The following is a 115,343-nucleotide window of genomic DNA, read 5'->3' as shown; positions in this document are numbered from 1 at the left end:
TATAACAAAAGAGGTTTCTGTAAAATCGACTCTTGGAAATATAATATTCAAAGGCAACTTTATATTACGTTCACAAGATTCTATTAGAGTAAAAAAAAATACGGTTCTGGAAGATGTCATTTTAATAGCTCCAAAAATATCTTTTGAAGAAGGTTTTAAAGGAACTGTTCAGGCATTTGCTACAAAAGGAATTGAACTTGCAGAAAATGTCACTTTAAATTATCCATCAGTGATTTGTGTTTATAATGAAAGTGCAGAAGAATCAAAAATTAAAATAAAAAAAGGATGTCATATCAATGGTGCTGTTGTTTTATTTGGGAACTCAAATGATTTAATTCATAAAAATACTATCGAAATAGACGAAGGAAGTCTTCTTTTTGGAGATTTGTATTGTACTGGAAAATTAATGCTCAAAAGCAATGTTTATGGCTCTGTATATACTAATGCTTTTTTTATAAAAAACAGTTCTTCATCTTACGAAAATACGATCAGCGATATTGAAATTAATACCAATAAACGTCCGGATTATTTTATCTCAATTCCGTTATTCAATACAAAAGCAACAACTTATGGAGTCATTAAAAAAGTATTCTAATCTAAAAGGTAATTCTCTGCTTGAATCAGTTATTGCGTTAACCATTATTTCAGCCTGTTTATATTTTGCAATAATGATTTTTGCTTCAGTTTATACACCAAAAGCTTCTGTGAAATTTTACAGCACTCAAAATAAGGTAAATGAACTTTTTTACTTATCAGAATTAAAAAATGATTCAATATCAGATAATCCAAATAAAAACCTTTTGATTGAAGAAGAAGTCGTTAACGATCAACTTAAAAAGATTATAATACAGTATAATGATAGTACACAATTTAAGTTTGAAAAAAGCTTTTATGTTCAAAATGATCCAAAATTACCCTAAAAATATAGCTGCCTTTTCTATTATAGAAGCAGTTGTGAGCATGGCAATTACAGCTATTATTATGGGGTTTTTATTTGTTATTTTTTCGATTGTTACAGGAAGAATGCTGGATTTTAAAAATCAAAATCAATTGGTAAATGATCTAAACAGATTAACATACAGTTTAAACAAAGACATTTTTGAAAAAGAAAAAATGACTGTTCTGGAAAATGAAATTTATTTTAAAGGATACACAGGTGAAAGGGTTTCTTATCAATTCGCAGACGACTATATTTTAAGAAACAGTGAAACATTTATCGACACTTTTAGAATTAAATTAAATAAAATGATTGTAGATACAGTCAAAAGCAAATCAGAACAATTTGTGTTTCAGAAAATAAATTTAAATATAAAATCAAATGAAAAAGAATTGGATTTACGCTTTTACAAAAGAATCTATCCAAATGAATTATTAGAAAAAATAAAGAAGTAATGAGTTTTGATTTAACTACATATAAAACATTAAAAGCAGAGAAACCGGATTTTAGGATTAAAACTAATTCTTTTCAGTTTTCTAAAAAGCTTTCTGATAAGAAAAAGGAGATTTTCTACAGAGAACTTGGTATGCTTTTAAGATCTGGCGTTGACTTTAAAAAGGCGTTGGAAATTTTAAGCAATCAGTCTGCCAATAAATTTGAGAAAAAAATGATTCTTGAAATCAAGGAAAAGGTAGTTGAAGGAAGAAGTATTTACGAATCAATGCGCGAAACCAATCAGTTTTCGACCTATGAATATTACAGCATTCAAATTGGTGAAGAAACCAGAAAACTGGAAGAAGTTTTAGAAGAATTACAAAAGTATTTTAACCGAAAAATTCAAATGAAAAGACAAATTGTTTCGGTTATGACCTATCCAACAATTGTAATGCTGGTTACTATTTTGGTTTTGTATTTCATGCTGAATAAAGTGGTGCCAATGTTTAGCTCCGTTTTCAAACAATTTGGAAGCGAATTACCAAAAAGTACTCAAATTATTATAAAAATATCAAATCATTCAGGATTAATTTTCTCTATTGTAATTGGAGCCATAATCAGTTTACTAGTAATTCATATATTATTAAGAGAAAAAAAAAGTTACAGATCGTTTACTACTAAAATAATTTTAAAAACACCTTATTTTGGAAACCTGATTCGCAAAATATACATTTCCCGTTTTTGTCAAGCAATGAATTTATTAATTACATCAAAAACAACTTTAATAAATTCCTTGTCTTTAACCGCAAAAATGATTGGCTTTTACCCCATTGAAATTGCAATTGAACAAATAAAAGAAGACATAACAAAAGGAGCTTCTTTAAATGAAAGCTTGAAAAAACATAGTGTGTTTGAAAACAAAATGATTTCAATGGTAGAAGTGGCGGAACAAGTTAATCAACTTGAAACAATGTTTCAAAGGTTAACAGAACAGTATAATGAGGAAATAACCCACCAAACCAAGATGATTGGTGTTATTTTAGAACCTGTGATTATCATTGTAATTGGAGCAATTGTAGGAGTAATTATGGTCTCGATGTATGCGCCGATGTTTGACTTGAGTAAAATTATAAATCAATAGTTTATAATTTTGGTACATCTTAATAAAAATCAGTAAGTAATAAATCAAAAAAAAGACTTCCAATTAAGAAAGTCTTTTTTAATATTTAAACAGCGTAAATTTGGCTTAAGCCATAAATAAAGCTCCTTTATTATAATTGAACAATACCAAATCATAAGGAACTAAAGTTGGCGCTACTTTCTCTGAAGAAGCATTGAATTTTATTCCGTTATGTTTTCTGAAAAGATAGATTTCTTTTAGGCAATTTGATAAACTCTGATGAATTGATGTTGTAAAAATTGGCAATTGTTTGTCGCCAACCAATAAATCAATTTGATAATTAGAGCTGCTTTTAGACAAATTGTTTCCTATAATTCGTATTGTAAATGTTGTAGATTTTCCGTGTTGTTCACCTTGATATTGTACTACCATAATTTTGTTATTAAAAAGGTTAGATTATTTTTCATTCAATTTGGATATTATGCAAATTGAAGAATTAAAGTTATAAAAAAAAAGTAAATCGTTAAAAAATACAGCTTAAATTATTATAACCTTTTTTTCTGTCAAAATTTAAATTTTTGATATGAAAAAACCATGATGAATTACTGTTTTAAAATAAAGTAAATCTTTATATATTTTTCTTAAATTTGATCAACTAATCTAAAAACCTAATCACATGCAAATGAATTTCTTACCTTTTTTTGCTTCGGCATTAATTACTCTAGTTACCGGCTTTATCTGGTACAATCCTAAAGTTTTTGGAACGATCTGGATGCGAGAATCCGGATTAACCGAAGAATCGCTTAAGACCGGAAATATGATTAAAATTTTCGGGTTAACTTATATCTTTTCCTTAATGATGACGATGGTCATTTCGGCATTAACAATTCATCAGTCCGGCGCAGTTGGCATGGTTGGCGGACCGCCATTAATAGAAACTGCAAAACCATCATTTGCTGCTTTTATGGCAGATTACGGAACAGCTTACCGCACTTTTAAACATGGCGCACTTCATGGTTTTATATCAGGTTTATTTTTCGCTTTTCCAATGTTGGCGATTAATGGCTTGTTTGAAAGAAGATCGTGGAAATACATTTTTATAAATACCGGATATTGGATTTTAACCTTAACGCTTATGGGCGGAATTATATGTGCATACGCATAATTATAAAAAACAGAAACCCGTTTGACTCTTAAACTCAGGCGGGGTTTTCTTAATAATAACTTAAAGAAAGTGAGTTATTATAAATAATACCTAATTTTGAAAAAATTAGCTCATACTTTTGAATACAACTTATTCTTTCGAAATTTACAACAGCACGTCATTATTGCCTTTAGAATGGAATTCGCTGGCTGTAAATAATATTTTTTTGACCAGAGAATATCTCGAGGTACTCGAAAACTCTTGTCCGGTAAATATGATTTGTCATTTTATTGGAATTTTTAACGAAGATAAACTTGTTGGGATTGTCATAACTCAATTTCTATTTGCAGAAAAACTGGAATCTTTTGGAGAACGCGATCAGTGTTTAAAAACTTCTGTACGTAATTTTGCTTTCAAAAATTTTGCTTCGCATGTATTATTCGTCGGCAACAATATGCTTACGGGACAAAATGCATTTGCTTTTGATGCAGCCATCAAGCAAGCTAAGGCTTTTAAAACACTTCATAAAGCAATAAATCAGCTCAGGAAAGACTTGAAAGCAGCCGGAAAAAAAGTTCATATTACGAGTATAAAAGATTTTACGGCAACAGAAATAGAACCACTTCAAGCTGAATTTAAAAACAATTATACGTTTTCGACGCAACCCAATATGATTTTTGAAATCAATAAAAATTGGAAATCAGAACAAGATTACATTGACGCTTTATCAAAAAAATACAGAGATCAATATAAACGTGCAAGAAAAAAAGCAGACGGAATTCAGAAACAAAAAATGTCTTTGGCTGATATTAAGAAGTATGAAGATGTTATTTATGAATTGTATTTTCATGTGGCTAAAAATGCGCCTTTCAATACCTTTTTCTTAGCCAGAAATCACTTTAGCTTTTTTAAGGAAATTATGAAAGATAACTTCTTATTTTACGGCTATTTTTTAGACGAAAAACTAATAGGTTTCAATACATTGATTAAAAACGGGAATATAATGGATACCTACTTTTTAGGCTATGACGAAACTATTCAGCGTGAAAAAATGTTGTATCTCAATATGTTATATGATATGATTGCTTATTCAATAAATCAGGGTTTCTCTGAAATTGTTTTTGCGAGAACCGCACTCGAAATCAAAAGTTCAGTAGGTGCAAAACCGCTAAAAATGTATGGTTTAATTACACACAGCAATGCTTTGATTAACCATAATATCGCCAAATTATTCAATTATCTGGAACCTAAAACAGAGTGGCAGGAACGAAATCCTTTTAAATAAATCAATATCTATATAAATATTAAGCCCTTCCAGGGCTTTATTTAATTGCCTTCTTCCACAAATATGCAGATAAATAACTCTTTTAGGAGTGTAATATTTATAGAAAACAATCCGTTTGAGATTTCCGGCCCCATCGGGACGACATTAATTAAACCACAAAACTAAGGAATTGCAATTTTCATTTGCTTATGCAAAATATAAATTTCTAACGAAGTCTGGGCACCACAATATTCTCCATCAATTTGAAAATTAACCGGGTAATCTGTTTTTATGGTGGCTTTATCTGTCGAAATAATTACAATATCATCTGAATCAATAGGCATATTTCCTGTAATAATTTTTCCGAGCAATAATAAATCCAGGCTTTTTAAGATCACCAATTCAAATTTTCCATCGTTCATGGAACCGTTAGGATTGATAGTTACCCCAGTTCCATATTTCTGAGAATTCGCAATTACGATCATTCTTGCCGTATGTACAACTGTATCCTTTCCCGTAGAAATTGTTGCAACAAAAGGATCATTAGAATCTACAAGCGTGTTATAGGCTTGCAAAGCATAACCCCAAAAGCCTCTTAAATTACTTTCTTCATAATTTTTAACTAGATCAGCATTGAGACCAATGTCGCTTAAATGAATACTTTTTTTACCATTGATACAAATCATATCCATTTCGATATAACGACTAAGAAAAGCTGTTTTCAGGTTCTCTTCAATTGTGGTTGGTAAATTTAGATCTACAGATAAACCATTAGCGGAGCCAGCAGGCAAAATGCCAATAATTACATCAAATTCTTCCATCGCTTCGGCTACCATTTTTATGGTTCCGTCTCCACCGGCAACTATAATTCTTTCCGGTTGATATTGATTATATAGTGATTGTATTTCTTTTTGATCACTTTTTCCTGTAGTTTCATAAACTTCCAGATCAAAATTATTTGTGGTTGCAAACTCCTGAACAGCTTCGATTAAACTCGTTTTATCAAGGTCTCCGGAAATAGGGTTTACAACAAATATGATATTCTTTTTCAAAATTTTATTTTTAAAGTCAATTAAAATAATTAATTTACAGCATCCATCTATAAATATACGCAATTAATGAAACCAATTTTACAATTATATCGAGGTTATGCCAATGAAGAAGAATTAATTGTAATGGGGCATGTTTTTAAAAGAACGTATGACTATGATTTTCAGAAGAAAAATTTAAAAAATGCACGTTCTATCATTAATCAGTTTAGAATAAAAACGCTTGAGAATTTTGATATTTATTTAAAATGCGGCAATCAGGAAATTCACACTAAAACACTAGATGACGGATATTTTAAATTTTGTATTCCGCTTGAAACAGAAACTAATTTTGGATGGATGGAATATGAAGTAAGTATTAGATATGAAAATGAAACCATAACCGAAAAAGGCAGTTTTATAAGACCTCATAAAGGGAAATTAGGAATCATATCTGATATTGATGACACTTTTTTGATTTCCCATACCCAGAATTTCTTTAAAAAAATCTACATTCTTCTGTTTAAAAATGTAAATGACCGCAAAGTTTTTACTGATGTTGTACCTCATTATCAAGCTTTAAGTTCAGCAGGAAGAAACAATAAGGAAGAAGAAAATGCTTTTTTTTACGTTTCAAGCAGTGAGTGGAATTTGTATCGGTTTATTGTAAAGTTTACTAAAATACACAAGCTTCCGAGAGCTGTAATTTTATTGAAAGATATAAAAAGAGGTATTACAGATTTCTTCATGAGCGGAAGCGGAAATCACGATCATAAATTTGATAAAATAAAACATGTTTTAGAGTTTTATCCAAATCTAAAATATGTTTTACTGGGAGATGATTCTCAACACGATCCTGTTTTATACGAGCGAATCTGCAAAATATTTCCTGTTACCGTAAAAGCAGTTTACATCAGGCAAACCGGCAAACACCAAAAAGAAGCAACGAAAAAGATCATGAAGAATTTAGAAGCTTTAGAAGTTTCTGTTTGTTATTATAAAAATAGCAGCGAAGCGATTATGCATTCTAAAAGTATTGGGATTATTTAAGGTTAGCGTATATTGGCACACGGATGACGCGGGTTTCAACTGGTTTTCACAGGTTTTTGTTCTTGTTTTTGTCATTGCGAAAAATTTGTAAACTGAAAACTGAACAAATCTAAAACTGAAAACCGTGACTGAATACTGTGACTGAAAACTGCTACTCCTAGCCCAGATTGAAGAGGAAAGCCCGGAGCAAAAAAAATTGCATTTCTTGTTGAAAAAAAGCGACTGAAAGAAGCTCTTTTTGCAACATTAGAAATGCATTTTTTTTGTGAGGACTTGAAACGGAAAGCTGGAAATAGCTCCTAAATCAAATACTAAGCAGTAAAATTATCAATCTCTTCCTGAACAATTTCCCAGTCAAGAAGCAATTGATCTAAATCACTTTTCTTTTTGTTATAAGCTGTAAAAAATGAAGCATCTTCGATATGTTTGTCATAATTAGAAGCCAGCAATTTATCGTCGTGCTGAATATCTCGCTCTAATTGTTTGATCTGACTTTCGACCTTGCTTAATTTATTTTGTAACGCTTTACCTTTTTTCTGGTCTTCGTATGAAGTTTTATTACTTTCTTTTGGAGCAGCAGCTTTAGCAACATCTTTTTTCTCGACTTCACGCATATTCTCAAGATTGCGCTGTTCTAAGAAATAGTTGATATCTCCTAAATATTCTTTGATCTGTTGATCTTTGAATTCGTAAACTATATTCGACATTCCCTGAAGGAAATCCCTATCGTGAGAAACCAATAATAAAGTTCCTCCAAATTTTTGAAGTGCAGCCTTCAGAACGTTCTTAGATTTAATATCTAAGTGATTCGTAGGCTCATCCATCAATAATACATTTATAGGCTGTAATAACAACTTACAAAGTGCCAAACGGTTACGTTCTCCTCCTGAAAGTACTTTTACTTTTTTCTCGACATCATCGCCACGAAACAAAAATGAACCCAGCATATCACGAACTTTAGATCGATTCGTGTCCATTGCAGCGTCTTCCATGGTTTGAAGCAAAGTAATTTCGCCATCAAGATATTCTGCCTGATTTTGTGCAAAATAACCTAATTGTACATTATGACCCAGTTTGATACTTCCCTGATATTCGAATTCATCAACAATAGCTTTAATAAACGTCGATTTTCCCTGACCATTTTGTCCCACAAAAGCAATTTTGCTTCCGCGCTCAACTAACAGGCTAATGTCTTTAAGGATTGTTTTATCGCCGTATGATTTCGTAACATTTTCGGCTTCTACCACTACTCTTCCTGGTTCTTTAGAAACTGGAAAAGAGATATTCATTACTGAATTGTCGTCTTCATCAACTTCAATTCGTTCTACTTTATCTAACTTTTTAATCAATGATTGCGCCATTGAAGCTTTTGAAGCTTTTGCACGGAATTTTTCGATTAGTTTTTCTGTTTCTTCAATTTTCTTTGCCTGATTCTTTTGCGTTGCCAATTGCTTTTCACGAATTTCATGACGCAATTCTAGATATTGAGAATATGGTTTATTAAAGTCATATGCTTTTCCTAATGAAATTTCGATCGTACGATTCGTAACATTATCAAGGAACATTTTATCGTGCGAAACAATTACAACAACTCCAGGATAACTGCGCAGGAAACTTTCTAACCAAATGATACTCTCGATATCCAAGTGATTCGTAGGCTCATCCAGAAGCAGCACATCGTTTGACTGTAATAATAATTTCGCCAGCTCGATACGCATTCTCCAACCTCCGGAAAATGTTTCGGTTTGATTATTAAAAACTTCTCTTTTAAAACCTAATCCTAAAAGAATTTTTTCTGTATCACCTACATAATTGTAACCTCCTAAAAGGTCAAAACGATGGGTGTAATCAGATAAATCTTCAATGATTTGTCCGTATTCTTCACTTTCATAATCAGTTCTGGTAACCAATTGATGATTAATTTCTTCTAGTTTTTTCTCTACAACTTTAATTTCAGTAAAAGCTTCATAAGCTTCCTCTAATACCGTTCTTCCACGTTCAAAATCAATATCTTGTCGTAAAAAACCCATTCGAATATCTTTCTCCTGAGAAATAACTCCGGAATCAGGAGCAAAATCTCTTGCCAGCATTTTAAGCATTGTAGATTTTCCAGCACCATTTTTTCCGACAAGTCCAACTCGATCTCCGGCACCTAAACGAAAAGTTACCTCTTCAAATAAATAAGTACCACCAAAAGAAACCGATAAATTGTGTATATTAAGCATGTAATGTTATTTTATAACTAATTGATTGTGTAAATTTACACTCCCAATTTAATGGGGTAATTTAATTTTTTGCAAATGTTAAAAAAAGGATCGAAACTAAATAGTATTTTAACAGGAAGTTGTCCAAAATGCCAAAAAGAAAGTATGTATTCAGACAAAAACCCGCTTCATTTGACTAAAGTTCTAAAAATGAACGACAATTGTAGTCATTGCGGATTAAAATATCAAATTGAACCTTCGTTTTTTTATGGTGCAATGTATGTGAGTTACGGTCTAAATGTAGCCGTAGGAATTGCAGCTTTTATCATTTCGTTTGTATTTTTTAAAACCACTATTGAAGAATCTTTTATAGCAATTGTTATTTCCCTAATCGTATTATTTCCTTTTGTTTTGAGACTTTCAAGAAACTTATATATTAATATGTTTGTATCGTATGATCCTAAGGCCGGTCAAAAATAAGGGTTTTCAAATACTTTTTATGAAATCGCTGAATGTCAATTTCGCGATCTAAAGGAATTTCATTTTCGATATTATCAAAAAGGGCTTGCGCCATCGCAGGTCCTAACATTACACCTCGCGTTCCTAATCCGTTAAGAATGTGAAGACATTTACGTTCATAATGTGTTCCAATCAACGGTCTTCTGTCTTTAACTGTTGGCCGAACTCCTCCAAAATGCTTCATGATTTCAAAATCGCAGGTAATAATTTCTTTTATTCGATCTACTAATTCTTGTTTTCCTTCTTCTGTAGGTAAATCCGTTTTATCCTGCCAATTGTATGTAGCACCAACTTTGAACAAATCATTTCCCATTGGCAATATAAATACACTTGTATTTACAATGACATCTAAGTTTAAATTGGGGGCTTTTATTACAAACAATTCTCCTTTTGTACCATCTAATGGCAAATAATTAAAAAAAGGGTTTCTATGCAGCCCAAACCCTTCTGCAAAAATGATATGGCGAGCCTGAATATTTTTATACTGAATTCCGTAATCAAAAAATTCAATATAAGTATTATCAAAAAACTCTTCCATTAATAGATTATTCTCTTCTAGATATTCTTTATAACAATCCAATAACAAAGCTGTATCTACATAACCAGTATGTAAAACTTCTCCATAGTCATATGGAGAATCAATACTATTGTATTTTTTTGTGATTAGTTTAGTAGATAAAAAAGGAGCCAGGTTTTTTTTGTCTGAAGCAGCAAACCAATTATTTTGTTCTTCGATAGAGAAAAACTTTCTTAAAATTGGAAGTTGAAAATTAAATTTTACTTTCAGCTTATCTTCAATCTGACTGTAAAACTGATTCATTAAAACCAATTGTTCCTGCGCTTTCCAAACTTCACTAAAGCGTTTCAAAATAACAGGATTATATAATCCTCCTGCAACTCTTGATGAGTTTTGGGATTTATTATCAATTACCAAAAAAGTTTTATTGTTTTTAAGAGCAACTTCCGCAAAAGAAATTCCAGCCAGTCCAGACCCAACAATCAAATAATCTAACATATTATAAAAGGTACTATATAAAAAAAACTCTTAATACAAAGGTAGTAAGAGTTTTTGGTATAATGTAATTAGAAACTTAGTAGTTCCACATATTTTCCTCGAAGTTACGAATCTTCTCTTTTACTCTTTCAGATTCTAACAATTGACTTTGTGCATCATCTTTAATGTAGGTTTTGATCTCACGATCGCCGTACATATTTTCTTCTTTATAGATTACGGCATTAAAATGTCTTGAATTTAAAATCTGATCAAAGGAAATAGGTATTGCAGAGTTTTTATCATTAAAAGCTTTTCCTTCATGCAGTACTTCACGGGCATTAGGGTAAAAAACCCAAAATAATTCAATATAATCTTTTTCGTCACTATTCATTGTATATACATCCGGAGTTACAGGACAAATACCCAATAATCGATATTTTAAATCACTCTGACGCTTGTCAAAATACCAGTATCCTTTAATCTTATATTGTGTAACATCAGCAGCAGTTAAATCTTGTTTAAGGATATACTCTGACGGAATTGACCTTGTTGCCCCAACAGTTTCTTCAACATAGGTAACAACTTTTTTCTTACCTGTACCAGTGACAACTTTTTTCTTTACAACATGAGTTTTGTAGTCATCAGGATATTGGTTGATTAATTCTCTACCGGCATCTGTAGTATCGATACGTGATAAAGCGCCTTGAATATCTTTTAAGGATTTTTTGGTATTAAAATAACTATCACTGTATACTTCGGTAATTTTACCGTTTCTAATAGCTTTTGTTAAAACGTCATAAAGCGATCGCCTGTCAGAACCAATATTAGCAGTATCTACCGGAAAATATAACGGAAAGTTTATTTTTTCGTTTAGATCTATAATCTCCCAGGTAGTTTTTCCCATCAAAATATCTCTATCGTCTACATAACCATAAGCCAGAGGCTTATCATTATCTGAGATCAGTTGTGCAGGAGTTTTAAGTCCTATCTGCTCAGCCGTTTTTGCATTCAGTAAATTTGATTGTGCATTAGATGCAAAAGCACCAGCGATCAAAACAATAACCATTAAAAAATTTTTCCCTTTCATCATGAACACTTTTTAGGCGACAAAGGTAACTAAACTTTAATAATATTTTATTATTTTTCTTACAATTATGTAAATTTTAAGAGTTAAGACATCAAAATAGGTTTAAAAAAAAGATTACTTCAGTTTGTTAACCAATTCACTGTCTTTAATATACATTTTCAGCATAATAGTAGTGAAAAAGCAAATACGAAAAACAATTATTTCTAAGCTTGATTAAAACAAAAAAAACTCTTACTACATGGTAGTAAGAGTTTTTAGTATGATGTAATTTAGATACTTAGTAGTTCCACATATCTTGCTCGAAGTTACGAATCTTCTCTTTTACTCTTTCAGATTCTAATAACTGATTTTGTGCGTTGTCTTTCATGTAATCTTTGATCTCACGATCTCCGTACAAGTTTTCTTCTTTATAAACAACCGCATTAAAACGTCTTGAATTCAAAATCTGATCGAATGAAATTGGAAGTGCAGAGTTACTGTCATTAAAGGCTTTTGCTTCATGCAATGCTTCTCTGGCATTTGGGAAGAAAACCCAAAATAACTCTATATAATCCTTCTCATCGCTATTCATAGTATAAACATCCGGAGTTACAGGACAAATTCCAAGTAAACGATATTTCAGTTCACTTTGACGTTTGTCAAAATACCAGTATCCTTTTATTTTATATTGTGTAACATCAGCCGCAGTCAAATCTTGTTTAAGGATATATTCAGCAGGTACAGATCTTGTTGGACCAACTGTTTCCTCAACATAAGAAACAACTTTCTTTTTACCAGTACCTGTAACAACTTTTTTCTTCACAACACGTGATTTATAGTCGTCTGGATATTGGTTGATTAACTCTCTACCGGCATCTGTTGTATCAATACGAGATAACGCACCTTGAATATCTTTCAAAGATTTTTTAGTATTGAAATAACTGTCGCTATATACTTCAGTTATTTTGCCGTTTTTAACAGCTTTCGTCAAAACGTCGTAAAGCGAACGTCTGTCTGAACCAATATTAGCTGTATCAACCGGAAAATACATCGGAAAGTTGATTTTTTCATTTAAATCAATGATTTCCCAAGTAGTTTTTCCCATCAAGATATCTCTATCATCTACATAACCATACGCCAAAGGCTTATCATTATCAGAAATAAGTTGCGCAGGAGTCTTAAGCCCTATCTGATCAGGTGTTTTTGCATTTAGCAAATTCGATTGCGCATAAGAAGAAAAACCTCCAGCGATAGAAACAACGGCTATTAAAAAATTTCTTACTTTCATCGTGGTATCATTATAAGATATTGAATGTAGTTTTAACTACTAATTTTATTGTATTTCGTAAATTACCGGAGCAGTTCTTGGTAATAAATAACTACCAGCTCCAACAAGTTTAGTCTTAATTTCAGAAATAGTAACCTGGTCTCCTTTTCCAGCTCTTGAAAGAACTGTTTTACATTGTGCATTTAATCTGTTACCAGAAACAACAACAGTAGGTTGTCCAGCAATTTTCATATTAAATCCAACAACATCTAAACCAACTTCGAAATCGAAATCAAGTAATTTAGCACCAATAGTAGCAATTTCTAAGTTAGATTTAGGTCCTTTAACAACACCCATCTCTCCTCTAATTGTTCCTGTTGGTCCAGGAATACCTTTAATTCTGAATGTTTTCTTGTCTGTAACTTTATCACCGTTTGGTAATGTTCCAGTTACAGAAATTGTAGCTTCAGTACCTTGTCCAGGGCTCATGTTATATTTACCAGGTTTTCCGGCAGAAGATAATCCAGGAGCACTTGCATTAATTTTGTTTGCATCAACACCAGCAAAAGATACAGAGATTGGGTTAACAACACCTCTATAAACAACATTCATCTTATCAGCTGAAATTGTAGCAGAGTTTGGTCTTGGTACAACAACATAAGTTCCTTTAAATTTCAATGGAATGTTTTTACCATCTTCTAAGAATGTAAATTGTCCATTAATATTTTGCTCTCCAACACCTCCTGCAGTTAATGAAATAACAGCTTGTCCGTTAACAATTTGTCCAGGACCTTGGAATGAAGTTGGTTTAGTATTTTCGTCATAACGACCTAAAACTACTTTACCAGTTACTTTTTCTCCTTGGAAATAAGCGTTTTTATCTAAAACAACAATCGCTTGATAGTTGCTGTAAGAAGCAGCAGCAACAGCCGCTTTTCCTAAAGCACTATTATAAACGTCTGCCTCAGTTTTCTTAACGTCATTTTGCCAAGCTGAAAGTTTAGCAGCAGATGCGATTGCAGGAAAACCTTTAAAGTGATATGCTAAGTAGCTTTCTTTTATACCTTCTTTGTTTTTTACGTCAGAAACATCAAATTTTTTCTCAACTTCAGAAATAATACCAGCATATTTTTTGTCTGTACCTAAAGCAGCTTTAATATCTGATTTATATTTTTGAATTTTAGCGATAATTTCGTTACCTTTTTTAGTGTAACCATCTCCTGTAAACCAGTCATCGATGTTATCACCTCTGTCCATAGCTTCGTAAGGAAGTTTACCAGTTTCTTTTTCTACTTCAAATCCTTTGATAGACTGAGCTTTTAAAGTACCAATATAATCGTAAAATTCTTTTGAAATTGTTTCAACTTTATGAGCTGTAACTGCAGCAATTGCGAATTCTCCTTTTGCTTCAGCAGCTTTTTGATCTAAAGATGTTAGTAAACTTGCATTTGTTTCTGTTGAACTAGTATTTGCACTTTCAAATTTTTCATTCATCAAACCAAAAGCAGATATAACTTCTTTTGATACGTTCATTGCTAACATTGCGATGAAAACCAGATACATCAGGTTAATCATCTTCTGTCTAGGGGTTAATTTTCCTCCTGCCATTTTTTCTAATTAGTTCTTTATTAATAAATTTAATATAATAGTCAAAAACTAATTATCCTTTGTTACTCATTGCAGAAAGCATACCACCATAAACGCTGTTTAAAGAAGCGATATTTGCAGTCATAGATTGCATTTGCTCTTTTAATTTAGAAGCATTTTCAGCGATTTCGCTATTTGCTTGTGCGTTTCTTGAAGCACTTTCTAATTGTACTTTGTACAAGCTGTTTAATGATTCCATTTGTGCAGCAGCCATAGACATTTCTTCAGCATATTTCTTTTGTCCTGCAATAGAATCTACTGTTGGAGAAATTGCTTTTGCAGCACCTTCGAAGTTTTTGATGCTGTTTCCTAAGCTTGCCATTAACTCACCGTCAATTTTAGCTTCTTTCAACATTACATCTAATTTTTGAGATAATAATCCTTGGGCATCAGCTTGTGCTTCAACTTTATCTTCTCTTTTTCTAGCTTGACCATTAGCTAATTCAGGGTAAACAAGAGTCCAGTCTAATTCGTCTTCAACTGGTTCAAAAGCCGAAAGAGCAAAGATTAACGCTTCAGTTAATAATCCAACTGACAACATCACTGTTCCTGTTAATGGTCCAATTTCAAAGTGAGTAATTTTGAAAAGAGCTCCAACGATTACTACTGCCGCTCCCATACCATAAGCGAAATTCATTGCTTTTTTACTTAATAATGCCATAATACTTTTTTTTAGGTTTTAATTTAAAATAGATTTGATTTGGTTATTGAATTTGAATTTAATTATAATTTACTTTTCTTTTTTCCGCTTCCGGTTGTTTGAGTTCCCATGTAATCCTGTACAGTTCTGAAACCAATATAACTTCTTGCAGAATCTGCATATTCGTGGTCACGAGTGCTTACTTGTAGGAAATAAGCAACGTCTTTCCAAGATCCTCCACGAACCACTTTTCTTTGGTTGTTTCCGTCAATTACGTTAGGGTTCATTGTAGAAACATATTCGTATGCATTTGGATTATAAGCTGAATCTGTCCACTCTGAAACGTTTCCTGCCATATTATATAATCCGTATCCATTTACTTCATATGATTTAGCTTCAACAGTATATAAAGCCTCATCAGCTGCATAATCTCCTCTGCTTGGTTTAAAGTTTGCTAAGAAACAACCTCTGTCACTTTTAGTGTAAGGACCACCCCAAGGATAAGTTGCAGATTCCAGACCACCTCTTGCAGCATATTCCCATTCTGCTTCAGTTGGTAATCTGAAGGCATTTACTAAATCACGTCCTTTTTTCTTAGATTTGATATAGCTGTTTTTATTTAATGTTCTCCAGGCACAGAATGCTTTAGCTTGTTTCCAGGTTACACCAACTACAGGATAATCCCCATAAGCTTTGTGCCAGAAATAATCATTGTGCATTGGCTCATTATATGAGTAAGCGAAATCTTTAATCCAAACTGTTGTATCAGGATACACACTAACTTGTTCAGTTTTAACGAAGTCTTTTCTTTTTCCAACTTTAGCTTTTGCAGCAGCCTGAATATCCATCCATGAATAACGGAATTTCAATTTATTTACATCAATTGTTCTTAAACCATTATATGATTCTTCAATTGGCAAATACATAGAATCCATTACTTCAGCGTAATACTCATCTGGATAAGCTTTAGTATCTTTAATTAGTTTAACTTTTTTGTTTAACTTTCTTCCAGCATATGGATCATCTTTTGTTCCTACACTATAGTAGTTATCATACATATACTTATCATAAGCCGTCATTTTGTCTGGCTCAGAATCGTTAAATGCATAGTCTGAGATACTACCTCCTTTTTTACCTTTAGCATCACCAGCAGGTTTTTGACCTGTTTCATCAGCTAAAATTGCCAAACGAACTCTCATTGTAGAATCTTTTACCCATTCTACAAATTGACGGTACTCACTATTTGTAATCTCAGTTTCATCCATATAAAACGAACGAACCGTTACTGTTTTAGTCGGAGCATCTTCTACATTAGCTAAATCAGCATCTGATTTACCCATAATAAAAGACCCACCAGGAACTAATGTCATTCCATAAGGTTTTTCAGGATGCCATTTCCCTCCTGTAACACCAACTAACTCACCTTTGTCTCCTGACTTACCACAGCCAATTACCAGTGTTAACATTGCTGCAAATGCAATAAACTTCTTCATATAAATTTGGGATTTCTATTCATTATTATAAGTCCGTAAACGTATTTATTATTTATCTAAAAAACAATACTAGTTGCGAAATTTATTTTACCGTTCAAAAATAATGTTAAATAAAATAAAAAAAAAATATTTGATCGATAAACTAGCAGAAAAAATCGACGTAAAACGTTAAAATTTACCATTTAGATTTATTTTCCTACTAATATTATTTAACAATTTTTTTGAAATTTTAAAAAATTATGATTTTGACTAAAATTTTGTTCTATAAAGCGTTTTTTCTCTGTGCTTTCCACCACCTTTCTGGCAATTCCTGATTACAAGCACTCAAATATTCGTCGTATGAACACGGTAATAACGTATTTCTTTTCAATTTATTGTGACCATTTGATTCGAACGGAATTTCAATCCACCAACGATCCGTTTTGTCACTTTTATAAAAAATTAATTCTTCATCTTCTAATGGAACAATATATTTTAAATACGTTGCCCGACTACCAAAAGGATATTCTTTTGAACGGTAATGATATCCTTCTATAAAATACCAAACTATCTGCGCAATAATTCCCGCTTCAGGAACCGTACTATTGTGATTAAAAATTCCAAAACAGGAAACTTTATCACTAATTCCCGCATATCTTGCTAATGAACATATCTCTTTTCCATTGAAACCATTCGGCTCAAAGGTAATCATATTAGCTGACGCTGACGACTTTACCGAATTTAAATCAATACTAATTAAATCAGCATCCCTAAATACAGGCTCTGCCAATGTAATTTTATTCGAAATTTCACCTAAACGATAAGCATCAAAGAACAATTTCTCGATCAAATCTATCTCTTCTTGTGAATTATAATAGGTCTGATATCCTATATTACAATAATTAAACAAGTTATTAGGCTCATCTATAATGATCTTAGTCAGATAAGAATTAGCCGAAACGGTTTCATTTTCTTTTCCAAAATCAAACTTATTATCTACGGCAACCATGTTCACCATTTGCTCTAAATCATCATAAGCGCGATATAAAGCATACGTCAAATCTTGCGAACCTCCTATAACTATAGGAATCACTTTATTCTTAATTAAAGTAGCGGTTACTTTTTTAAGAGCAAAATAAGTATCCTCTACAGAGTCCCCTGCAAGAATATCCCCTAAATCTGCAATAGATGCATCCCAATTACCAGGAAACATACTGTACAGTTTTTTACGAACAGCATTCAGGTTGACTTCATTAATCACATTACTATTACGACGATCTTCAAGAACGCCCACTATTGCAATTGTAATTTTGCTAATATCAGGAAACTGATCCTGGGTATGCAAAACAATTTTGCTGCCCAATTCTTGTGAAGACAATGAACTAATGAATTTTAAAATTCCGTCATTAACTGGTTCTAGAAAATCAAATTCCATTTATTATTTCTTTTTAGCAGCCGTTTTTTTAGCTGGAGCTTTCTTAGCGGTTGTTGCTTTTTTTGCTGGTGTCTTTTTTGCCGGTGTTTTTTTAGCAATCATTTCCTGAACTTCAGCCAAGGTTAATTTTGTTGCATCAACATCTTTACTTAATTCAATTTTGATTTTACCTTTTGTAATAACTGAACGGCCCCAGCGCGCTTTTTCAACCAAAATTCCTTCATCTTCCCAATTATGGAGCACTTTATCTATATTTTTCTGTAATTTATCTTCAATTAGCTCTTCTACTTCTTGTTGAGATAAGTTATCAAAATTATATTTTTTACTTACATTAATAAAAATACCATTCCATTTGATGAAAGGTCCAAAACGACCTACACCTTTTTGAACACCTTCGCCTTTATAAACTGCAATTGGAGCATCTGCAATTGCTTTTTCATCAATTAATTCTTGCGCTCTGTCTTTAGAAAGCCCTAATGGATCTTCACCTTTAGGTAAAGAAATAAAAACACTTCCGTGACGCACATAAGGACCGTAACGACCATTATTTACTTCTACTTCTTCTCCTTTATATTCTCCTAAACTTTTAGGCAGTAAAAATAAATTTAAAGCTTCTTCAAGCGAAATATTTCCAATATTCTGATCAGACATTAAGCTGGCAAACTTTTTATCTTCATCATCTGCTTCACCAATCTGAGCCATTGGTCCAAATTTCCCTAAACGAACAGAAACTTGTCTTCCGTCAGCATCTTTACCCAGGATTCTTTCTCCGCTTTCACGTTCTGCATTCGCCTCAACCTCTTTTACATTTGGATGAAACTTATTGTAGAATTCCTGCATCATAATTGCCCAGTCGATATTTCCTTCGGCAATTTCATCAAAATCCTGTTCTACTTTTGCTGTAAAGTTATAATCTAGGATGTTTCCAAAATTCTTAACTAAGAAATCCGTTACAATTGTCCCAATATCCGTTGGAACTAATTTTCCTTTATCTGAACCTGTGTTTTCTTTTAGCAATTTCTCCCCTACTTTACTATTTTGTAATGTAAGCTGTGTATAATTACGTTCCTGACCTTCAAGAGTTCCTTTTTCAACATAATTTCTATTGATGATAGTCGAAATAGTTGGTGCATATGTAGATGGACGACCAATTCCTAATTCCTCTAATTTTTTCACCAAAGAAGCTTCTGTATAACGAGCCGGAGGTCTTGAATATCTTTCGGTTGCTGTAATATAGTTGTTAACTAATTTTTCATTTACTTTTAATGCAGGTAACATTCCTTCTTGTTCTTCCTCATCATCATCATGCCCTTCAAGGTATACTTTCAGAAATCCTTCAAAAAGCAAAACTTCTCCCGAAGCTGTAAAAATTTCACTGTGATTATTTGCTTCAATTTTTACGTTTGTTCTTTCTAATTGTGCATCACTCATTTGAGATGCCAATGTTCTTTTCCAGATCAAATCATATAAACGAGCCTGATCACGATCAATATTTACAGAGTGACGTGACATATCTGTAGGACGAATTGCCTCGTGCGCTTCCTGAGCTCCTTTACTTTTGTTAGCAAAAGTCCTTGGCTTCGAAAATTCTTTTCCGTATGATTTTATAATTTCAGCCTCAGCAGCATCCATAGCATCTTTAGAAAGATTCACACTATCAGTTCTCATATAAGTAATAAGTCCCGCTTCGTATAAACGTTGTGCAAGCTGCATCGTGATTCCAACTGGCAAATACAATTTTCTCGCTGCTTCTTGTTGCAAAGTCGAAGTTGTAAAAGGCGCTGTTGGAGATTTTTTGGTAGGTTTGGTTTCTAAATCTGCTACCTTATATTGTGATCCGATATTTTTATTTAAAAAATCTTCGGCTTCTTTTTTAGTATTGAAGTTTTTTGGCAATTTGGCTTTGAAAGCTTTTCCTGCTTCATTTACAAATTCTGCTACGATTGAGTAACTGGCAACTGCATTAAAGTTTTGGATCTCACGTTCTCTTTCAACAATTAAACGTACCGAAACTGATTGTACACGCCCGGCAGAAAGTCCACCTTTAATTTTTCTCCACAAAACCGGAGATAATTCATAACCCACCAAACGGTCTAAAACACGACGGGCTTGTTGTGCGTTTACTAAATTATAATCTATTTCTCTTGGATTCTCGATTGCTTTAAGAATCGCTGATTTTGTAATTTCGTGAAAAACAATTCGCTTGGTTTTTTTTACATCCAGTTTTAGTTCTTCCGCAAGATGCCATGAAATAGCTTCCCCTTCGCGGTCCTCATCACTTGCTAACCAAACCATTTCGGCATTCTTAGATAGTGTTTTCAATTTGCTTACCAAGGCTTTTTTATCCGGAGAAACTTCGTATTTAGGTTTAAATCCATTTTCTACATCTACTCCTATTTCCTTTGATGGTAAATCCGCTATATGTCCGTAACTCGACTCTACTTGAAAATCACTTCCCAGAAATTTCTCTATCGTTTTCGCCTTTGCAGGTGACTCAACTATTACTAAATTCTTTGCCATTGCTCTATTTTTCTGCAACAAAAGTATCTATTTTTTTTAAATATCAACTGTGTGAATTCATTTTTGATTTATTTTAATATTATGTTTCTTTAAATTACAGATTTATCTGTATTCCTACCTATTATATATATAGGTATAACTTTTAAAGGTTTATCGCCCCGAAATATTCTTTTTTACCCGATATTTAATAGCCCGAATTGTAGCAAAAAGCCCAGAGTAAAAAATGCAAAAGTTTCTTGTTTTAAAAAAGCGACCAGGGGAAGCTCTTTTTAAAACATTAGAAACTTTGCGTTTTTTATGAGGACTTGTAGCGGAAAGCCGGAAATAGCTTCAAACTATTTTAGATTGTTGATTTTAGATTTTAGATTATACTTTATCTACAGATTTTTTTACTTGATCGCTATTTGCGTAGTTATTATTAAAATCTAAAATTAGCAATCGTTAATCAACAATCTAAAATCTTAACTCTAAAATCTAAAATCTTTTCTCTGCCATCTTGTCATATTGATCCCATTTACATTATCTTTGCACTTTGAAATTATACAATGGAAAAGATTATTGAAGAAAGTAAACAAGGTGAAAGTCTTGTTTTAGAAAATAAACCTGGGAATACTAAAAAGCTTTTTATAGAAAGTTACGGTTGTGCGATGAATTTTTCGGACAGTGAAATTGTAGCTTCCATCTTATCAATAAACGGATACAACACTACACAAACTCTTGAAGATGCCGATTTGGTTCTTGTAAATACCTGCTCGATTCGAGATAAGGCTGAACAAACTATACGCAAGCGTCTGGAGAAATATAATGCGGTAAAACGTATTAACCCAAAAATGAAAGTGGGCGTTTTAGGCTGCATGGCCGAACGTTTGAAAAGCCAGTTTCTAGAGGAAGAAAAAATAGTAGATCTTGTAGTTGGTCCGGATGCTTACAAAGACTTACCTAATTTATTAGCCGAAGTTGAAGAAGGCCGTGACGCCATTAATGTAATTTTATCAAAAGAAGAAACCTACGGAGATATTTCGCCGGTTCGTTTAATGAGCAACGGAATTACTGCGCTTGTATCGATCACCCGTGGTTGCGATAATATGTGTACGTTTTGCGTAGTACCTTTTACACGCGGACGTGAACGCAGTCGTGAACCTCAAAGTATTATGGGCGAAATTCAGGATCTTTGGGATAAAGGTTTTAAAGAAATTACTCTTTTAGGTCAAAACGTTGACAGTTATCTTTGGTACGGCGGTGGTTTGAAAAAAGATTTCGTAAACGCGTCTGAAATGCAAAAAGCGACTGCAGTAGATTTTGATCAATTGCTTGAAATGGTTGCTGTTGGTTTTCCTAAAATGCGTATTAGATTTTCGACTTCTAATCCGCAGGATATGCACGAAAGCGTATTGCACGTTATTGCAAAACATCCTAATATCTGTAAACACATTCACTTACCGGTTCAATCCGGAAGTAACAGGATCCTAAAAGAAATGAATCGCTTACATACGCGTGAAGAATACATGACTTTGATTGATAAAATCAGAGCTATTATTCCGAATGCTTCGATTTCGCAAGATATGATTGCCGGTTTCCCAACAGAAACGGAGCAAGATCACCTAGATACAATGAGCTTAATGGAATATGTGAAATATAATTTTGGTTATATGTATTCTTATTCTGAGCGCCCGGGAACTTTGGCAGGAAGAAAAATGGAAGATGATGTTACGGAAGAAACGAAAGCCAGAAGATTACAGGAAATTGTCGATTTACAACAAAAACACGCCTGGTTCCGCAGTGAAGAATTCGTAGGACAAATTGTTGAAGTTTTAGTCGAAAAAGTTTCCAAAAAATCAACCGAAGAATTCTCAGGAAGAAATTCTCAAAGTATTACGGTAGTTTTCCCTAAAGAAAATTATAAAATCGGGGATTTTGTAAATGTAAAAATCACAAGTTGTACCAGCGGAACTTTAAAGGGTGAAGCAGTTGGATATTCTGAAATGAATTAGTTTTTTTTTGCCACAGATTAAAAGGATTAAAATGATTTTATTTTACATATTATTTTTCTTACTTTTAAAAACTGTGATAAAAAATAATTATGCAACAATATCGAGAAGTTGAAACTTACAAGGTTATAGGTATTTGTATGGAAGTACATCGAAATCTTGGACCAGGTTTACTGGAAATAGTTTATAAAGATGCTTTAGAAATAGAGTTTAAAGAAAATAATATTCTTTTTGAAAGAGAAAAAGAATATTTAATTGAATATAAAGGTAAAATTTTGCCTCATAAATTTTACGCTGACTTTATTATTAATGAAGATATCGTTTTAGAGGTAAAAGCAATTAAGGATTTTTCAAGTGAACATATTGCTCAGATTTTAAATTACATAAAATTATCGAAGTCAGAAGTAGGACTGCTTGTCAATTTTCAAACAAAATCACTTCAATACAAAAGATATGTTTTATAATTTTAAAAAATCTTTTTAATCATTTTAATCTGTGGCAAAAGATAAAAAACATACATGGAAACAGTTCAAGCAATAAAACAACGATTTGAAATTATTGGAAATGATCCGAAATTAAATCGTGCCATCGAAAAAGCCATTCAGGTTGCTCCTACAGATATATCAGTAATGGTAACTGGGGAAAGTGGTGTTGGTAAAGAAAATATTCCAAGAATAATCCATTCGCTTTCACATAGAAAGCATGGTAAATATATTGCTGTAAACTGTGGTGCAATTCCGGAAGGAACAATTGACAGTGAACTCTTTGGTCACGAAAAAGGTGCCTTTACCGGCGCTACAAGTACACGTGAAGGTTATTTTGAAGTAGCCGATGGCGGAACTATTTTTCTGGATGAAGTTGGTGAATTACCCCTTACGACCCAAGTTCGTTTGCTTCGTGTACTTGAAAATGGTGAATTTATAAAAGTAGGTTCTTCTCAGGTTCAAAAAACCAATGTTAGGATTGTTGCGGCTACAAACGTGAACTTATTCAATGCTATTGAAAAAGGAAAATTTCGTGAGGATTTATACTATCGTCTGACAACTGTCGAAATTACTTTACCGCCATTACGCGAAAGAAACGAAGACATTCACCTGTTATTCAGAAAATTTGTTGCTGATTTTGCGCATAAATATAAAATGCCACCGTTAAAATTAGACGATGATGCGGTACAGCTTTTACAAAAATTCAGATGGAACGGAAACATTCGTCAATTGCGAAATGTAGCCGAACAAATTTCAGTTTTAGAAACCAATCGTGATATTACGCTTGCAACTTTACAGTCATATTTGCCAACTGAAGGAACTAATTTACCATCTGTAATTAACGATAAGAAAAAAGAAAGTGATTTCAGTACCGAAAGAGACATCCTATACAAAGTGCTTTTTGATATGAAAAGCGACCTGAATGATCTGAAAAAACTCACTCTTGAATTGATGAAAAATGGTACAAAAGTACAAGACATCAATCCTAATTTGATTCAGAAAATATACGGTTCGCAAGAAAATGAAAGCGAAATAGATTTTGAAGAAGAACCAAGAACTGCTGTCATGACGCCTGCAACACGCGAAGATAATTATCAAATACAGGACGATAATTATTTATTTGCTGAAACAATTGAAGAAGAAGAGGTTTTACGTTTAGAGCAAAAGGAAATCGAAATGATAAAAAAATCATTAGAAAAGAACAAAGGAAAACGAAAAGCTGCGGCAGACGAATTGGGTATTTCTGAAAGAACTTTGTATAGAAAAATCAAACAATTTGACCTGTAAATAGAAAATTCCAAAAAATAAATTCCAAATTCCAAATTGCTATATTTGAAAAAAATTGGAGTTATTACTATAATGATTTTATGAAAAAAATATATTCTTTATTAGCCTTAATGTGCCTCTTTATGTTAAGTGGTTGCGGTGCTTACAACTTTACAGGAACAGGAAAAATTGACGCTGATACTTTTCAGGTTAACTTTTTTCAGAATAATGCTGATTTGATCGAACCAGGAATCGACAGAACATTTACATTGACATTACAGGATTTGATTCAGAATCAAACGAATCTTAATCTGGTAAGCAATAGTGGAGATTTAGTTTATGAAGGAGAAATTATAGATTACAGAACAACCCCAATGACTGCAACTGCAGATCAGCAAGCGGCTCAAAACCGTTTGACGATTCGTGTAAATGTAAGGTTTACGAATAAAAAGAAGGAAACAGATGATTTCGAGAGAACATTCGAATTCTATTATGATTTCCCTGGTACCGGATTACCAACTGGTGCTACATTAAATACAGCAGTTCAGGTTATTTTTGAGAGAATCACGCAGGACATTTTTAATGAATCACTAGCTAAATGGTAGTTTTTTTGTTTAACCGATAAATCGTTGAGTCGTTGAATCGGTAAAAACGATGAAACAAATTTTTGATTAAACAAATAAACAATCTAACGATTAAACAAAAAAAACATGAATGTAACTGATTATACATACTTAATGAACAAACCTGATGCTATTACAGAAAAGCAAACGGACGCATTAGGAAGTGTTTTGAATGAATTTCCGTATTTTCAAAGTGCCAGAGCATTGCGATTAAAAGGACTTTACAGTCAAAACAGTTTTAAGTATAATTATGCACTAAAAGTTACAGCCGCTCATACTACTGATCGTGCTGTTTTATTTGACTTTATTACTTCTGAAACTTTTACATCTATCCAGAATGAATATTACGATCAAAAACTAAAAGATCTCTTAGAGATTAAAGTTTTTGACAGTGAAATTGTTTCATTTGAAGAAACCAAGAAAGCAAATGAAGTTCGAATTGATCCTATTGAACAGTCTATTCTGAATTCTATAAGAGAAGCAACAAATGTAACTTTTGAACAAGCGGTGCCAACTACTTTTGAAAAGCCTGCAAAAATTGAAGAGCCTAAAGAAGAGATTAAAATTGAGCTAATTGATGAACAGGCAATTCTGGATTCTTTTAAAGAAGCAACACCCGCTATTTTAGCTGAAACTGCAAAAATTGAAGAAGCCAAAATTGAGCTAATTGACGAGCAGGCAATTTTGAATTCTTTTAAAGAAGTTACACCAGTAAATTTTGAAGAACCTGTAATTGAAGAAGTTAAAACAGAACCAATTACAGAGGAATTAATTCTTGACTCCTTTAAAGAAGTAATTACTACAACTTTTGAAAAACCTGTAGCAGAAGAACCTGTAGTAGAAGAAATTAAAAATGAACTAATTACAGAGGAATTAATTTTTGATTCGTTTAAAGAAGTAACTCCTGTAACTTTTGAAGAACCTGTAATCGAAGAAGTTAAAAATGAACCAATTACGGAAGAATTAATTCTTGACTCGTTTAAAGAAGTAACTCCTGTAACTTTTGAAGAATCTGTAACATCTGAAGAGACTGAAATCGAACCAATTGCAGAACAGCCTGTTTTAGATTATTTTAAAGAAGTAACATCAGCTACTTTTGAAGAGCCTGTAAAAACTGAAGAAAAGGAAGCTGAACCAATTACACAACAACCAATCTTAACTCCTATTAGAGAAACTACTCATACTTTCTTTGAAGAAATAGTAGATGATATTCCTGAGGATGAAATACCGGACGTAAGAGTCGATCCAATTGAAGAGTCCGTATTTGTTTCCTTAAAAGAAGCAACAACAATAGTTTTTGAAGAAGCTAAGACAGCGGAAGAACCTAAAGAAATTGAAATTCCTGAACCTGTAAAAACTGCCGAAGAGAATCTGGAAATAGGAAAACCATTGGATTTTTCTTTTAATGAAAAACATTCTTTTCAGGAATGGCTACAATTGGCACGCACAGAACCTATTGACAGAACCGTGGTAGGTCCACAGGAAGCTAAAGAGGTTAAAGAAGTAAAAAAAACAGCTGAACCAAAAGCAGTAGTTGAAGAAATAGACGAAGAGAAGAAGAAAAAGGCAGAAATAATCGATAAATTTATTGAAACAAATCCTAAAATCTCTCCTATAAAACAAACTCCAATAACCCCAGCGGTACAATTTGACCTTAATACAGAGGATAATTCTTACTTAATGACAGAGACTTTGGCGAGAGTATATTTGGAACAAAAAAAATATACAAAAGCAATACAAGCATATGAAATATTAATTTTGAAATATCCAGAAAAAATTAGTTTCTTTGCAGACCGCATTTCGGATATAAAGATTTTACAACAAAATAACAATAATAATTAAGCAATGAGCACATTTTCAATTTTTTTAGTTTTAATCACAATAGTTTGTTTTCTATTGATCGTAGTAATCATGGTTCAAAACCCTAAAGGAGGCGGATTATCGTCTACTATTAGCGGAACTCAAATGTTAGGTGGAGTACAAAAAACAACAGACTTTTTAGACAAAAGTACCTGGACACTAGCGACTATTTTGATTGCTTTAATTTTGCTTTCAAGCTTAAGCTTTACAGGATCATTAAGTGATACTGATTCTAAAATTATTGAAAAAACTGAAGCTCCTGCTAATACACCTGCGGCTCCGGTTCAACAAACTCCTGCTCCGGCAACTCCTGCAGCGAAATAATAATTTTCAAAATAAATATAAAATGCCAGCCTGTCAAAGCTGGCATTTTTTTTAAGAAATAATGTCAGTTTTACCAACGTGGCATAATTTCTGAAATCCAATAGAGCATATAAAACGTATAACTTATAATAATTATAAAATATAAAATCATGGCCTTAAACATTAAACCGCTTTCAGATCGCGTACTTATTGAGCCTGTTGCAGCTGAAACAAAAACTGCCTCAGGTATTTTTATTCCTGATACTGCCAAAGAAAAACCACAAAAAGGAACTGTTGTAGCTGTAGGAAATGGTTCTAAAGACCATACTATGACTGTAAAAGTTGGCGACACTGTTCTTTATGGAAAATATGCAGGAACAGAATTAAAACTGGAAGGAACTGATTATTTGATTATGCGCGAAGATGATATCTTAGCTATAATCTAAAATTGCTATATGCTGTAAGCTGTAGGCTTTAAGCTCTAATAAAAAGCTTAAAGCATATTGCCTAAAGCGTAATGCAAAACAAATGAGAGATTTTAAAAAATATGATATTTGGCAGCTAAGTCATTCCTTTACTTTAGAAATCTATAAAATGACCTCTCTTTTTCCGAAAGAAGAATTATATGGATTAACAAGTCAAATTAGAAGATCATCTTCATCAATACCAACTAATATTAGTGAAGGATGTGGAAGAAATAGCGACAAAGAATTCAATCAATTTCTCAATATAGCTTTAGGTTCTGCAAGTGAAACAGAATATCTTTTGATTTTAGCTAAAGATTTGCAATATCTTAATACTGAAATTGCAGAGAATCATATAGAAAAAATCAATAGTATAAAAAGCAAAATTTACAAATTAAAACAAATATTAATTCAGCAGTAGGAAAAAGCTTAAAGCTTAAAGCCTCCTGCCTAAAGCAAAAATAGAATGGCAAAAGATATAAAATTTGATATTGAAGCACGTGACGGATTAAAACGTGGTGTTGATGCATTAGCAAATGCTGTAAAAGTAACTCTTGGACCAAAAGGTCGTAACGTAATTATCGGGAAATCATTTGGTGGACCAACTGTTACTAAAGATGGTGTTTCTGTTGCAAAAGAAATCGAATTAAAAGACCCATTAGAAAATATGGGCGCGCAAATGGTTAAGGAAGTTGCTTCTAAAACTAATGATTTAGCGGGTGACGGAACTACAACTGCTACAGTTTTAGCTCAGGCAATCGTAAAAGAAGGTCTTAAAAACGTTGCTGCAGGTGCAAATCCAATGGACTTGAAACGTGGTATCGATAAAGCTGTTGAAGCTATCGTTGCTGACCTTGCAAAACAAGCTAAAGTTGTTGGAAGCGATTCTGATAAAATCAAACAAATTGCTTCTATCTCTGCAAACAATGACGAAGTAATTGGTGAATTAATCGCTACTGCTTTTGCTAAAGTAGGTAAAGAAGGTGTTATTACTGTTGAAGAAGCCAAAGGAACTGATACTTTTGTAGATGTTGTTGAAGGTATGCAGTTTGACAGAGGATATCTTTCTCCTTACTTCGTAACAAATCCTGAGAAAATGGAAGTTGAATTAGACTCTCCATACATCTTGTTATACGACAAAAAAGTATCTTCTTTAAAAGAATTACTTCCAGTTTTAGAGCCAGTTGCTCAATCAGGAAAACCATTATTAATTATTGCCGAAGATGTTGACGGAGAAGCTCTTTCAACTCTTGTAGTAAATAAATTAAGAGGTGCTCTTAAAATTGCTGCTGTAAAAGCTCCAGGTTTTGGAGACAGAAGAAAAGCAATGTTAGAAGATATCGCGATCTTAACTGGTGGAACTGTAATTTCTGAAGAAAGAGGTTATACATTAGAAAACACTACTATCGAAATGTTAGGAACTGCAAAAAGAGTTTCTATCGATAAAGACAACACTACAATTGTAAGTGGTGCTGGTGAAGCTGATATCATCAAAAACAGAGTAAACCAAATTAAAGGTCAGATGGAAGCTACTACATCTGATTATGATAAAGAAAAATTGCAAGAGCGTTTGGCTAAATTAGCTGGTGGTGTTGCTGTTCTTTATGTTGGTGCTGCATCTGAAGTTGAAATGAAAGAGAAAAAAGACAGAGTTGATGATGCTTTACACGCTACTCGTGCTGCTGTTGAAGAAGGAATTGTTGCTGGTGGTGGTGTTGCTTTATTAAGAGCAAAAGCTGCATTAGCGGATCTTAAAGCTGATAACGCTGACGAAGCAACAGGAATTCAGATTGTATCTCGTGCAGTTGAATCTCCATTAAGAACTATTGTTGAAAATGCAGGTCTTGAAGGTTCTGTAGTTGTAGCGAAAGTTTCTGAAGGTTCAGGTGATTTTGGATACAATGCAAAAACTGACGAATATGTAGATATGCTTACAGCTGGAATTATCGATCCTAAAAAAGTAACTCGTGTTGCATTAGAAAATGCTGCATCTGTTGCCGGAATGATCCTTACTACAGAATGTGCATTGATTGATATTAAAGAAGAAAGCGCTGGCGGAATGCCAATGGGTGGCGGTATGCCAGGAATGATGTAATCATTCTTAACTTCTTACATTATAGAACGCCAGATATTAATCTGGCGTTTTTTTTGCCACAGATTTAAGAGATTATAAAGATTTTTTCGCCACGAATTCACGAATTTATAGTATGATAAAAATTCGTGAATTCGTGGCGATCTCTTTTTCTTAAACATTAAAGATTATAAAATAATTCGTGGCAAACTTTTCTTTAGTTTAACATTCTGTTTTTCATTAAAAAATCGATTATCAGTAAATTTGCATTTATATTAAAACTACAAAATGAGAAAATTTACAACTCGCCTATTACTTTTTACATTCTTACTTCTTACCTCTTTTTGCTATTCACAAACCAACAAAGATGCTTACGTCGTTTTAGTTTCTATGGATGGTTTTCGTTGGGATTATCAGAAACAGTTTAACCTTCCTAATTTAAAGCAAATTGCGAAAGAAGGCGTTCATGCTAAGTCAATGAAACCTTCTTACCCTAGTAAAACTTTTCCAAATCATTATTCGATTGTAACGGGACTTTATCCTGATCATCACGGGATTATTAATAACGTTTTTTATGATTCGGCTATGAATGAATCATTCTCATTATCAAGCAATGCTAAAAACGATTCACGCTTTTATGGTGGAAATCCTATTTGGAATGTCGCGGAAAAACAAGGCGTAAAAACAGCTTCTTTCTTTTGGCCAGGTTCTGACATTGACAAAAGAAATCCTGGTATTTATAAAAATTACGACAGTAAAATTCCATATGGAGCCAGAATCGATACGGTTTTAAAATGGCTACAGCTTCCTGAAAAACAACGTCCGCATTTGGTAACTTTATATTTTGATGAACCCGATCATACAGGACACAATTTTGGTCCGCTTTCTCCTGAAAATAAAAAAATGGTAATCAAAATGGATTCTATTATGGGAGAATTGTCCAGAAAATTAGATCAGTTAGCCATTGGAAAACAAATCAATTTAATTATTGTTTCAGATCACGGAATGGCCGATATAAGCAACGATAAAAAAGTAGCAATTTTAGATTATCTCAAACCGGAATGGTTAGGTTACAAAGATGTAATTAACCCAATTATGAGTATTCAGGCAAAACCAGGTTATCAGGATTATATTGCAATAGCTTTAAAAAAAGTACCACATATTAAGTTCTGGAAATCTACAGAAGTTCCTAAAAGATTGCATTACGGAACCAATCCCAGAGTTCACGATTTTGTTATTGAAGCAGATAAAGGATACAGTTTAGTGAGTAAAGAAAGTACACATATAAAAGGAGGAACGCATGGTTATGACAATAACGAAAAAGATATGCACGCTATTTTCTATGCAAAAGGTCCGGCTTTTAAAATTGATAAAGAAGTAAAAACATTTCAAAATGTTTCGGTTTATCCTCTAATTGCTCATATTTTAGGATTGCAAATTGATCCCGTTGACGGAAAGTTAAGCGATGTAAAAAATACGCTAAGGAATTAGAGAATATGAGAATTAGATAATGAGATAATTTGTCAATTAGATAATTAATTCTGCTTCTATACTTTATGAAGAAGCCACTGTTGTGTGTCTTCTCATAAACGCAACAAACCCGACAGGTTTTTAAAACCTGTCGGGTTTACTATTTATAGAAACTGGCACATATACAAATTGTAGCAAATCACTAACGTAGACGCACTGCAGTGCGTCTCTACAATAATAATCATTGTATAAACATCGTTTTCTAATTATCAAATTGACAAATTATCTCATTGCCACATTTTCTAGTTAAAGCCCAGTCGAAACAGAAATCTCTTTCCAGTTTTTTAAATCTTTCTGAACGCTTTCTATTTTTTGATTTGCCATATTATAAGCATCTTCTCCTAAAAACAAATGCAAAGGTGGATTTTGGTCTTGAATTGCTTTTATTAAAGCTTCTGCTAATTTTACAGGATCTCCTGGTTGATTTTGATTGATATCGCCTTTGTGTGCGCTTTCAGATTGTCTTACGGCTTTATAATCAGCAATTGGATTTTGAGGCAATAATAAAGAACTGTCTTTTAAGAAATCTGTTCTAAAATAACCCGGATATACAATCGTAGCATTGATTCCGAATTCTTTTACTTCGGCAGATAAAGATTCCGTTAAACCCGCTACAGCAAATTTTGTAGAACAATAGATTCCCCAACCTGCAAAACCTCCGTGATAACCCCCAACAGACGAGATATTAAAGATATGTCCGGATTGGTTTGCACGCATATAATGCACTGTATTTCTGATTACATTTAATAATCCGAAAACATTTACCTCATAATTTTTTCTCGATTCTGCATCAGTCAATTCCTCCAAAGCACCTAGTAAACCATAACCTGCATTATTTACTAAAACATCAATAGTTTTAAAATGACTTACAGCTACTTCAATCGCATTTTTGACACTTTTTTCATTGACTAAGTCCATTTCTAAAGGAAGAAAATTTTCAGATACATCTCCAAATACTTTAATCAAAGCTTCTTCACTTCTTGATGTTGCCGCTACTTTATATCCTTCTGATAATAATTTTTTAGCCAATTCTAATCCAAGTCCTTTTGAAGCACCTGTGATAAACCAAACTTTGTTATTTTCCATGATTTTAATTTTTTAGATTTTAATTACAGGACAAAGGTATTGGCGAAGTGCTTCTAAAAAATTAAAGAAATCAAACCAGAAGTTGCAAAAATCAAACAATTTCGGTTACGCGATAGGTTTTCGGTGAAACCTGAGTGTTTTTCCTGAAAAAGTTGATAAAATGAGACAATTCTTCAAAACCAAGACAAAAAGCAATTTCATTAATATTCCAATTGGTTTGTTTGAGTAAAATCATGGCTTCCTGAACAATTCTTTCGGATATAATTTGCGAAGTGGTTTTTCCGGTCGTTTCTTTCAATGCTTTATTCAAATGATTAACATGAACATTCAACTGACTTGCATACTCAGATGGCGAGCGAAAATTAATTTGCTGTGTGATGGATTCAATCGGAAACTGACGCTCCAACAATTCCATAAACAAAGACGAAACTCTGATTGTCGCATTCGATTTACTGTATAATGAAGCAGTTACAGTTTGTGTCTTCAAAGCAAGATGGATAATTTCAAAAACCAGATTTCGAATTACATCATATTTAAAAGCGTAATCTGAGTTGATTTCATCAAACATTCTTAAATAAACTTTCTTTAAATCTTCGGCAAGTTCTTTCGAAACCGGAACAACAGGATTTCCGCCAGGCTGAAACAAAGGATATTCTTTTAAATTCCCAAACTGACTAAAAAAAGCATCAGTAAAAATGCAGAAAAATCCGGTTTGGTTTTCATCAATATGTTCCCAACTATACGGAATTTGAGGATTAGCAAAAAACAGCGCCTGATCTTCGATCGCAACAACTTTATCAGCATAATGCACTTTGTTCCTGCCAATGATCAGACTTATTTTATAAAAGTCTTTTCTAGTATAAGGCAAAGGATTACAAGTACTTCCTATATAATCATCGAGCTTAAAAACATTAAAATGACCAATTTCTTTTTTAAGATTCTCGGGCATTCCTTTTATTTTTACCGTATAAAAATCTTCGAGGGTTTCTTTGAGTTTCATTTGACAAAGTTACAAAAATCAAACAAATCAAAAATGAGTTAATTAGAAAATGTGCCAATTAGAAAATGAGATAATTAGATAATGAATGGTGTGTCATCCTGAGCCTGATAAACTAAACATTAAGTAAAATAAATGTTTTCCCTTCAACAAACAACAAACCCGACAGGTTTTAAAAACCTGTCGGGTTTATCGAAATTTAAAATTATAGATAATGAATATTCGCAATCTATAACATTTTCTAATTATCTAATTGACACATTTTCTAATTAACTCATTTTCTAATTGACACCTTCTCTAATTAAGAAACTACTTTATAAGTAGGATCTTCGATTACATTTACTTTAATAACTGCTTCGGCATTTTTAAGCAATAGGATACAATCCGGACTTAAATGCTGGAGTTCAATTACTTTATTAACCTGATTGTATTTCTTAGTTAAATTATTCAGTGCTTCTATTGCCGACATATCAGCGACACGACTTTCTTTAAAATCGATAATCACATGATCAGGATCGTTTGCAATATCAAACTTTTCGATAAAAGCAGTGATCGACCCAAAAAATAGAGGTCCGTAAATTTGGTAATGTTTCACTCCTGTTTCATCAATAAAATGTCGCGCACGGATTCTTTTAGCACTTTCCCAAGCAAATACAAGTGCCGAAATAATAACGCCAATCAAAACCGCTAAAGCCAGATTATGCAACACAATTGTAATGACAGCTACCAAAATACCCACAAAAATATCATGCTTTGGCATTTTATTGATAACCTTAAAACTTGCCCATTCAAATGTAGTAATAGCAACCATCATCATGACGCCAACTAATGCAGCCATTGGCAATTTTCCTATTATTGGCGCTCCAAAAAGAATGATTAATAAAATCGTTAAGGCAGCAATAATCCCAGAAAGTCTTGCTCTTGAACCAGCAGAAAGATTCACTAAAGTCTGCGCAATCATTGGACAGCCACCCATCCCAAAAAAGAATCCGTTTAAGATATTTGAACTTCCTTGTGCAATACATTCGCGATTGCTGTTCCCGCGGGTTCCAGTGATTTCATCGACTAAATTCAGCGTAAGCAAACCTTCTGTCAAACCAACAGCAGCAACAATTACCGAATACGGAAATATGACTTTGAAGGTCTCAAAAGAAATTGGGATATTAGGAATATGAAACGGTGGAAATCCGCCTTGAACTGATGCAATGTCTTCAACCGTTTTAGTTTCAATATTAAAGATTAGTACGATTGCAAACACAACCATAATCGCTACTAATGAAGCCGGAACTGTTTTTGTGATTTTAGGAAAAAGTAAAACGATTCCAATTGTTAAAGCAACTAAACCAAGCATAATATATAAAGAAGTTCCTTGCAGCCATGATACTTGTCCGTTTACAATGGTTTTAAATTGCTCTAGCTGTGACATAAAAATAACGACAGCTAATCCGTTTACAAAACCAAACATTACGGGTTGTGGTACCAGCCTTATAAATTTTCCCAGTTTAAAAAGACCAATACAAATCTGGACTACGCCGCCAAGTGCAACTGCTGCAAAAACGTATTCTATGCCGTGAGATTTCATCAAGGCAATTAAAACGATAACGGTTGCTCCTGCTCCTCCGGAAATCATTCCGGGTCTTCCGCCAAAAATAGCTGTAACCAATCCGGCAATAAAAGCGGCATATAAACCAACCAAAGGCGGAAATCCGGCCAAAATAGCAAATGATAATGATTCCGGAATCATCGTCATCGCAACGGTTAAACCCGCTAAAATTTCATTTTTGTAATTGACTTTCTGAGTAAAATCGAAGAGTTGCAATGCTTTTTTCATAGGTCACAAATGTAGAAAATAATGCTCAAAAAGAGTATCATCCTTTTCAAATCTAAAAAAGCATTACGAAACAATAAAGCACTTAAACAATTAGCTGAATTGTTCTAAAAGCAAAAGAAAAAGCGAAAAAATAAAACTTGTCATATCCTGATTATTAAGAAGAAAATATCACACAAAACTATTTATAAAATAATATAATTAACTGCGTATTTATACCTGTTTTTTATCTCTTTTAATGTGTCGCCTCTATTAGGCTTAAACCGTAATTATGTTCTTGTTTTTTTTAAACATTACACTCCTAAAGGAGTTTTCAAACCCTGAAGATCTTTATAAAAACAAAATAATAAAAAATCAATCTAACCGAATACAAGTATATCCAAGGCAATTTACATAATCGATAATATTATCACATTGTGGCTCAACGGCTTCGATACGTAATATTTTATCACAATCTTCGAGATCAAAATTAATTTTATAATCCGGAAAATGGGTTTGGATTACCGCTATAACATAATTTTTGTCTGATTCTTTCTGGACATTTGTTTTAAAAACCTCAACAACCATAACTATTTATTTAATATTAGCTACTAATTATTTTCGCTGAAAAAGATTATATGATATTCCTACCCTAACATATCCTTGTGCATCTTCTTTATGATCATACACATAACGATTGGTACGTTCTCCTTTTTCAGTAATACGTGTGCTTAGAACATTGTTGACACCGGCTTTTACAAATGCAATGATTTTTGGCGTAAAGCAATATTCGTAGGTGATGCCGGATTTTAATTCCAGCTGATTCAGCTCATAAACGCCACTTAAATTTGAGGTGTTTAAATTTAAGTAAAAACTTTCAGAATTTAACTCTGTTCCAAGGGAAATTCTTCCGTTTTCTAACAATTCCCTTCTGAATAAAAGACGCTGCGGCAAAATAAAATCCATATCCCATTTTGAATCCTTAAACTTATGATTCATAGAAAAAAGCGGCGTCACAGGAATAATCGATGACGGATCCAGCAATGCCAGGGCTCCAACGGTAATTGTTGTACTCGGCGTTCTTTTAAGCACTATAATTGCAGAGACAAATCCTTTTAATCGTTGTAAATCATCTTCATTTCCGTCTACACTTACTGTTGCGTTGTAGATTACCGGTTTTTTAAAAAGCGATGTCATATAAGTTGCACTCACGGCTCCTGCCCAATAATGGTAATCCTTCATGTCTCTGGTATAGGTTTGTGCGCTGCTATAATTATAAATATCGCCAAAACTATAACTCTCGTATTTATATCGAAGAGAAGTTGTTATAACAAACTTTTTAGAACCGGAAGCATAAAAAGGCAAATTAAAAGCTGCTTTAAATCTATTATGGCTTTCGATTCGGCCTTTTTCAAAATTGTTGCCAAATAAATCCGAGTTGTAATTTGAAGGTCCCAGTTGTTCATATTGTACATCAAAAGTTCTTGTCGTAGGGAATTTATCAACTATTGCTTTTCCAAGGGTTTTCATACCCGATTCTTTTTCCTGCGCCATGGTTTGCAAAGACGTAAATACAACGATTAACGAAATAATTTTTGATTTCATAAACTTGAATAAATTAAGATTGTTTCTGGAATGAGCTTTAAACCAGCATCAAAAGTAATTTACAGACCCTTATTATAATAGTATATTTATACCAGTGGCGTATCATTTATACGAATGGCGTTTGTATAATTTATGCTTCACAAACTGCTATAAACTATAATATTAAAGTATTTTTGCCGTTATGAAGATTCTTAAAATTTATCAGAACTTTTTTCTTAGAAACCTCATTGTAAACACCTTTATAATTTTGGTTATTCTGGCCTGTGTTTATGACGAAATAAAATTAGACGGTCACGATTGGTCGTATATCATCAGTAAAATAGCCGTTGGATATTTACCTTGTATTATCTGGGTAACGATCTTTAATATTTTTATCATTAGACCCTTTTTATTTAAAAAAAGGCTTAAAGTATTTTTTACTCTCTTTGCCATTTACTGGACTTCATTTTACTTTTTCATGAATTGGTTTTTTCCACTCGTTGGTTTGGGAAATTTGAAAACGCTTCAAATATTATCGCTGATTATCAACGGAATGTTTTTCTATTTTATTCATGTTGTGATTACTAAAAAAATTATGGATGCCGATAAGGATATTATGAATTTCAAATCAGAACTTTCGTTTTTGAAACAACAGCTTAATCCGCATTTTTTATTGAATGCCATGAATAATTTATACGGAGAATCCTTATCTGATCCTGATAAATTGCCGGACAGAATCCTGAATCTTTCAGATATGCTGCGCTATCAGATTGAAGCTTCGAAGAAAGATTATGTCTATCTGGAAGAAGAAATTGCTTTTATAAAAAAATACATCGAGTACTATACTTTTCAGAACGAACGCCTTGTGGTTACACAGAATTTTGACGGTGATTTTGACACGATCGATATTCCGCCTTTGTTCTTTTTGCCTCTGGTAGAAAATGCTGTTAAATTTTCTGCCGAAACTCCGGAACCTTTTATAAATGTAGATTTAAAGGTAAAATGCAATCAATTGTCTTTTACTTTAAAAAACAATTATCTCGAATCCGGGTCGCGGCTTTCAAGCACCGGAATTGGAATCGAAAACCTAAAAAGACGTCTCGAAGTTTACGGTTTACGACATGAGCTAAACTGCAAAAAAGAAAAGAATATCTTTATCGTAAAACTAAAAATATGGCAATTACCTACCGCTGTCTTATCATAGACGATGAATCGCCGGCACATAAGGCGCTTGCATCGCATATCTCTAAATTTGACGATCTGGAACATTCCGGAAGTGCTTTTAGCGGAATGGAAGCGGTAAAAATGCTCAACGAGAATACCTACGATATTATTTTTCTGGACATTAATATGCCTGTAATTTCCGGAGTAGAATTAATGGAATTGCAACCCAAAAGACCGCTCACGATTGTAACAACAGCTTATTCTGATTTTGCTCTTTCGGCGTATCAAAACGATGCGATCGATTATTTACTAAAACCTATTTCGTTCGAGAAATTCACTAAAGCAATCGAAAAAGCCAAGATTTACTTTTCAGGAAATATCGCAAAAAAAGAAACCGCCACAAATGAAAAAGTCCTCTCGCATCGCGTAAACGGACAAATGACAGAAACCCCACTATCAGATATTATTTATATCGAAAGTCTGGGCAACTATATGAAACTCTACAGCACAAAACTAAAATCGCCTATTATTATTTACGGTTCGCTTTCGAGCATTTCTGCAGAAATTGATAGTTCTAATTTTATTCAGGTTCATCGCTCTTTTATTGTAAACATTACTAAAATTACAGCTGTAACGTTTAAATCGCTTACGATGTTTAATGGCGAGATTATTCCTGTGGGAAGGAAATATCAGATTCTCCTTGATGGTTTAGAAATTAGATAATTAGGTAATTTGTCAATTAGAAAATTAGATAATTGAAAAGCTCAACTTTTATGGTTGGGCTTTTTTTGTTTTTGGATTTTAAAAACAGGTATAAATACTTGGTGATTGGTTTTTATTTAGTAGTATAATTGTCTGGGAATAAATTTAGTTAATTATGGATTTCCGTAAAAACAACAAGTTATAAATAAGGACATTTGTTTGTTGTCTAAATAAAAAATTGATTTATTAAACTTTTTTTTGAGTTTTAAAAACTATGATAAAAAACATGATTTCAAAAGAGCTAGAAGATTATTGTAAAGATAAAGAAGCACAACTTCAGGAAGTTAAAGACATTAGAGTAGATAATACTCATTTTGGTACAATTGATTATTTTAGAGATAATGCAGATATAGACTATTCTCGTGTTTTATACTCTTCTTCGTGTAGAAGACTTCAAGGAAAAATGCAATTATTTGTGCCAAAAAGTCAAGTTTTTTATAGAAACCGTTTAACACATAGTCATGAAGTCGCCCAGTTTGCAAAAACAATTAGTAAAAGACTTAAACTAAAAGATAATATTACTGTACAGACATGCTCACTTGCTCATGACATAGGAAATCCACCTTTTGGACATGCTGGTGAACTATTTCTAAGTAATGTATGTTCGACCAATCCTTATGAAGGAAATGCGCAAACTTTTAGGATACTTAATAGACTGGAAGAACGCCATTATGATTTCAAAGGATTAAATCTAACCGTAAGAACAATGCTAGGTGTAGTTAAGTACCTTAAACCTGAAAAAGAAATTTCAAAAGATAAAAATAATATAGATGTTATTTCAAATAATAAAAAATTTCTTTATGATGATGACTACGTGTTAGTTAGAGAATGGATTGATAAATATAATATATCTCACAAAACAATTGATTGTGAAATAATGGATCTTTCAGATGAAATTGCATATGCAATCCATGATTTAGAAGATGCACTTCGATTAAAATATTTTACAATTGATGAACTATTATATGAATTCTCAATTCGTAAAGAATATAAAGATGTCATAGTAGAATTTAAAAAATTTAATGTTCTTGCAAGGCAATTCGCTGAAAAAGCACATATATATCGAACTTCGGAAGAATATGCAATGCTTTACAGAAAAGAATTAACTTCTATATTGGCAAATGCATTCGTTAGAGATATAGATCTAATTAACAGTAAATTAGGTTATAAATCACTTGGGCTTTTAATAAGTGGATTAAAAAAATTGACTTTTGAAGCAATTAAAAGACAACCCGATATAATTGAATATGAACAATTAGGAAAACACGTTCTTACTAAACTTTATAATCTTTATATGGATCAAGATTACAATAAAGATATGGTTTTACTTCCGGCAAACTATAGAAATCCTACAAATTGGAATCGAAAAGTTCAGGATTATATTGGAGGAATGATGGACATATACGCAATTCAGCAGTATGAAAAATATTTTGGAAGGTTAGAAGGTAAAGGAATTTACTTAAAATAAATCAATAAAAGTAGAACAGATAGAAAATAGATAACTCGAATGCGACTAGATAACAATAAACTATATTTACTATTCAAAGAAAAAGGCGTGAATTATTTATATCATGCAAATACTGTATCAACATCATTAACGTATTTTCAGAAAAATGGGCTGTTATCAAGGGGTGCGGTTGAAGAACTTGGTTTATTTCAAACAAAGCAATCTTCTGATGAATTGGATAAAGTTTTCGATGTTTGGAATGATATCTTTCTTGATACTGTTGATTTACACGGATATTTCCCAAGACAAAATTTATATGGTCCAGTACTTTTTGAACTTAATGTAGATTTAGTTCTAAATGAAGATTATGAAATTTGGATTACAAAAAACAATCCTATCTATTGGAATAAAAACACAACTGATAAAGAAAAATATTTTGAAAGTGTTGAAGAACTAGAAGAAAAATGGAACTTTCTCGAGAGACAAAGAAAAATGACAACAATAAGAAATAATAAAAATCCAATATTATTTGAACATATAAATAAAATAATACTTGATGATCCCAGAGTAAAATTAACTAATAATGATAATCACATTCATTTATTCAATGAAGCTAGAAAAGCAATAAAGAATGTTGTTGATATCAATATTTCAATAAGAAACAAATTTACAACTAGAGTTTGTAATAATTGTTTTTGTACACAAAATTATCTAAATAACGTGAGTGTTCAAAATCTAAAAAGATTATTTTTACATGAAATTTAAGAATATGGAATATCTAAAAAATTGTGACAATTGTAATACAGATGTCGTTATCGTCGAAAATGAATTGTTTTTTTCAGAAAAACAAAAAATGGAAACAGCCTATTGTCCAATTTGTAATTCTAAAATTCACGAAGGAAAAATTGATGGATGGTATTTTGTTCAAACATTAAAAAACCACGAAAATGATAAAGATATTTCTCATAGATGCACCTATCCAATGCCATAATTAATTACAAAGAAGAGACTTCTCACAAAGTCTCTTTTTAGTATATCTTCTTCAAAAAATTATTTTACTTTAAATAATTTCTCCAAATATTCCACTTTATCTTTTTCTGCTTGAACTAAACGCTCATAAAGTTCTACCACTTTATCAATAGGATTAAATGTAAATTGATCATAACTACCAAAAGCGCCATGACTATTAGTAAAAGCCTCAGCATTAAAAGTATTGAAATAATTAATTACACCTTCATCACTATAATTTTTAATTGCTTCAGCTGAAACGCCTAAAACTTCAGCAATCGCATTTAATTTTTCATCATCAACATTTTCGCTTCCTTCAATGTTAGAAACAGATTGCTGACTTAAGCCAATTGCAAATGCAAGAGCTTCTTGTTTCATACCTCTAAGTTCTCTAATTCGGCTAATATTTCTGCCAATATGTTTTGGTTTTGTTGCTGTGCTCATAGTTCAAAGATATTTAAAATTCCGTTAGATTTTCGGTTTTTGTAAAATACAATACAGCAATTGTGAGATACAATTTTCTGTGTATTATTTGATTGTTGTGTATGGAACAAAAATACAATTATTGGGGCAAGTATTAATTAAAAAAGTAAATTATGAAATTAGTGATAAATAAAAAATTTCCTGCATTATTGTATTCTTTCATTTCTAAACTTGTCTTTGTTTAAGAGAAAACTTCTTATATCAGTTTAATAATCAACATATTCACTTATCTTTTTTCCGTTCTTTTTATTAATTAATACAAATATGCAAGGTCCGTTAGCAGGGCAACCACTTCTAAATAGTAACTTATTTTTATAATCTTTAATTAAATGATAACCTAATCGATATGTATATGAGTAGAAAACAACATCTACTTCATTTATTACAATTTTTGACTTATTAGGTTTCTCTAAGGTTAGCCAGATTCTATCGCAATTAAACCGCCAATAAAGAAGATAGTTGTTTTTCAATTTAATTGTATCACAATCTACAGTTGATTCATTCATCAATTTATTTTTGTCACAAAAACATTTTCTATTTTGTCCATTTACAAAACCAGAAATTAAGCAGAAAAAGAGAATTGTTATTTTCATGGATTACTGATTATCTAAAATATTTCTAACAGAATCAATATCAGTACGTTTGTATCTCGACAATTCAAACGCTTTATTTCTAAATCTGATTGTTTTTTCATATTGATGCAACCCCCAGGATTCTACATAAATGCTGTCTAAGTAGAAATTATTATACTTAAACGAAACATAAGTTTTGGTATAAAAACCATTGTTTCCTGTAATATCTTTCGAAATAACAAAACCAGTTTTATTGGTAGTTATTTTTTCGTAATAGACCGGAGTATTGGGTTTCAAAACGTTTTTGAAAATTTTAAAAATTTTACTTTTTTTATTTATGGTTTTACTTATCAAAAGTATAGGAAAATCAAATTCTGAATTTTCAGGATAACAATCATTTATACTGTTTTGATAATAGGGTTTTAAAACAGTAACCGTATCTGTAGTTTTATTATTGTCAAAATCAATCCCCAAAGATTCATTTTTATAATAATTTGAGAATACGATTCCATATTTATTTTTATAACCTTGAACTTTTTCTAGACAATTCTTTTCTACAGAAATATTTTCAGGTATCTTAATAGTATCATTTGGAATATCTTTAATGTTCTTATTACCAATTTTATTACAAGAGATAAAAACCAAAATAATTGTAAATATGAAAAACAGGAATTTCATAATTATCTTTTTAATCTCTTCTCAATTAATATGGTGTATCAGGTTCATCATCAGATAAGAAAATATCAATTAACTTTTCGTCGTAAAAAGTAAAGCATAAATAACCTTTGCTAGTAGATCTAATTATAAAGACTGGTATAAATGCAGCTCTTGATAATGGAGTTGCGTTAATTCCTTTAGCTAATTTGTATGAATTCGGAAAAGCTTTTCTAAATTCATACAAACTATAATTATTCGAGAAGGTTATTTTTTTATTTTTAAATTTTAAAACTATATTTCCTTGAGATTTTTCAAAATTAAAATAGTGTATGAAAGCACTATCTCTCGTAGTAAATAACATTGTATTTTCATTTGAGAATTCATTTATAGCAAGTTGTTTTTTAGTTAATGGTATTATTTTTTTATCAGTTGAAACATTAACTTTCTTTTCTATTTTCCCTAGATACTTTTCTAAATTAGGCATCTGTTTTAATCTAAAAAACAACTGATGATTATTAATACTAATGTTTTCAAATTTTATCTCATCATATTTTTTATTTTGAGAAAAGACATTACTCACAATTAGAAACACAATAACTATATAATATTTTTTCATATTATTTTAGTTCTTTATAAAAAATGGTTGCTGCATCAAGGATAAATCACCATGCTTTATATTCTATTTTATCTTGATCTTCTATTTCTCCAGAAATTACATTTATAGTTTTGGAAGAACTTAACCTACCTTCTTTATCATATTCATAATGTTTTTTATAATAAATAATCTCCCCATTTGGTTCTTCAACAAGCATAGCGTCTAATTCAACTAAAAAATTATTTACAACATATAATTTTATTTTTTTCAGAATAGTGCCATAAGCAAAAGGAGAGAATTTAGCATTTAGCATTCTCACATTCTTATCTAAGTTGAACTCAAATATTTTTGTTTCTTTACTATAATATTTTTTCTTCTCTTGATCTAAAACAGCATCAATATAAACGAAATCACGATCGAGTAACTTGTACTTATTTGTATATAGAACTCTTGCATAAAATTTTTCAAAGTAATCGTAATAATCTTCCGGAAAAATAAAATTGTCTGATATATTGTTATTTACATCATAAACAAAATTGACGTAACTTATTAATCTACCCGTCTTATGTTTTTCTATCTTTAATATGAGAGAATCTCTGTATGTAAAGGAAACAGAATCCTTTTTAGACGAAACTACGGCCATAAGTTTTTCTTTGTCGAAATAATAATTATTCTTATTATTGATAGTAATTTTAATATTATGATCTTGTGCATTACAACTGCACGTAAGGAAATAGGCAATAAATAAAAGTCCCCTCATCGTATTAATTTTTTCGTTTCTTGAAAAACATTTAACGCCTTTTTAAAATATAGTTTACAAACATGCGCGACCTTCTTATCCTTAACAGCAAGAATACTAATGTTCTATTTTAAACTAATTTTAGAATAAGAATCTAATACAGTATCGCTCGAAATACTATCTTTAATTAATGTTTTAATTTTAAAAATTCTTTTATCTTGGTAATAATAAGTCCTTTTATAATCAATATATGCGTCAAAATATTTGACCTTTAAATTCATCTCTTGAAACTTGTTTTTTTTATTCTTCAAAATTTCAAGAGAAATTATCTTAGAATTATTGGGTAAATATTCTAGAGAATTAGACTTTGGCAAAATGAAATTACAACCATTATAAAAATATTTGTCTGCAGCGTTATTAGCGTCTTTACAATTTTCTTCAATAATCTTTACTATCTCATTATCATTTTTCAGGAAGTCTAAATCGTTTACAGGTACAATATTTATTAATTCAGTTGTATTCTCAGAATATTTTATATCTGTAATTGAAGTATAATAATTAACGTACCGCATATTTCCCACAGCTATACGTTTTTTTTGTTCCTCACTATATTTAAAATCATTTACCAATAAATCATTATCATCTTTTGAAAATGTAATTGAATCATTTTGTATGTTAGAACCATATACCCTCGCGTATTCGTCGTTACTTTCGTGAAAATAATGACGAATATATAGATCCTTATCATTTGAATGAACAATCAAATAATCCCCATTAATAGCTTTGCAGGAAGAAATAATTATAGATATACCCACAATAAGTAGATTACTCTTTTTCATTTGGTTTCTTTTTTCTAGATTTTAATTCTTTCCAAAAAATAGTACCTAAATAAACGGCAGTTGATTCTAAAGCAATAGTTTCTGATGTAGAATATTTATTTTTTGGATTTTTCCCAGGAGTAAATTTCTCTTTTGGAATTTTAAAAGAAGCTCCTAATTTTTCAACACCTTTTTTCCATTTTTCATAATGCTCGTCCGAAATTGTCCATCCCATAGTATTCATATGTATTTCAATTTTCCCTGTAGAATATCTATCATCCGTTTCTTCAAATGCAGCTTGTTCAGCTCCATCCCACATGGTCGCTCCATTACTTATATCTAAATCTGAAGTTAATGAGAATATTATTGCTCTCACAGCCAATTGTTTTTTAGTTCCATTTCTCTCCTCAATATTTGTGTTTCTGAATACTTTTGCCTGATCACTATTAGCACCAAATGCAATTTTATTAACTTTATGGACACAAGCAATTGCACACATTTCATTTGTTAATTCTGTTCCAATTTCAATATTCCCTTTATAAGCAGAACTTTCGCCATATATCGTAGAGGCTAAATTTATAAACTTTTCATGAGTAACATTCACCTCATTCTCTTTCAATAATTTGGTATTATTATAAGTCACACGTTCATTTCCGTTTCTGTCTTTTTGGGTAGATTTTCCATCACAAACGTAAACATCATTTACAGTTCCTTCATAATCAGGTTCGTTTATCTTACCTTCAAAAGTACCATCTTTATTATAGAAATGTCCGTTGATATAGATAATACGATCTTCCTCTTCTTCTTGAGGTCTGTAATAGAACGGCTCACTATCCTCAATTTGGGATATTTGCCAATACTGTACAAAATCTCTGGATGTACCATAATTCTGGATGGCAGGCGAAATGGTTAAAACAGTTTGCATGTTTTGAGAACTCTCAGCATCGAATATTTCTGAAAAAAATATGATGTAAGCATCATTAAATATATACTTTTTTACTGGGCTATATTCTTCGCCTTTACTATAAAAATGTATTTCTCCTTTTGTCATTCGGTCGGTTGTGCGATCGATTTTTTTTAGCAGGTTGTGCCAGAAAATATCGTCATTTTCCTGCGATACAAAACTTAGAGTTATCAAACCACCAAGAATTTCACTGGTTGGTGCGCCCCTAAAGCATGTATATCTATGATAATTAGTGCTTATCGAGAGTAATTCTCGTTCTTCTCCTAAAATAAAAAGTTTGGCAGATGTCATAATAATATTTTTAGATTATTGCATTGCTGTAAATCTATAGTCAGTATTATAAGTCACTAGCCTTAATAAGTTTTTAAACTATTAGAATAGGGTAATTATTTAGAAAATATCTTTATAAACCTTTTAATTTGATTTTAGCATAGATTTTTTCCTTAAAAAAAAACGCTTCGCAAACCAATTTTTCTTACATAAATAATTATATTAGCCCCGCCACTAATCGATAAATAATTGAAGAAAAAATGACCATTTTTAATTTCCTATTTAGTAACAAAAATTTAGAATGCCCAAGGTGCCAAGGGAAAGCATTTGTAGATTGGGATGACATACGACGTTTAAACAAAGTACTAAAATGGGCGCCCGGTCCTTGTGCTTATTGTTATGGTTCCGGAAAAATAGATAAAGAAATGCTCTCAAAAGTTGCGGTAGACTACACTTACCTCACTATAGATTTGCCAGAATCTGAAATGGAGAAAATAATACAGGGCGACGAAGAAACTCTGGAAAAAGGAAGAATACACGAACTTTTTTTAGACAATCTTATAAAATATGTCGAAGATCATTTAAGTAAAAAAATGGATGCTGAAAGTATCGCCGACTTATACCTTCGCACCGAAGATGAAAATGCTTTATTTTCGTTAGAAAGAAAAAATCTCGTACAATACATCGAAAAAATCATCGAATTAAAAGAATCTGACCAGAATTAGTAATAAAACAAAAAACACTTTACTATACTACCAGACAAACCATTTATATATCGTACTAACTACAACCTCAAGGCCAGATAAAATCAAATAGGGATTATTCTGGTTTTTTGTATTTTTATACTTCTCTACTGAAAAAATATCTTACAAAAAAAATTACTTTTCGCACTTTAATAATTAACTTAGCTTAATAGTGCTATACCAATCAATAATTGTATACAATTACTTTACACTAGCATAAAGTCATAAAAAATTATAGAATCGATAAATTCAAATGCCCCAATCAAAATGAATTTAAAAGAAAACACACATATAAATAAAACCTACAAAAGCTTAGAACGTGAAATGATCGATTTCATCGAACTTGGCGAAGCTGATTATACCTTATCTGATGTTAGGAAATGTTTGTCATTACTGGATAATTTCCTGGACGAAATCTCAAAAACAGATTCAAGGGAAACGGGAATTTTAACCGTAAAAAAAACAGTTTTAGCGATTAATAATCTTAATGAAAATTGCGAGTACGAACTGGTAGAAACGGAACAAAGAGAAAAAATTGCCGATATTATAATTTTCGCCGGACATCTTAAAGGCTACAATCATATCAATGAAGATACGACCGAAGAATGGCGTGAATGGTAAAATTATGGATCCATTCTAAAACAAATACAACGTAGAAATAGCTCTTTATTCAAAAACAGGTATAAATACGTGTTCTCAGAACTATATAAAATGGTAAAATTGCAGTAAATAATTTTTACCGAAGAGTACGTTTTCCCTAAAGGGAAATTAATAACATACTATCAATTTTTTTGGAACAATTTAGTGAGATCTCTAATCGACGCCAACGATTAGAGATTTCACTTTTTTTATCTATTCTACATAAAATATGTTATTCTGCAAGACAAGAATCTTTTCTTCTTTTTAAAATCAAAACTGCGAATTAATTCTCACCAAACCTTTTACCAAAGCAAGTGCTTTTATACTGCTTATAGGAAATTCTATAGTTTGATGATGCGGATTTTGAGATACAAACTGCACATATGATTCTCGTTCTGATTGCTTGATGTAACGCGTAAAAAAAGATTCATTACCATCGTTATTTATATATATCAGGTACATTTCGCCCCAGATAATATTGCTTAACAGATTAAATATCTTTTTGTATACTACAATATCACCACTTTTTAGCAAAGGCGACATGCTATCTCCTGTTACATACAATGCACCATCGAACTCAGAGATTTTAGGAACTCTGATAAAATCAACCGGTTTTTGATCTTCATTGTTGCCAAATAAATCAATAATTCCGGCTGTGGTTTGAATATCATAGAGCGGAATATCAAGTTTTTTTGAATTTTTATCTGTTTTTTTATATAATCTGGCGTCAGTTTCCTGCAAAACATTCAGCTTTATCATATCTCCATCTCCGGTAAAAAGCCATTCCAGATTGATATCCTGATATTTTGATAAGATATTTTCTAACTTGTCTAACCCTATCGTTTTATTGTTTTTTAGCTGGCTCGCAAAAGAACCATTAGACATTCCCACTTCCCGCTCAAACGCACTTACTCTAATCCCCTTGAAATCAATGTACTGCTTAATCCTCTGTATTGTGTTTACTGTCATAAAGTATTTTCTTTAGAAAAAATCCTACAATTATTTGTTATTTAAGAAATATCCTACTATATTTGTCTCATTGATAATACAAACAAAGCGATGAGCAAAAATATAAAAACTAAACCGAGTTATAATCAAGATATCCTAAAGATTATCAAAAATAAGTACGGATATTCTGACGACTACATTCGCAAGTCGATACGAGGTGATCGTGTAGGGCATATTTCTGATATGATAAAGGCTGAATACAACAAACTGAATAATGAGTCAAAAAAAGCGATAGAAAGTAAAGCTGATGAATTAAAGGATCAAAAACCTTCATAATTATTCAATAACAAATCTCAAAAAACGTTGCAGCTTGCAAAGTAAAATATAGTATAGCAAAGTTTTAATATTCATGTTTTTTTTGCTGTACTAAAATGAGGGAGATTACTGACTCCCTCATTTTTTATATTAGATTTTTTCTTTAAGTTTTTCCTGTAAATTATAAGAAATAATTTAAGCAATATTGCCAAGTCCGTCCGGAAATGGTCTGTAAGCATAATAATGTAAAACCTCTTCGATTGCTATTTTTAACGCTTCGTTTATAGGTAAAATTATAACGCCCATTCTAAGATCTATTTGTGCTAATTGCATATAATAATCAGTAAAAACGGGTACATATTTTCCTTTTATTATGGCTTCTTCTGCTGCATTGAAGTTTTTTTGCTGCTGTTCTTTTATAATTTTACAGGTTGCTAATCGTAGTTTTCCATACTTATCAGTGTTTGCCGCATAACCAAAAAGTCGGCATATTAAACCGCGATAGCGATAATTACTGCAGCTCCCGTTATGTCGTTCCAGAACCGAAAGCGGTCTGTATAAAAAACAATTCTTTGTAGTAACCTGATTCAATAATGTCAAAGTTTCCTCGGCTTTACCATTTAGGAATAAATGAAATGCCCATGGCAAAAATTCTAAAGGCGATGCATCAATATTGGGCGTAGAACAACATTTGCCACAACCTGCATTGCAAAACAAATGAGTGTCTGATTTAAAAGCAGTAATTTCAATTTCTAAGCGATCAAACAATGCTTCAACCTGCTCAACCTTCTCTTCTATTGTCATCCTTTTTTTGGTAAGGTAGGTTAATAGAAATGGCTCTGGCTATAACTGCGCTTTTATTATGAATAAAAAAAGTGATTAATATATCTGATTTAGAGAGACAAAATAAAAAGCAGCAATAACTTACAGTCTCCGGAAGATTTGTATTATTTATTTCTAAAAAAGAAAATAACTAAATTTTAATATAAAATCAGTCTAAAAATCAAATTCGGGATGGTATTTTTGCGTTAGAAACAGCACTAAAATTAAAAGCCCATAATCTCTATGACCAGAGAACATTATATCCCGTTTAATAAGGAGTTTTTACTCGAACAACAAGTCGCTTCTTTTTCTGAAGATCCAAATAAGGCAGATGATTTTAAACGATTATTTGATATTATCGAGCATTATTTTCACTACGAAGCCTTTAATCTTAACCGAAATCTAAAACAGCATTATGCTTTATTCGATCCGGATTTAAGTCTCAGGGAACGTGAAGGATTTGTGGGTAAAAGCGATTTTAATGTTTTTAAGGCAACCTTGCTTACCGTTTTAGAACAGGGCAATTATCGTCGTATTGATCAGGAGACTTTAGATAAAGCCATAAACGATTCAGATTTAATAGGTCTGACGCTTTCTATCGATTTTAATGCTTTTAAGGATTATGAATTGTATGTTCGCGGTCATCATAAAGCCAAAGAAAAAGTCAAGAAATGGATTTTCTGGAAAAAAGAAATTGAGATCGAATATTATGATCGTGTTATGATTTATCTTAATTATAACGAACAGGATTATTTGAGCGAGAACAAAGTCAAATTAGGAAAAATGCCAATTGATCCGGGAACTATTGCGTTAAAAATCTTTAAGCGTGTTCCTAAAAATGATCTGGAAACAATATTTCCAAACGCCATTCCAAGAATGTCTGCCAGAGATAAATTATTTTTCTGGGTTCCGGGTATTGGCGGCGGAATCTCACTATTAAGTACTACTGTAATTCCAGCTTTGATAGGAATGTATGGAGCTTATCAATCCGGCGAAGCCATAGATTTACTTAACAGCAAAGCATCTTTAAATCAAGGTTTAATTGCTTTGGGAATATTGTCTTTGTATTTGTTTCGTCAATACAGCAACTTTGTAAATAAAAAAATTAAATACTCTAAAATACTTTCGGATAGTCTTTATTTTAAGAATCTTGGTAATAACAGCGGTGCTTTTTATTCTTTGCTAAACTCATCAGAAGAAGAAGTGCTTAAAGAAACCATCCTGGCTTATACTTTTTTATACAGAAGTGATAAGCCATTGACGGCCAAAGAACTCGATACTCAAATAGAATCCTGGTTTAGTACAACATTGCAAACTGATCTTGATTTTAATGTAAAAGATGCATTATCAAAATTAAAAAATATAGGTCTTGGCATAGAAACCAATGGAAAATGGCAGGTAATTGCTCTTGACAAAGCCCTAGTTACTATTGACGAATTATGGGATAATGTTTTTGAGTATAATAAGAAATAAGCTTTAGATTACGATATTACAAAGTCATGATAAGTAATGCTATAAACGATGTAAATGCCGTTAAAACAATCAATGAACCAAGGAATACTTTTACTGATTCATTTTTATTTTCCGGATTGTTTTTAGTATTGTAATAATCATAACGCTTATAATTTCTTACCGGTATTTTTGCCTCTTTTTCATCGTTTTCTAAGGTGATATGGAGTACAATAGGCTGCGGGTTTTTAAATTTTTTAAAGTCCATAATCTAATATTTAGTGGTTGTTTTTAAATCTGAATAAAATTAAATATTATGGTAATAACAGTTTGCCATAAAAAGTTTTAAAAACAACAAAATAGGATATATTCTACATGCCATAGTTTTAAATCTAATACTTTGAATTCAACAAAACAGATTTAGGGCTTTCGTTTTTCTAAAATTTTTGACACATTAAAATCATAATCCTTTAAAAGTTTAATAAAGATTTTTATTACATAAATCTTAATATAAAAAATAGCGCTACTTCGCTGTATATTCTTAATTTTGTAAAAAAAACAGCACAAATATTTAAATCAAATTAAGAAAAATAATTTGTATTTCATTGTAAAAGAAGCATACCAGAGTACCCCAAACGAAGATGTTAATCTAAAAGACAACAAAATGAAACTTACAAAATTTTTAAGCGAACAAGGTTATGATATTATCGAAGGCCCTGTTAGAAATCATAAACCATTACAACTATGGCTTAAAAAACCGTTTGACGAAGCGCAGCTTTACTATGCCAGTATCGAACACGCCTTTAAGAGCAATGTGGTGCTAACGGAAATTGAGAATCCGGCTTTAAGCGTAAATTCTAATCAAAAAGATGATTATGGTTTTAATATTGGTATTACGCTTTTGCAGGAGATCCTGAAAACACTTGGACTTGGGGCGTTTGAAATCTCTACAAAAATTAAATCAGGAAAAACCGTAACCATCAGTTATGACAATTCGGTTACCAAGGAATATACTATTGGCAATATCGAAGATTACTTTTTCTCTGCAGATTTTCTGCACCCAAATCCGTCGTTATTAAAAAATGCAAACCGCAATTATATTCTGGTTATAACAGGAACTGTATTTGCTAAAAATCTAATCGTAGACATCGAAACTGATTTTACATTAGATGATAATTTAGTGGCAAGTTTAAACGAAATCGCGAGTGGAAAACTAGATTTTGCAATTAGCAATCAAAACAAATTGCATATGACTTCAAACGCTGAAATTCATTTTCCGGTCGCCGTTAAAGCAAGCAGGATAGATTATGACCGAAGCCGTTTTCAGAAGCTTATTCTGGTAACAGATACTCATAATTTATTCTGATCCCGGAACCTCATCCATAAATAGAACCTGATAAAAAAATGCGCAAATGTTCCTTATTTTGCGCATTTCTTTTTGATGTTTTTAAATCTAAAACGGGAATAAAAATTCTGTCTCTGATTAAAATAAAAGAAATTTTATTAGATTTACGTATACCTAAATCCAAAACAATGAGAACATTAGAACAATGGTTTGAAGAATACGCAGTAAGTCATCAAAACCCAAAAAACAAAGCCATACATTATGTGTGTGTTCCCGCGATTTACTTTTCGATAGTTGGTTTATTAATGAGTATCCCAAGCGGTATTATTGCAAATACGTTAAAACTAAATACACCAGTTATCGAAAATTGGGCTGTTGTGGTCCTTCTTTTTGTACTTGTTTTTTATATTCGTTTATCTGTAGTCATGGCGATTAAAATTGCTGTTTTTTCTGCGATTTGCCTGGTCGTAAATTATTATATAAGTCAATTTGTGCCTTTATGGATATTTTCTATTGGTGTTTTTGTTATTGCCTGGATCGGGCAATTCTACGGACATAATATCGAAGGCAAAAAGCCTTCTTTCTTAAAAGATCTCCAATTTCTGATGATTGGTCCTGCATGGGTTGTTGACAATTTATTTTCCAAGAAAAATCTATAATATCTAATAAGGTTATGAAAGCAGATAAAACCAGTAGAACGGCTCAATATATGGCATTGTTCCGTGCTTTAGAAACAAGATTAAATAACAATGAACGCTTATTTTCAGATCCTTATGCGATACATTTTCTGGATAGAAAATTAAGATTTGCTACCCGATTGTCTAAATATCCTGTCATTAGAAAATACATTGAGAATACGATTCAAAAAAAAGTACCCGGGGCTTTTTCTTCAGGAATTGCCCGAACAAAATATATTGACGAATTGCTTCATAAGGCTATTTTAAATGGTGTAAAACAGGTCATTATTTTAGGTGCAGGATTTGATACCAGAGGACTTCGCCTTGATTTCCTGAAAGATGTTTCGGTTATAGAAATTGATCATCCTAATACGTCAAATTTTAAACGTCAAATCTATAAAAACCGACTTGGGAGTATTCCTGAACGTATTGATTTTCTTCAAATAGATTTCAATAAACAGGATCTTGATCAATTAGCGGCACAACACAATATCGACTTTAGCAAGCCCACTGCTGTCATTTGGGAAGGTGTTACAAACTATCTAACCGAAGAAGCTATCACAAATACTTTTGCTTTTATCTCTAAATTTGCTAAAAATTCGCATGTTATTTTCACTTATGTACATCAGGAAATACTCGAAAATCCTAAATTATTTTTAGGAGGCGAAAAATTATTACAGGATCTTAACAAGCTTGAAGAGCAATGGACTTTTGGTTTCTTACCAAGCAAATTATCTGATTATTTACATCAGTTTGATATTCAACTAATAGAAGATTTAGGTGCAAATGAATATCGCGAGAGGTATTTACCAAAAAGAGCTGAAAACGGTTACGAATTTTACAGAACTGCTATTGGAATAAAACAATAGTATTTAAATTTTATTTACTGTAATTATTTTTTACAACATGAAAATAGAAATAAACAACGGGATTAAAATTGAAAGCTACGATATTTTTACTTACAGAAGAATCAGGCGTGCTATTGGTTATTTAGGCATTAGTCTTCCAATTTTATTAGTGGGACTTTCTTTTATTCCTTTTTTTCAAACTAATGTTCAGCCTTCTATAAGTGATTATTATTATACGAACTTAAGAGAAATATTTACCGGAACTTTATGTGCCGTTGGGTTATTTCTTATTTGTTACAAAGGAAACAAAAACGCTTCACTTTGGAAAAATGATTATTTACTGACCAACATTTCCGGAATCATGGCTTTGGGAGTAGCTTTATTTCCAACAAATCCTGATGATTTTAAAGATAAAATTTACACACTGATTCCTATTCCTGAAAAGTGGCTGGGTTGGCTTCATTATAGTTTTGCCGCCATTTTATTTTTGATATTCGCTTTATTAGCGATTAATGTCTTTACAATTGGGCAGGAAAACGAAACGAGAGCTCCCAAGAGTATTTTAAATGAAAATAATATTTACAGAACCTGCGGTTATGCTATTATTGCATTTGTTATTCTGGTACCTATTTCTGAGTCTTTAAAATTGTTTAGGTATTCAACTTTAGTACTTGAGGCACTTGCGCTTTTTGCATTTGGAATTGCCTGGTTAATAAAAGGACGCGCATTGGGAGACAAAGGTGTAATAGGCCAGAAACTTTATCAGGAAAATAATCCGGTTAATACTGAAAAAATCTTTGAGGAATGACGTGAATAAAAAAGTCGAAAATCTAATGATTAGTATAAAAATCAAAGGCATAGTAAACTATGCCTTTGATTTTTATTTAATTTGAATTATTGTATTAATTTCAGGATTCGATCCAGCTCAATTGTTTCATGTTCTGCCAGAGGCTGCAATGGTTTTCTTAAATAGCCACTTTCGATGTTCTGAATATTTAATCCGGATTTAATAGCTCTTGGCAATCCTTTTTCTACAATAAAACGCAATAAATCGATTTGTTTATAAAACAACTTTTGCGCTTCGTGCAGATCATTATTTTGTATGGCATTATACAACGCAATATTGAGTTCCGGAATCAAATTGGGCGCTGCAGTGCACCAACCGGTAGCTCCTGCCGCAAATGCAGAAAGTGCCAATGGGTTTGATCCGTTATAAAATGCTACCGAATCTCCTAACTCTTTTTTTAGATAATGCATTCTTTGTACATCCCCTGTACTTTCCTTAATCATGGTAACATTGGGAATTTCAAGAATTCTCTTTAATAATTTTGGCGACATATCTACTCCTGCCGTAGCGGGATTGTTATACGCCATGATTGGAATAGAAATTTGTTTGGCAACAGCATCATAATGTTTTACAATTTCGTCATCACTAAGTTTCCAGTAACTCATAGGGATAATCATTACGGCAGTTGCACCTGCTTTTTCAGCAAACTTTGCATGATAAATCGTCTTTTCTGTCGTTAGGTTTGAGACTCCAACTAAAATGGGAACTCTGTTGTTTACCTGTTCTATAGTAGCTTCTGTGATGGCTTCTTTTTCGTCATCGTTCAAATAAGGCATTACACCAGTACTGCCCAAAGGTGCGACAGCGTGTGATCCTGACGCAATTAATCTTTCCAGTAATTTTTTATAAAGCAAGATATCAACTTTCTCGTTTTCCTGAAAAGGTGTTATAGGGTATGCAATTATACCTTTGAATAGGGTGTTTTTCATTTCTGTCTTTTTTATTTTTATAAATCCCTTCCTTCTTCTTCTCTTAATGCAACTCCTAAATTTTGCAATTGAGGTGCATTTTCTGCAGCAATGTATTTCGCATTTTCTAAATCGCTTACATTTTGATGTCTGTGCCAGGTCCATGCCGGAATATAAACTGCATCTCCTGCCTTCCATTCTACTTTTTGATCCTCAATTTCTGTATATCCTGCACCTTCAATTACATACAGCAAAGTTTCATAAGTATGTCTGTGCCTGTTCGTTAATTGTCCTGGTAATAAACCTCCAATAGTCATACTGACATTTTTACTTGGTAAATCAACAAAGAAAACCGGATGTTTTCTTTCTGTTGAAAATTGATTGTGTTCGCCTGCATTTTCTACATTTCTATGAATTAATTTTTCAGGCATTACAAAGCTTGGACGTGCAAAAGTTTGATGAAAATCTTTTGATGAGAATTTTTTTTCTGATGTTTCCATTTTTATTTAATTTAAGTTCCTGCATTATTGCTTCACAAAAATATCCTAACTTTGGTCTGGCTACATGACACAGTTTTAACATAAACAGATAGTCCAGATGTTACGACCTTGGCAATTAGAAATTCAGTTAGACAAAAAATCCAATACGGCACTTTATCTTCAAATTGCTGACGCGATTATTTATGCTATAAAATCCGGTAAATTATCCAGTGGCAATACTTTGCCCGGAAGCAGACAACTAGCAGGTTTACTCGAGGTTAATCGCAATACTGTGATTGAAGCACTTGACGTTTTAATTACCGAAGGCTGGCTGGTAACAATAGACAGAAAAGGAACATTTGTTGCTGATGTGCTGCCTGAAATTTTTCTGGATAAAAAGACTAAAGAACCTATAGCTGTTGCTGATAATGAAATAAAACCTCATCTGGTTTTTGATGACGGACTACCTGATAGCCGACTTGCTCCTATGACTGATCTTGCCCGTGCGTACAGGGAAATATTCAACAGAAAATCACGCTGGCAGATAATGGGTTACAGTAATGAGTTTGGCGCTGCCGAATTTAGAAAAGCAATCGCACAAATGCTGAATTTTAAACGAGGAATGAATGTTTCTCAGGAACAAGTCTGCATTACGCGTGGCAGCCAAATGGCAATGTATCTCGCTTCGCATTGTTTACTCACAAAAGGGGATTGTGCTATGATCGAGAATCCGGGTTACAAACCGGCATGGAAGGCGTTTGAAAATGCAGGCGCTACTTTACTCCCGGTAAGTATTGCGGGCGATGGCCTGAATTTAGATGAAGTCGAGGAATATCTTAGAACATATAGCGCTATAAAAGCAATATATGTTACGCCACATCATCAATTTCCGACTACGGTAACAATGAGTCTGAAAAAAAGATTAAAGCTCATTGAATTATCCAATCGATACGGTTTTACGATAATTGAGGATGATTATGATCATGAATTCCATTTTGGGCAACGTCCTGTATTACCTATTTCGAGTTATGAAAATGCAAAAAACTTTGTTTACATAGGAACTCTAAGCAAGATTGTAGCTCCGGCATTGCGTATTGGTTATTTGGTGACTAGTCCTGAAAACATTATGAAAGTAGGCGAACACAGAAAAATAATCGACGTACAAGGCGATAATATTATGGAAGAAGCGGTGCTTCATCTCATTAATGAAGGAATTATAAAAAGACATCTTAAAAAAACCAATCTTATTTATAAATCAAAAAGAGATTATTTTGAAGGTCTCTGCAATCAATATCTCAAAGGCAAAATCACTTTTTCTAAACCTGAAGGCGGACTGGCTTTTTGGATTGTACCAAATTCTAAAATTGACATTTCATTCGTTTGTGAGCAATTATCCCTTAAAGGCATTAAAATCATGAATCCTGAAAATTTTAGTTTTACAGATTCGGCATCCGGATTTAGATTAGGATATGCTTCACTTACAGAAAAACAAATGGAGGAAGGAATTATAGCACTTTCTGAATATCTATAAAAAATAAGGCTGAAAACACTTTAGTTCTCAGCCTGTAAAATTTCAGATTATAATACAATCATTAATTACAATTTTCCATTTCGATAATAGAAAAACCATTTTCCTTAATTTGATTTTCTACTTCTAAAGGAGCTTTATCTATGTGACAAAATTTACATTCTTTTGAGGTTAAGGGCTGACCTTCTTGTGATACGGTTTTTAAATAAATTTTACCAAACTCAAAAACCTGATCCGCATCATTCGTATGCTCTTCTACGAGAATATCAAAATGCATAATTTCTCCGTCTTTTCGGGTTACATAAGTATCCCATACCGCTATTTTCATAAATTAATATTTTAGATTATTATTACTTGTCTGGTACAATTACTTTAAAGAAGTTTTTTTACCAATAATTATATCAATACATTGATGTATTATTAGAACGAAGTTACTTAGGTTCAACAGAAAGCTTATAATCCAGTTTTTTGATTTATTATAAATTACTGGTCTGTTTATAATTTTAAATTAAAAACTGGACTATTGTAAATACCAAAGACTGGATTGCAGGTTTAGTCTTGATATGTTATAATTTTGCATTAAATAAAAATTGAAATGAATCTATACGAACTTACCGTAAACGATACTGAAAAAATAGTTTTAGATGATTTACTTTTTAGTGAAGAAAATAAGGCAGCTTTGACGCAGACTATAAAAGAGCATCAATATCTTGAAGAATTAAAAAAATACAATCTTAAAGTAGATCATAAAATATTACTTCACGGTCATTCAGGATGTGGTAAAACAACAACGGCAAAAGCTATTGCAACTGCATTGAATAAAAATATCGTAATCATAAACTTAAGCACTTTAATTAATGCCCGAATTGGTGAAACCTCAAAAAATGTAAAAGCCATATTCGACAAAGCTATTAGGGAAAATGCCGTATTATTTCTGGATGAATTTGACCAAATTGGAAAAAGCCGTGACAGTGAGGATAAAGATGTGGGCGAAATGAGACGCTTGGTTAATACCATTATTCAGTTGATTGATTATTTGCCAACAAACAGCCTGCTTATTTGTGCTACAAATCATTATCATACGATTGACACAGCTTTATTGAGAAGATTTCAAATACGACTGCAATTCGAAATGCCCAACGAAAGTGAATTGGATCTTTATTATGATAGATTACTGGTTGGATTTCCTTCTCATTTACAAAATATTTCACGTAAGTACAATATCTCATATGCAGAAGCTAAAGACTATGTTAATACAATTATGAAGAAACAAATTATTGCCGAATTGGAACTCCAAAAGTTATTATAAGGCAGTATTTTAAACAAAAAACCACTTGCTTTTCGACAAGTGGTTTTAAATTTTGGTATTATAATTTTTAATAAATCACCTTTTTAGTTGCGACACGATTATTATTTAAAACTACTTTGACTACTAAAACCTGATTACTGGATCTTAGACTGTTAATAATTAATTTAGAATCTGATATTTTATCTTTCTTGTAAAGCAAATTACCGGATACATCATAAATAAATACCTCACTGATAGTATGATTAATGGTTTCGATATTAATCACCTGATTAAAAGCAGTTACTGAAGTAGTATAATCTTCTGAAACTTCTGCTGCTTCAACTCCTCTTGAAGATGACCTTTCATCTACAATTACAAAACTTGCTGAAGGCTCTGAAGCACAAGTTGATTCAAAATTACTTACTGTAAGAGTAGATGTCCCTACCGGAATATCATAAATGAGTACAGAATCTCCGAATCCGGTTCTGGTTTGTAAACTCGGACTAATTAATATTGTCCACTCCGTACGACGAGGTAATCCGCTTACACTAACAGTTGACCTGCTTTCATCAGTTACTGGTGTAATTTCTCCAATAATTGGTGCTGCCGGGGTTGAATTAATTTCTATAGATACTGGCACAGATCCTGTGCAAGCTCCTTCTACAAGATACATTGTGCCTGAATAAGATCCTCCTGGAACATTAGCTGATATCCCAATAGATTCTATAAGCCCACCTATTCCTTCAAATTCATAAGATGTAATAGATTGATCTTGTAATAAAGCTGCATTTGCAGTTTCATCCCAATCAATATAATAACTTGTAGGATTACCTGTAATTTCTGAGTATTCTAATGTTGCATTTTGAAAACTCGTGCTTGAACAAACTGATCTAATTGGTGCAAAAATCGTAATTGAAGGAGCTACTCCTACATTTAAATTAAAAGTTTTTCCTAAACTATTTACACCATTTGCGTCTTTAACAATCAGCGTTCCTGTATAAGTTCCTCTCAATGTATCGTTAGGAACCGCAATACTGATTGGACTAGCTGGTAATATTGCATCAGTAACAACTATCAAATTGTTTCCGGGAGATGAATTCCAAACTATACTATAAGTTGTTGGATTTCCTGTAGTTCCTTTATAATCTAATTTTGCATACTGTTCTTCAGTAGTATTATTCAAACATATATCTGTTGAAGATGTCAATGCTATAGTTGGCAATAAACCATTAATCACTATAGATACGGATTGAACTACACCACAAGTACCATCAAAAAGATACATTGTACCATTATAAGTTCCTGCAGGTACATTTGCCGGTATCTCAATTGTATTTATAGTACCGCCACTTGATACTGAAGTAAATGGAGTATCACCTTGATCTGTCAATAAAGCCGCATTTGCTGTAGCGTCCCAATCAATATTATAATTTGAGATATTACCTTCGACCGCAGAATAGGATAATGTAGCATTTTGCGAATTTGTGCTTGTTGCAACTGAAGCAATTGTTCCTGATGTGCTAATAGTAAAGTACCTGCCTACTTTTATGGTAAAAATTGAAGGACTACTTATATCGCCATTTGCATTTTTTACAGTCAATGTTCCTGTATAAGTATCAGAAGCTGTCCCAAGCGGAATAAGAACCTGAATTGAATTAGCTGGTAATGCCGCATCTGTAACTGCTGTAAAACTATTAGTTGGTGATGAATCCCAAACTATACTATAAGTTACAGGATTTCCTGTTGTCGCACTATATGGTACTGCTTTATAATGTGCGTTGTTATAGTTATCCAGGCAATATTTTATTGCAGAAGATGTTAAAGTTATACTTGGTAATTCTTCTGAATTTATTGTTATGGATACTGGTTGATACCCCGGACATGCCCCATTTCCATAAACCAATGAACCCGAATAAGTTCCTGGCGGTACATTTGCAGGTATTTCAATATTATTTATAATGCCTCCACCCGACACAAAAATAAATGGAGTATTACCTTGATCTGCAATTAACTCAGAATTCCAATTAATATAATATTTTGTTGGATTATCCGTAGCAGCAGAATATTCTAATGTGGTATTTTGTGCACTACTACTGGTAGTAACTGATGCAATTATTCCATCTGTAGTAATTGTAGGGAAATTATCTATGTTTAAATTAAAAACATAACCCGTGCTCACACAGCCATTTGCATTTTTCACCGTTAATGTACCAGTATAGATACCTCCGGGAGTCCCTGCAGGAACTTCAATGTGAATGCTATTCTCTTCTAATGCTTCATCAGTAACAGTTACAAAACTATTTACTGGAGATGAATTCCAAGCAATACTATAAGTTACCGGATTTTCAGTTGTTGCACTATATGATAATGATGTACCTCCCGGTTCGCCATCCGAACAAATATTTGGTGACGTAGCAGATGCTATAGTTATACTTGGTGATGAATTAATTATTAAGCTCACAAATTGAGACTGATTGCAGACTCCATTAAAAATATACAATATACCTGTGTAAGTTCCTGCCGGAACATTTGGAGATATCTGAATTGTATTTATAGTTCCGCCCCATGATTCAAAAGCAAACGGAGTACTTGGCTGATCTGCCAATGAAGCTGCATTTGCCGGACCATTCCAATCAATAAAATAACTTATAGGATTACCAGAAACTCCGGAATATGCCAATGTTGTATTTTGCGAACTGGTACTTGAACAAACTGCATCAATTGCTCCTGTTGTAGTAATTAAAGGAGTTTCATTTATAGTTACCGTAAAGCCTGAACCCGGACTGCTAACAGCACCATTTGCATTTTTGACAGTCAAAGTCCCTGTATAAGTTCCAGGAATTACTCCTGCAGGAATTGCAATTGTAATTGGACTGGCAGGCAAGGCAGCATCAGTAACAGCTACAAAAGCATTTTCAGGAGAAGAATCCCAAACTATACTGTAAGTTGTTGGGTTTTCTGTTGTTCCCGTATACTCTAATGTTGTCGATGACGGACTGCCATCATTAGTAGAACAACGAGTTTCTGCAGCCGAAGCTAATGCTATAGTTGGTCCTGGATTATTAATGACTATAGATACATGATGAGCTCCGTAACAACCATCATTGTTATAAAAATTCATTGTACCTGTGTAAGTTCCTGCAGGAACATTAGCCAGTACCTTAATATTATTGATAACACCTCCACTTGGTGAAAAGGTATATGAATCAAAAATTTGAGATTGCATTGCAGATTGATCCCAAATAAGAGAATATCCTGTTGGATTGCCTATAATTCCAGAATATGCTAACGTTGCATATTGCATACTAGTACTAGTACTAATTGGGTCAATTATATCATTAGAGATAATTGAATCACTTTGTTTTACCTTTAAAGTAAAAACAGAAGCTAAACTTACAGTACCGTTTGCGTTTTTTACGGTCAAAGTTCCTGTATAAGTTCCACCAATTGTTCCTCCAGGTACAAGAATCGTGATTGGACTAGCCGGTAATGCAGCATCAGTAACTACTGCAAAACTATTTGAAGGAGATGTATTCCAAACAATACTATAGGTTATAGGGTTTCCAGTTGTTGCACTATAGCTTAATGTAGTACTTTGCCCAATTCCATCGACATCTGAACAAATATCTGGTGTATTAGAAGCTAATGCTATAGTAGGTTTAGGATTTACTGTAACAGTTGTTGCTGCAGAATTTGCAGTTCCACAAGGACCACTAACAACAGCTCTAAACTGTGTAGTTTCTGTTAATGTTCCTGAAGTATAAGTTGTCGTAGTATTGGCAATATCAGACCATATAGAAAACGGACTTACTGATGATTGCCAGTTAAAAACTGATCCTGTATGACCTGATAAAGTTAACAAACCACTTGTATCTCCTGAATTAATAGTTGTTCCCCCGCTAACTGTTCCTCCAGCGGTTGCCGGTGAAACCGTTACAGTTGTTGCAGCAGAATTTACCGCATCACAAGCACCACTTTTAACAACAGCTCTAAATTGAGTCGTTTCTGTTAAAGCTCCTGAAGTATAAGTTGTTGTAGTATTAGCAATATCCGACCACGTAGAAAAAGGACTTACTGATGATTGCCATTTCACAACAGATCCTGTATTGCCTGAAAGCGTTAAGAATCCACTTGTGCTTCCTGAACAAACTGTTATTCCACCATTTACGGCTCCTGCAACAGTTGCGGGTGATACGATTACGGTTGTTGCAGCAGAATTTGCCGCTGCACAAGCACCACTTTTAACAACAGCTCTAAATTGAGTCGTTTCTGTTAAAGCTCCTGAAGTATAAGTTGTCGTAGTATTTGCAATATCAGACCATATAGAAAACGGACTTACTGATGATTGCCATTTCACAACAGATCCTGTATTGCCTGAAAGCGTTAAAAATCCACTTGTACTTCCTGAACAAACTGTTATTCCGCCATTTACGGTTCCTGCAATAGTTGCAGGTGATACTGTTACAGTTGTTGCGGTAGAATTTATCGCTGCACAAACTCCACTTTGAACAACAGCTCTAAATTGAGTCGTTTGTGTTAAAGCTCCTGAAGTATACGTTGTTGTTGTATTAGCAATATCCGACCATGTAGAAAACGGACTTACTGATGATTGCCATTTCACAACAGATCCTGTATTGCCTGAAAGCGTTAAAAATCCACTTGTACTTCCTGAACAAACTGTTATTCCGCCATTTACGGTTCCTGCAATAGTTGCAGGTGATACCGTTACTGTAGCTGAATTATTTGCAGTAATAGCAGAAGAACAAGACTCTGAACTAAGTTTAGTAATTGTTATCGTACTAGAACCTCCTGTACTTAATCCTCCTGCTGTAAAAGTTCCCGTTCCTGCTGTACTAACCGTTAAATTTGCAGTTAAAGCTGTAGCACTAGGATTACTTCTGTTATAAGTTACTTCATAATTACCAACAGGTAATGACGCAGCGCTTCCTGTTAGAGTTACGGTAGATGTTGTACCGGTAGATCCACAAACACTTGTAGCTGCTGTACTTGTTAAACTAAAATTAGTACAGCTATAAGAAATAATGATTCTCCCGGCTGCACCGGCTCCTCCTATTTGTGATGCGCCTAATGCTGAATTTATAGCTCCACTACCGGCACCTCCCGGAGGTGAGCCTGCATTTCCGGGTGCATTACTTAAAATTAAACCTGAAACTGGTGTACCACCTGCTCCGCCAGAACCTCCGCCGCCGCCGCCAGCACCAGAAGAAAGTAATAAACCTAAAAGATTCCATGAATTACCACTTCCTCCGTTTGCACCGGCAAATTTAGTAGATCCTGCCGAAGCTGCAATTGTACCTCCGGATCCTCCTATTGGCGAACCCCCAGCATTATTTGCTTCTCCTCCAGATCCTCCGGCTGCCAAAATCGAGGATTCAAAACCCGTAATCGTAGAATTTCCTCCTGTTATACCAGCTCCACTTGTACCAGCAGTTTGACTTGCAACCACTACATTAAGTGTGGTTCCGGGAGTTACTAATATCGTATTACTGGCATAAGCGCCTCCGCCTCCACCGGCAGCTCCCCGCCCTAAAAGTAATGGTGCGGCACTGGCTCCGCCGCCAGATCCTCCGCCACCCCAAGCCTGAACATTGACACTGCTCACTCCTGCGGGGACAAGAAAGACACCGTTTCCGGTAAATGTTTTCGTCGATCCGGATTGCGACCACGAATACGTAATAATTAAAACGAGTAACAAAGATAATTTTAGCTTCATAATAATAAGTTTAAAAAAAAATGAAAAAATCAGTGAATTTCTTTGATATGGGAGAAGATGGCGTAGAGAAAACAGAAAGGATTTGAAGTGTCATTGTGCAATAAATTTCAAAAAAAACAACATAACTAATTGAAATACAAATGATTACAAATAACAAGAAGTCGAAATTAACAAATAAATTCTTAAAATAATTATATTAATATGCATATTATGATGTAGTACAACAGGTATATTATTGTTTTTGCCAGATAATTAACATAATAAACATGAATAATATGCAATTATCATTTGTAAGAAGATTATTATGATCTTTAAAAAATTCGGATACTAAATATTTATTCTTTTTCTAAGCATTAGAATGTTCTTATCGACTATATATAAAAGTTGCAGTCAAAAGTTTGTCAAAAATTTTAATTTATATATTACTATAAACAGTATAAAAAGTATTATTCGATATCTATTGAACTTGCTATTGCAATTAAAAATCAAAAAAAGCCATAAAAAAAAGCGAAGGAAATATATTCCTTCGCTTTCAGTTTTAACTCTAACAAACTTTTTCTTTACATCTTATAATTAAGTCCGCATTCAAAAGTGTTATTTGCATATGCTCCCAATGCTCCAAAATATTTAGAATAAGCAAGGAAAATACCCAGTTTATCTATTTCAATTCCAAATGCTGTAGAAACAATTCTATTGGTATGGTAAAATGCTGATAAATTCATCTTATAATCCGGTAAGTTAAATCTCGCTCCGGCATCAAAAATATCTTTATATCCCTTAATGCCTCTGTAAGCAATAATGGGCTCAATATTTAAATTTTCATCCAGATTTGATAATAATATCTTATAACTTACTGCTGAATAAAAAGTAGAGCGATCTGCATATTTTTTTACTCCATCATCAGTGTTATAGAAAAAAGTATTAAGGTTGGGCAATGATGCCTGAATAGTCAACAAACGGCTTGTATAGGCTATCCCTAAGTCGCCATCAAAAGCGGCACCTTTATCAAAATTTTGTACGGTAACATCATCTGCACTTCCAATAATCTTATTGTAGTCAATAGAAGCAAATTTTGCACCCGCAGACAAACCAAAATTCAGCTTTTCTTCAAGTCCTATTGGTAAATGATAAGCGTAGGTTGCCAATATTCTTGTTCTATTGATTAAACCAGCTTTATCACTGCTAACATTTAATCCTAGTCCGGCCCTGTTTCCAGAATTATATTCGATAGTAGCATTCATTAATACCGGATTTCCAGGAACCTGATCCCATTGTCTTTGGTACCCTATGTTCAATTTTATTCCTTCATCTCTTCCGGCCATTGCCGGGTTGTTTAAATACTGATTTTGAAAATACATTGACTCATACTCCGTTAACTGCGCATTTGCGGTATTCGTTCCTAATATAATCAGGAACATAATTACCTGTATATAGATTGCTCTCATTGATTTAATTTTCATTACATTCATGTCTGTTTGGCTATTCTCTAACCATTTTTTATTATTCTTTAATTATCCCTGTTTCTTGTTTGGCCTAATTATTAGTCTCTAATAATTGTAATGAATCCTTTAATTTTAGATTGACCATTTCCAAGATCAATTAGATAATAATAAGTATCCTGAGTAAGCGGCGCTCCATTATAAGAACCATCCCAATCATTGTTATAATTATTTTTAGAATACACTATTCTGGCTGCTCGGTCAAAAACTTTAACTGAATTGTTTGGATATGAATCAATACCGGAAATTATCCAAAAATCATTCTTACCATCTCCGTTAGGAGTAATAATATTTGTAGGTATAATTGTTTGTGGTACAGCATCTGCCCTATTTACGATAATAGTGTAAGTTTCTTGTGTACCATCCTCAGCTGTAACAATTACTGTGATAACATTTTCGCCTACATTTAAATCTATTGGAGCCGTATTATCATTAATTGTTATTCCGTTAACGATCATTTCAACTGTTGCAGTTGGATCTATAGTTATAGGATTGATTACAATTGAATTAATCTCATTAGGTACTTCTACTCTATAATCGTTTGTATCTGTATTAAATGCCGGGCTTAAAGAACCGTCATTAATGACAATATCAGATAAACCTGCATTATCAGGAGCCGGAGCTTCTTCTCTTGTAACAACTACTGTATAAGTACTAATTGTTCCATCCTGAGCAGTTACTACTGTAGTAATTATATTTTCGCCAATTTCTAAAAGGATTTCTCCAGAAGCAGTTCCGCTTGGTACTACTACTCCATTTACTGTTATGGTTGCCGTAGCGTCAGCATCAACTGGTGTAAGGGTAATAGCGGTAACATCATTAGATACTGTAGCTGTGTAATCTTTATTTCCTTCTGTAAAAGCTGGGCTTAAAGTTCCTTCACTAAGAACTAAATCTGCCAAACCTGCATTAGAAGAAGGTTCTCTTGTAACAACTACTGTATAAGTATTAATCGTTCCATCCTGAGCGGTAACTATTGTAGTAATTGTATTTTCGCCAACTTGTAGAGGGATTTCTCCAGAAGGAGTTCCGCTTGGTACTTCTACTCCATTTACTGTTATTGTTGCTGTAGCATCAGCATCAACTGGCTTAATGGTGATACTCGCAACATCATTAGGTACCGTAGCTGTATAATCTTTATTTCCTTCTGTAAAAGCTGGGCTTAAAGTTCCTTCATTAAGAACTAAATCTGCCAAACCTGCGTTAGAAGAAGGTTCTCTTGTAACGATTACTGTATAAGTATTAATCGTTCCATCCTGAGCGGTTACTATTGTAGTAATCGTATTTTCGCCAATCTCTAAAGGGATTTCTCCAGAAGGAGTGCCGCTTGGTACTTCTACTCCATTTACTGTTATTGTTGCTGTAGCGTCAGCATCAACTGGCTTAATGGTGATACTCGCAACATCATTAGGTACCGTAGCTGTATAATCTTTATTTCCTTCTGTAAAAGCTGGGCTTAAATCTCCTTCACTAAGAACTAAATCTGCCAAACCTGCGTTAGAAGAAGGTTCTCTTGTAACAACTACCGTATAAGTACTAATTGTTCCATCCTGAGCAGTTACTATTGTAGTAATTGTATTTTCGCCAACTTGTAAAGGAATGTCTTCAGAAGGAGTGCCGCTTGGTACTTCTACTCCATTAATTTTTACTTTTTCATAAAGATTTTCACTAACCGGTGTTAATTTCACACTAGTAATATCATTAGTTACCGTTGTTGCATAATTTAGTTCTGTTTCTGAAAAAACCGGACTTAAATGACCTTCACTAATAGCCAAATCAATCAAACCTGAATTAGTATAAGCTCTTACTTCGAAAAGACCTAAAACATACTCAATTTTATAATTATCGCTTTCTGCAATACTAAAGTCGATATCATAATAACCTACCGGACTCATTGTAACTGCAGTTGTACTCACAATAGGCAAGGTTTTTAAATCTGATTCTGTCTCTCCATTTTTAAATCCGCTATATGTAAAAGTCAAAGGTGGATTGACATCTCCGTACATTTTAAATATATTATCTGCTGTGATAGTCAATAATGCTTTATCTACAGTACTTTCCGCTATTGATATATTTACATTAGCTGTACCAGTACTTGTTAGAACTATATTTCCTAAATATCCTCCTGCAGGAGCTGTTGCTTTTAATCTGACAAAAACGTTTGAAGAAGCAATGGCTCCTGTATTTCCAATACTTATTGTATTTGTAAAAGTAACTCCATCTGTACTTACTTCAAATCCTACAGGCGCCGTAACTAAAATTCCTGCCAGCATATCAGTTCCTGATATAGTAAAGCTTTTTGTTGCTGATGGAGTACCATAAGTAGTGCTGAATGCCGCTAAGTTTTCAGTACCTATTACTATTGTTGGTCCAACATTTACAATACCATTATTTGAAGCAAAGAAAATGTTGTTTTTATTAACTGCATTTGAAACTGAACTTCCCCATGACCCGCCAGATCCGGCTGTAGTTCCAAGTTTTATACTTTTTGCAGTATGCATTAAATTAGTCGTAAGATCAGCAACGACTCCATCAAGAATAGAAAAAGTGTCGTTTATTACCGTTTTTGCTCCAAAGGTTTTAATTCCTGTTCCTGATAATACGAGATTATTATAGGTTATTAATCCTGTTCCTAAATTTTGGGCTTGTCCATTAAACTCTACGGTACCGGTACCTGCAATAAATATCCCCCCGGTTCCAATAACATTTCCTGAAATTTTAAAAAGACTTGTCCCTTCATTTAATGTTCCCTGAGTTCTGATCCAATCTGTAAATGTATGTGTCCAGCCTGATCCAAGATTAAGTGTGCCGGCGCCATCAATTTTAAGTTCTTTTGTATTTATATTTCCTGTAAAAGTAGCCGTACCCGCATTTTTGTTCATAACAACTCCTTTCGCAGATATAAAACTATCAATACTCTGATTAATATTACCTGCTAAATAAACATATCCATCTGTTGTTAATGATCCTCTATTGTTGATAAAATCACCTCCAAAATATATATCGCTGTCACTTAATAATGAGGCTTCTTCATCTATTATAAGTGGCACTCCATCATTAAACTTTTTTTCTGCGCCACTTATAGTAACTGTACTCTCACCATTAGCTGTAGAAATTCCAACTCCTCCTCTTGCAATAAACGGGCTCACCCATTCTGGTCCAACTGTTAAGGATGATGCACTATCATATTGCAAGGCAGCATTAACTCCATAAGTTGGAGCAGCAGAAGCTTTTGCTGAACCTGCCAAAGTTAAGGTTCCGTTTACAATTACCTGTAAAGTATTAATTGTTCTGATACCGCTACCAGAAAGGGTTAGATTATTATAATTATAAGCTCCAACAGCACGTGTTCCTGTACCATTATAACTTACAGTTCCTTTACCAACAGAATTTAATATTCCGCCAGTCATTAGTCCTCCAATTAATAAATTCCCTTCTCCTGAAAAAGTTACATCATTTTGAAGCGCATTTCCATTCATGGTAATATTCCCGGATACACTTACTCTTCCTGTTTCAATAATTAAACTACAATCGCTGGTATCTCCGCCATTGCTATTCATAATTACAGAAGCAGGAGAAAAATTCCCGGACTTTACGGTCAGGACAACATTACTTCCCGGACTTGAATTTAATAACTCAAGAGTAGCACACGAAGCTCCAGTTGTAGATATTACAGGTTGATTAGTTACATTAGTTACTAATACATTTTCGCTGGATGTTGGTTTACCAATAGGGCTCCAATTTGTCTCTTCGTCCCACGCAGTACTTGTTTGTCCTGTCCAGGTCTTTAGTTGTTGCCCATATCCTATATTAAATAAAAGAAAGGTCAATACAATAAGTAAATTTTTGTTCATTTTCATTTTTATTCTATTCATTTTGTTTTCATTTTTTCTCAATTTTTTCTTGATTTTTTTCTCCATCCGGTTTGTTTTTCAACTCATTTTTTTAATTTTTAATTCGTTTTCTAATTTTTCACTAACCACTTGTTTTTTAAACTTATGATCTCATTTCTTTACCCTATATCACACTTTCATTTCAAAGCGTCCACAAACATTCCATATCAGTTAAATTTTAAATTTTAGAAAAAAACGAACTTGAATAAGCAAGCTTTTTTATAGCTTATTCTGATTTTCCTAACTTAAGATGTACTAATGTGTTTGAAGACTGATTGATTAAAAATCAACCCTTTTAAGAGAGTTTATTTAACAAGAATTACATTTAAACTAACTTCCTTATTGAGAACAAAAAATCCATATTGATAAAACAGATCTTAAATTTTCAAATGAGTTTATTGTTAATTGTTTTTTTATAATAAAAAGTGAGACAATAAGTATAATACGTTGATTGCAAAATTATTGCGCTTAAATTTTACAAACCCAACCAGGCATAGCGGTTAGCGCTATTTACTTATTCAAATATTGACGTTATTACGGCTTATTTTTACCTCCAAAAGTTTTAAGTTGGACATATTGGGGTATTTCTTACAAAAAAATATTGAAGAAAATTTTGTAAATAACAAAGAAGAAAACTAACTCACCGAAAAACATTTCAACTTAATATCAAAAAATGTTCTATTAAATACAATTTCATAGTTGAGGTAGAAATTGAATGGGATACAATTATGAATTTAATATTGATAATCTAAAATTTATAAAAACAGGAGATAATCATAAACTGAAATAAAAAAAGCAGGCAAAATACATGTCATGTATTTTGCCTGCTTTTTTTGTGACCGCGGAGGGGTTCGAACCCCCAACCCTCAGAGCCGAAATCTGATATTCTATCCAGTTGAACTACGCGGTCATATATAGATTTTAGTCCCGATAGCTATCGGGATTAAAATCAAAAATTTTTATACTAATAATTTTTTTACAATTGCAGAAATAGTTTTTCCTTCAGCAGTTCCGCCTAATTGTGCAGAAGCTAATCCCATAACTTTCCCCATAGACGCAATTCCTGAAGCTCCTGTTTCAGCGATAATTTTTGCAATTACAGCTTCTACTTCTTCTTCACTTAATTGTGCAGGTAAAAATTTCTCGATTACAGCAACCTGAGCTAATTCTGGCTCTGCTAAATCAGGACGGTTTTGCTCTGTAAAAATACGAGCACTTTCTTTACGGGTTTTAACTAGTCTTTGAAGTAATTTAACTTCATCGTCTTCTGTTAATTCTTCTTTAGAACCTGATGCAGTTGCAGCTAATAACATTTCAGATTTAATGGCTCTTAATGCTTCTAATGCTACTGTATCTTTTGCTCTCATGGCGGTTTTAATCTCGTCCATGATTAATGTTTGTAAACTCATCTTAATTTTTTTATTTAAATAGGTAAAACCTATAATTGATATAATGTTTGAAAGTTTGTTGTCGACTTTTATAATTAATTTGTTTATCAGGCTGAGCGAAGTCGAAGCTTTTTTGGGTAATTAGCCTTCGACTTCGCTCAGGATGACAATATTTCTTAAATACATTCTTTTAAAAGTCAAATTTTAAATTCTGTGCGAAGATAAAAAAAATAACCCGAAAATTAAATCCAATTTTCGGGCTATCTTTATTTATTGGGATGGTAAAAATTAATCTACGTTGTCGTGCAAAAATGAATTGTTTGAACGCAACTGCAAATCGTTATTACTATCAGTTCCAACTGATATTCTCGAATTGTTATTATTTGATTGTGAGTTTGATAAGTCGATACCTAATCTTTTATAAGCAGGCTCTTTTTCAAGTTCATCAATTCTGGAAACATTATTATGGAATTTATAATTAAATTCTTTTAGTTTCTTTCTTCTTTCTTCAGCTCTTAAGCGTAAAGTTTCCTCGATCGTTAATTCCATCGGAGAAACCTCTGAAGTTGTTGTAAAATGAGCTTCACTTGCAAAATCAACTTTTTGCTTCATGGTGATATTTAATTCCGCAGGAATTACTTCTTCTACCACCTTATCCACAGGTTTTGATGTTACTAATTCGTTCTCAACCTCCATATACTCTTCAAGAGAATATTTGATAATTCCTTTATCTGAAATTTCTGTAACCGGTACAAATTGTACTGGATCATTTACCTTAATATTACGGGTTTCATTCGATAATTCGAACAAAATTTTATTTTCCTGTTCAGCAACCGGCTCTTTCTTTACTTCCGGTTCTGATCTGAAAAGAGGTAAATCAAATGAGAAAGTCGTTTGTTCTTCTCTTTCAAAAGTTCTTTGTTGAACTTGCTGAATTGGTTTTATTTCCTGGAAAGTTTGCATTTCCGGAGCCGTAATAGTAAAATCAATATCTGTAATAGGAGAAACAATTTCGAAAGTTACATCAAGGTTTTTAATAAACTCAGACATAACTACTAATTCTTCCTTATTCATTGACGGATTACTTACAACATTTGTTGATGGAGTAACGGCAACTGGTGCAGCTTCAATTGGAGCAACTTCAACTGGAGCAATATGCGTAGCTGTAAACGGAGTTATCGCATCTTCATCATCATCCATTAATTCAAAAACAATTTTCTCTTCTGATTTTGAAGTAGGTGTTTCAGCATTTACATCAAAAGAAGTAACTGTTTTATTCGATAGATTATGAACACTTCTTTGCTCATCTTCCAGCGTATGAATGATTTTTTTAGGTTCAGTATTTACAATTTCGTTTTGTTGTTCAACATCAAAACCAGTTGCAATAATAGTTACAGCAATAGCATCACCAAGAGTTTCGTCTTCACCAACTCCCATGATAATATTAGCATTATGACCTGCTTCTACCTGGATATGATCATTGATTTCTCCAATCTCATCCAAAGTAATTTCGTTTGATCCAGAAACGATAAGCAACAATACGTTTTTGGCTCCTGTAATTTTGTTGTCGTTTAACAACGGAGAATCCAATGCCGAAACAATAGCATCTTTCGCTCTGTTCTCACCCTCAGCAACAGAAGATCCCATGATAGCTGTTCCGCTGTTTGATAAAACAGTTTTAGCATCACGTAAATCGATATTTTGAGTATAGTGATGCGTAATTACTTCAGCAATACCTCTGGAGGCTGTTGCCAAAACTTCATCAGCTTTCGAGAATCCTGCTTTAAAACCAAGATTTCCGTATACTTCTCTTAACTTATTATTATTGATTACAATTAGCGAATCAACTTGCTTACGCAATTTCTCGATTCCTAAAAGCGCTTGCTCCTGACGCACTTTTCCTTCAAACTGAAAAGGAATAGTAACGATACCAACAGTTAAGATTTCTCTTTCTTTGGCCAATTGTGCAATTACCGGAGCTGCACCAGTACCTGTACCACCACCCATACCAGCGGTAATAAATACCATCTTAGTACCACGGTCTAACATTTTTTCGATATCAGCGATACTTTCTATAGCAGATTGTTGCCCTACATCAGGATTTGCTCCTGCTCCAAGACCCTCTGTTAAGTTCATACCTAACTGAATTTTGTTCGGCACTGAACTATTCTGTAGTGCTTGTGAATCAGTATTACAAACGATGAAATCAACGCCTTTAATACCTTGTTTAAACATATGGTTGATAGCGTTACTACCACCTCCACCTACACCTATTACTTTGATAACATTTGATTGGTTTTTTGGTAAATCAAATGAAATACTTCCAAATTCTGAGTTGCTCATCATCTTTTTGGTTTTTGAAATTCTTATTTAATACATTTTTTACTTCTTGACTTGGGGCAAAAAGTAATTCCTTTTCTCTTATTACTCTATTCTGCGTTGTCTAAAAAATCTTTGATTTTATCGACATATCTATCAAAAAATGATCTTCTAATTTTAGTTTCAGTAGATTCTTCCTTAGTTGCAGTATTCCTGACTTCTTCAATAGTTTCTACTCTTTCAACGTAGTTTTCTTCTACTTCGTATCGTTGCTGTACAGGTTGTTGTACCTGCTGAGGAACATTTCTGTACACTACTTTTGGCTGCTCATTTACAATCTCCATTCTAACAGCACTTTGGGTACTGTTTTCGATACTGTTCATTACTAAACCAACTGCTGTTGCAAATAACGGACTAGAAATTTCTTCGCTTGAATTTCCAGCTAAATGCTCATTTGGATATCCAATTCTGGTATCCATACCTGTAATATACTCTACTAATTGTTTAATATGTTTTAGTTGAGCACCACCACCGGTAAGCACAATTCCTGCGATTAATTTTTTGCGCGGATCTTCGTGCCCATATGCTTTAATTTCTGCAAAAACCTGTTCTACGATTTCCACCACACGTGCATGGATAATTTTAGATAAATTTTTAAGCGAAATCTCTTTTGGTTCTCTTCCTCTTAATCCGGGAATAGAAACAATCTCGTTGTCTTTATTTTCTCCCGGCCAGGCTGATCCGAATTTTATTTTTAAAAGCTCTGCTTGTTTTTCGATAATCGAACAACCTTCTTTAATATCGTCTGTAATTACATTTCCTCCAAAAGGGATCACTGCAGTATGACGAATAATACCATCTTTAAAAATGGCTAAATCTGTTGTTCCGCCACCAATATCAATCAAAGCTACTCCAGCTTCTTTTTCTTCCTGACTTAAAACTGCATCTGCCGAAGCTAATGGTTCTAATGTTAATCCTGATAATTCGATTCCTGAACTCTGAATACATCTTCCAACATTTCTGATCGATGATGCCTGACCAACGACTACGTGAAAACTAGATTCCAGTCTTCCGCCGTACATCCCGATAGGTTCTTTTATTTCAGATTGCCCATCGATTTTAAATTCCTGTGGTAAAACATGAATAATTTCTTCTCCCGGTAACATGGCCAGTTTATTGACCTGGTCAATCAAAAGCTGAATATCTTTTTCGCCAATTACTTCTTCCGGATTATTACGGCTGATGTAATCTGTGTGCTGAATACTTCTGATATGTTGTCCTGCGATACCCACAACAACATCTTTTATTTTATACCCTGAATTGTTTTCCGCCTCAAGTATTGCTTGCTGAATGGACTGGATAGTTTGCGTGATGTTGTTTACAACACCTCTCGCAACTCCTAAACTTTTGGATTTTCCAATACCCAAAATTTCCAACTTTCCATACTCATTCTTCTTGCCGATCATGGCAACTATCTTTGTCGTTCCAATATCTAGACCTACTGCAATGTTATCTTTTTCCATTTTCTATTATTTTGTGCAAACTACTTGTTCCGTAAACCTAAGGTCAATCTTACTATATTTATATAACGAACTATCTAAAACCGCTTTTTGAAAAAAGGCTTTATAGTTATTAAATTTCTTATCAACATTCATCGTTCTGCCAAAATCGATGAAGTAATTATAATTTCTATTAAACATTTTTAAGCTACCATTAGGCATAATTTGTATTGCAATGATGTTTTTTTTCAAAAACGCATCGTCATAAATTGTGCGAAATAAAGTAGCTAAATCTTCGTTATTTTTTTCATTAATTGCCCCGGAAACAAGAGGAACCCGAGCGGTATGATTGTCTGATAAAGGCATTTTATTTCCCTCATAGTCAATATAAAAAGAGGTAACACCATCATAAACTCTCGCTATTGGTGTCTTCTGTTTTACTACCGCTTTTAGAACACCATCAATACTTACAAAAACATCTGATTTTTCAATCATGTCTTGCGTATCAAGGGTTTTCTCAATCTTATTCAAATCTAATTCATCTTTTCGGATACTGGAAGCGTCTCTTTTATTTTCTATCAACAATTTATTAACCGTTTCCGGCTTTACAAAAAGCGTATTTTCTCCTACAAAAACAACCATCGATTTCTTTAATTTTCGATCACCATTTCGATGTTGGGCAAAAGAATATAAAAAAAGAACAAGTCCTAAAATGAGAATTAATCTAATATTTGTCCAATTAAATATTTTCATTTAGCATTTTTTTGATTGACGGAACCATTTCTCCAATATCACCAGCTCCTATTGTTACAATTATTGGCGCATCACTGGCTTTGATCTCCGCTAATAAATCATTTTTTGCAACAATTTTTTTGTTCGAATTTGTCATTTTTCCCAACAACCAATCTGATGTAATCCCTTCCATCGGTAATTCGCGTGCCGGATAAATATCCATTAAAAACACTTCATCGAACTGAGATAAACTTTCGGCAAATCCGTCAGCAAAATCTCTGGTTCTGCTAAATAAATGTGGCTGAAAAATGGCCAAAACTTTACGCCCCGGATACAATTCAGTAACCGCCTGATGTACCGCATTTATTTCTGTTGGATGATGTGCATAATCATCTATATAAACTAATTTATCTGATTTAATCTGATATGAGAAACGTCTTCTGATTCCGTTGAATGATGCAATAGCTTTCGCAATCAAATCAGTTGGCGTACCAGAAGTTTTTGCCATCGCAATAGCCATTAATCCATTCATTAAATTGTGTTTCCCCGGCAATCCAAAATGCAGGTCTTTCATAATTTCTGATGGTGTCTGAACATCAAAAACATAACTTCCGTTTTCTATACGAACATTGAAAGCTTTATACACAGCGTCTTCATTTATAGCACATTGCACTCCTTCAAGAGGCAATTCTTTTGTTATAAACAGGTTGTTTTTATCTTCAACTTTATTAGCAAATTCAACAAACGAAGCTTCAATTGCATCACTTGTACCGTAAATATCGAGATGATCCGCATCCATTGAAGTTATACAGGCAATATTAGGATGTAAATGTAAAAATGAACGATCAAATTCATCCGCTTCCACAACAGTTACTGTCTTTCCGCTTCCAATTAAATTCGAATTATAATTCTCTACAATTCCACCCACAAAAGCAGTTACGTCAGCCCCGCTTTCAAATAGAATATGTCCTAAAATACTTGATGTTGTTGTTTTTCCGTGCGTACCAGCAACAGCAAAACAAAAGGTGTCTTTTGTGATAATCCCTAAAACTTCTGCACGTTTTTTAACCTGATATTCTCTTTCTAAAAAGTAATTCCACTCTGAATGTGTTTTAGGCACTGCAGGAGTTATAATTACCAATGTGTTTTCAGAATAATAATCAGAAGGAATTAAATTAATATTATCTTCAAAATGAATATCAATACCGCTTTCGATCAATTCAGCCGTTAACATTGATGGCGTTTTATCGTAACCTGAAACCTGTTTCCCGATATTTTTAAAATAGCGGGCCAGAGCACTCATTCCGATGCCTCCAATGCCAATAAAATAAACGTTCTGTATCTGATTTAAATTCATTTCTCTTTAATTTTGAGCTATTTACAAGTTGTTTTATTTCATAAAAAACTAGTACTTAAGCCTTTGTAATTTTATCACTTTAATAACTCAAAACGCTTAAAAATAGCGTTCTAAATTTTTAATTTTGTTCTATAATTTTCAAAAAAAGTTATATTATAACAACTTTTTAATTTGATCCACAATAACTTTTGTAGCATTTGGCATCGCCAGTTTTTTGATATTATCACTTAACTGTTTCTGCTTGCCGTGATCTTTCAGTAAAGCTTCAAAAACAATACTAAACTGACTGTCTAATTCTGATTCTTTCAGCAAAATTGCTCCTTTAGCATCAACAATTGCCTGAGCATTTTTTGTTTGATGATCTTCGGCTACATTTGGTGACGGAATAAAAATTACCGGTTTCCCAACAATGCATAATTCTGATACTGATGATGCTCCTGCACGTGAAATAATCACATCTGCCGCAGCATATACAAAATCCATTCTTTCAATAAAATCAACCACTCTTACATGTTGCTGATTGTGTTTTTTATAATCTTCAAAATATAATTTCCCACATTGCCAGATTACCTGAACATCCTGTGAAAGCATATTATGTAATTCTTTCTCGATTAACTGATTCACTCTTCTGGCACCTAAACTTCCGCCTAAAACCAAAAGTGTTTTTTTATTAGGATCTAAACCATAAAAAGTAATTGCTTCATCACGTTTACTTTCAATATCTATTAAGTCCTGACGAACAGGATTTCCGGTTAGAATGATTTTATTTTTTGGAAAAAAACGCTCTAAATTTTCATATGCCACACAAATTGCATTGGCTTTCTTGCTCAATAATTTATTGGTAATTCCCGGAAACGAATTTTGCTCCTGAATCACGGTCGGAATTCCTGCTCCACCGGCGGCTTGTAACAAAGGTCCGCTGGCAAAACCTCCCGTTCCTATTACCACATTTGGTTTGAACTGCCTGATGATTCGTCTTGACTCCAGCAAACTTGTTGCCAATTTTAACGGAAACATCAAATTTTGCAACGTCAATTTTCTTTGTAAACCGGCAATCCAGAGTCCTTTTATCTCATAACCTGCCTGAGGCACTTTCTGCATTTCCATTTTGTCCTGTGCTCCTACAAAAAGAAACTCGGCATCAGGAAATTGGGTTTTTAATTCATTAGCAATAGCAATTGCAGGATAGATATGTCCTCCTGTTCCGCCACCACTTAATATGAATTTATAATTTGTCATATTTTAAAAGTTACTCGCTGTAAAAATTATTCTTTAATCTTATTTATTTAAAACTGCATTCATTGGATTTCTGGAATTATCCTCAATAGAATACATTCCTTCTTCCTCGTATACTTCTTCAGAAACTAAATCTTCTTCTCCTAATTCTTTATCGATTAATCGTTGAAGCGCTTCTTTTCGTCTCTCTTTTTCTTCTTGTTCTTCGGCAATTTCTTCTTCTTTTTTCGTCACGCTAATGATAATTCCAAGAGAGAAACACGTCATCCAGATCGAACTACCTCCACTACTTATCAACGGAAGTGTTTGCCCCGTTACCGGTAATAATTCTACTGCAACCGCCATATTAATCATTGCCTGAAATATCATAGGAAAACCAAGCCCAACGACGACTAACTTTCCAAATAAAGTATTGGCTTTATGTGATGCAATTACAAATCTAAACAACAGCAACAGATATAAAATCAATATAGAAACTCCTCCAACTAAACCATATTCTTCGACAATAATGGCATAAATAAAATCTGAAGATGATTGTGGCAAAAAGTTTTTCTGAACACTTTTTCCAGGTCCTAATCCTCCTAATTTTCCTGACGCAATTGCAATTTTTGCTTTTTCGATTTGATAATCATCTTCGTCAGGCTTGTCTGTGGTAAAGTTCGAAATACGGCTTTCCCATGTAGATACCCTGCTAAAGAATCTTGAATCCGGAAAAGCTTTTGCCACTAAAAGGAAAAACAACAGCATTCCGATTCCTGAACCAATTATAAAACCAATATATTTTAGCGGATATCTGCCAATAAACGTTAACATAATTACCATAGAAAAGATCAACGCCGTAGTCGAAAAGTTAGCTGGTAAAATAAGCACCAATGTTATAAAAACAGGCAGCCAAAGCTGTATTAACGAGGTTTGAAAAGGTTCATTTTCTTCTCTTGTTTTTGACAAATAACGTGCAACATATATAAATAATATACTGGCAGCCAAAGTCGAAGTTTGAAACGTAATACCAATAAACGGCACCTGAATCCAACGGCTTGCATTTGCTCCCGCAATTACAGTTCCTTTTAATAATGTATAAAGCAATAAAAACCACACAACAGGCAAAGCTATTTTTGAAATCGCTCTGAAATAATGATATGGTACTTTGTGCACCCAATAAATAATCAGGAAACCAATACAAACGTGAGCCAGGTGTTTTACCAAATATCCCAGTGTATTTCCGGTTCCGTGACCTATATAAGCCAAATTACTACTCGCACTAAAAACAGGCATAAACGAAAACAACGCCAATAAAGCCACGAATGACCATATTACCCTGTCTCCTTTTAATTTGTTTACTAATTCCTTCATGTTTTTAGTTTCAGGTTTTTCTTGTTTCAGGTTTCAGGTTTTCACATAACATGAAACCTGAAACTTGAAACTTTTTTTTACAAGTTGTGAACTGCTTGCTTAAATTGTTTTCCTCTGTCTTCGTAGTTTTCGAATAAATCGAAACTTGCACAAGCTGGAGACAATAAAACAGCATCGCCTTTCTCTGTTAAACGTTGTGCCGTTTTTACAGCATCGTTCATATTATTTACTTCTACCATAATGTCAACTACATTTCCAAAAGCATTGATAATTTTATGATTATCAACTCCAAGACAAATAATAGCTTTTACTTTTTCACGAACCAACGACATCAATTCGTTGTAATCATTTCCTTTATCAACACCACCAACAATCCAAACCGTTGGAACATTCATGCTGTCTAAAGCAAAGAAAGTTGCGTTTACATTTGTTGCTTTAGAATCGTTGATATATTGAACATTCTGAATTTTTAATACTTTTTCTAAACGGTGTTCTACACCTTGAAAATTCGATAAACTTTCGCGTATTGTTGCATTTCTAATTTGCATCAATTTTGCTACAGAGCTTGCTGCCATTGCGTTTTTCATGTTATGTTTTCCTTCTAACGCAATGTATTCTGTTTCCATTGTAAACTCTTCTTGGTTGATCTTTATTTCCATTTTGTTGTTATTTATAGAAGCCCCTTCATCGAATGTTTGTGACAATGAAAAAGGAATTAATTTTGCTTTTGTTGTGTTATTTTTTAACCATTCTGAAATCGCTTCATCATCTGCATCGTAAATAAGATAATCGCTCTCCGTTTGATTCATTGTTATTCGAAACTTCGAGTCAATATACTTTTGATATTTATACTCATATCGGTCTAAATGATCCGGACTAATATTCGTAATAATGGCAATATCCGGCCTGTAATCTATAATTCCGTCGAGCTGAAAACTACTTAATTCAAGAACATAGGCATCGTATTTATTTTCGGCAACCTGCCAGGCAAAACTTTTTCCGATGTTTCCTCCTAAACCAACATTTAATCCTGCTGATTTCAACAAATGATGCGTAAGCATCGTTGTCGTTGTCTTACCATTGCTCCCCGTAATTCCAATTGTTAATGCTTCAGTAAAAGGTTTAGCAAATTCAATTTCAGAAATCACTTTAATTCCTGCAGCAATAAGCTTTTGTACTATGGGAGATTTCTCTGGAATTCCCGGACTTTTCATTACTACATCAGCATTCAAAATCAGGTCTTCCGTATGTTTTTCTTCTTCCCAGGCAATTCCATTAATTATAAGAACTTCTTTATAGCTTTCTTTTATTTTTCCAAAATCAGATACAAAAACTTCATATCCTTTTTTCTTCCCCAGAATAGCGGTTCCTACTCCGCTTTCTCCTCCTCCTAAAACTACCAATCTCATCTATCTAAGTTTTAAAGTAACGATTGATAATATGGCTAACATGATCGCAACGATCCAGAATCTGGTTACAATTTTACTCTCATGATATCCTTTCTTTTGATAATGATGGTGTAATGGCGACATCAGAAAAATCCTTCGGCCTTCACCAAAACGTTTCTTCGTGAATTTAAAATAACTCACTTGCAAAACCACTGAGAAATTTTCTACCAGGAAGATTCCACACAATAGCGGAATCAATAATTCTTTACGGACTGCGATTGCCAAAACCGCAATGATTCCACCAATAGTTAAACTTCCTGTATCTCCCATAAATACCGAAGCGGGATAAGAGTTATACCAAAGAAATCCAATTAATGCCCCTACAAATGCCGATATAAAAACAGTCATCTCTCCGGAACTGGGGATGTACATAATATTTAGATAATTGGAGAATATGATATTTCCGGAAACAAACGTAAATATCCCGAGCGCGAGCACGGATACTGCCGATGTTCCTGCAGCGAGACCATCAATTCCATCTGTCAAGTTAGCACCATTTGAAACCGCAGTAATGATAAAAATAACAACCGGAATAAAAATCAACCAAGCCCATTTTTCGTATCCTTCACCTGTCCACGCTAATAACTCAGCATAATCAAATTCATTATTTTTTACAAACGGAATTGTTGTTGCCGTAGATTTTTCCTCAACTGGTGCAGGTAAAACTACAGTTGTATTTGTTGTGGTTCTAAAAACATCTGTTCTCCCTGTATCGGTTCTTACTGTTACTGCAGGATTAAAATAAAGAACAGCCCCAACGATGATACCTAAACCAACTTGTCCTATAACTTTAAAAATACCTTTAAGTCCCTGTTTGTCTTTTTTGAATATTTTAATATAATCGTCTACAAAACCAATTGTTCCCATCCATAACGTAGTTACGATAAGCAATACGATATAAATATTATGCAAACGAGCAAATAACAAAACAGGCACAAGCGTTGCAAAAATGATAATCAGTCCTCCCATTGTTGGTGTACCTGCTTTTTCATTTTGACCAGCCAGACCTAACTCACGAACGGTTTCGCCAACTTGTTGTTTACGCAAAAAGTTTATAATTCTTTTTCCGTAAATGGTTGACAAAAGCAATGAAAGCATCAATGCCAAAGCCGATCTGAAAGTGATATACTGAAAAACTCCAGTTCCTGGTATATCTAATGTTTTGTCTAAATATTCAAATAAATAGTATAGCATATATCTTGGTTTATTTGTTTAATTGTTATTATGTTGATTCGTTAGTTTTTGATTTAATAATTATTCGATGAAACGAACAACCAATTAACCGTTTAAACTTTACTTTCCTAATTGATCTAAAATTTCTCTTACTGTTTCCATATCATCAAAATGGTTTCGAACACCATTTATTTCCTGATATGTTTCGTGGCCTTTACCGGCAATTAGAATAATATCATTTGGCTGAGCCAATTGACAAGCTGTTTTTATAGCTTGTTTTCTATCTGTAATTCTCAATATCTTTTTATAATTATGAGCTTCAACTCCTTTTTCCATTTCATCAAGAATCACTTCAGGATCTTCATTTCTTGGATTATCAGATGTTAAAATTGCTTTATCACTAAGATCTGTAGCAATTTTAGCCATAATTGGTCTCTTTGTTTTATCTCTGTTTCCTCCGCACCCCACAACTGTAATCAATTGTTCGTTTTTGGTACGGATATCTGTTATCGTTTTTAAAACATTGTCTAAAGCATCCGGTGTATGTGCATAATCTACAATCGCAGTAATATTTCCTGCCGAAATAATATATTGAAAACGACCAGAAACACTCTCTAAATCAGACAATAAACGCAGCGCTTCCAGGCTATCCATTCCAAGTTCTATTGCCGTTCCGTAAATTGCCAAAACGTTATAAGCATTAAAAGTCCCAATAAGTTTTACCCAAACTTCATTGTCATTTACTTTAAGCAGCAATCCAGATAACTGACTTTCTAATATTGTCGCTTTAAAGTCAGCATAAGACTTTAAGGCATAAGTAAATTTTCTGGCAACTGTATTTTGCAACATCACAGTTCCGTTTTTATCATCGATGTTTGATAATGCAAAAGCAGTTTTTGGCAACGAATCAAAAAATGATTTTTTTACATCTCTGTATTCTGCAAACGTTGGATGATAATCTAAATGATCGTGTGACAGATTCGTAAAAACCCCACCTTCAAAATGCAAAGCTTCTGTACGTTTTTGGTGAATTCCGTGTGAACTCACTTCCATAAAACAATGCGTTACCCCAGACTCAATCATTTCATTTAAATAATAATTGATTGTGATAGAATCCGGTGTTGTATGTGTTGCTTTATATTCCGTTTCATCAACCATTATTTTTACCGTTGATAGTAAACCAACTTTAAACCCTGCTTTTTGAAACAACTGAAACAATAATGAAGCAATTGTCGTTTTTCCGTTTGTACCCGTAACGCCAACTAATTTTAATTTTTCAGAAGGATTTCCAAAATAATTAGCTGCCATAAAAGCCAAAGCTGTATTGGTATCTTTTACTTTAATATAAGTAATTCCTTTTTCGATATTCTCCGGCAATGCATCACAAATAATTGCAACTGCCCCTAACTGAATAGCTTTTTCTATATAATCATGCCCATCAGATAATGATCCGCGAATTGCTACAAAAACATCATTTTCTTCAATTTTTCTTGAATCAAAATCAATTTTATGTATATCAATTTCCGTCGAACCTGTTACAGATTCAATAGCTACTTTATATAATATGTCTTTTAGTACTTTCACGATAATTCTAATACTATTGTTGTGTTTTTACTAATATTTTCCCCAGCCTGTAAAGACTGTTTTTTTACTTTTCCTACTCCGTTTACTTTTACTTTCAAACCTAAATTTTCCAGTAAAGCAATAGCATCCATTCCCGGCATTCCTTTTAAATCAGGAATTTGGTTTGATTTTTTATTAGCCTCTGCCGTATATTTATTATAACTGTCATCTTGTTTTGGAATTCTTGAATCCAGTTTTTTAATTTTATTTGTTGATGGTGCGTCTGTAAATATTTTTTGGGCAATTCGTTTAAAAACCGGTCCCGCAACATCTGCTCCGTAATAATTGTTTTTTGCTGTATTGGGTTTATGAACCACTACAATACAAGAATATTTAGGATGATCTGCCGGGAAATACCCCACAAAAGAAGACGCGTAATACAATGCCGACTTTCCTTCTTTTCCTCCGTAATTTACCTGAGCCGTTCCCGTTTTACCAGCCATCGAAAAATCTTTCGAATACAACTTTGAGCCTGTTCCTTTTTTAACCACATTAAGCAATACTGCTCTCAATTTTTTAATGGTTTCCGGCGAACATACTTTTGGATTAATCACTTCAACATCAAACTTCTTGATGGTTTTGTTCCATTCTTTAATTTCCGAAACAAACTGAGGTTTTACCATTACTCCATTATTCGCAACCGAATTATAAAAAGCCAAAGTCTGCATGGGTGTAACCGAAACTCCGTAACCAAAAGCCATCCACGGAAGTGAAACTCCTGACCAGTGTTTGCCTCCGGGTTGTGGTATATAAGGTCTTCCTTCTCCTTTAAAGTGTAATCCTAATGGTTTATCTAATCCATAACTCTTAATGTGATTCACAAACTTAGACGGATTGCTCTTATAATTTTCATAAACCGCCTGAACCATTACGGTATTTGACGAAAGCTCAAAACCACGTGCCAATGAAACCTTTCCGTAACCTCCTCTGTGCGAATCAGTAACAGAACGCCCATAATATTTCACCTGTCCGTTGTGACTATCGTAAACCGTACTTGTATCTGCCACTTTATCATCTAAAATAGCCATTAAATCCACTAATTTAAAAGTAGATCCCGGCTCATGAGATTCTGCTACAGCATAATTTGTAGTTTCATAATACGATCCGTCTTCTGCTCTTCCTAAATTCGAAATGGCTTTTACATGTCCCGTTTCTGTCTCCATCACCACTACACAACCGTGATCAGCTTCATATTCTTCTAACTGTTTCAACAAAGCGTGATGCGCAATATCCTGAATAAAAACATCGATTGTCGAAATGACATCAAAACCATCCTGAGGATCAACTTCATTGACATCGCGAATAGGTTTCCATTGTCCTTTTGCAATTTTTTGTTTTAAAATTTTACCGTCTTTTCCGTTCAGGTAATTTTTAAAAGCCCACTCGATTCCTTTACCTACTTCAACTCCTGTTGCCGGATCAATACGGTCGTAACCAATTGTTCTTTCGGCAATTTTTCCTATCGGATGTTTTCTAACCGTTTCCTGTTCGATTATAATTCCACCTTTAAATGCACCCAAATTGAATAATGGAAAACCTTTTATTTTTACATATTCAGTATAGCTCAAATTACGGGCGATCAAATAATAACGATTTTTATTCTCTCTTGCTTTCCTTAACTCTTTTTCATAATAACCTCCCGGTCTGTCCAGAACTGTTGCCAAAGAATCTGATAATGCTTTTACATATTTCTCAAACGTCTCTGTTTTTGGCGCTTTTGCATCAAATCTAATCTCATAATTAGGGATTGATGTTGCCAATAAACTTCCGTCAGCAGAGTAGATATTTCCTTTGTTTGCCGGAATCACAAAATTTCTAACCGTACGTTGTTTCGCCAGTTTTCTATAGTAATCACCTTCAACCCATTGAATATTGGTTAACTTAACAACAATAGCAATTGCCATCAAAAAGATGAAAACTGCTACGAGGTAAATTCTGTAGGATATATTTTTATCGTCTACTGCCATATTCTTTTAAAGAAATTTTTTTCTTCTTCTTTTTTAACTTCTATTTTAACCGGAGGAACCGTTGATGGAAAAATCTGTTTTTCAAGCATTTTATCCGATATCGTTGATTCCATTTTCAACTTCATTAATTCTGAACGTCGGTCTACAAATTCAGATCGCAATTCTTTTACTTCATTATTCAGTTTTGCTATTTCAAAAACCTTTTGTTCGTATCGTTGTGTATTTGCAATCATCAAAATAGCAAGCAGAATTATAAAAACAATGAATCTCCAGTTTTTCACTGCGTCATCGTTTAAAAGAAACCTTGCTTTTAATATGCCAAATACTCCACCACTTTTCATTTTTCTCTACCTTATATTATATCTTCTCAGCAATTCTTAATTTTGCACTTCTTGCCCGATTGTTTATTTTAATCTCAGCATCGTCCGGAACAATCAATTTTCCTATTGTTTTATAAGGAACAGAAAAGTTTCCGTAAAAATCTCTTTCAGGTTCTCCTTCAAACATGCCGTTTTTAATAAACCTCTTCACCAGTCTGTCTTCCAGAGAATGATACGAGATTACAGAGAATCTTCCGCCTGGATTAAGAATTTCAAGAGACTGCTCTATAAATTCTTTTAAAACATCCATTTCCTGATTGACCTCAATACGAATCGCCTGATAGATCTGAGCCAATATTTTATTTTTAACTCTTTCAGGTAAATATTTTGCTAAAACATCTTTCAGATCATCTGTAGTTTTAATAGGCTGATGTTCTCTTGCCTCTACAATTGTTCTTGCTAAAAGCGGCGCATTCTTCAACTCCCCATAATCAAAAAAAACACGACGTAAATCCTGTTCTTCATATTCGTTAACCACACGGTAAGCATTTAAATCATTTTTTTGACTCATCCGCATATCCAGTTCGGCATCAAATCTTGTCGAGAAACCTCTTTCCGGAACATCAAACTGATGTGATGAAACCCCTAAATCAGCCAAAATTCCGTCTACACTTTTAACACCATGAAAACGAAGAAATCTTTTTATGAATCTAAAGTTCTCATTAATTAAGGTAAACCGTTCATCCGGCAGCGCATTTGCAAGAGCATCCTCATCCTGATCAAAAGCAAATAATTTTCCGTTTGGCCCTAATCGTTTCAAAATTTCTTTTGAATGACCACCGCCACCAAACGTAACATCTACATAAATGCCATCAGGTTTAATATTTAAACCATCAACTGTAGGATGAAGCAAAACCGGATTATGATATTCCATTGTCGTCGTCATTAATATTTCCCATTACTTCTTCGGCTAAATCTGCAAAATCCATATCTTCGCCGCTTATTGATTTTTCATATAAATCTTTATCCCAAATCTCCACAATATTAACCGCAGATGAAAAAACCACATCTTTAGAAATACTTGAAAAAGCAACCAAATCCTTTGGCACCAATAATCTTCCTAATGCATCAATCTCCACCACTTTTACACCGGCAGTAAATCTTCTGATGAAATCATTGTTCTTTTTTACAAAACGGTTCAGCTTGTTGATTTTTTGCATCATCAAGTCCCACTCTTCCATTGGATATAGTTCTAAACACGGTTGAAAAACGGAGCGCTTCAAAACGAAACCGTTTTGAAGAGAAGAAGCCAGTTGCTTTTTTAAGGGTGCAGGCATCATTAGCCTCCCTTTAGCATCGACTTTACACTCATATGTTCCAACAATTGTGTTCAAGAAAAATACTTTAATATGTTATACAGCAAAAATATAAAAAATATTACCACATTTTACCACTAAATACCACTTTGTTAATAAGTTTAACCACTTTCCTACCACCTTTCTTAATTTATGGACAATCAATACTTTAGATAATAATTAGCTGATCAACGATAACAGTTAGAGATCAAAAAAATTATGCACTATATTTCTTAAAAAATTAGTTATAATGCATTTTTCTTAACATTTAGGAAACACCTCAAAAACACCCATAAAACCTGATTTTTAACTACTTATAAATTCGACAAAAATTATCTAGTTAAAAAACGGCAGCAAAAATTCATTTTTATTTATTAAACCCTATATTTGTCCAAATTGAAATTGGCATTAAATTAAATGGACAAACACTACAAAAAAGAAGGCAAATACAGCTATTATGAAGCTGGAGAAGGAACTCCTATCGTGATTTTACATGGCTTAATGGGAGGCCTTAGTAACTTTGATGCTGTAGCAGAATATTTCCCAAAGAAAGGATACAAAGTTGTTATCCCGGATTTGCCAATATACACCCAAAGTATTTTAAAAACCAATGTAAAAAGCTTTGCTAAATACGTTAAGGACTTTATCACTTTTAAAGGCTTTGACAAAGTTATTTTGCTAGGTAATTCTCTTGGAGGACATATCGCTCTTTATCATACAAAACTATATCCTGAAAAAGTAGCAGGACTTGTAATTACCGGAAGCTCTGGTCTTTACGAAAGCGCTATGGGGGATAGTTACCCAAAAAGAGGTGATTATGAATACATCAAAAAGAAAGCCGAAGATGTATTTTACGATCCTGCAATAGCAACTCCGGAACTTATCGATGAAGTTTACGCAACGGTTAACGATCGTATCAAACTGATCAAAACCTTAACGATTGCCAAAAGTGCAATTCGTCATAATATGGCTAAGGATTTACCAAAAATGACAGCAGAAACCTGTATCATCTGGGGTAAAAATGATGCCGTAACCCCACCGAATGTTGCCGAAGAATTTGATAAATTATTGCCTAATTCAACTTTGTATTGGATAGACAAATGTGGACACGCTGCTATGATGGAACATCCTGAAGAATTCAATAAAATTCTTGAAGAATGGCTCGTTAAAAAGAATTTATAGCATCTAACTTTCGACTTTAAGGAGGTTTTAAAAACAAAAAACATGAAAATTAATACCGCCGAATTTATTATTAGTAATTCTGAAGTTGCAAAATGTCCACAGGATTTTTTGCCGGAATATGCTTTTATCGGCCGCTCAAACGTAGGGAAGTCATCGTTGATTAACATGCTTACCAATCATAAAAACTTAGCTAAAACTTCAGGAAGACCCGGAAAAACCCAATTAATCAATCACTTTAAGATTAATAACAATTGGTTTCTGGTCGATTTACCTGGTTATGGTTATGCCAAAGTATCCAAAAAAACAAAATCAGTTTTTCAGCAATTCATTACAGATTATTTTGAAACCAGAGAACAATTAGTTTGTGCTTTTGTTTTGATTGATATTCGTCATGAAGCTCAAAATATAGACATTGAATTTATGTCGTATATGGGAGAAAGTGAGATTCCGTTTTGCATTATATTCACTAAAGCAGATAAAATTAGTAAGACTAAAGTAGATTCTCATATTGCAGCATACAAAAAACAAATGTTTGCCAATAACTGGGAAGAAATGCCACACTATTTTGTAACCTCGGCTACAGAATCGATAGGAAAAGATGATGTTTTAAATTATATCGACGAAGTAAATCAGGAAGTTTTTAAAAACAGCAATAAGTTTTAAGAAACAAATTCCTAATTTAATTCCAATAAAAAATCCCAAATTCCAAGTTTAAATTGGAATTTGGGATTTTTTAAACTTTATCTTTTGAAATTTAAAATTTCTATTTTGTAAGTTCAAGTTTTTCTGCAAAATAATCACAGAAATCCTTCATTGTGTCTGACATTTTTTCGTCGTCTGTTGCGCGCTTAAAGGTATCTGACATTGCTACTAAAGTCTGGTGAAAGAAAATTTTCATTTCATCAACCGGCATATCTTTTGTCCACAAATCAATACGCATTGTTTCTTTGGCCTTGCTATCCCAAATAGACAACATAATAGCTTTTGCTTCTTCAGCCTGCACACCACCGTCTTGCGCACTCCAGGTTAATTTTTCCGGAACACGGTTTTCATCTAATTCTATATTGAATCTAATTTCTGAGTTTATTGTATCTGACATTACTTCTTAGGTTTATATTTTGATTTTTCAAAAATTTCTTTTGCGTTTATTTTTAATAATTCAGGCAATGTTACACTGCCATTGTTCTTCATGTAAGACCGCACCATTTGCCATCCGAGCCATGCACTAATTCGCCCGGGAGAATCGTTATCTATTTCTAAGTAAAATTTAGAAAACGGAGCAGGTACTATAAATCGGGTTGTTAGTTTTGGATCGTCACTGTACAGCATTTCATTTTCGATAAAAAAGCGCCACATATATGCTTCATTTTCCTGACACCATTTTATTTGTTCCGGCGTATAACCCATTTTTTCATCATCTGTATATTCAGGTAAAAGCAAATCTTTTGCATATAATTGTTTCCCTTCGAAAATCATCTGGGAAATCAAATTTTTATCCTGAAAAGCCGGAATATTTCGGTAAGCAAAACTAGAAACCACATCAGGCATTATCTGTTTCTCTTCAAAATTCTGTTTTAAATAATTTGGAAACTGATAAAATTTATGTTCTTTACCCAGATATAATTCCAAGGCAACAATTACAAGACTATCAGCATAAATCGCCTTTGCATTATAATCCATTTCCCCAATAACCGTAATCACTTTAGGTGTTTTTGTTTTTGGAAAATAATATTTTACATGCTGAAACAATTTATTAAATTCCTGACGTACCGGCTCAAAATTGGCGTATTTTTTTTGTACTTCAGTATACACTTCTTTCCAGAGTGGATCCTGCATTTTTTTCAACCAGATATTATCGTCATTACCAACCGGAAAAAAGAAAGGATATTGTCTTTTTACTTTTGCTAAATCTTCTGGTTTGGTTTCGAAAAATACCTTGTCAAAACGTTCTACTTTTATATCAACCGGGATTTCTTCGACTTCTTTTTCTACTTTGTTTTTTTGATCACAAGACAAAAAAAACAAGGACAGAACCACTATAAAGCGATAAATTTTCATTTTATTTTAATTAGATTTGTGTTGCTGGATTTTAAGTAAATGCATACTTAAAAATAATTCTGCAAATATACATCCCTGCATCTTAAAACTTGAACTATTATGGCTAAAAAAAGTACTATTCAAACAGAAAAAGTAAATGATCACATTGTAGAGTGGTTAAAAAATTATGCTAACAATGCAAAAGTAAACGGTTTTGTAATTGGAATCTCGGGCGGAGTCGACTCTGCAGTCACTTCAACCCTATGCGCACAAACCGGATTACAGGTGTTATGTGTAGAAATGCCAATTCATCAGGCTCCAAATCAAGTTTCAAGAGGGAGAGAACATATTGAACAATTAAAGAAGCGTTTTCCTAATGTTTCAAATGTAGAAACAGATTTAACTGACACTTTTGAAGCTTTTAAGAGTACTGTGCCCACATCAAAAGATTCAACAAAAGTTAATTTATCGTTAGCCAACACTCGTGCACGCCTGAGAATGACCTCTTTATATTATTTAGCCGGAATTCACGGGCTTTTAGTAGCAGGGACAGGAAATAAGGTAGAAGATTTTGGTGTAGGATTTTATACTAAATATGGAGACGGAGGAGTAGATTTAAGTCCGATTGCTGACTTAATGAAATCAGATGTTTATGCTTTGGGGGATTTTTTAGCAATTCCTGAATCAATTTTAACAGCTGCTCCTACAGATGGATTATTTGGCGATAATCGTACAGATGAAGACCAATTAGGAGCCAGTTATGACGAGCTTGAATGGGCTATGTTGGCCGCGGAGTCAGGAAATACGCCAGCTGACTTCACCGGGAGAGAAAAATCTGTCTTTGAAATTTATAATCGTTTAAACACCAGTAATAAGCACAAAATGGATCCAATTCCGGTCTGTATAATACCAAAAACGTTAAAATAAAACATTTTAACATTTGTCTGCAATTAATTACAGAATTTATTTATTAATTTTACAGTTCCAAAAACATGAACAATTCTAAAAAAGGTAAAAATTATGATTAAAGTATGTCTTGCAGACAATCATCCTGTGACTCACTTTGGCGTTAAGTCTTATTTTAAAGACCACGATCAAATTTCAATTGTTGCCAACGTAGGCAATTTTTCAATGGTTAGAGATATCCTTCAGACGAAGGAAATCGATATCCTAATTCTCGATCTAGAGCTGGAAGGTCTCTCGAGTATCTTCGAGGTCAAGTCGATCCTGAAAAATTTCCCAAAAACAAAAATTGTAATTTTTAGTGACCTCGCTGAACAAATGTATGCTCCAAATGCTATTAAAGCAGGAGTTTCCGGGTATGTGCACAAAACAGAAAAACTTGAAACTTTAGGTCTTTCTATCATTAAAGTACATGAAGGAAAAATTATCATCAACGAAACTGTGCGTAAAAACATGGCACTTATTGCTAAACAAAGCAAAAGCGAGCGTTTGTACAGAAAACTTTCAAATCGTGAGATTGAAGTATTACGTTACTTAAGCGATGGTAAAAAGAACAATGAAATCTCTAAAATCTTAAATCTGAACGAAAAAACGATCAGTACTTACAAATTAAGATTATTGACTAAATTAAATGTTACTAATTTAGTTGACTTAGTTAACAAAGCGAAGACTTTAGAAATTATTTAATGGTACCTCGACATTACTCTTCCTAGTTTTTTCGAGAATGAGTTAACTAATTTCGAGTAATCGACGACCATAGACAAAAGCTCTGTATTATCTGAATTATCAGGTTTTATAGAGCTTTTTAATTCCTGGATGATTTTATCAACCAAAAACCAGCGCATAGACATAATAGTTTCACTAACGTATTGCGCAATCGTTTCGTGTTTCATTTTTGAAAAAATGTTCTGCCCTTCCCAATCGTGAAGAGTCAAGCGTTCATCTTCCATTAAAATATCTGTAACTTCCTGAGCAAAATCAGGCTGTAAACGCATTAAATATTGCTCAAGACTGAATTTCTCATTTTGGTTGTAAAACCCAATTAAGTCCGTAAAAATATCACGGAACAAATTATTAGAAAGTTCAACCTCATCTTCCTGCAAACTCAAATAAATACGTTCGTATACTTTATATTGCCTCTTTTCAGAGACCATTACAACTTCGCCTTCGTCATTATTTTTTAAAAGTACATCTTCAAACTCTTCGGTTTTATCTCCATAAAGCAATAAAATCTCAATTACTTTTCGTTCTAAACGATAAAGAATATCTACTTTTTCTGCAGGTTCTCCTACTGGATATCCCGGTTCTCCCGGATAATCATCCGGCGGCCCATTTCTTGGATCTTCCGGATCTCCTCCTGAATAACCTGTATTTTTTGGATTTTGGTTTCTAAAAACTTCAAAAGGTTTTTGATCCTGCTTTTGTTTTTTACCAGCTTCAGCAATATCTTTTTGAATCAATTGTGCCAAAGTACTTGTAAGTACCTGCTCTGAAATGTCCATGATTCTGGCACATTCCTGAATATAGATTTCTCTTTGAATACGATCCGGTATTTTTGAAATACTATTCACCATATCCCGAATTAAATCGGCTTTTTTTATAGGATCATTTTTAGCATCTTTCATCAAGAGCGATGCCTTAAACTGTATAAAATCTTTGCTATTTTCTTCTAAATAAGCAACCAGATCGTCATGAGACGTTTTTCGTGCAAAACTGTCAGGATCTTCTCCATCAGGAAAAGCGCAAACACGAACATTCATTCCTTCTTCCAGAATTAAATCAATTCCTCGAACTGAAGCCCGCAATCCTGCAGCATCTCCATCAAAAAGAACGGTTATATTTCTGGTTAGCCTATTTACTAAACGAATCTGATCCGGCGTTAAAGCCGTTCCTGATGAAGCCACAACATTCTCGATACCAGCTTGATTAAACTGAATAACATCAGTATAACCTTCAACCAGATAACAATTGTTTTGTTTTGCTATAGATTGTTTGGCCTGAAAAATACCATAAAGCACTTTACTTTTATGGTAAATATCACTTTCCGGCGAGTTCAGGTACTTCGCCGCTTTTTTATCATTTGTTAAAATACGTCCTCCAAAACCTAAAACACGTCCGGACATACTTTCTATAGGAAACATTACACGGCCTTTAAAACGGTCAAAAGGTCGATCTTCTCTCGCAATGGTTAAACCGGTACTTTCCAGAAATTCAAGTTTATATCCTTTGCCCAAGGCTTCTTTAGTGAGTGCATCCCAGGTTTCCGGTGAATATCCTAAACTAAATTTTTTGATGGTTTCATTAGTAAAACCTCTTTCCTTAAAATACGAAAGTCCAATTGCTTTTCCTTCTTCTGAATTTAAAAGTGTTTTATGAAAATATTCTTTTGCAAATTCTGAAACCAGATACATACTTTCGCGAACATCCGTCATTGCTTTTTCAGCATCTGTTTGTTCTGTCTCTTCTATCTCAATATTGTATTTTCTTGCCAGATATCGAATGGCTTCCGGATAGGTAAACTGTGAATGTTCCATTAGAAACTTAACAGAATTCCCTCCTTTTCCGGTACTAAAATCTTTCCAGATTCCTTTTGCGGGCGACACCATAAACGACGGAGAGCGCTCATCTGAGAACGGACTTAAGCCTTTGAAGTTACTCCCGGCGCGTTTTAAATTAACAAAATCACCAATAACCTCCTCTACACGAGCAGTTTCAAAAACAGTATCAATTGTATTTTGTGAAATCAAAACGTAAAATATTTTAAAAATTTGGAGTCTGTAAAAGTACACAAATCAATATTGAAATCTGGCGATTTTGCATAAAAAAAGTGCTTCTTTTGAAGCACTTTTTCCACTAACTAATTAACCGCGTTTTTAATTCAAGTCAAAGCGTAATCCCAGCGAAATATTATTTTCTTTCACTGCATTATCCTGAAACAGCGGATTCAAATCGTACTTGGCATATAAACTAAATTCTTTGTAACCTATATAAGAACTTAATCCGTAAATAAAATTATTTACATTATAATCTCCTTTTATTGTTGTTTTATAATCTAAATCGTCTTGCTCATATTTTAGAATTTGCTTAGATTTTACATTTATTCCTGCATAACCTCCAATCCCGAAACGGAAACTTTTATGTGTTTTAAAATAGGTTTTACCATTACTAACCTGAGGTTTAGAAAAATCAAATTCTAAATGCAAAGGCAGCACTATATAAACATTTCTAAAACGAGATTCGTCTAAATTTATAGCATTTGTTTGTAAAACGGTTTGATTACCATTTACCACAAAATTTCTATTTTCTGTAGGACGAATGTTGTTGTACATTAATGAAAGTCCATATTTTGCATGCAATAAATTATCATTTTTCATTAATCTGGAATTATAGGTAAATCCCCATTCGTAAAAATGCGAACCAATAAAACTGTAATTAGAATCCTGAAGTTTGCCATCGACCATCATATTGTTTAACCCCATTGCAAATACAAATTGTGATGTGGTTCTTTTTTCGCCATGAATAGAGTCTTTATCAACATCTTTTCTTTTCCAGCTAAAGATATAAGTGTGTGTAGAATCTTGTTCTTTGATTTTTCCGTCAACTTTTTGCTGCACCAGATCATTCAGTTCATTTTGAGCCAAAGTCACTTTTTCTTCGATAATTATTGCTCTTGCTTCTGCCAGTTCTCTTTTTCGTTTATCTGCTTGTTCCTGGGTTATTTTTCCTTCAGATAATTGAACGTTTACAGCTTCAACTTCTTCTTTTAAAGCTGATTTTTCTTCTTTAGTAATCTTCTCTATCTTATTGGCAATTTTTTTCGCTCTTGATTCAAAGGTTTCCTGTCCCAGAACTTTGCTGACAAATAAAAAGATTAGGATTACGAGATAAATGGTAAAATTTTTCATGTTGATTGATTTAAATTTGATTGATGATTTTGTTAATGATTAATTGTTGATTGTGTTACTCCGTTTTCTTTCTTCTATTTTCTTTACTCTTTCTTCTTTCTTCTTTCTTCTTTCTTCTTTCTTCTTTCTTCTATTTTCTATTTTCTTACTCCTGCTGATTTCGATTCGCCAAAGCCACTTTTACTGTTTGATAATTTTTATTGACTTTTGTAATCATTTTTTCCCTAAAAGAAAGTTCTAATTCTCCGTCGACCTGGTTAAGTAAATCACTAGCATTGATTTTTACTTTTGATTTTGTTTTTACTGTATTTTCAGCAATAACTGTCTTCTCAGCCGATTCTAATAATTGATCTGTGTTTTCATTTTTAGACGTTTGAATAATTGAAGTTTTAGTAGCAATGGATTGTTTTTCTGGATTGTTTTTGATGATGATTGAAGACTCCGCTATTTGATTTGATTCATTTTTAATAGTTTTATTTAGTTTTGGATTATGATTTTTTTCTTTTAATGCCGAGTTATGAACTGAAGGTTTTTCTGAAATTGCAACTTGTGTTTTAACAGAATCCATTATGTTTAGGGTTGGTTTAACAATAGTATCTTTATTTACATTCTCTTCTTGTGTTGCAACATTGTTTTTTGGCGTTTCAACAACACTTTTGTTTCGATTAAAAAAGAAAGTTCCAACCAATAAAAACCCAACAATACTTGCTGCTATGTAAAGCCACTTTCTGTCTTTTTTAGGTTTTTTCTTTTCAGCAACACTCAACATCGCATCTAATCGATCCCAGGCTTTGTCGCTTGGTTCAATTTTGCGTTGATTTAGTTTTTCACGGAAATCCTTTTCAAAATTATTCGGTTCCATTATCTTGTTTTTTTAATATATTAATTTGTGTTTGCAGCATCTTTCTTGCGTGCGATAATTGCGATTTTGATGTTCCTTCGTTAATTCCCAGCATCTTTGCAATTTCATTATGTTTATATCCTTCAATGGCATATAAATTAAAAACCATCTTATATCCGTCAGGCAAAGCATCTATTAAAAACTGAATCTGATCTGTAGAAAACTGACTATCAATTGCATTAAAACTTTCTTCGACATATATTTCATCTTCAGTAAACTTTACTTTTTTCTGAACCCTTAAATATGATATGCATTCATTAACCATAATCCTGCGTATCCAGCCTTCAAAACTCCCTTTATGTTCAAACTTATTTAAGTTGGTAAACACTTTCATAAAGGCTGTTATCATTACATCTTCGGCTAATTGAATGTCCTTAATATATTGTCGGCAAACACTTAACATTTTCGATGAAAACCTGCTATAAATTTGCTGTTGTGCTTGTCGATTATGCTCGACAGCCAACTTTATAATTTCGGTTTCTTCTTGATGTAAATGAATAATTTTCATTAATAAGCTTCGGTTTTGGTTTAGTAACGATCTTCTATTAGCATAGACGATTTACGTTTTAAAATGGTTGCATGTGAAAGAAAAAAAATCAATAAAGTCTTCAAGCTTCGGGCAAAAATCCCAAGAACACAACAACAAATAACTGATTTACAAAACATTGAAAACAATTATCTAATTAACAAATTTTCTAATTATTTTCTTCATTGAGGCAAGTTAATCTAATTCGACCCTAATAGAAAATAAAAAAACCTTGCAATATTATACATATCGTAAGGTTTCTCAATAAAGATATTTTCAAAAGCAATTGTTGATTTAAATTTTACCAACCGCCGCCTCCACCGCCTCCACCGCCACCGCCGGAGCTTCCGCCACCAGAGCTCCCGCTGCTCCAACTTCCGCTACTTCCGCTGGAACTGCTTGATGAAGAACCTGATGATGCAGGAGGATTTGGATTAACTCCTGCCGTATTTACAGAATTCCCAAAAGTCGACAGGAACATTGCCGGTTGTCTATAAAATGTATCATCGCCCTGATACCAAGCAGGATCATACTTGGCCAATTCTAAAATTTCTGCAAATTGTTTTCCCCATTCTATCTCGACTCCCAATGCGATAGCATACGGAAATAATTTCTCGAATAATTGCGGAGTAAGTTCAGGAGGGTTGAGCATGTTCATTCGACTTTTCTCTGCCGTTTGCATGTAAAGCTTAAATCCTTCTAATCGATGTAATGCTTCAGCACCTTTTTGTGTATACTTTCCTAATGTCTTCACATAAATTATATACATGATAAAAACAACTCCAATGACAATCATTTGTAAGGCGCTTAAAAAAGCAATCGAGATAAAAAATATTGCCACTGCCGGAGCAAAAACAAAAAAGCCCAAAATAGCTCTTAGAATTAGCAATCCTGTACCTTTCTCTTTTTTTGTAAACCAATACGTTAATCCTGCAACCGCAATAATCAATCCTGTATAAAAAGGATAACTAATATACCCTTTGTTATTGGAGAGTAACTCATAAGCAAGTCCGGCAATTAGAAAAACAGCAAAACCAATCCATTTTTTTTGAGTATTATTTTGATAAAACTCATCTAAGTTTATTTGTTTAGTTACTGTTTTTAGCCACTTAGAATATGCCTTTTCAAAAATCTTATAATTAGAATCTTCTACTTTTATCTTCTCCTTTTTAACAAAACCACTTACTATATCTGATTCCTCCGTGCTTAAGCCTTTTGATTGCTTATTTAAAACTTCTATCTCATAAGTATGTTTATCTTTAAAAACACCATTTTCTAATGCAGACAAAATTCTAATTACACCTTTTACCGAAATATTAATAACAGACGACATATAGGTTTTGTCTGTAACTTTTTTGTGATATACATATCCTGTAATTGCAGGAGACCAATCAAAAGGAGGCGTGAACTCAGGCATTAATGTTTTTTTAACCGGATCTTTACCGTATTTCTTCCAACTGAAAAAGAAGAAAAGTGCCATTCCTATTCCATAAATAACAGACCACAAATTTGTTTTTATTTTTTTATAAAAAGAACTCGATTCCTGTAAAAAAGTGGGAGGATCTACTATTCCTTTCGCAAATGATGCCGCAACTGTCAAACCTTCTTTTGGTCCAAGTTGTACTGCGGTAAAACTCACAATATTATGTTTATCGTTTAAGGAATTCACACAATTTGAATCCTTAGATCCTGACAATCCGGTATAACAATATAAATTTTTAAATTTATCATCTGACGGAAGAGAGATCTGGCAACTTGCTTTATCTATTGGAAGATTCCATCCATTTCCGGTTACATTCCAATACAACTCATCATATTGATCAAAATACCCAATCTGAAACGGAACCGTATAGCTAATTTGATAGTCATATATACCACTTTCTAAATCAACATCCTTATCACCTATATAAATCTTCCAGTCACCGGATTCTTCTTTTGTAAAATACTTTTCAGTAACTCCATCTTTTTTTATGGCGCTTATAGTGTATTTCACATCTATTTGTGTACCATCTTTATCTTGTCTTGTTAAGGGCAAAACCCTTAAAAGCCCATGTCTAAAAACATTACCTTCTGCATATATAGAAATATTTTCGACAACATTAATAATACCGGATTTTTGAATTTGAATTTTGACATCAAAATTTAAAATTCTTTCCTGAGCGTTTGCCTGATAAACTAAAACAGAAAACAGAACAAACAATATTTTTCTTAGCATCATATTACAATACAATTAAAACTGAACTTTAGGAGTTTCTCTCTGTTTTTCATCTTCTAATTCGAGGAAGTTTTTCTTTGGAAAACCAAATGAATTAGCCACCAGATTACCCGGAAAAGATTCTACAGCTATGTTGTAATCCCTGACAGTTGCATTATAATATCGTTTTGATCGTTCGATTTCAGTTTCGATTTCGGTTAATTCTTCCTGCAGACTTAAAAAATTGGTATTCGCTTTTAGATCAGGATAATTTTCTGCCAATGCAAAAATAGTTCCTACTGCATTACCTATTTTTTTATCAAGTTGTAATTTTTCGTCAGCACCTGGTGCACTTAAAGCCTGATTACGAAGATTTACAATATTGGCGAGGGTTTCTTTTTCATGAGTTAAATATCCTTTTACGGTTTCTACGAGATTCGGAATTAAATCAAATCGTTTTTTTAGGATAACATCAATTCCGCTTAAAGCTTCTTCAAGCATATTGCGTTTAGATACAAAACTGTTATAAAGTATTATAAGATAAATACCCAGAACTACAACTACGGCAAGTATTATAAGTAAAATAATCATATTTCATTATTAAATTAAAGTCCAATTTAACAATAAAAATATTAAGAATTGATGGTGAGATTATTTTTTTCTCTCGATCACGTAGTTTACCATTAAAGTTAATGCTGCTTTAAATTCAGAATCAGGGAAGATTTCCAATAATGAAAGTGCTTCCTGTTGAAATTGCACCATTTTATTTTCGGCGTAAGTCAAACCATTATTATTTTTGACAAAGGCAATTACTTCTTTGACACGCTTTTTGTCTTTATTGTGGTTTTTGATGGAGTTTATCAGCCACTTTTTTTCTTGTGGAGTACAAGTATTTAAAACATGAATTAAAGGCAAAGTCATTTTTTGTTCCTTAATATCGATTCCGGTTGGTTTGCCAATAGCTTCTTCACTATAATCGAATAAATCGTCTTTAATTTGAAAAGCCATTCCGATAAGTTCTCCAAACTTTCTCATATTTTCTACCTGAATATCATCCTCAATTACAGATTTTGCGCCAAGAGCACAACAAGCAGCAATAAGTGTTGCTGTTTTCTTTCGGATGATTTCATAATAAACATCTTCGGTAATATCAAGCCTTCTTGCTTTTTCGATTTGTAGCAATTCGCCTTCACTCATTTCACGAACTGCAACTGAAATGATTCTGAGCAAATCAAAATCACCATTATCTATAGAAAGCAATAATCCTTTAGACAATAAATAATCTCCCACTAAAACGGCAATTTTATTTTTCCAGAGTGCATTGATCGAGAAAAATCCTCTGCGGCGATTACTATCATCGACCACATCATCATGTACTAAAGTTGCAGTATGTATTAGCTCAATTACAGAAGCTCCACGGTATGTTCTTTCGTTTACAGTTCCTGCAGAAACCATTTTAGCCGTTAAAAAAACAAACATCGGCCGCATTTGTTTTCCTTTTCGGTTTACAATATAATAGGTAATACGGTTAAGCAATGCAACCTTTGAGGTCATCGATTCATGGAACTTTTTTTCAAAAAGTTCCATCTCGTTAAAGATGGGCTGTTTTATTTGAGAAGTAATATTCATTTCGATCCCAAATATACTATTTTAAATAAAAAAACGTTGTGTATTTTACATTAGTATATCAATAATTTATGTAATAATTAAGAAATAACGTTTAAAACATTCTCTGTTTAAAGACTAATTTGAATACAATACTTAAAGCAAAATCAGGAAAACAATTTAATTATAAATTAAGTTGAAAAATAAGAATCCTTTTTGCCCAAAAAAGCATTAAGAACAAGATCAACTCTCGTTTTTAATGCTTTTCGTTTATTTGATACTATAACATGTAGTCCCTACGGGACATATTCTCTTTCTGTATGAGTATTTTTTTCTACCAATATTTAATTACTAACGGAATATATCCCGGAGAGATTAAATCTTGCCAGACAAATACTTCTAATTACCTATCCTTCTTTATTGGCCAATTGTCCGCAGGCAGCATCAATATCTTTTCCGCGGCTGCGACGTACTTTAACTACTACTCCAATATTTTCCAGCGCTTTTATATAAGCCATAATAGATTCTTCTGAAGCTTGCTGGAATTCTCCGTCATCAATTGGGTTATACTCAATTAGATTTACTTTACAAGGCACGTATTTACAGAATTTAACCAATGCATCAATCGAAGCTTTATCATCATTGATGCCTTTCCAGACCACATATTCGTATGAAATCTTATTTTTTGTTTTCCTGTACCAGTATTCTAATGATTCTCTTAAATCTGCTAATGGAAAGTTTTTACTAAAAGGCATAATTCGAGCTCGGATTTCATCAATAGCCGAATGTAAAGAAACCGCCAATTTGAATTTTACATCATCATCAGCCATTTTTTTAATCATTTTCGGGATTCCTGAAGTCGAAACCATAATGCGTTTTGGTGACATTCCCAAACCTTCGGGTGATGTAATCATATCAATAGCTTTAATGACGTTATTATAATTCATCAAAGGTTCTCCCATTCCCATAAAAACAATGTTCGAAAGCGGATGATTGTGATACAAACGACTTTCTTTATCAATTGCAATAACCTGATCGTAGATTTCTCCCGGTTCCAGATTTCGCATTCTTTTTAAACGTGATGTAGCACAAAAATTACAGTCTAAACTACAACCTACCTGACTTGAAACACAAGCTGTTGTTCTGGTATCTGTGGGAATTAAAACTGACTCTACTACTAAACCATCATGTAAACGAACTGCATTTTTTACTGTTCCGTCACTACTGCGCTGCATGGTATCAACCTTAATATGATTGATAACAAAATTGTCTTCGAGCATAGAACGAGTTGTTTTGGCAACATTCGTCATATCATCAAAGCTATGTGCTCCTTTGCTCCATAACCATTCATAGACTTGATTTCCACGAAAAGCTTTGTCATTATTAGCAACAAAAAAATCGCGCAACTGGTCTTTTGATAGGGCTCGTATATCTTTTTTCTCAATTTGCATGGTGCAAAGTTACTACTTTTTTTCTTAAAACTTTCTTCGATATATTGTGGCTTAACACCTATAAATACTCGTTTTCTATTTTACTGCCAAACAATTTTCCTTAAGAATATGTCCTGAAAAAAATCATTCTAATAATTATAGGTATTTAATAATTTTCAAACCATGATTTTTATCATTCTCTGTTTTATGTGTTCGCAATAAATTTGATCTAAGAAAATAAAGAAAGCCTTTTAATTCTAACAAAAGCTTGATTGAATTATAGTTTTCCTTATTCCAAAACAAATAAATACCATCAAAATGAAAACAATTAAATCAATTTTATTGACAGTGCTTTTTACAACATTGTCATTTCAGACAAATGCACAAAGAAACTATACTGTGGCAAGATCAAGTTTTGAGGTTGCCGGAACGTCAAATGTGCATGATTGGGTAATGAAATCTACAGAAGGAAATGTGACAGCCAATTTAACTGTTATAGATTCTAAACTAACCGATATAAACAACTTAGCTGTTACATTATTAGCAGAAAGCATAAAAAGCAGTAAAACAAGCATGGATGATGTTGCTTATGAAACACTGGATACAAAAACACACAAAAATATTAAGTACGTTTTAAAATCTGCAAATAAAGTAAACGAAACTACCTGGAATTTAATTGGAACTTATACCATTGCAGGAACAAGTAAAGATTACAGAACTGTGGTAAATGTGACGGCAAGTAACGGGAACTTTACTTTAAGGGGATCTAACCAAATAACTTTTGCAGATTTTGGCATGTCACCTCCAACAGCAGCTCTTGGTGTTGTTAGAGCAGGAAAAGACTTAACTATGATTTTTAATATTACTTTAAGTGAATTAAACATGAGAGGATCTTTAACACAAAATTGATCCTTGTAATTAAAACAGTAAATTTAAAAAAGCAGCTATTTGACAAAAATCAAAATAGCTGCTTTTTTTTGTTGACCATTTTAATAGAAATGAAAACGTTATAGTTATTAATTACGAATTTAATAAAATTTTAACAATGACTTTTATCATAATAATTCGTTAATGATCCCCATATATTTGATACAAGTTAAAGACATATTAGTACTAAAAATAAAATTGACTTCAGGAACTTAACATCTCAAATAAATAGAATTATGAAAGCAACAAGCATAAAATTATTAGCCTTAGTTATTACTTTTTTAGGAATAACCTCATTTGCAACTGCGCAAAAAAATTATACTCTCGAAGGTCAATCCACATTTTCGGTTTCAGGCACATCTACCTTACATGACTGGGAAATGAAATCAAGTTCCGGAACCGGAAACGCAAACCTGACAATTGCCAATTCTAAACTAACTGCTATAGAGTCTTTATCCATAAACCTTTTAGCAGAAAGTATTAAAAGTGAGAAAAAAAGCATGGATAAAGTGGCTTATGAAACCTTAAAAACTGATAAAAACAAAAACATCAAATATGTTCTTAAATCTGCCGAAAAAGTAAATGAAACCACTTGGGAATTAACCGGTACTTATACTATTGCCGGAGTTAGCAAAGTACTTAAAACTACTGTAAAAACAACGGTTACCAAAGACGGACTAAACGTGCAGGGATCAAACAAAATCACTTTTACAGATTTTGGGATGAAATCTCCAACTGCCATGCTAGGAACTATTAAAACCGGACAAGATTTAACCCTGAAATTTAATTTAAACTTTAATTTATAAACGCCATGAAAAAAATCTATCTGTTATTTATAGCATTAACAAGCACATTTGCTGCTAATGCACAACTTAGCTTTGGACACATCCAGAACCAGGTTCCCCGCGATCAAAGAGCCATTAATGTATTTGATGTTAGAAAAGATACCACTGCTTATAAAGGTATTAGTGTCGACCTGGGTGGTGCATTTGCACTACAATTTCAGGCAATCAACTCCTTCAATGATCAGAGAGATTTAACCGGTGCAAACGCTGGTTACAGATTAAACAATCTAACTAATGACTTTAATTTACCTAATGCTAATATGACAATAGGAGCACAATTAGCAGATGGTGTACGCGTAAACTTAGACATTTATCTTGCTTCAAGACACCATCATGAAACCTGGGTACAAGGTGGGTACTTGCAAATTGACAAATTAGATTTTATTAAAAAAGGTTTTCTTGAAGATGTTATGAAATACACTACCATCAAGATAGGTCAAATGGAGAACAATTATGGTGATGCGCATTTTAGAAGAAGTAACAACGCTTATACCATCACGAACCCTTTTATTGGAAACAATATTATGGATGCTTTTACTACCGAAATGGGAGCCGAAGTATACTATAACAGAAGCGGTTTTGTAAGCATGATTGGGGTAACAAACTCTAAATTAAATCAAAATGTACAAGAAGTTATTCCGGGACCTGTTACGGCAATTACTCCAGATCAAAATACAACTATTAGCCCAACAATATTAGCTAAATTAGGTTGGGACAAACAAATTGACAGCGATTTAAGAATCAGATTAACCGGATCTTATTATCATACAGCAAATTCTAGTGGAAACTTATATTCTTCTGACAGAGCTGGAAGCCGTTTCTATAGTGTGATGACACACGCAGGAACAATTGGTTACCCAAGTACAAATATTTTAGACTCTGAAAGTAATAAAGATACCGGTAGATTTAATCCGGGATTTGGAAACTGGGCGACTTCTTACATGGTCAATCCTTTTGTAAAATATAAAGGCTTTGAATTCTTTGGTACTTTAGAATTTGCTTCAGGAGGTGATTACAAAGGAACAGATGATACACGTAACATTAATCAATACGTGGGAGATTTAGTATATCGTTTTGGAAGTCATGAAAACTTATATGTAGGCGCTAAATACAACTTAGTAGATGGTAAACTAAAAAATTCTGATGCCGAAGCTGTTCAGGTAAATAGGTTTGAAGCTGCTGCAGGTTGGTTCATGACTAAAAATATCCTCGCAAAACTTTCATACATACAACAAAACTACAAAAACTACCAACAATTTGGCAATGTAGGCGGCGTATTAATGCCTAATGATTTATATGGAGGAAAATTTGAAGGACTAATGTTTGAAGCAACAATTTCATTCTAAAAAAAATGAAAACGAGATTTTCAATCTTAATTATGGGTTTAGCAATTTTCTTTTTTTTGGGAAGTGCTAAACCCATTTTTTTAGCCGAAGATATAACCTTGGTAATAAATAAAATTAAAATAGAAATTACCGGAATATCAACTGTAGGCAAGTACAATTGCTCTAATACCTTTTTGATAAAAGATACAATATTCATAAATTCAGTTAAAAAAAACACTTTTACCACCGAGATTAAAATGTCTAATTTTGATTGTGGCAACAAAATAATGACAAAAGATTTACAAGGTACAGTGAAGGTTAAAAAATTTCCAAACAGTACTGTTTCTATAACAGATATTAAGCCAAGCGGCAAAAACTATAAATGCAATCTCATTTTTTTTATTACCGACAAAACACTGAAATATAAAGATTTTATTTTATACACTACTAATAATAAAATTGAAGGAAGCCTTAATCTGAAATTCTCTGATCTTGAAATGGAAGCTCCCGTAAAAATGGCCGGCCTGATAAAGGTTAAGGATGAAATCGTAATTAATTTTAGTTTATACAAAAACTAAGTTCAAAAAAGCTCCGGTAATTTTTTATAAAATTTAATTTTCCCGTTTTCAAGTCTTGCGAAACGAGAAGAATTAACAGACCTTCTTTAAGTCTGAAAAAAGTTTACAGCTAATTTTAAAATTACATTTTTTGGCACGAGAATTGTCTTTCTCTCGACAGAAAGATAATCTTACAAAGAGCTCAATCATTTAAAAATGTGTATCTTTATTTTTCAGCTTTATAACCTTTAAATTTTATCAACCTAAAAAAAATTATTGATCATGAAAAAACAAATTTTAAGCTTAGCTGTTATGGCTTTATTAGCATTCGCTGTTCAATCTTGCGAAAAGAAAGAGCCAAAACCGGGAGAAGACGAATTAACTCTTGGAAACAAAGTTGATACTTTGACAACTGATATTGAAGAAGTAAAAGACAGCGCAGTTATAAAAGCCGAAGATGCAGCTGCAAAAGCTAAAGAAGCTTCACAAAATGCTGCTCAGGACGTAAAAGACGCAACTAAAAAAGCCGCTGAAGATGTAAAAGATGCGACTAAAAAGGGTGCTGAAAAAGTAGAAAATGCTGCTAAAGCTGCCAAAGACGGAACGGTAAAAACAGCCAAAGAAGTAAATGAAGCTTTGAAAAAATAATTCTGTTTGAATTCAAAATTTAAACCATTCCGTAAAACGAATGGTTTTTTTATGCAAAAAAGCGAAGCGATATTTTTTGTATTTTTGCTTTTAAAATTTAGAAGACATAACATGCATTTTATATCACAAGACTTAGAAGATTATATCGAACAGCATTCTGAAAACGAACCGGAATTATTAGCAAAACTCAACAAAGAAACCTACCAGAAAATACTTTTGCCAAGAATGCTAAGCGGGCATTTTCAGGGACGCGTTTTAAGCATGTTATCAAAATTAATTCGCCCGGTTAATATTCTTGAAATTGGTACTTATACCGGTTATGCAGCTTTGTGCTTGTGCGAAGGAATGCAGGAAAACGGACAATTACATACTATTGATATCAAAGAGGAACTCGTCGATTTTCAGCGTAAATATTTTGATGCATCGCCTTGGGGAAAACAAATTTTTCAACATTTAGGCGAAGCAGTGGATATAATCCCAAATCTGGATGTAAAATTTGACTTGGTATTTATTGATGCCGATAAAGAGAATTACCTTAATTATTGGGAAATGATTGTTCCGAAAATGAATAAAGGCGGAATCATTTTATCTGATAATGTTCTGTGGAGCGGAAAAATACTGGAACCTGTTCACCCAAATGATGTTAGTACAAAAGTGCTTTTAGAATACAACCTGCTTTTAAAAAATGATCCAAGAGTAGAAACGGTTTTATTACCAATTCGCGATGGTTTAACAGTTAGTAGAGTGCTTTAAAAAAGGTTCTAAGTTTCTGAGACACTAAGATTCTAAGTTTTTTTTTCGTTTTTACCCAAATGCTTTAGAGTCAATTCTGTCATTTCGAATGAGAGAGAAATCGCACTAGTTGATCGACAAAGAGCAACCACATTCTATACATAATTTCTTGTACTTTCTCTCTTCGTTAGAAATGACAAATCTGGTCTAAAAATAAAAAAACATTAATTTTAAATAGCATCCTGCTTTAGCTGGACGTAAATAGATAATATTAAGAGGCTTTAGCCAAAACATTATGTGTTTTGACTAAAGCCTTTTTTACTAGGTTGAATTTTTAATCCTCAAACTAAAGCAGGAAGTAATTCAAAAACTGATATATAATTTGATCTTAATTTTCTTTTGAAACCTGGAATCCTAGCCCGGATAGAATTGTAAATCCTTTTGTGCCGGTCCCGAGGCTTCGGGAGCGGAAATAGCTCCTGAAAATTATCCCGGGAAATATTGGGGTTTTAATTTTCGATATACCAAATACAATAATGATCCAAAAAGAGCTCCGAAGAAATACCCCGTAAGGATATCTCCCGGATAATGCAATCCCAGATAAATCCTGCTGTAGGCGAAAATTAACGGCCATAAAAACAAGAATCCCAAATACTTGAAATGGCGTTTTAGAATCAGGAACAAAAAAGTTGCTACTGCCATTGTATTAGCTGCATGTCCGGAGAAAAAACTATAAGATTGTCTGACTTGAACAACACGAATAATAGAATTTATTTCAGGGTTATTACAAGGACGCAAACGCTGAAAAGTATGTTTAAACAAATTTGTTGTCTGATCTGTAAAAGCAATAAGAATCGCAATAAAAAGCAGTAAATACAAGGTTTGTTTTCCTCCTATTTTTTTATAAATAAGATAAAATAAGAATAAAAAAAATGGAGTCCAATACAATTGATTGGTAATAAAGAGCCAAAATTTATCGTAGGTTTCAGATCCTAAACTGTTTAAATATACCAATAATCTGGTATCTAATTCTAGTATTTTTTCAAGCATTATAGTTGGCGTTTTACAGGTCCTGAGATAGAATCAATATCTTCTTTTACCTTATCTATTTCTGTAGCTGTATCTCCTAATATATTATTAGTTGAATCACTTAATAAGTTTGCTTTTGCATCATTTATTTGCGCATTGATATTACCCGTGATATCTGTCAGGGATCTTGTGTCAAGACCATTGGCCTCAGCTCCTTTCTGAATTTCACTTTTAATATCATTGGTCGCATTTTTTAATTGTGCCATAGCTTTTCCCATTGTACGGGCAATTTCAGGCACTTTATCTGAGCCAAAAAGCATTAGTACTATAAACAGTATAAAAACTAATTCTCCTCCTCCTATACCAAACATATCTTTTATTTTTGTGTGACAACAAAGATATTAAATTTTGAAGTGCACAGTTTTAAAATTTACTTAAAAAAAAAGACTCTTTTCAGAGTCTTTCGTGTTTGTTTTTAGTCAAATTTTGATTTTTGTTCAACTTTTGGCCATGAATTATTTGTTACATCAATATCAGCAGTCATTAATTTTGGATCTATCTGAATGCTTTTTATCGCTTTTGAAGTTGCATAAACTTTCTTCGCAGATTCATTGCTTTTTCTCCAGATTTGAGCCGGATATTGATAGTTGTCTTTTGTTCCGTCTTCATAGGTAATTTCAACAAGAATTGGCATTATCATTCCGCCTGGCTTATTAAACTCTACTTCATAGAAATATTTAGGCGCTTTTAATTCTGCTTTTTCCTCAGCTGTAAAAGTCTCTCTTATATAATCAGCCAAAGGTTTTATATCTTCTATTTTTAAGGCTTTTTTGTTTGATGAACTTACCTCAGCATTATCTCCGGCAACTAAATAAACGAATGGCCCTTTCTCAACACCAAAACGTCCTTTTTTCACTTTTACATCTTTAATATCTGTTGTTGGAGTTTCAGAAACATAATATTGTTTTACATCTTTGATACCAATATCTACAAAATCAGTTGAATAAAACCATCCTCTAAAAAACCAGTCTAAATCTACAGCAGAAGCATCTTCCATCGTTCTAAAGAAATCTTCAGGTGTTGGATGTTTAAATTTCCATCTGTTTGCGTATGTTTTAAAAGCATAATCAAACAATTCTCTTCCCATTACTACTTCTCTCAAAATATTAAGTCCTGTAGCAGGTTTTCCGTAAGCATTATTTCCAAATTGGTGGATTGTTTCAGAGTTTGACATAATTGGCTCTAAAAACTTTTGATCTCCGCTCATATAAGGAACTATATTTTTTGCAGGACCACGTCTTGAAGGAAAGTTTGGATCTAATTCCTGTTCTGCCAAATATTCTAAAAACGAGTTTAATCCTTCATCCATCCAGGTCCATTGACGCTCATCAGAGTTTACAATCATTGGAAAAAAAGTGTGTCCTACTTCATGAATTACAACACCAATCATTCCGTTTTTAACTTCTTTACTGGTAACTCCATTTTCGTCCGGGCGACCAAAATTCCAACAAATCATAGGATATTCCATTCCTTGATCTTCTGCAGAAACTGATACTGCTTTTGGATAAGGATAATCGAATGTATGAGAGGAATAGCTTTTTAAAGTATGTGCTACAACCATTGTTGATGTTTCTCCCCAAAGCGGATTTGCTTCTTTTGGATAAACAGATTCAGCCATAACTACTCTGTTGCCAATTTTTACGGCCATTGCATCATAAATGAATTTTCTTGAAGAAGCAATTCCGAAATCACGTACATTTTTCGCACTGAATTTCCATGTTTTTTTCTTTTCAGAGAAACCTTTTTCTGCAGCTTCTGCCTCGGCTTGCGTTACAATTACAACAGGCTTATCAAATGATTTTTGAGCTTGTTCGTAACGTTTTACCTGTTCTGGTGTAAAAACTTCGCTTCTGTTTGTTAATTCTCCTGTAGCATCAATTACGTGATCTGCAGGAACGGTAATATTTACATCAAAATTACCAAAAGGCAATGCAAATTCCCCACTTCCCCAGAACTGCATATTCTGCCAGCCTTCGACATCATTGTATACAGCCATTCTTGGGTAAAACTGAGCGATTACATATAATTTATTTCCGTCTTTCTCGAACAATTCATAACCTGAACGTCCGCCTTCTTTTCTGTAATTATTAACATTATACCACCATTTTATAGCCAGTGAAATTTTTTCACCCGGTTTTAACGGAGTTACCAAATTGATACGCATCATGGTTTCGTTGATGGTATATGACATTGAATTTCCTTTTGCGTCTTTTACTTGTTCAATATTAAAACCACGCTCAAGATCCTTCTTTAGATATTTACTTGAGAAACCATCAAGAGGTAAAACGGGATTGATTTTTTCGCTTTCTGCCAGTGATGTCTGCGTTTTTGCTTTAGCTTGATTTTGGTCTAACTGAATCCATAAATATTCTAAACTATCCGGTGAATTATTAGAATATGTAATAACTTCAGAACCATTTATTTTTGAATTTTTATCATCTAATTCAATATCGATTTTATAATCTGCCTGTTGTTGATAATACGCTGGTCCCGGAGCTCCAGATGCTGTACGAAACATATTAGGTGTTGCCAGCAAATCATACATTTGGCTAAATTTGTTTGTATCGTACTTCCCTTGTTGTTTTGGGGCAACTGTTTTCTCCTGAGCGATTAAGATTGCAGGAAAAATCAATAATAATGAAAGTTTTTTCATAAATTTTTAATAGTAATTTTGTCAGGCTGTGAAAATAATAATTAAAATAACAATCTTATATAATATTTAATACTTTAACACTTCTTTCCTTGAAGATTCTGTAAAGAGAACACTCTTTTTAACACCAAATGCTGAAATATGTGTAATGTTTTGCTGTTCAGCATTCCAATCAACTAAAACCGTATTTGAGATTTCGATTGTTTTAAATTTCTCGATATTATTTATTCGGGAATAACAAACTAAAACATCACCGGCTTCTACTTCTTTAGATAAAAAAGTAATGGGTTTAGACTGACCATTTATTTTTATAGTAAAATTCTCAGACAGATATTTCTTCAATAAATCAATATCAGCTTGTGTTTCTTTATCGGTACCAACGAAAGTTTTTTGATGATACTTCTTTTCCATCCCGTTATTCAAATCATCGATAAAAATTCGGGAAGTAATTTGAATCATTTTCTTTTCGGCCGCATAATTGACCTGAAAAATTCCCATATAAAATTTATGGAATGAAAAAGAAGAAAGCGATAAAAATAATATCGCAATTAAAGGATAGATTACTCTATTTTTCATTTTGCAGAAACATTCACTTTTTTGAATTCCTTATTTTTAGTAATCAGGAAATCCATTAATTCAAATTTTTGATCAGGATCAAGATGTCTTTTTGATTCCGGGTCATTGGAGCAATACATCAGGAACAATTCAATTTCATCTTCTTTCAGCCCTAATGTTTTCGTAAAAAAATCGGGTTGAAAATTTGCTCTGGAATATTCTATAAAAGCCATATCTGATATAACCTCTTCTTTTACCTCATCATTTTTAGAAAGAAGTTTTTTAACATCTTTAAAAATTCGAACAAAATCAGTTCCGTATTTAATGGTCTGATCAGAATACATTACCGTATTTTTTGCTGTAGATTGCTTATCGTCTTCAAACTGCATATCTACAATTTTTTGCGATCCGCCACTAAGTGATTTCACTTTAAGATCCTTATGAACCAAAACTTCTTTAAGCTCATTGCTTACCAAATTAAGAGGCACTGAAAAAAGAACTTCTGCGCAATCTTTCTCTGTTAAAATAATTTTCTTTGATTGAAATGCTAATCCTGTAAATAACAAAGTATCTTTAGGTCTTGCCATAATATCAAACAATCCGTTTGTACCAATAAAGGTCCTCACATTGGCATTTATATTCATTACATAACCGCTTTCGATTGCTAAAGTATTATTAACTGCCTGACCATGTAACGGCTTTCTTGAATTTTGCCCAAGTACAACCTGGCAAATTAAGCATACAACGAGTATTCCTAGTTTATTTTTCATTTTCGAGAATTGTTAAATATTTTCGTGCTAAATCTGTGATTAAAAACATACTCATTGTTTTGTTCTTAGTATCCAAAGATACAGCAAATTCGGCATCATCTACACAATATAATTGAAATCCTTTGATATCTTCCGCAGGAATTTTCAATCTTTCTGTATAATAATTCTCATCAAAAAGGTATTCTATTTTTCTAAAAAGCATCTCTTTTTTCTCGACATTCACCTCTTTTTTAAGCATTGCGGTTCGTCCGGAAATTTTATTAAGTAACTTATCTACAGAGGTTGAAGTTGCTGTATATACTTTTCTTTCTGCTGGAGTATATTTTTTTTGACCATATGGGATAATTCCTAAATTTTCAGCTGTAACATTCGCATTTTCATTTACAATTACTTCTTTCAATTCCACCTCTTTAGCGGTCATTTTGACTACAATAGAACTCACATTTAAATCTTCGGCTGTAATGCGGCGTTTGACCGGATCCAGATTAACGGCTGAAAAAACCAAAACATCTCCTTCTTTTACAACAATAGAAAACATTCCGCCTGCATCAGAAACGGCGGTAACCTGGGTAGTATTATTAATAATATTTACTCCTTCAACATTCGATGATTCTTCAAATATTTGTCCTGAAATTTCTTTGTAGAGAGTTTTTTGTCCAAAACCAAACTGAACAATCAATAAAAAAAATATAATATGTAAAATGTTATTTATTCTCACTTGCTAGTATTTCTTTATATTTAACAGCCAATTCTCCTAATAAAAACTCTGTAGATGTTTTATTTTTAGAATTCAAAATCACTGTGAATTTATCATTTTCGACTGCATAATATTCAAATCCTTTTACATATTCTGCCGGAATTTTTAATCGGTCAATAAAATGCTCGAGCGTAAACATACGCTCTAAAAGCTTCATAAAAAACTCTTTTTTCTCAACAGCAACTTCTTTTTTAAGCATTGCTGTACGACCTGAGAAAAAATTCAATAAAGGATCTGCAGAAATTGAACCTCCAGCCATTGTACCAGCATTTGCCGTTGCGTTTAACGCCGTAGCTGTATGCAATTTTCTCTCGGCCTCTGTATACGTTTTTTGATCACCAGGGATAATTCCCAAAGAAACAGCATTGATTCCGCTATAATTTCTAACCACAACTTCCTGCAATTGATGCATAACCATAGTAAGTTTTACGGTAAAATTAATGTCTGAAAAATTTTCAGGTGTCAGCAAAACCCTATTTTCCTTGAATTGTATCGACGAAAAAACAAGCATTTCCCCTGGTTTTGCAGTAATCGAAAAAGCTCCTGAAGCATCTGTTGTTGTCATAACTTCGGTTTGAGCATTTACAACATACACCCCTTCTAAATCAGAAGCACCGGAAACAATTCGTCCGTTTATAATAGAACTGTCCTGATTTTGTGACCAGCCGTTTTGACTCAAAACAACAATCAAAAAACATAAAATTTTAGTAGTCAAAGTAGCAAAAAATTAGATTTATTCTTAAAAGTGTAAAAATATCTTAATGCACTCCAAATTTAGTATTAAGGACTTGGTAAAAATATGTTAATTAAAACTCATTTGCGCATCGCAAAAAAAGAGTTTTTAATATCTTTAACCTAAACAATCTGAGTTATTTTTTTATGAAAAGCATTATTATTGCCAGCACATCTACATTACACGAAGGCAGCTATTTAGAATACCTACTACCTACTTTACAATCGCATTTTAAAAACTGCAAAAGTATTTTATTTATTCCGTTTGCAAGACCAAGTGGTATTTCGCACGATGAGTACACCAAGAAAGTTGCACAGGCATTTGCATCAATAAACATTTCTGTAAAGGGAATTCATGAATTTGACAATGCAGAAAATGCCATAAAAAATGCCGAAGGAATATTTACCGGAGGAGGAAATACTTTTTTATTGGTTACCCAATTATACAAACACAATATCATGCAAGTTCTTGCAGAAACGGTAAAAAACGGAACTCCTTATTTAGGAACCAGCGCCGGCAGCAATATTTGCGGTTTATCGATGCAAACCACAAACGATATGCCTATTATTTACCCGCCAAGTTTTCAGACATTAGGATTAATTCCTTTTAATTTAAATCCTCATTATTTAGATCCTGACACACAATCTAAACATATGGGAGAAACACGAGAAACCAGAATTAAGGAATTTCATGCCTTTAATGCTATTCCTGTTTTAGGACTAAGAGAAGGAAGCTGGCTTGAAGTAAAAGGAGAAAAAATCACGCTAAAAGGAAGCCTATCTGCTCGTTTATTTTTACAAAACGAAGCCCCAAAAGAATTAGAAACAGAAAGCGATTTAAGCAATCTAAAATAATTTTTCTTACCATTAAGATATTAAGTTTATTAAGGATTGAACTTATTTTTTTTAATATCTTAATGGTTCAAAAATATAAAGACAAAAAAAATCCCCAAACAAATTGTTTGAGGATTTTGAAGAGCGAAAGACGAGGCTCGA

Annotated in this window: 107 protein-coding genes and 1 tRNA gene (1 of these 108 only partly in view); 44 read left to right on the top strand and 64 right to left on the bottom strand. The window is 33.1% G+C overall.

Going from position 1 to position 115,343, the window contains the following annotated elements:
- The 4 genes in view from BXU01_RS13440 to BXU01_RS13425 are tightly spaced (each overlapping or abutting the next) and all read left to right on the top strand, a layout consistent with a single transcriptional unit that may run on beyond the window.
- Positions 1–595, top strand: the 3' portion of a protein-coding gene (locus BXU01_RS13440; protein WP_123774040.1) for a hypothetical protein. It extends 437 nt beyond the left edge of the window; only the last 595 of its 1,032 coding nucleotides appear in the window; its start codon lies beyond the left edge, outside the window; the stop codon is at positions 593–595.
- Complete coding sequence (locus BXU01_RS13435) at positions 570–920, top strand: hypothetical protein (RefSeq protein WP_083693663.1); 351 nt, start codon at positions 570–572, stop codon at positions 918–920. Before BXU01_RS13440 ends, BXU01_RS13435 begins: the two co-directional genes overlap by 26 nt.
- On the top strand, positions 901–1,392 hold the full coding sequence (locus tag BXU01_RS13430) for a type II secretion system protein J (protein ID WP_255373765.1): 492 nt from the start codon (positions 901–903) through the stop codon (positions 1,390–1,392). The genes BXU01_RS13435 and BXU01_RS13430 overlap by 20 nt, the downstream gene beginning before the upstream one ends.
- Positions 1,392–2,513 (top strand): type II secretion system F family protein, encoded by a 1,122-nt coding sequence (locus BXU01_RS13425; RefSeq protein WP_083693661.1) that lies wholly within the window; start codon positions 1,392–1,394, stop codon positions 2,511–2,513. The genes BXU01_RS13430 and BXU01_RS13425 overlap by 1 nt, the downstream gene beginning before the upstream one ends.
- Before the next feature lie 105 nt (positions 2,514–2,618).
- On the opposite strand, the gene BXU01_RS13420 is transcribed toward BXU01_RS13425, so the two are convergent.
- Complete coding sequence (locus BXU01_RS13420) at positions 2,619–2,924, bottom strand: hypothetical protein (protein WP_083693660.1); 306 nt, start codon at positions 2,922–2,924, stop codon at positions 2,619–2,621.
- 244 nt (positions 2,925–3,168) lie between these two features.
- On the opposite strand from BXU01_RS13420, the gene BXU01_RS13415 reads away from it, so the two are divergent.
- Positions 3,169–3,657 (top strand): DUF1761 domain-containing protein, encoded by a 489-nt coding sequence (locus tag BXU01_RS13415; RefSeq protein ID WP_083693659.1) that lies wholly within the window; start codon positions 3,169–3,171, stop codon positions 3,655–3,657.
- A gap of 118 nt (positions 3,658–3,775) precedes the next feature.
- Complete coding sequence (locus tag BXU01_RS13410; protein ID WP_083693658.1) at positions 3,776–4,921, top strand: GNAT family N-acetyltransferase; 1,146 nt, start codon at positions 3,776–3,778, stop codon at positions 4,919–4,921.
- A gap of 161 nt (positions 4,922–5,082) precedes the next feature.
- On the opposite strand, the gene BXU01_RS13405 is transcribed toward BXU01_RS13410, so the two are convergent.
- Positions 5,083–5,952, bottom strand: a complete 870-nt coding sequence (locus BXU01_RS13405; RefSeq protein ID WP_083693688.1) for a diacylglycerol kinase family protein — start codon at positions 5,950–5,952, stop codon at positions 5,083–5,085.
- 66 nt (positions 5,953–6,018) lie between these two features.
- Here BXU01_RS13405 and BXU01_RS13400 point away from each other — a divergent pair, with 66 nt between their 5' ends.
- Entirely contained in the window at positions 6,019–6,978 is a 960-nt protein-coding gene (locus tag BXU01_RS13400) for an App1 family protein (RefSeq protein ID WP_083693657.1), read from the top strand.
- 311 nt (positions 6,979–7,289) lie between these two features.
- Here BXU01_RS13400 and abc-f read toward each other — a convergent pair whose 3' ends face one another.
- Complete coding sequence (gene abc-f, locus BXU01_RS13395; RefSeq protein ID WP_083693656.1) at positions 7,290–9,203, bottom strand: ribosomal protection-like ABC-F family protein; 1,914 nt, start codon at positions 9,201–9,203, stop codon at positions 7,290–7,292.
- A gap of 75 nt (positions 9,204–9,278) precedes the next feature.
- On the opposite strand from abc-f, the gene BXU01_RS13390 reads away from it, so the two are divergent.
- Positions 9,279–9,662, top strand: coding sequence for a DUF983 domain-containing protein (locus tag BXU01_RS13390; RefSeq protein WP_083693655.1), 384 nt, complete (start codon positions 9,279–9,281; stop codon positions 9,660–9,662).
- Here the strand turns inward: BXU01_RS13390 and BXU01_RS13385 are convergent.
- From BXU01_RS13385 to topA, 8 genes are all read right to left on the bottom strand, one after another.
- Positions 9,643–10,716 (bottom strand): FAD-binding oxidoreductase, encoded by a 1,074-nt coding sequence (locus tag BXU01_RS13385; RefSeq protein WP_083693654.1) that lies wholly within the window; start codon positions 10,714–10,716, stop codon positions 9,643–9,645. The genes BXU01_RS13390 and BXU01_RS13385 overlap by 20 nt on opposite strands.
- A 76-nt stretch (positions 10,717–10,792) precedes the next feature.
- A complete protein-coding gene (gene gldN, locus BXU01_RS13380) occupies positions 10,793–11,782 on the bottom strand; it encodes a gliding motility protein GldN (RefSeq protein WP_083693653.1) in 990 nt (329 codons plus the stop codon).
- A gap of 277 nt (positions 11,783–12,059) precedes the next feature.
- A complete protein-coding gene (gene gldN / locus BXU01_RS13375; RefSeq protein WP_055094848.1) occupies positions 12,060–13,049 on the bottom strand; it encodes a gliding motility protein GldN in 990 nt (329 codons plus the stop codon).
- A 45-nt stretch (positions 13,050–13,094) separates the two neighbouring features.
- On the bottom strand, positions 13,095–14,636 hold the full coding sequence (gene gldM, locus BXU01_RS13370; RefSeq protein WP_055094850.1) for a gliding motility protein GldM: 1,542 nt from the start codon (positions 14,634–14,636) through the stop codon (positions 13,095–13,097).
- 52 nt (positions 14,637–14,688) lie between these two features.
- A complete protein-coding gene (gldL, locus tag BXU01_RS13365) occupies positions 14,689–15,336 on the bottom strand; it encodes a gliding motility protein GldL (protein ID WP_083693652.1) in 648 nt (215 codons plus the stop codon).
- A 62-nt stretch (positions 15,337–15,398) separates the two neighbouring features.
- Positions 15,399–16,808 (bottom strand): gliding motility lipoprotein GldK, encoded by a 1,410-nt coding sequence (gene gldK, locus BXU01_RS13360; RefSeq protein WP_055094854.1) that lies wholly within the window; start codon positions 16,806–16,808, stop codon positions 15,399–15,401.
- A 262-nt stretch (positions 16,809–17,070) separates the two neighbouring features.
- Complete coding sequence (locus BXU01_RS13355; protein WP_083693651.1) at positions 17,071–18,222, bottom strand: formimidoylglutamase; 1,152 nt, start codon at positions 18,220–18,222, stop codon at positions 17,071–17,073.
- Positions 18,223–18,225: 3 nt separating this feature from the next.
- Complete coding sequence (gene topA / locus BXU01_RS13350; RefSeq protein WP_083693650.1) at positions 18,226–20,742, bottom strand: type I DNA topoisomerase; 2,517 nt, start codon at positions 20,740–20,742, stop codon at positions 18,226–18,228.
- Positions 20,743–21,287: 545 nt separating this feature from the next.
- On the opposite strand from topA, the gene miaB reads away from it, so the two are divergent.
- From miaB to BXU01_RS13300, 10 genes are all read left to right on the top strand, one after another.
- Entirely contained in the window at positions 21,288–22,733 is a 1,446-nt protein-coding gene (miaB, locus tag BXU01_RS13345) for a tRNA (N6-isopentenyl adenosine(37)-C2)-methylthiotransferase MiaB (RefSeq protein WP_083693649.1), read from the top strand.
- An 89-nt stretch (positions 22,734–22,822) separates the two neighbouring features.
- Positions 22,823–23,194: a GxxExxY protein gene (locus BXU01_RS13340; protein ID WP_055094862.1), complete on the top strand. Its 372-nt coding sequence runs from the start codon at positions 22,823–22,825 to the stop codon at positions 23,192–23,194.
- Between the two features lie 54 nt (positions 23,195–23,248).
- The gene (locus BXU01_RS13335) at positions 23,249–24,502 is read left to right on the top strand and encodes a sigma-54-dependent Fis family transcriptional regulator (RefSeq protein WP_083693648.1); all 1,254 of its coding nucleotides are present in this window, start codon (positions 23,249–23,251) and stop codon (positions 24,500–24,502) included.
- A gap of 80 nt (positions 24,503–24,582) precedes the next feature.
- The gene (gene lptE, locus BXU01_RS13330) at positions 24,583–25,086 is read left to right on the top strand and encodes an LptE family protein (protein ID WP_083693647.1); all 504 of its coding nucleotides are present in this window, start codon (positions 24,583–24,585) and stop codon (positions 25,084–25,086) included.
- A gap of 105 nt (positions 25,087–25,191) precedes the next feature.
- Positions 25,192–26,946 (top strand): tetratricopeptide repeat protein, encoded by a 1,755-nt coding sequence (locus tag BXU01_RS23760; protein WP_083693646.1) that lies wholly within the window; start codon positions 25,192–25,194, stop codon positions 26,944–26,946.
- A gap of 3 nt (positions 26,947–26,949) precedes the next feature.
- The gene (gene secG, locus BXU01_RS13320) at positions 26,950–27,288 is read left to right on the top strand and encodes a preprotein translocase subunit SecG (RefSeq protein ID WP_041517492.1); all 339 of its coding nucleotides are present in this window, start codon (positions 26,950–26,952) and stop codon (positions 27,286–27,288) included.
- 149 nt (positions 27,289–27,437) lie between these two features.
- Positions 27,438–27,713 carry a co-chaperone GroES gene (gene groES, locus BXU01_RS13315; protein WP_012023920.1) on the top strand — a complete coding sequence of 92 codons (276 nt, stop codon included), beginning with the start codon at positions 27,438–27,440 and terminating at the stop codon, positions 27,711–27,713.
- Positions 27,714–27,795: 82 nt separating this feature from the next.
- Entirely contained in the window at positions 27,796–28,152 is a 357-nt protein-coding gene (locus BXU01_RS13310) for a four helix bundle protein (protein ID WP_083693645.1), read from the top strand.
- A gap of 45 nt (positions 28,153–28,197) precedes the next feature.
- On the top strand, positions 28,198–29,826 hold the full coding sequence (gene groL, locus BXU01_RS13305; RefSeq protein ID WP_055094868.1) for a chaperonin GroEL: 1,629 nt from the start codon (positions 28,198–28,200) through the stop codon (positions 29,824–29,826).
- Between the two features lie 264 nt (positions 29,827–30,090).
- Positions 30,091–31,293 (top strand): ectonucleotide pyrophosphatase/phosphodiesterase, encoded by a 1,203-nt coding sequence (locus BXU01_RS13300; protein WP_083693644.1) that lies wholly within the window; start codon positions 30,091–30,093, stop codon positions 31,291–31,293.
- Between the two features lie 285 nt (positions 31,294–31,578).
- Here BXU01_RS13300 and BXU01_RS13295 read toward each other — a convergent pair whose 3' ends face one another.
- From BXU01_RS13295 to BXU01_RS13275, 5 genes are all read right to left on the bottom strand, one after another.
- Positions 31,579–32,418, bottom strand: a complete 840-nt coding sequence (locus tag BXU01_RS13295; RefSeq protein ID WP_083693643.1) for an SDR family NAD(P)-dependent oxidoreductase — start codon at positions 32,416–32,418, stop codon at positions 31,579–31,581.
- A gap of 91 nt (positions 32,419–32,509) precedes the next feature.
- The gene (locus BXU01_RS13290; protein ID WP_083693642.1) at positions 32,510–33,418 is read right to left on the bottom strand and encodes an AraC family transcriptional regulator; all 909 of its coding nucleotides are present in this window, start codon (positions 33,416–33,418) and stop codon (positions 32,510–32,512) included.
- A gap of 298 nt (positions 33,419–33,716) precedes the next feature.
- Positions 33,717–35,246 carry a SulP family inorganic anion transporter gene (locus tag BXU01_RS13285; protein ID WP_083693641.1) on the bottom strand — a complete coding sequence of 510 codons (1,530 nt, stop codon included), beginning with the start codon at positions 35,244–35,246 and terminating at the stop codon, positions 33,717–33,719.
- Positions 35,247–35,597: 351 nt separating this feature from the next.
- A complete protein-coding gene (locus tag BXU01_RS13280; RefSeq protein WP_083693640.1) occupies positions 35,598–35,810 on the bottom strand; it encodes a hypothetical protein in 213 nt (70 codons plus the stop codon).
- Between the two features lie 27 nt (positions 35,811–35,837).
- Complete coding sequence (locus BXU01_RS13275; RefSeq protein ID WP_083693639.1) at positions 35,838–36,827, bottom strand: hypothetical protein; 990 nt, start codon at positions 36,825–36,827, stop codon at positions 35,838–35,840.
- Between the two features lie 181 nt (positions 36,828–37,008).
- On the opposite strand from BXU01_RS13275, the gene BXU01_RS13270 reads away from it, so the two are divergent.
- From BXU01_RS13270 to BXU01_RS13250, 5 genes are all read left to right on the top strand, one after another.
- Positions 37,009–38,010: a sensor histidine kinase gene (locus BXU01_RS13270; protein WP_083693638.1), complete on the top strand. Its 1,002-nt coding sequence runs from the start codon at positions 37,009–37,011 to the stop codon at positions 38,008–38,010.
- Entirely contained in the window at positions 37,980–38,693 is a 714-nt protein-coding gene (locus BXU01_RS13265) for a LytTR family DNA-binding domain-containing protein (RefSeq protein ID WP_083693637.1), read from the top strand. Before BXU01_RS13270 ends, BXU01_RS13265 begins: the two co-directional genes overlap by 31 nt.
- A 265-nt stretch (positions 38,694–38,958) precedes the next feature.
- On the top strand, positions 38,959–40,200 hold the full coding sequence (locus tag BXU01_RS13260) for a deoxyguanosinetriphosphate triphosphohydrolase family protein (RefSeq protein WP_083693636.1): 1,242 nt from the start codon (positions 38,959–38,961) through the stop codon (positions 40,198–40,200).
- Between the two features lie 39 nt (positions 40,201–40,239).
- Positions 40,240–40,944: a hypothetical protein gene (locus BXU01_RS13255; protein WP_083693635.1), complete on the top strand. Its 705-nt coding sequence runs from the start codon at positions 40,240–40,242 to the stop codon at positions 40,942–40,944.
- Positions 40,934–41,170 (top strand): hypothetical protein, encoded by a 237-nt coding sequence (locus tag BXU01_RS13250; protein WP_083693634.1) that lies wholly within the window; start codon positions 40,934–40,936, stop codon positions 41,168–41,170. Before BXU01_RS13255 ends, BXU01_RS13250 begins: the two co-directional genes overlap by 11 nt.
- Before the next feature lie 59 nt (positions 41,171–41,229).
- Here BXU01_RS13250 and BXU01_RS13245 read toward each other — a convergent pair whose 3' ends face one another.
- From BXU01_RS13245 to tssD, 7 genes are all read right to left on the bottom strand, one after another.
- Complete coding sequence (locus BXU01_RS13245; RefSeq protein ID WP_083693633.1) at positions 41,230–41,631, bottom strand: helix-turn-helix domain-containing protein; 402 nt, start codon at positions 41,629–41,631, stop codon at positions 41,230–41,232.
- Between the two features lie 245 nt (positions 41,632–41,876).
- Positions 41,877–42,263 (bottom strand): hypothetical protein, encoded by a 387-nt coding sequence (locus BXU01_RS13240; protein ID WP_083693632.1) that lies wholly within the window; start codon positions 42,261–42,263, stop codon positions 41,877–41,879.
- 3 nt (positions 42,264–42,266) lie between these two features.
- Positions 42,267–42,920 carry a hypothetical protein gene (locus tag BXU01_RS13235; RefSeq protein ID WP_083693631.1) on the bottom strand — a complete coding sequence of 218 codons (654 nt, stop codon included), beginning with the start codon at positions 42,918–42,920 and terminating at the stop codon, positions 42,267–42,269.
- Positions 42,921–42,945: 25 nt separating this feature from the next.
- Positions 42,946–43,515 carry a hypothetical protein gene (locus BXU01_RS13230; RefSeq protein ID WP_083693630.1) on the bottom strand — a complete coding sequence of 190 codons (570 nt, stop codon included), beginning with the start codon at positions 43,513–43,515 and terminating at the stop codon, positions 42,946–42,948.
- Positions 43,516–43,561: 46 nt separating this feature from the next.
- Positions 43,562–44,137: a hypothetical protein gene (locus tag BXU01_RS13225; RefSeq protein WP_123774037.1), complete on the bottom strand. Its 576-nt coding sequence runs from the start codon at positions 44,135–44,137 to the stop codon at positions 43,562–43,564.
- A 221-nt stretch (positions 44,138–44,358) separates the two neighbouring features.
- Positions 44,359–45,072 (bottom strand): hypothetical protein, encoded by a 714-nt coding sequence (locus BXU01_RS13220; RefSeq protein ID WP_083693628.1) that lies wholly within the window; start codon positions 45,070–45,072, stop codon positions 44,359–44,361.
- The gene (gene tssD / locus BXU01_RS13215) at positions 45,059–46,306 is read right to left on the bottom strand and encodes a type VI secretion system tube protein TssD (protein WP_083693627.1); all 1,248 of its coding nucleotides are present in this window, start codon (positions 46,304–46,306) and stop codon (positions 45,059–45,061) included. The genes BXU01_RS13220 and tssD overlap by 14 nt, the downstream gene beginning before the upstream one ends.
- 239 nt (positions 46,307–46,545) lie before the next feature.
- On the opposite strand from tssD, the gene BXU01_RS13210 reads away from it, so the two are divergent.
- Both BXU01_RS13210 and BXU01_RS13205 read left to right on the top strand, forming a co-directional pair.
- Positions 46,546–47,010, top strand: a complete 465-nt coding sequence (locus tag BXU01_RS13210; protein WP_083693626.1) for a hypothetical protein — start codon at positions 46,546–46,548, stop codon at positions 47,008–47,010.
- 285 nt (positions 47,011–47,295) lie between these two features.
- Complete coding sequence (locus BXU01_RS13205) at positions 47,296–47,649, top strand: hypothetical protein (RefSeq protein ID WP_083693625.1); 354 nt, start codon at positions 47,296–47,298, stop codon at positions 47,647–47,649.
- A 288-nt stretch (positions 47,650–47,937) separates the two neighbouring features.
- Here the strand turns inward: BXU01_RS13205 and BXU01_RS13200 are convergent, their stop codons facing one another.
- The gene (locus BXU01_RS13200; RefSeq protein ID WP_083693624.1) at positions 47,938–48,636 is read right to left on the bottom strand and encodes a S24 family peptidase; all 699 of its coding nucleotides are present in this window, start codon (positions 48,634–48,636) and stop codon (positions 47,938–47,940) included.
- 90 nt (positions 48,637–48,726) lie between these two features.
- On the opposite strand from BXU01_RS13200, the gene BXU01_RS13195 reads away from it, so the two are divergent.
- Positions 48,727–48,951: a hypothetical protein gene (locus BXU01_RS13195; protein ID WP_083693623.1), complete on the top strand. Its 225-nt coding sequence runs from the start codon at positions 48,727–48,729 to the stop codon at positions 48,949–48,951.
- 174 nt (positions 48,952–49,125) lie between these two features.
- Here BXU01_RS13195 and BXU01_RS13190 read toward each other — a convergent pair whose 3' ends face one another.
- Positions 49,126–49,734 carry a YkgJ family cysteine cluster protein gene (locus BXU01_RS13190; RefSeq protein ID WP_083693622.1) on the bottom strand — a complete coding sequence of 203 codons (609 nt, stop codon included), beginning with the start codon at positions 49,732–49,734 and terminating at the stop codon, positions 49,126–49,128.
- Between the two features lie 261 nt (positions 49,735–49,995).
- On the opposite strand from BXU01_RS13190, the gene BXU01_RS13185 reads away from it, so the two are divergent.
- Positions 49,996–51,225 (top strand): TMEM143 family protein, encoded by a 1,230-nt coding sequence (locus tag BXU01_RS13185; protein WP_083693621.1) that lies wholly within the window; start codon positions 49,996–49,998, stop codon positions 51,223–51,225.
- A gap of 16 nt (positions 51,226–51,241) precedes the next feature.
- Here BXU01_RS13185 and BXU01_RS13180 read toward each other — a convergent pair whose 3' ends face one another.
- Positions 51,242–51,469, bottom strand: a complete 228-nt coding sequence (locus BXU01_RS13180; RefSeq protein WP_083693620.1) for a hypothetical protein — start codon at positions 51,467–51,469, stop codon at positions 51,242–51,244.
- Positions 51,470–51,865: 396 nt separating this feature from the next.
- Between BXU01_RS13180 and BXU01_RS13175 the strand changes: the two genes are divergently transcribed.
- From BXU01_RS13175 to BXU01_RS13160, 4 genes are all read left to right on the top strand, one after another.
- Positions 51,866–52,567 carry a hypothetical protein gene (locus BXU01_RS13175; RefSeq protein ID WP_123774035.1) on the top strand — a complete coding sequence of 234 codons (702 nt, stop codon included), beginning with the start codon at positions 51,866–51,868 and terminating at the stop codon, positions 52,565–52,567.
- Between the two features lie 167 nt (positions 52,568–52,734).
- Positions 52,735–53,205, top strand: coding sequence for a DUF962 domain-containing protein (locus BXU01_RS13170; RefSeq protein WP_083693618.1), 471 nt, complete (start codon positions 52,735–52,737; stop codon positions 53,203–53,205).
- Positions 53,206–53,219: 14 nt separating this feature from the next.
- Positions 53,220–54,092 carry an SAM-dependent methyltransferase gene (locus tag BXU01_RS13165; RefSeq protein WP_083693617.1) on the top strand — a complete coding sequence of 291 codons (873 nt, stop codon included), beginning with the start codon at positions 53,220–53,222 and terminating at the stop codon, positions 54,090–54,092.
- A gap of 37 nt (positions 54,093–54,129) precedes the next feature.
- The gene (locus BXU01_RS13160) at positions 54,130–54,879 is read left to right on the top strand and encodes a hypothetical protein (protein ID WP_083693616.1); all 750 of its coding nucleotides are present in this window, start codon (positions 54,130–54,132) and stop codon (positions 54,877–54,879) included.
- Between the two features lie 86 nt (positions 54,880–54,965).
- On the opposite strand, the gene BXU01_RS13155 is transcribed toward BXU01_RS13160, so the two are convergent.
- Both BXU01_RS13155 and BXU01_RS13150 read right to left on the bottom strand, forming a co-directional pair.
- Positions 54,966–55,847 carry a dihydrodipicolinate synthase family protein gene (locus BXU01_RS13155; RefSeq protein WP_083693615.1) on the bottom strand — a complete coding sequence of 294 codons (882 nt, stop codon included), beginning with the start codon at positions 55,845–55,847 and terminating at the stop codon, positions 54,966–54,968.
- A 17-nt stretch (positions 55,848–55,864) separates the two neighbouring features.
- The gene (locus BXU01_RS13150; protein WP_083693614.1) at positions 55,865–56,326 is read right to left on the bottom strand and encodes a cupin domain-containing protein; all 462 of its coding nucleotides are present in this window, start codon (positions 56,324–56,326) and stop codon (positions 55,865–55,867) included.
- Between the two features lie 97 nt (positions 56,327–56,423).
- Between BXU01_RS13150 and BXU01_RS13145 the strand changes: the two genes are divergently transcribed.
- On the top strand, positions 56,424–57,836 hold the full coding sequence (locus BXU01_RS13145) for a PLP-dependent aminotransferase family protein (RefSeq protein ID WP_083693613.1): 1,413 nt from the start codon (positions 56,424–56,426) through the stop codon (positions 57,834–57,836).
- Positions 57,837–57,897: 61 nt separating this feature from the next.
- Here BXU01_RS13145 and BXU01_RS13140 read toward each other — a convergent pair whose 3' ends face one another.
- Positions 57,898–58,161: a DUF2024 family protein gene (locus BXU01_RS13140; protein ID WP_083693612.1), complete on the bottom strand. Its 264-nt coding sequence runs from the start codon at positions 58,159–58,161 to the stop codon at positions 57,898–57,900.
- A 267-nt stretch (positions 58,162–58,428) separates the two neighbouring features.
- Between BXU01_RS13140 and BXU01_RS13135 the strand changes: the two genes are divergently transcribed.
- Positions 58,429–59,142: an AAA family ATPase gene (locus tag BXU01_RS13135; RefSeq protein WP_083693611.1), complete on the top strand. Its 714-nt coding sequence runs from the start codon at positions 58,429–58,431 to the stop codon at positions 59,140–59,142.
- 67 nt (positions 59,143–59,209) lie between these two features.
- Here the strand turns inward: BXU01_RS13135 and BXU01_RS13130 are convergent, their stop codons facing one another.
- The 18 genes from BXU01_RS13130 to BXU01_RS13045 form a co-directional block, all read right to left on the bottom strand.
- The gene (locus BXU01_RS13130; RefSeq protein ID WP_083693610.1) at positions 59,210–64,855 is read right to left on the bottom strand and encodes a T9SS sorting signal type C domain-containing protein; all 5,646 of its coding nucleotides are present in this window, start codon (positions 64,853–64,855) and stop codon (positions 59,210–59,212) included.
- Between the two features lie 560 nt (positions 64,856–65,415).
- A complete protein-coding gene (locus tag BXU01_RS13125; protein WP_165689787.1) occupies positions 65,416–66,300 on the bottom strand; it encodes a PorP/SprF family type IX secretion system membrane protein in 885 nt (294 codons plus the stop codon).
- Between the two features lie 95 nt (positions 66,301–66,395).
- The gene (locus tag BXU01_RS13120) at positions 66,396–70,229 is read right to left on the bottom strand and encodes a cadherin-like beta sandwich domain-containing protein (RefSeq protein WP_165689786.1); all 3,834 of its coding nucleotides are present in this window, start codon (positions 70,227–70,229) and stop codon (positions 66,396–66,398) included.
- An 854-nt stretch (positions 70,230–71,083) separates the two neighbouring features.
- Positions 71,084–71,157 (bottom strand) — tRNA-Arg (locus tag BXU01_RS13115).
- Between the two features lie 49 nt (positions 71,158–71,206).
- Positions 71,207–71,656 (bottom strand): GatB/YqeY domain-containing protein, encoded by a 450-nt coding sequence (locus BXU01_RS13110; RefSeq protein ID WP_072975278.1) that lies wholly within the window; start codon positions 71,654–71,656, stop codon positions 71,207–71,209.
- 267 nt (positions 71,657–71,923) lie between these two features.
- On the bottom strand, positions 71,924–73,981 hold the full coding sequence (gene ftsZ, locus BXU01_RS13105) for a cell division protein FtsZ (RefSeq protein WP_083693607.1): 2,058 nt from the start codon (positions 73,979–73,981) through the stop codon (positions 71,924–71,926).
- 83 nt (positions 73,982–74,064) lie between these two features.
- Positions 74,065–75,477, bottom strand: coding sequence for a cell division protein FtsA (ftsA, locus tag BXU01_RS13100; protein WP_083693606.1), 1,413 nt, complete (start codon positions 75,475–75,477; stop codon positions 74,065–74,067).
- Positions 75,478–75,483: 6 nt separating this feature from the next.
- Complete coding sequence (locus tag BXU01_RS13095) at positions 75,484–76,206, bottom strand: cell division protein FtsQ/DivIB (RefSeq protein WP_083693605.1); 723 nt, start codon at positions 76,204–76,206, stop codon at positions 75,484–75,486.
- On the bottom strand, positions 76,193–77,542 hold the full coding sequence (murC, locus tag BXU01_RS13090; protein ID WP_083693604.1) for a UDP-N-acetylmuramate--L-alanine ligase: 1,350 nt from the start codon (positions 77,540–77,542) through the stop codon (positions 76,193–76,195). Before murC ends, BXU01_RS13095 begins: the two co-directional genes overlap by 14 nt.
- 153 nt (positions 77,543–77,695) lie before the next feature.
- A complete protein-coding gene (gene murG / locus BXU01_RS13085) occupies positions 77,696–78,781 on the bottom strand; it encodes an undecaprenyldiphospho-muramoylpentapeptide beta-N-acetylglucosaminyltransferase (protein ID WP_083693603.1) in 1,086 nt (361 codons plus the stop codon).
- 39 nt (positions 78,782–78,820) lie between these two features.
- Positions 78,821–80,131 (bottom strand): FtsW/RodA/SpoVE family cell cycle protein, encoded by a 1,311-nt coding sequence (locus BXU01_RS13080; RefSeq protein WP_083693602.1) that lies wholly within the window; start codon positions 80,129–80,131, stop codon positions 78,821–78,823.
- A gap of 77 nt (positions 80,132–80,208) precedes the next feature.
- Positions 80,209–81,540, bottom strand: coding sequence for a UDP-N-acetylmuramoyl-L-alanine--D-glutamate ligase (gene murD, locus BXU01_RS13075; RefSeq protein ID WP_083693601.1), 1,332 nt, complete (start codon positions 81,538–81,540; stop codon positions 80,209–80,211).
- Positions 81,541–82,773 carry a phospho-N-acetylmuramoyl-pentapeptide-transferase gene (gene mraY / locus BXU01_RS13070; protein ID WP_056247000.1) on the bottom strand — a complete coding sequence of 411 codons (1,233 nt, stop codon included), beginning with the start codon at positions 82,771–82,773 and terminating at the stop codon, positions 81,541–81,543.
- Between the two features lie 99 nt (positions 82,774–82,872).
- A complete protein-coding gene (locus BXU01_RS13065; protein WP_083693600.1) occupies positions 82,873–84,336 on the bottom strand; it encodes a UDP-N-acetylmuramoyl-L-alanyl-D-glutamate--2,6-diaminopimelate ligase in 1,464 nt (487 codons plus the stop codon).
- A complete protein-coding gene (locus BXU01_RS13060; protein WP_083693599.1) occupies positions 84,333–86,342 on the bottom strand; it encodes a penicillin-binding protein in 2,010 nt (669 codons plus the stop codon). The genes BXU01_RS13065 and BXU01_RS13060 overlap by 4 nt, the downstream gene beginning before the upstream one ends.
- Positions 86,333–86,683, bottom strand: coding sequence for an FtsL-like putative cell division protein (locus BXU01_RS13055; protein WP_055094967.1), 351 nt, complete (start codon positions 86,681–86,683; stop codon positions 86,333–86,335). The genes BXU01_RS13060 and BXU01_RS13055 overlap by 10 nt, the downstream gene beginning before the upstream one ends.
- 16 nt (positions 86,684–86,699) lie before the next feature.
- Positions 86,700–87,608, bottom strand: a complete 909-nt coding sequence (gene rsmH, locus BXU01_RS13050) for a 16S rRNA (cytosine(1402)-N(4))-methyltransferase RsmH (protein ID WP_206196620.1) — start codon at positions 87,606–87,608, stop codon at positions 86,700–86,702.
- Positions 87,583–88,056: a division/cell wall cluster transcriptional repressor MraZ gene (locus BXU01_RS13045; protein ID WP_029273286.1), complete on the bottom strand. Its 474-nt coding sequence runs from the start codon at positions 88,054–88,056 to the stop codon at positions 87,583–87,585. Before BXU01_RS13045 ends, rsmH begins: the two co-directional genes overlap by 26 nt.
- 378 nt (positions 88,057–88,434) lie before the next feature.
- Here BXU01_RS13045 and BXU01_RS13040 point away from each other — a divergent pair, with 378 nt between their 5' ends.
- Together BXU01_RS13040 and yihA are read left to right on the top strand one after the other, a co-directional pair.
- Complete coding sequence (locus tag BXU01_RS13040) at positions 88,435–89,199, top strand: alpha/beta fold hydrolase (RefSeq protein ID WP_083693598.1); 765 nt, start codon at positions 88,435–88,437, stop codon at positions 89,197–89,199.
- A 42-nt stretch (positions 89,200–89,241) separates the two neighbouring features.
- Entirely contained in the window at positions 89,242–89,862 is a 621-nt protein-coding gene (gene yihA / locus BXU01_RS13035; protein WP_083693597.1) for a ribosome biogenesis GTP-binding protein YihA/YsxC, read from the top strand.
- A gap of 100 nt (positions 89,863–89,962) precedes the next feature.
- Here the strand turns inward: yihA and gldC are convergent, their stop codons facing one another.
- Entirely contained in the window at positions 89,963–90,298 is a 336-nt protein-coding gene (gene gldC / locus BXU01_RS13030; RefSeq protein WP_029273283.1) for a gliding motility protein GldC, read from the bottom strand.
- Complete coding sequence (gene gldB, locus BXU01_RS13025; RefSeq protein WP_083693596.1) at positions 90,298–91,257, bottom strand: gliding motility lipoprotein GldB; 960 nt, start codon at positions 91,255–91,257, stop codon at positions 90,298–90,300. Before gldB ends, gldC begins: the two co-directional genes overlap by 1 nt.
- Positions 91,258–91,356: 99 nt before the next feature.
- Here gldB and nadE point away from each other — a divergent pair, with 99 nt between their 5' ends.
- Entirely contained in the window at positions 91,357–92,163 is an 807-nt protein-coding gene (gene nadE / locus BXU01_RS13020) for an NAD(+) synthase (RefSeq protein WP_083693595.1), read from the top strand.
- Positions 92,164–92,256: 93 nt separating this feature from the next.
- On the top strand, positions 92,257–92,886 hold the full coding sequence (locus tag BXU01_RS13015; protein WP_026730588.1) for a response regulator transcription factor: 630 nt from the start codon (positions 92,257–92,259) through the stop codon (positions 92,884–92,886).
- Here BXU01_RS13015 and dnaG read toward each other — a convergent pair.
- The 8 genes from dnaG to rlmN all read right to left on the bottom strand — a co-directional run bounded on the left by dnaG (position 92,883) and on the right by rlmN (position 102,781).
- Positions 92,883–94,946, bottom strand: a complete 2,064-nt coding sequence (gene dnaG / locus BXU01_RS13010; RefSeq protein WP_083693594.1) for a DNA primase — start codon at positions 94,944–94,946, stop codon at positions 92,883–92,885. The genes BXU01_RS13015 and dnaG overlap by 4 nt on opposite strands.
- A gap of 126 nt (positions 94,947–95,072) precedes the next feature.
- A complete protein-coding gene (locus tag BXU01_RS13005; RefSeq protein ID WP_083693593.1) occupies positions 95,073–96,104 on the bottom strand; it encodes a hypothetical protein in 1,032 nt (343 codons plus the stop codon).
- Positions 96,105–96,249: 145 nt separating this feature from the next.
- On the bottom strand, positions 96,250–96,966 hold the full coding sequence (locus tag BXU01_RS13000; RefSeq protein ID WP_083693592.1) for a hypothetical protein: 717 nt from the start codon (positions 96,964–96,966) through the stop codon (positions 96,250–96,252).
- The gene (locus BXU01_RS12995) at positions 96,953–97,513 is read right to left on the bottom strand and encodes an RNA polymerase sigma factor (RefSeq protein ID WP_083693591.1); all 561 of its coding nucleotides are present in this window, start codon (positions 97,511–97,513) and stop codon (positions 96,953–96,955) included. The genes BXU01_RS13000 and BXU01_RS12995 overlap by 14 nt, the downstream gene beginning before the upstream one ends.
- Positions 97,514–97,832: 319 nt before the next feature.
- The gene (locus BXU01_RS12990) at positions 97,833–99,749 is read right to left on the bottom strand and encodes a DUF2207 domain-containing protein (RefSeq protein ID WP_083693590.1); all 1,917 of its coding nucleotides are present in this window, start codon (positions 99,747–99,749) and stop codon (positions 97,833–97,835) included.
- A 12-nt stretch (positions 99,750–99,761) separates the two neighbouring features.
- Positions 99,762–100,316 (bottom strand): LemA family protein, encoded by a 555-nt coding sequence (locus BXU01_RS12985; RefSeq protein WP_083693589.1) that lies wholly within the window; start codon positions 100,314–100,316, stop codon positions 99,762–99,764.
- Positions 100,317–100,376: 60 nt separating this feature from the next.
- On the bottom strand, positions 100,377–101,354 hold the full coding sequence (locus BXU01_RS12980; protein ID WP_083693588.1) for a polyprenyl synthetase family protein: 978 nt from the start codon (positions 101,352–101,354) through the stop codon (positions 100,377–100,379).
- A gap of 383 nt (positions 101,355–101,737) precedes the next feature.
- Positions 101,738–102,781 (bottom strand): 23S rRNA (adenine(2503)-C(2))-methyltransferase RlmN, encoded by a 1,044-nt coding sequence (rlmN, locus tag BXU01_RS12975; protein WP_055094993.1) that lies wholly within the window; start codon positions 102,779–102,781, stop codon positions 101,738–101,740.
- A gap of 297 nt (positions 102,782–103,078) precedes the next feature.
- Here rlmN and BXU01_RS12970 point away from each other — a divergent pair, with 297 nt between their 5' ends.
- From BXU01_RS12970 to BXU01_RS12945, 6 genes are all read left to right on the top strand, one after another.
- Positions 103,079–103,669, top strand: coding sequence for a YceI family protein (locus BXU01_RS12970; RefSeq protein WP_083693587.1), 591 nt, complete (start codon positions 103,079–103,081; stop codon positions 103,667–103,669).
- A gap of 254 nt (positions 103,670–103,923) precedes the next feature.
- Positions 103,924–104,493 (top strand): YceI family protein, encoded by a 570-nt coding sequence (locus BXU01_RS12965; RefSeq protein WP_083693586.1) that lies wholly within the window; start codon positions 103,924–103,926, stop codon positions 104,491–104,493.
- 5 nt (positions 104,494–104,498) lie between these two features.
- Positions 104,499–105,878, top strand: coding sequence for a hypothetical protein (locus BXU01_RS12960; protein WP_083693585.1), 1,380 nt, complete (start codon positions 104,499–104,501; stop codon positions 105,876–105,878).
- A 5-nt stretch (positions 105,879–105,883) separates the two neighbouring features.
- The gene (locus BXU01_RS12955; RefSeq protein ID WP_083693584.1) at positions 105,884–106,435 is read left to right on the top strand and encodes a hypothetical protein; all 552 of its coding nucleotides are present in this window, start codon (positions 105,884–105,886) and stop codon (positions 106,433–106,435) included.
- A gap of 261 nt (positions 106,436–106,696) precedes the next feature.
- Positions 106,697–107,062 (top strand): hypothetical protein, encoded by a 366-nt coding sequence (locus tag BXU01_RS12950; RefSeq protein WP_083693583.1) that lies wholly within the window; start codon positions 106,697–106,699, stop codon positions 107,060–107,062.
- 111 nt (positions 107,063–107,173) lie between these two features.
- Positions 107,174–107,815 (top strand): O-methyltransferase, encoded by a 642-nt coding sequence (locus tag BXU01_RS12945; protein ID WP_055095169.1) that lies wholly within the window; start codon positions 107,174–107,176, stop codon positions 107,813–107,815.
- Between the two features lie 465 nt (positions 107,816–108,280).
- Here the strand turns inward: BXU01_RS12945 and BXU01_RS12940 are convergent, their stop codons facing one another.
- The 7 genes from BXU01_RS12940 to BXU01_RS12910 form a co-directional block, all read right to left on the bottom strand.
- Positions 108,281–108,844 carry a phosphatase PAP2 family protein gene (locus BXU01_RS12940; protein ID WP_083693582.1) on the bottom strand — a complete coding sequence of 188 codons (564 nt, stop codon included), beginning with the start codon at positions 108,842–108,844 and terminating at the stop codon, positions 108,281–108,283.
- Positions 108,844–109,194: a twin-arginine translocase TatA/TatE family subunit gene (locus BXU01_RS12935; protein WP_083693581.1), complete on the bottom strand. Its 351-nt coding sequence runs from the start codon at positions 109,192–109,194 to the stop codon at positions 108,844–108,846. Before BXU01_RS12935 ends, BXU01_RS12940 begins: the two co-directional genes overlap by 1 nt.
- A 104-nt stretch (positions 109,195–109,298) precedes the next feature.
- Complete coding sequence (locus BXU01_RS12930) at positions 109,299–111,536, bottom strand: M1 family metallopeptidase (protein WP_083693580.1); 2,238 nt, start codon at positions 111,534–111,536, stop codon at positions 109,299–109,301.
- A gap of 66 nt (positions 111,537–111,602) precedes the next feature.
- Positions 111,603–112,109 (bottom strand): DUF6702 family protein, encoded by a 507-nt coding sequence (locus BXU01_RS12925; protein WP_083693579.1) that lies wholly within the window; start codon positions 112,107–112,109, stop codon positions 111,603–111,605.
- A complete protein-coding gene (locus BXU01_RS12920; RefSeq protein WP_083693578.1) occupies positions 112,106–112,858 on the bottom strand; it encodes a hypothetical protein in 753 nt (250 codons plus the stop codon). The genes BXU01_RS12925 and BXU01_RS12920 overlap by 4 nt, the downstream gene beginning before the upstream one ends.
- Positions 112,848–113,576 (bottom strand): carboxypeptidase-like regulatory domain-containing protein, encoded by a 729-nt coding sequence (locus BXU01_RS12915; RefSeq protein ID WP_255373761.1) that lies wholly within the window; start codon positions 113,574–113,576, stop codon positions 112,848–112,850. The genes BXU01_RS12920 and BXU01_RS12915 overlap by 11 nt, the downstream gene beginning before the upstream one ends.
- On the bottom strand, positions 113,563–114,330 hold the full coding sequence (locus BXU01_RS12910; RefSeq protein WP_083693576.1) for a carboxypeptidase-like regulatory domain-containing protein: 768 nt from the start codon (positions 114,328–114,330) through the stop codon (positions 113,563–113,565). The genes BXU01_RS12915 and BXU01_RS12910 overlap by 14 nt, the downstream gene beginning before the upstream one ends.
- A gap of 164 nt (positions 114,331–114,494) precedes the next feature.
- On the opposite strand from BXU01_RS12910, the gene pepE reads away from it, so the two are divergent.
- Positions 114,495–115,202: a dipeptidase PepE gene (gene pepE, locus BXU01_RS12905; RefSeq protein WP_123774033.1), complete on the top strand. Its 708-nt coding sequence runs from the start codon at positions 114,495–114,497 to the stop codon at positions 115,200–115,202.
- The last annotated feature ends 141 nt before the right edge of the window (positions 115,203–115,343 follow it).

It is taken from the genome of [Flexibacter] sp. ATCC 35103, from assembly GCF_001975985.1.
GTDB lineage: Bacteria > Bacteroidota > Bacteroidia > Flavobacteriales > Flavobacteriaceae > Flavobacterium.
The sequence above is the reverse complement of the archived record's forward strand: the minus strand, read 5'-3'. Positions and strand labels throughout refer to the sequence as shown.

Excerpts from the sequence above, each read along its gene's own strand:
- BXU01_RS13415 (WP_083693659.1), top strand. The coding sequence starts at position 3,169 with ATGCAAATGAATTTCTTACCTTTTTTTGCTTCGGCATTAATTACTCTA.
- BXU01_RS13425 (WP_083693661.1), top strand. The coding sequence starts at position 1,392 with ATGAGTTTTGATTTAACTACATATAAAACATTAAAAGCAGAGAAACCG.
- BXU01_RS13095 (WP_083693605.1), bottom strand. The coding sequence starts at position 76,206 with ATGAAAATATTTAATTGGACAAATATTAGATTAATTCTCATTTTAGGA.
- BXU01_RS12985 (WP_083693589.1), bottom strand. The coding sequence starts at position 100,316 with ATGATTATTTTACTTATAATACTTGCCGTAGTTGTAGTTCTGGGTATT.
- BXU01_RS13240 (WP_083693632.1), bottom strand. The coding sequence starts at position 42,263 with ATGAAAATAACAATTCTCTTTTTCTGCTTAATTTCTGGTTTTGTAAAT.
- BXU01_RS13270 (WP_083693638.1), top strand. The coding sequence starts at position 37,009 with ATGAAGATTCTTAAAATTTATCAGAACTTTTTTCTTAGAAACCTCATT.
- BXU01_RS13205 (WP_083693625.1), top strand. The coding sequence starts at position 47,296 with ATGAATTTAAAAGAAAACACACATATAAATAAAACCTACAAAAGCTTA.
- BXU01_RS13435 (WP_083693663.1), top strand. The coding sequence starts at position 570 with ATGGAGTCATTAAAAAAGTATTCTAATCTAAAAGGTAATTCTCTGCTT.
- BXU01_RS13400 (WP_083693657.1), top strand. The coding sequence starts at position 6,019 with ATGAAACCAATTTTACAATTATATCGAGGTTATGCCAATGAAGAAGAA.
- BXU01_RS13150 (WP_083693614.1), bottom strand. The coding sequence starts at position 56,326 with ATGGAAACATCAGAAAAAAAATTCTCATCAAAAGATTTTCATCAAACT.
- BXU01_RS13310 (WP_083693645.1), top strand. The coding sequence starts at position 27,796 with ATGAGAGATTTTAAAAAATATGATATTTGGCAGCTAAGTCATTCCTTT.
- abc-f (WP_083693656.1), bottom strand. The coding sequence starts at position 9,203 with ATGCTTAATATACACAATTTATCGGTTTCTTTTGGTGGTACTTATTTA.
- BXU01_RS13190 (WP_083693622.1), bottom strand. The coding sequence starts at position 49,734 with ATGACAATAGAAGAGAAGGTTGAGCAGGTTGAAGCATTGTTTGATCGC.
- BXU01_RS13145 (WP_083693613.1), top strand. The coding sequence starts at position 56,424 with ATGTTACGACCTTGGCAATTAGAAATTCAGTTAGACAAAAAATCCAAT.
- BXU01_RS13210 (WP_083693626.1), top strand. The coding sequence starts at position 46,546 with ATGACCATTTTTAATTTCCTATTTAGTAACAAAAATTTAGAATGCCCA.
- BXU01_RS13060 (WP_083693599.1), bottom strand. The coding sequence starts at position 86,342 with ATGGCAGTAGACGATAAAAATATATCCTACAGAATTTACCTCGTAGCA.
- BXU01_RS13055 (WP_055094967.1), bottom strand. The coding sequence starts at position 86,683 with ATGAAAAGTGGTGGAGTATTTGGCATATTAAAAGCAAGGTTTCTTTTA.
- BXU01_RS13015 (WP_026730588.1), top strand. The coding sequence starts at position 92,257 with ATGATTAAAGTATGTCTTGCAGACAATCATCCTGTGACTCACTTTGGC.
- BXU01_RS12970 (WP_083693587.1), top strand. The coding sequence starts at position 103,079 with ATGAAAACAATTAAATCAATTTTATTGACAGTGCTTTTTACAACATTG.
- pepE (WP_123774033.1), top strand. The coding sequence starts at position 114,495 with ATGAAAAGCATTATTATTGCCAGCACATCTACATTACACGAAGGCAGC.
- BXU01_RS13295 (WP_083693643.1), bottom strand. The coding sequence starts at position 32,418 with ATGGAAAATAACAAAGTTTGGTTTATCACAGGTGCTTCAAAAGGACTT.
- BXU01_RS12920 (WP_083693578.1), bottom strand. The coding sequence starts at position 112,858 with ATGAAAAATAAACTAGGAATACTCGTTGTATGCTTAATTTGCCAGGTT.
- BXU01_RS12965 (WP_083693586.1), top strand. The coding sequence starts at position 103,924 with ATGAAAGCAACAAGCATAAAATTATTAGCCTTAGTTATTACTTTTTTA.
- BXU01_RS12930 (WP_083693580.1), bottom strand. The coding sequence starts at position 111,536 with ATGAAAAAACTTTCATTATTATTGATTTTTCCTGCAATCTTAATCGCT.
- BXU01_RS13290 (WP_083693642.1), bottom strand. The coding sequence starts at position 33,418 with ATGAAACTCAAAGAAACCCTCGAAGATTTTTATACGGTAAAAATAAAA.
- murD (WP_083693601.1), bottom strand. The coding sequence starts at position 81,540 with ATGAGATTGGTAGTTTTAGGAGGAGGAGAAAGCGGAGTAGGAACCGCT.
- BXU01_RS13230 (WP_083693630.1), bottom strand. The coding sequence starts at position 43,515 with ATGAAAAAATATTATATAGTTATTGTGTTTCTAATTGTGAGTAATGTC.
- BXU01_RS13200 (WP_083693624.1), bottom strand. The coding sequence starts at position 48,636 with ATGACAGTAAACACAATACAGAGGATTAAGCAGTACATTGATTTCAAG.
- BXU01_RS12945 (WP_055095169.1), top strand. The coding sequence starts at position 107,174 with ATGCATTTTATATCACAAGACTTAGAAGATTATATCGAACAGCATTCT.
- secG (WP_041517492.1), top strand. The coding sequence starts at position 26,950 with ATGAGCACATTTTCAATTTTTTTAGTTTTAATCACAATAGTTTGTTTT.
- BXU01_RS23760 (WP_083693646.1), top strand. The coding sequence starts at position 25,192 with ATGAATGTAACTGATTATACATACTTAATGAACAAACCTGATGCTATT.
- BXU01_RS13355 (WP_083693651.1), bottom strand. The coding sequence starts at position 18,222 with ATGGAATTTGATTTTCTAGAACCAGTTAATGACGGAATTTTAAAATTC.
- miaB (WP_083693649.1), top strand. The coding sequence starts at position 21,288 with ATGGAAAAGATTATTGAAGAAAGTAAACAAGGTGAAAGTCTTGTTTTA.
- gldL (WP_083693652.1), bottom strand. The coding sequence starts at position 15,336 with ATGGCATTATTAAGTAAAAAAGCAATGAATTTCGCTTATGGTATGGGA.
- BXU01_RS12995 (WP_083693591.1), bottom strand. The coding sequence starts at position 97,513 with ATGAAAATTATTCATTTACATCAAGAAGAAACCGAAATTATAAAGTTG.
- gldM (WP_055094850.1), bottom strand. The coding sequence starts at position 14,636 with ATGGCAGGAGGAAAATTAACCCCTAGACAGAAGATGATTAACCTGATG.
- BXU01_RS13130 (WP_083693610.1), bottom strand. The coding sequence starts at position 64,855 with ATGAAGCTAAAATTATCTTTGTTACTCGTTTTAATTATTACGTATTCG.
- nadE (WP_083693595.1), top strand. The coding sequence starts at position 91,357 with ATGGCTAAAAAAAGTACTATTCAAACAGAAAAAGTAAATGATCACATT.
- BXU01_RS12925 (WP_083693579.1), bottom strand. The coding sequence starts at position 112,109 with ATGAAAAATAGAGTAATCTATCCTTTAATTGCGATATTATTTTTATCG.
- BXU01_RS13195 (WP_083693623.1), top strand. The coding sequence starts at position 48,727 with ATGAGCAAAAATATAAAAACTAAACCGAGTTATAATCAAGATATCCTA.
- lptE (WP_083693647.1), top strand. The coding sequence starts at position 24,583 with ATGAAAAAAATATATTCTTTATTAGCCTTAATGTGCCTCTTTATGTTA.
- BXU01_RS12960 (WP_083693585.1), top strand. The coding sequence starts at position 104,499 with ATGAAAAAAATCTATCTGTTATTTATAGCATTAACAAGCACATTTGCT.
- BXU01_RS12990 (WP_083693590.1), bottom strand. The coding sequence starts at position 99,749 with ATGATGCTAAGAAAAATATTGTTTGTTCTGTTTTCTGTTTTAGTTTAT.
- BXU01_RS13245 (WP_083693633.1), bottom strand. The coding sequence starts at position 41,631 with ATGAGCACAGCAACAAAACCAAAACATATTGGCAGAAATATTAGCCGA.
- groL (WP_055094868.1), top strand. The coding sequence starts at position 28,198 with ATGGCAAAAGATATAAAATTTGATATTGAAGCACGTGACGGATTAAAA.
- ftsZ (WP_083693607.1), bottom strand. The coding sequence starts at position 73,981 with ATGATGAGCAACTCAGAATTTGGAAGTATTTCATTTGATTTACCAAAA.
- gldN (WP_055094848.1), bottom strand. The coding sequence starts at position 13,049 with ATGAAAGTAAGAAATTTTTTAATAGCCGTTGTTTCTATCGCTGGAGGT.
- murG (WP_083693603.1), bottom strand. The coding sequence starts at position 78,781 with ATGACAAATTATAAATTCATATTAAGTGGTGGCGGAACAGGAGGACAT.
- BXU01_RS13430 (WP_255373765.1), top strand. The coding sequence starts at position 901 with ATGATCCAAAATTACCCTAAAAATATAGCTGCCTTTTCTATTATAGAA.
- yihA (WP_083693597.1), top strand. The coding sequence starts at position 89,242 with ATGAAAATTAATACCGCCGAATTTATTATTAGTAATTCTGAAGTTGCA.
- BXU01_RS13165 (WP_083693617.1), top strand. The coding sequence starts at position 53,220 with ATGAAAGCAGATAAAACCAGTAGAACGGCTCAATATATGGCATTGTTC.
- BXU01_RS13125 (WP_165689787.1), bottom strand. The coding sequence starts at position 66,300 with ATGAGAGCAATCTATATACAGGTAATTATGTTCCTGATTATATTAGGA.
- BXU01_RS13265 (WP_083693637.1), top strand. The coding sequence starts at position 37,980 with ATGGCAATTACCTACCGCTGTCTTATCATAGACGATGAATCGCCGGCA.
- BXU01_RS13110 (WP_072975278.1), bottom strand. The coding sequence starts at position 71,656 with ATGAGTTTACAAACATTAATCATGGACGAGATTAAAACCGCCATGAGA.
- groES (WP_012023920.1), top strand. The coding sequence starts at position 27,438 with ATGGCCTTAAACATTAAACCGCTTTCAGATCGCGTACTTATTGAGCCT.
- BXU01_RS13385 (WP_083693654.1), bottom strand. The coding sequence starts at position 10,716 with ATGTTAGATTATTTGATTGTTGGGTCTGGACTGGCTGGAATTTCTTTT.
- BXU01_RS13300 (WP_083693644.1), top strand. The coding sequence starts at position 30,091 with ATGAGAAAATTTACAACTCGCCTATTACTTTTTACATTCTTACTTCTT.
- BXU01_RS13185 (WP_083693621.1), top strand. The coding sequence starts at position 49,996 with ATGACCAGAGAACATTATATCCCGTTTAATAAGGAGTTTTTACTCGAA.
- BXU01_RS13250 (WP_083693634.1), top strand. The coding sequence starts at position 40,934 with ATGAAATTTAAGAATATGGAATATCTAAAAAATTGTGACAATTGTAAT.
- BXU01_RS13285 (WP_083693641.1), bottom strand. The coding sequence starts at position 35,246 with ATGAAAAAAGCATTGCAACTCTTCGATTTTACTCAGAAAGTCAATTAC.
- gldN (WP_083693653.1), bottom strand. The coding sequence starts at position 11,782 with ATGAAAGGGAAAAATTTTTTAATGGTTATTGTTTTGATCGCTGGTGCT.
- BXU01_RS13390 (WP_083693655.1), top strand. The coding sequence starts at position 9,279 with ATGTTAAAAAAAGGATCGAAACTAAATAGTATTTTAACAGGAAGTTGT.
- ftsA (WP_083693606.1), bottom strand. The coding sequence starts at position 75,477 with ATGGAAAAAGATAACATTGCAGTAGGTCTAGATATTGGAACGACAAAG.
- BXU01_RS13120 (WP_165689786.1), bottom strand. The coding sequence starts at position 70,229 with ATGAATAGAATAAAAATGAAAATGAACAAAAATTTACTTATTGTATTG.
- rlmN (WP_055094993.1), bottom strand. The coding sequence starts at position 102,781 with ATGCAAATTGAGAAAAAAGATATACGAGCCCTATCAAAAGACCAGTTG.
- BXU01_RS13275 (WP_083693639.1), bottom strand. The coding sequence starts at position 36,827 with ATGAAATCAAAAATTATTTCGTTAATCGTTGTATTTACGTCTTTGCAA.
- BXU01_RS13140 (WP_083693612.1), bottom strand. The coding sequence starts at position 58,161 with ATGAAAATAGCGGTATGGGATACTTATGTAACCCGAAAAGACGGAGAA.
- BXU01_RS13220 (WP_083693628.1), bottom strand. The coding sequence starts at position 45,072 with ATGAAAAAGAGTAATCTACTTATTGTGGGTATATCTATAATTATTTCT.
- BXU01_RS13255 (WP_083693635.1), top strand. The coding sequence starts at position 40,240 with ATGCGACTAGATAACAATAAACTATATTTACTATTCAAAGAAAAAGGC.
- gldK (WP_055094854.1), bottom strand. The coding sequence starts at position 16,808 with ATGAAGAAGTTTATTGCATTTGCAGCAATGTTAACACTGGTAATTGGC.
- BXU01_RS13135 (WP_083693611.1), top strand. The coding sequence starts at position 58,429 with ATGAATCTATACGAACTTACCGTAAACGATACTGAAAAAATAGTTTTA.
- BXU01_RS13175 (WP_123774035.1), top strand. The coding sequence starts at position 51,866 with ATGAAACTTACAAAATTTTTAAGCGAACAAGGTTATGATATTATCGAA.
- topA (WP_083693650.1), bottom strand. The coding sequence starts at position 20,742 with ATGGCAAAGAATTTAGTAATAGTTGAGTCACCTGCAAAGGCGAAAACG.
- BXU01_RS13155 (WP_083693615.1), bottom strand. The coding sequence starts at position 55,847 with ATGAAAAACACCCTATTCAAAGGTATAATTGCATACCCTATAACACCT.
- BXU01_RS13080 (WP_083693602.1), bottom strand. The coding sequence starts at position 80,131 with ATGAAGGAATTAGTAAACAAATTAAAAGGAGACAGGGTAATATGGTCA.
- BXU01_RS12940 (WP_083693582.1), bottom strand. The coding sequence starts at position 108,844 with ATGCTTGAAAAAATACTAGAATTAGATACCAGATTATTGGTATATTTA.
- gldC (WP_029273283.1), bottom strand. The coding sequence starts at position 90,298 with ATGTCAGATACAATAAACTCAGAAATTAGATTCAATATAGAATTAGAT.
- BXU01_RS13170 (WP_083693618.1), top strand. The coding sequence starts at position 52,735 with ATGAGAACATTAGAACAATGGTTTGAAGAATACGCAGTAAGTCATCAA.
- BXU01_RS12955 (WP_083693584.1), top strand. The coding sequence starts at position 105,884 with ATGAAAACGAGATTTTCAATCTTAATTATGGGTTTAGCAATTTTCTTT.
- gldB (WP_083693596.1), bottom strand. The coding sequence starts at position 91,257 with ATGAAAATTTATCGCTTTATAGTGGTTCTGTCCTTGTTTTTTTTGTCT.
- BXU01_RS13280 (WP_083693640.1), bottom strand. The coding sequence starts at position 35,810 with ATGGTTGTTGAGGTTTTTAAAACAAATGTCCAGAAAGAATCAGACAAA.
- BXU01_RS13260 (WP_083693636.1), top strand. The coding sequence starts at position 38,959 with ATGATTTCAAAAGAGCTAGAAGATTATTGTAAAGATAAAGAAGCACAA.
- BXU01_RS13340 (WP_055094862.1), top strand. The coding sequence starts at position 22,823 with ATGCAACAATATCGAGAAGTTGAAACTTACAAGGTTATAGGTATTTGT.
- BXU01_RS13225 (WP_123774037.1), bottom strand. The coding sequence starts at position 44,137 with ATGGCCGTAGTTTCGTCTAAAAAGGATTCTGTTTCCTTTACATACAGA.
- murC (WP_083693604.1), bottom strand. The coding sequence starts at position 77,542 with ATGAATTTAAATCAGATACAGAACGTTTATTTTATTGGCATTGGAGGC.
- BXU01_RS13180 (WP_083693620.1), bottom strand. The coding sequence starts at position 51,469 with ATGGACTTTAAAAAATTTAAAAACCCGCAGCCTATTGTACTCCATATC.
- BXU01_RS13335 (WP_083693648.1), top strand. The coding sequence starts at position 23,249 with ATGGAAACAGTTCAAGCAATAAAACAACGATTTGAAATTATTGGAAAT.
- BXU01_RS13005 (WP_083693593.1), bottom strand. The coding sequence starts at position 96,104 with ATGAAAAATTTTACCATTTATCTCGTAATCCTAATCTTTTTATTTGTC.
- BXU01_RS12935 (WP_083693581.1), bottom strand. The coding sequence starts at position 109,194 with ATGTTTGGTATAGGAGGAGGAGAATTAGTTTTTATACTGTTTATAGTA.
- BXU01_RS13000 (WP_083693592.1), bottom strand. The coding sequence starts at position 96,966 with ATGGAACCGAATAATTTTGAAAAGGATTTCCGTGAAAAACTAAATCAA.
- BXU01_RS12980 (WP_083693588.1), bottom strand. The coding sequence starts at position 101,354 with ATGAATATTACTTCTCAAATAAAACAGCCCATCTTTAACGAGATGGAA.
- mraY (WP_056247000.1), bottom strand. The coding sequence starts at position 82,773 with ATGCTATACTATTTATTTGAATATTTAGACAAAACATTAGATATACCA.
- BXU01_RS13040 (WP_083693598.1), top strand. The coding sequence starts at position 88,435 with ATGGACAAACACTACAAAAAAGAAGGCAAATACAGCTATTATGAAGCT.
- BXU01_RS13235 (WP_083693631.1), bottom strand. The coding sequence starts at position 42,920 with ATGAAATTCCTGTTTTTCATATTTACAATTATTTTGGTTTTTATCTCT.
- rsmH (WP_206196620.1), bottom strand. The coding sequence starts at position 87,608 with ATGACGACGACAATGGAATATCATAATCCGGTTTTGCTTCATCCTACA.
- BXU01_RS13160 (WP_083693616.1), top strand. The coding sequence starts at position 54,130 with ATGAAAATAGAAATAAACAACGGGATTAAAATTGAAAGCTACGATATT.
- BXU01_RS13420 (WP_083693660.1), bottom strand. The coding sequence starts at position 2,924 with ATGGTAGTACAATATCAAGGTGAACAACACGGAAAATCTACAACATTT.
- BXU01_RS12950 (WP_083693583.1), top strand. The coding sequence starts at position 106,697 with ATGAAAAAACAAATTTTAAGCTTAGCTGTTATGGCTTTATTAGCATTC.
- tssD (WP_083693627.1), bottom strand. The coding sequence starts at position 46,306 with ATGACATCTGCCAAACTTTTTATTTTAGGAGAAGAACGAGAATTACTC.